We start from the raw sequence: 115,343 nt of genomic DNA on the forward strand, positions 1-115,343 counted from the left end.
GCACGGGCCGGACTGCGGATCGTGCTGCACGGCCCGGCCACCATGGAGCCGCTGCCGGAACGGATCGCCACCGCCGCGTACGGCGTCGCCGCCGAAGCGATCCGCAACGTGCAGCGGCACGCCGGGGTGGACAGGTGCACGGTGTCGCTGGACCAGCGACCCGACCGGCTCCGGGTCACCGTCACCGACCACGGCCGGGGGGTCCCGGCCGGCCCCACCGGCGCCGGCGTCGGCCTGCACGCGATGCGGGAACGGGCGCAGGCGGTGGGCGCGACCCTGACGATCGGACCCGCCGGCCCGCGCGGCACCGCCGTCTGCCTGACCATCCCCCTGGAGCAGCCATGACCGACAACCCGATCCGCGTCGTCGTGGTGGACGACCATCCGGTCTTCCGCCTCGGCATGAGCGCGCTGCTCGACACGCTCGACGGCATCGAGTGCGTCGGCGAGGCCGCCGACGCACCCGACGCCCTGACGCTCGTCGCCCGGGTACGGCCCGACGTGGTGCTGATGGACCTCCACCTCGGGCAGGGCTCCGGGATCGAGGCGACCCGGCTGCTGCGCCGCGACCATCCGGCGGTCCGGGTGCTCGTGGTGAGCATGCTCAACGACGACGCCTCGCTCGTCGCCGCGCTCCGTGCCGGCGCACGCGGATACGTGGTCAAGGGCGCCTCGGCCGCGGACGTGGAACGCGGCATCCGCGGCGTGGCCGGCGGCGACCTGATCCTCGGCGCCCCGCTCGCCGACCGGGCGGGCGTCCTGCTCGGCGCCCGGTCCGACGCGCCGTTCCCGCAACTCACCGACCGGGAACGCGAGGTGCTGGACCTGCTCGCCCGGGGCCTGTCCAACGCGCTCATCGCGCACCGGCTCGGGTTGAGCGCCAAGACCGTGCGGAACAACGTCTCCGCCGTCCTGGTCAAGCTGCACCTCGGCAGCCGGAGCGAGGCGATCGCGCTGGCCCGCGACCACGGTCTGGGCGCACCTGCGGCCCCGCCGTGACGGTTCTCACCGCGTCACCGCGGCCGGTCAACGGCGTTTACCGGGTACGAACGGTAGCCATGACGGCGGTATCCGAGGTAGCGATGAGCAGTTTGTCCGGCCCGGTCGACCCGACCCGCCTGCGGTCCGTGCTCGACGGCAGGTGGGCGGGGGTCCGCGACGCGCACCGCGAGCACCTCGACGAACGCTTCCTCCCGGTCTACGGCGAGACCGGTGACCAGGCCCGCGAGCGGATCAGCCGGCTCCTCGGCGAACTCCCGGTCGAGCTGGGCATCGGCGCGGGCTTCCCCACCGAGTACGGCGGCGGGGCCGACGTCGGCGGCTCGATCGTCGCCATCGAGATGCTGGCCCAGGTCGACCTGTCGCTGATGGTGAAGGCCGGCGTGCAGTGGGGCCTGTTCGGCGGCGCGGTCGCGGCCCTCGGCACCCGCCGGCACCACGACGCCTACCTGCGGGACATCATCGCGGGCCGGATCTTCGGCTGTTTCGCGATGACCGAGACCGGCCACGGCTCCGACGTCCAGCAACTGCGCACCACCTGCGTGTACGACCCGCGGACCGAGACGTTCGACCTGCACACCCCGCACGAGGCGGCCCGCAAGGACTACATCGGCAACGCGGCCCGGGACGGGCGGATGGCGGTGGTCTTCGCCCAACTGGTCACCGGCGGGCGGCGGCACGGCGTACACGCGTGGTTGGTCCCGATCCGCGACGAGCGGGGCGACCCGCTGCCCGGCGTGACCATCGGCGACGCCGGACCCAAGGCCGGCCTGCTCGGCGTCGACAACGGACGGCTCAGCTTCGCTCACGTGCGGGTGCCGCGGGACATGCTGCTGGACCGGTACGCCCAGGTCGCGGCCGACGGGACCTACTCCAGCCCGATCGAGAACGACTCCCGGCGCTTCTTCACCATGCTGGGCACCCTGGTCCGCGGCCGGGTCAGCGTCGGCGGCGCCGCGTCGGCGGCCACCAAGTCGGCGCTCACCATCGCGGTGCGATACGGCGACATCCGCCGCCAGTTCGGCGCCCCCGACGCCGACCGGGAGGTGCTGCTCAACGACTACCTGGCCCACCAGCGCAAGCTGCTGCCCGCGCTGGCCACCACGTACGCGCTGACGTTCGCCCAGTCCGAGCTGGTCACCGCGCTCGCCGAGATCCAGGGTGACGACGGGACGGCCGACGAGCACCGGCAACGGCAGCTGGAGTCCCGGGCCGCCGGGCTGAAGGCCGCGCAGACCTGGCACGCGACCCGCACCATCCAGATGTGCCGGGAGGCGTGCGGCGGCGCCGGCTACCTGGCGGAGAACCGGCTGCCCGGCCTGAAGGCCGACACCGACGTCTTCACCACGTTCGAGGGCGACAACACGGTGCTGCTCCAGTTGGTGGCCAAGGGGCTGCTCACCGGCTACCGGGACGAGTTCGGCTCGCTCGACGGCTGGGGGCGGGCCTCGTTCGTCGCCGAGCAGGTGCGCGAGATGGTGCTCGAACGCACCGCCGCGCGTTCGCTCATCGAACGGCTGGTCAGCGCCGTGCCCGGCCGCGACGACGAGGTCGCGGTGACCGACCGAGGCTGGCACCTGAAGGTCTTCGAGGACCGCGAACGGCACCTCCTCGACGGCGCGGTCCGTCGCCTGCGCAACGGCGCGGCCACGAAGAAGGACCGCCCCTTCGACATCTTCAACGACGTCCAGGACCATGTCCTCGCCGTCGCCGCCGCGCACATCGACCGGGTGACGCTCGAAGCTTTCGTGGCCGGCATCGAAACCGCCACCGATCCGGCCACGCGGGCGTTGCTCTCCCGGGTCTGCGACCTCTACGCGCTGAGCGTCATCGAGACCCACAAGGGTTGGCTGCTGGAGCACGGCCGGCTCACCCCGGCCCGCGCCAAGGCGATCACGGGGGTGGTGAACGGCCTGCTCAAGGAGCTGCGCCCGCACATGCGCACGCTCGTGGACGGTTTCGCCATCCCGGACTCCTGGCTGCACTGCGCCGTCCTGCGCGAGGAACCCGACCGGCAGGAGACCATGGCCGCCCACGACACCGCCGACCACCCGTAGCCGCCGCTACGCCACCACCCGGCCGACGGCCCACACGACGGCGAGGGCGGCCACACCGACCAGCGCGGCCCACAACGCGCACCCCATGCCGTACGTGCGGTCGCCTGCGAGTGTGCTCTCGGTTTCCGCCGGCTCCCGGCTCAGCAGGAGGTAACGGCCGGTACGCGGCAGCGTGAGCGCGGCGACCCCGCCGTCCAGGATCGCCGGCCTGCCGATCACGTGCAGCGGCTCGCCGGGGTGGACGACCTGCTCGATCACCCGCACCCGGTCCACCCGCCGCGCCGCGTCCGCCGGGACCAGGCCACGGTCGATGAACTGCTGGAGCCACCGTCCGTTGCGGCGATGGCTCGTGGTCTCCTCGTCGACGACGGTCCGCACCGGCGTGGGACCGGCGTGTGCCACCGGCAGCCGGGTGCTCGCCCACAGCGACAGTCGAGGGTCGTGGCTGGCCGCCTGGAGCAGGCCCGCCGACACGGCGGCCGTACCGGTGTCGTCGGCGACACCGAACGGGTCTCCGGCGGACTGTTCCCAGAGGACGGACGTCTGGGTGAGGCCCGGGTCACCGGAGGTGACGGTCGAGTAGACCATGGTGCGGAACCACACCGCCTCGACGCCGGACAGCGGCGCGACGACCAACCCGTCCCGCCCCGGCACGGTCCTGCCGTAGACGGCGAGCCGCGAGGGCAGTCTCGTGCCGGGGCGCAGCGCGGCGCACGGGGAGACCGGGTGCCGGCGCACCCACCGGTGCTGCCGGCCGTCCGACACCGCCAGGGCCAGCAGGACCGGCGCCAGCACGATCATCGCGAATCCGAGGAATCCCAGGCTCACGACGACGACCGTCAGGAAGGTCACCGGGTCAGGGTAGGCATCGGTGTGAGGGCTGTCCCATCCCCTAGCCGGACGGGAACCACCGGCCGGTCACCGCGGCCCGCCGGTCTCGGTGAGCCGGCCGCCGGCCAGCCGCAGCCAGCGACCCACGGTGATCTCGGCCAGGAAACGTTCGTCGTGGCTGACCACGACGAACGCCCCCCGGTACGACAGGAGCGCGCCCTCCAACTGGGCGACGCTGACCAGGTCCAGGTTGTTCGTGGGCTCGTCGAGCAGCAGCAACTGCGGCGCGGGCGAGGCGAACAGCACGCAGGCGAGCGTGGCGCGCAGCAGTTCGCCGCCGGAGAGCACGCCGACCGGCAGGTGGACGCGGGCGCCCCGGAACAGAAAGCGGGCCAACAGGTTCAACCGCTCCGCCTCGGTCCGCGCCGACGCGAAGGCGGCGAGGTTCTCGGCGACCGTGCGGTCCGGGTCGAGCAGGTCGAGGCGCTGCGACAGGTACGCCACCCGCCCCTGCGCGCGTGTGACGGTGCCGGTGACCGGTTCCTGGTCACCGGCGATCAGCCGGAGCAGCGTGGATTTTCCCGCGCCGTTGCCACCGACGAGGGCGATCCGTTCCGGACCCCGGATGTCCAGGTCGACGCCGTCGCTGTGGAAGACCGGCCGGCCGTCGTACCCGGCCTGCATGCCCTCGCCGTGGAAGACGGTGCGGCCGGCGGGCACCGTCGTGTCGGGCAGGTCCAGGGCGATGTGGTCGTCCCGCCGCGCGGCGCCGCTGGCCTGGTCCAGCCGGGCCTGGGCATCGCGGACGCGGGAGGTGTGCACGTCGGCGGCCTTGGCGGCCGACACCTGCGCGTCGCGCTTGAGGCCGCCGGCGACGATCCGGGCCAACCCCGCGTCGGCCAGGTTGCGCGAGGCCGTGGAGGCACGCCGTGCCGCCCGCTCACGGGCCTGCTGAAGCTCGCGCTTCTGCCGCTTCACGTCCTGCTCGGCCTGCCGCACCTGCCGCTCGGCGACCTCCCGTTCGGCCTGCGCCGCCTGCTCGTACTCGGTGTGGTTGCCGCCGTACCAGCGGATCTCGCCGTGTTCCAGGACGGCGATGCGGTCCATCTCGTCCAGCAGGGCCCGGTCGTGACTGACCACGAGCAGGCACCCGGTCCAGGAACGGAGCACGGCGGTCAGACGATCCCGCGCCTCGCGGTCGAGGTTGTTCGTCGGCTCGTCCAGCAGCAGCACGTCGGGCCGTTTGAGCAGTTGGGCGGCGAGCCCGAGAGTGACCACCTGGCCGCCGCTGAGGGTGCCGAGCCGCCGGTCCAACGCGACGTCGGCGAGCCCGAGGCGGTCGAGCTCGGCGCGGGTCCGCTCCTCCACGTCCCAGTCGTCGCCGACGGTGGTGAAGTGCTCCTCGGCGGCGTCGCCGGCCTCGATGGCGTGCAGCGCGGCGACGACGCGGTCGACGCCGAGCACCTCGGCCACGGTCTGCCGCGAAGCGTACGGCAGGTGCTGCGGCAGGTAGCCCAGCACACCGTCGACGGTGACGCTGCCGCCGGTGGGGCGGAGCTCACCGGCGATCAGCCGAAGCAGCGTGGACTTGCCGGCGCCGTTCGGCGCGACCAGGCCGGTGCGCCCGTCGGGCACGGAGAACGACAGGTCCTCGAAGACCGGGGTGTCGTCCGGCCAGGCGAAGGACAGGGCGGAGCTGACGACATGACTGTCGGACATGGGAACCTCGGAAGACAGGTGATCCGGGCGCGGAGGCGCTGCCCGGCGTGGGCAAGGCAGGACGACATGGGCGACGCGACGGCGCGGGTCGCGCTCCGTCGGTCACCGCTCCGGGGCTCTCACCCGGAGATGTCGTCGTCACCTGCCACGGTCTGCTCCTGTCCTGGGCGACTCGGGCCAGGATAGCCGATCGACCGGGCGGACCGGGGCCGGCGACGCCGACCCGGCCCGTCCGGTGGGTGACGGCCGGGCGGCCTCGGTAGGTTCGCTGTCATGAGTGACGACAGCTTCCGCTCGGTGGAGATCGAGCGCACCGGCCTGGCCAGCTACACGGCACGCAACGCCCGCGGCGGATCGATCTCCATGGGCTCGGGCCAGGACGACAGCTTCACCCCGGTGGAACTGCTGCTGGCCGCGCTCGGCGGTTGCACCGCCGTGGACGTCGACCACATCACCAGCCGTCGCGCCGAGCCGACCCACTTCTCCGTCGAGGTCACCGGCGACAAGATCCGGGACGAGGCGGGCGGCAACCGGATGCGGAACCTCCGGGTGGAGTTCACCGTGACCTTCCCGGAGGGACCGGACGGTGACCGGGCGCGCGAGGCGCTCCCCCGATCGCTGCGGCAGTCGCACGACCGGCTCTGCACCGTCTCCCGCACCGTCCAGCTCGGCACGCCCGTGGAGATCGTCGACGCCGCCGGCCGGGAGCCGGATGACCGGCCGCCTGCCCCACCCGCGGCGGCGGGGTAGGCAAGGACCGCGGGGTCCCGGTCGGCGGACTCGCCGCAATCGTGGCGCTGACGATCGCGCTTTCCTGGGGCGCAATCGCGATGGCCACCCGGTTCACGATGCGCCTCGCACCGATCGACGCCATCGGCCGGGAATGACGCCCCGGCGTGGACGGTCCACCCCGCCACCTCGGGAGCCACGGCCCTGAACTGCGGTTTTGCGGCCGAAACAGAGTAATCGCATCGACGCCTTTTGTGGTCGAAACGGCCAGCCACTCTTCCACTTCCTGCGGGGGCGGACGGAAAACGTGCCGGGAAAGGGACAGAATGGGTGCCGGATGGCGCCGTGGGCGGGGCGCCGCCCGTGGCGGCCACTCGGCGATCCGGGCGACCCGGACGTGGCCGGACACGATCACACCTCCACCGGAGACGGCGATGGCCGGGGCCCGGTTCGCCACCTTGATTTCGCTCGAATTCGATCGTCGGCCACCGGAGAATTTCCGCGCCGCAACCATTCCGGAATAGCGAATCCCCACATTTCCGATCGCCGCTCCGACCAAGAGCCGCTATGTAGCCATTTAGCACGCTTATCATATCTGGGGTGATGCAACCGACTCCATCGGTTTGCTCCGCTCTGGGCGATGCGGCCGGATCTACCCCCGCGCCACCCCGGGTGAGAATAGATGACCGCCCGGTAACAAAGACACTGTCGCCAAAATGACATGCGGCATCTGCGGGAAAGGGGCGTTTCCCGACGCCGGGAATGTCGCCTCCCCGTTGCCATCAATATGAGCCGATGCATATATTGACGCGAGCGCGACACTCGGCGGTATGGCTACGGGGAGGCAGCCATGAACCAGTCGACGGGGGAGCTGATCGAGCGGGATGAGCACTTACAGATACTGCAGGACCTGCTGTCCGCCGCCCTTGAGGGGCGGGGACAGGCGATCGTGCTCAGCGGCGCCTCCGGCAGCGGCAAGACCGTCCTGCTGAACCGGCTCGCCCACCTCGCCGCCGAGGCCGGCGCCGAGGTGGTCGCCGCGGTGGCGTCGCGGACCGAGCAGTCGCTGCCGCTGGGCGTGATCGGGCAGTTGGCGCACGGCGCCGGGCTGGTGACCGGGCACGACTCGCCGATCGCGGGACTCCTCGACGAAGCCATGTCCGGACGCTGGGACAGCTCCTCGACCGAGCAGATCCATGTGCAGCCGTCGGCCCGGATCCTGCACTCGCTCTGCATGGCCCTGCTGCGCCGGGCCGCCGACCAGCCCCTCGTGGTCTACGTCGACGACGTGCACCATGCCGACCCGTCGTCCCTGGAGTGCCTGTCCTACCTGATGCGCCGGGTCCGCAACGCCCGGATGCTCGTGGTCCTGGCGGTGATCCCGCAGTTGGCGCCGGCCCATCCGATGCAGTACGCGGAACTGCTGCACAGCTCCGCCCCGGTCTCGCTGTCCCTGCGCCCACTGAGCCGGCAGGGCATCGGTCAGGTGCTGGACCGGCTCCCGCAGCCGGCCGACCGCGGCCTGACCGCGCAGTACCACGCCATCACCGGCGGCAACCCGAGGTTGGCCACCGCGCTCGTGGGCGACTCGCTGCGGCGCATCGACCACGGCGCGGACGGCACCCGCACGGTCGTCGGGGAGACGTTCCTCGAGGCCGTACGCACCTGCCTCTACCGCAGCGAGCCACCCGCCCTGCCGGTCGCCCGCGCGCTGGCCGTGGCCGGCGTGCCGACCGAGCCCGCGGTGCTGGCCCGGCTGCTGAGCATCAACGAGGAGATGGTCCGGTGCGCGCTGTTGACGCTGCGCCGGGTCGGCCTGCTCTCCGACGGCACCTTCCGGGATCCGCGGATCCGCACCGCCGTGCTCGCCGGCATGCTGCCCGACGAGCGGACGGACCTGCACCGGCGGCTGGCGAGCGTCAGCCACGCGGCCGGCGAGCCCGCCACCGTGGTGGCCCGCCATCTCGTCGACGCCGACCGGGTCGACGGGGCCTGGGTGGCGCCGACCCTGCACGAGGCCGCGGACCAGGCCCTGGCCGACGGGCGGGTCGAGGACGCGATCAGCTTCCTGGACTCGGCCTGCACGGCGGGCGTCGACGAGCGCCAGCGCGCCGAGGCCACCTCGGCGCTGACCCGGATCGAGTGGCAGACCAACCCCGCCGACGCCGCCCGCCGGCTGCCCGAGCTGGTCGCGGCCGTGCGTGCCGGCGTGCTCGTACGCCGGCACGCGGTCGCACTGGTGGCGTACCTGCTCTGGCACGCGCACATCGACGACGCGGTGGAGGTGATCACCCTGCTCACCGCGAACGACCCGATGGAACCGGAGTTCGCCGCCAGCCTGAGCGTGCCCCTGCTCCTGCTCGCCTATCTCTTCCCCGACCATCTGGACCGGGTCCGCGGGCCCTGGGATAACCTCGCCGCCCGTGGCCTGGTGCCACCGCCGTGCCGACCGTTGCAGGCGGCGGCGGAGCTGACCGCGCTGGCCGCCCGCAGTCCGCACGGCGACGCGGTGGCCGCCGCCGAGCAGGTCGTGCACAACACGCGGGTGGATCACGAAGCGCTCGGCCCGATCTCGATCGCGCTGCTGGCGACGATCTTCACCGACCGGATCGGCGCCACCGGTTCGTCGCACTACCCGGTGCTGCACCGGGCGGCCGACCGCCGGACGCCGACCACACAGGCGCTGGTCTCCGCGATCCTCGCCGAGGGCACCCTGGGCCGCGGCGACCTGGCGGCGACCGAGGAGCACGCCCGGCGCGGCCTCGACCTGATCCCGGCGAAGGGCTGGGGCGTGGCCGTCGGCGCGCTGCTGTCCAACATGGTGCTGGCCACCACCATCTCCGGCGCCTACGACGCGGCCGAGGAGTGGCTGTCCATCCCGGTCCCGGCGGCCATGTTCGACACCCCGTTCGGCCTCAAGTACCTGCACGCGCGCGGCACCTACTACCTGCGAACCAACTGCGTACGGGCGGCGCTCATCGACTTCCAGGCCTGCGGCCGGATGATGATCGCCTGGGAGCTCGACCTGCCGGAGCTCGTGCCCTGGCGCACCGAACTGGCCCGGGCGCACCTCGCCCTCGGCCGCACCCAGCAGGCCCGGGAGCTGGCCCGCGACCAGCTCAGCCGGCTGCCGCAGCACAACGACCGCGAGCGCGGGTCCGCGCTCTGGGTGCTGGCCCTGGCCAGTGATCCGGCTGAGCGGCTCGCCCTGCTCCAGGAGGCGGTGAGTCTGCTGCGGGCCAGCGACGACGAGCTGTCCACCGCGTGTGCCACCGCCGATCTGGGTGACGCCCTGCACCGGGCCGGTGATGCCGACGCCGCGCGGGCGGCCTGGCAGACGGCCCGCCGACTGGCCCGGCGCAGCGGCGCCGAACCGTTGCTGGACCGGCTCCGCGGGGTCCTCGGCCCGGACGATCCGGACGAGCCCGCCGAGCCGGGCGCGCTCGGCGGCTCCTGCCCGCACCTCGCCGCGGCGATCGCGGTCGACGGGCTGACCGACGCCGAGCGACGGGTGGCCGCGCTCGCCGCCGTCGGGCACACGAACCGGGCGATCGCCACCAAGCTCTACGTCACGGTCAGCACCGTCGAGCAGCACCTGACCCGGGTCTACCGGAAGCTCCAGGTGAGCCGGCGCACCGACCTGCCGACCGGGCTCATCGACGACCCCGCCGGGGACGGAACACGCTCCCCCGACGGCAGCCAGGTCAGCGTGGCCTGAGCCGGCCGCCCGGACCCCGACACCACGCGCGGGGCGGTACCCGGTGGGTGCCGTCGCGCGCGTCTCCGCGTACCCCCGGGTCTGGATTTTGATCTTGGACTGGCACGGCTTTAGGCGGCGGCAAGGGCCGGTCAAGCCCCGGAGCCGAGGCTGAGAAGCCGGCGCGAGACGTCGCGTCGGCCGGCGTGCAACGGGAGGGGCCGACACGATGACCGATGCGGACAGGCAGCCGACCGACGAACCGATCGCGGTGATCGGCATGGCCTGCCGCCTGCCGCAGGCCCCCGACCCGGACGCGTTCTGGCGGCTGCTGGCCACCGGCGGCGACGCCGTGACCGACGCGCCCACCGACCGCTGGCCCGCCGAACGGCTCGCCACCGCGGAGCCCGGCGCGCGGCGGGGCGGCTACCTGAGCGGGGTCGGCGGCTTCGACGCGGGCTTCTTCGGCGTCGGGCCACGTGAGGCGCTCGCGATGGACCCGCAGCAGCGGTTGACGCTGGAGCTGGCCTGGGAGGCGCTGGAGGACGCCGGGATCGTCCCCGGCGACCTGCGCGACAGCGCCACCGGGGTGTTCATGGGCGCCACCTGGGACGACTACGCGACGCTCACCGCCGCGCCGGACGCCTCCCCCTACACCATGACCGGTGTGAACCGGGCGATCATCGCGAACCGGGTCTCCTACACGCTCGGCCTGCTCGGTCCCAGCCTGACCGTCGACGCCGCCCAGGCCTCGTCGCTCGTCGCGGTGCAACTGGCCGCGGCCAGCCTGCGGCGCGGCGAGTCCACGACGGCGCTGGCCGGCGGCGTCAACCTGATCCTGACGCCGGAGAGCACGCTGCGGGCCGCGGCGTTCGGCGGGCTCTCCCCCGACGGGCGATGCCACACCTTCGACGCCCGGGCCAACGGGTTCGTCCGCGGCGAGGGCGGCGCCGTCGTCGTGCTGAAACCGCTCGCCGCCGCGGTGGCCGACGGAGATCACATCGTCTGCGTGCTGCTCGGCGGGGCGACGAACAACGACGGCGGCACCGACGGGCTGACCGTGCCCAGCCGGCACGCCCAGGCCGACGTCATCGCCGACGCCGTCGCCCGCTCCGGGCTCGCCGCCACCGACGTGCAGTACGTGGAACTGCACGGCACCGGCACCCGGGTCGGCGACCCGATCGAAGCCGGCGCCCTCGGCGACGCGCTCGGCGCCGCCCGGCCGGCGGGCGACCCGCTCGTGGTCGGCTCGGCGAAGACGAACGTCGGCCACCTGGAGGGCGCCGCCGGCATCACCGGCCTGCTCAAGGTGGCGCTGAGCATCCGTCACCGGGAGCTGCCCCCGAACCTGCACTTCCGCACCGCCAACCCGGACGTCCGGCTCGACGAGGCCGGCCTGGCCGTGCGGACCACGCACGGCCCGTGGCCGCACCCGGAGCGGCGGCTGGTCGCCGGCGTGAGCGCCTTCGGCATGGGCGGCACCAACTGCCACCTGGTGGTCGCCGAACCGCCCCGCACCGCACCGGCCCCCGCCGAGGCCGCCGAGCCGCGCGTCGCCACCGCCCTGACGCCCCGCGTCGCCACCGCCCTGACGCCGTGGGTCGTCTCCGGGCAGTCCGGCGCCGCCCTGCGGGCCCAGGCCGGCAGGCTGCGCGCCTGGGCCGACCGGCACCCGGACCTCGCCCCCGGCGACGTCGGCCGGGCGCTCGTCACCTCGCGCAGCGCGTTCACCCACCGCGCGGTCCTGATCGCCGAGGATCTGCCCGGCCTCACCGCACGGCTGGACGCGCTGGCCGCCGGCGAGGACGCCGAGGGCCTGGTGCAGGGCGCCGCCGCACCGGGCGAGGTCACCTTCGTCTTCCCCGGGCAGGGCTCGCAGTGGCCGCTGATGGCCCGGGAACTGCTCGACACCTCCGCGGTGTTCCGCGAGCAGATCGCCGCGTGCGCCGCCGCCCTGGCGCCGCACGTGGACTGGCGACTTGTGGACGTGCTGCGCGGAGAGCCGGACGCGCCGCCGCTGACCCGGGTCGACGTGGTCCAGCCCACGCTGTTCGCGATGATGGTCTCGCTGGCCCGGCTCTGGGAGTCGTTCGGGGTACGACCCGCCGCCGTCGTCGGCCACTCGCAGGGCGAGATCGCCGCCGCGCACATCGCCGGGGCGCTCTCCCTCGCCGACGCGGCGAAGGTGGTGGCGCTGCGCGCCCGCGCCCTGGCCACGATCGCCGGCACCGGCGGCATGGCGTCGATCCCGCTGTCCCCGGCCGAGGTCACCTCCCGGATCGCGCCGTGGGGTGACCGCCTCACCATCGCCGCCGAGAACGGCCCGTCGGCCACCGTCGTCGCCGGCGACAGCGCGGCGGTGGACGCCCTGGTGGAGAGCGCCCAGGCCGAGGAGATCCGGGCCCGCCGGGTGCCCGTCGACTACGCCTCGCACTCGCCGCACGTCGAGCCGGTCCGCGCGCAACTGCTACGCGACCTCGCCGGGGTGACACCCGTGTCGTCGCCCGTCGCGTTCTACTCGACGGTGACCGGCGGCGTCCTCGACACGGCCGGGCTCGACGCCGACTACTGGTACGAGAACCTGCGCCGGCCGGTCCGGTTGGAACCGGCGGTCCGCGCGCTCGCCGCCGCCGGGCACCGGGTGTTCGTGGAGTGCAGCCCGCACCCGGTCCTGCTCGCCGGCGTGCAGGAGACCGTCGCCGGGCTGGCCGGCGAGGACGGCGACGACGCCGAGCCGCTGGTGGTGGGTTCGCTGCGCCGCGACCACGGCGCCTGGCAGCGGATCCTGGACGCGCTGGCGCAGGCGTACACCCGCGGGGCCGACGTCGACTGGCGGGCGTTCTTCGCCGACCGCCCGGGGACTCGGGTGCCGCTGCCGACGTACGCGTTCCAGCGCCGCGACTACTGGCCCTCGGCGCCGGTCGCGACCGTCCCGGTGCTTTCGACCGGCTCGCCGGAGCCGGTGCTCGCGGACGACTCGCCGGAGCCGGTGGCCGACGGGTGGGCGGACCGGATCCGGGCGCTGCCGCCGGCCGACCGGGACCGCCGGTTGCGCGAGCTGGTCCGGCGCACGGTGGCCCTCGTGCTCGGCCACTCCGCGCCGGACGAGGTCGACCTCGGTCGCGCGTTCAAGGACCTCGGGTTCGAGTCGGCCGCCGCGGTGGAGCTGCGCAACCGGCTGGCCCGGATCACCGGGCTGCGGCTGCCCAGCAGCCTGCTCTTCGACCATCCGACCCCGGCGGCGGTGGTCCGCCACCTGCGGGCGCGGGCGCTCGGCGAGAGCGACGCCCCGACGGGTGCCCCGGCGACACGCGCCGCCGACGACGCCGACCCGATCGTCGTCGTGGGCATGGCCTGCCGGTTCCCGGGCGGCGCGGCGTCACCGGAGGCGCTCTGGGGCCTCGTCTCGACCGGCGCGGAGGCGATCGGCGCCTTCCCGACCGGTCGCGGCTGGGGCGACATCCACGACCCGGACCCGGGGGCGCACGGCAAGACGTACGTCCGGGAGGGCGGTTTCCTCTACGACGCGGACCGCTTCGACGCGGAGTTCTTCGGGATCAGCCCGCGGGAGGCGCTCGCCATCGACCCGCAGCAGCGGCTGTTGCTGGAGACGTCGTGGGAGGCGCTGGAACGGGCCGGCATCGATCCGGCGTCGGTGCGGGGCAGCCGTACCGGTGTGTTCGCCGGTTGCATGGCCTCCGGTTACGGGCCGCCGCTGCACGAGGCGCCGGAGCAGCTCGGCGGCTATCTGCTGACCGGCAGCTCGGGCAGCGTCGCGTCGGGCCGGATCGCCTACACGTTCGGTCTGGAAGGTCCGGCGGTCACCGTCGACACCGCGTGTTCGTCGTCGCTCGTGGCCATGCACCTGGCCGGTCAGGCGTTGCGCGGCGGCGAGTGCGACCTGGCGTTGGCCGGCGGGGCGACCGTGATGGCCGGGCCGGGCATGTTCATCGAGTTCAGCCGGCAGCGCGGCCTCGCCCCGGACGGGCGGTGCAAGTCGTTCTCCGCCACCGCCGACGGGACCGCCTGGGCCGAGGGCGCGGCCATGCTGGTGTTGGAGCGGCTCTCCGACGCCCGGCGCAACAACCATCCGGTGCTCGCGGTGATCCGGGGGTCGGCGGTGAACCAGGACGGTGCGAGCAACGGCCTCACCGCACCCAACGGCCCGTCGCAGCAGCGGGTCATCCGGCAGGCCCTCGCCAACGCCCGACTCACCCCCGCCGACGTCGACGCCGTCGAAGCACACGGCACCGGCACCACCCTGGGTGACCCCATCGAAGCCCAGGCGCTGCTGGCCACGTACGGCCAGGACCGACCCGACGACCGGCCCCTGTGGCTCGGCTCCATCAAGTCCAACATCGGCCACACCCAGGCCGCCGCAGGCACCGCCGGCGTCATCAAAATGATCCTCGCGATGCGCCACGGCGAACTGCCGCAGACCCTGCACGTCGACCAGCCATCCCCGCACATCGACTGGTCGGCCGGAAACGTCACCCTCCTCACCCACCCCCAACCCTGGACCCCGAACGGCCACCCCCGCCGCGCCGCCGTGTCGTCGTTCGGCATCAGCGGCACCAACGCCCACCTCATCATCGAAGAGCCACCGACCGCCGCCGGACCGGAACCGGAGCCCACCGGTACGCCGGCGCCGTGGCTGCTCTCCGGCCGTTCGGCGGAGGCCCTGCGCGAGTCCGCCGCACGGCTGCGCGACCACGTCGACGGCAAGGCGGACGCGGACGTCGCCCACACCCTGGCCCGCCGCGCCCAGCACACCCACCGCGCGGTCATCCTCGCCGACCACCGCGAAGCGCTCACCGCCCTCGCCACCGACAACCCCCACCCGTCCCTGGTACGCGGCGTCGCGCGCCCGACGGGGAAGGTCGCCTTCCTGTGCACCGGGCAAGGCAGCCAACACCCCGAGATGGCCCACCGCGACGAACCCGTCTTCCTCGAAACCTTCGACGCCGTCTGCGCCGAACTCGACAAACACCTCGACCGGCCCCTGCGCGAAGCGATGGTCGACGCCGTCCACGAAACCCGCTACACCCAACCCGCCCTGTTCGCGACGCACGTGGCCCTGCACGCTTTGGTCACGAGTTGGGGAATCACCCCCGACTACCTCACCGGACACTCCATCGGCGAACTGTCCGCCGCCCACCTCGCCGGAGTCCTGAGCCTGCCCGACGCCGCGCTCCTCGTCACCGCCCGCGGACGACTGATGCAGGCCGCCACCGCGGGCGGCGCGATGATCGCGATCGAGGCCACCGAAGACGAACTGACGCCGATGCTCGACCCGGAGAAGGTCTCCATCGCCGGACTCAACTCCCCCACCAGCACCGTCATCTCCGGCGACACCGACGCCGTCACCGACATCGCCGTGCACTGGGCCGCACAGGGACGACGCACCAAGAAACTGACCACCTCACACGCCTTCCACAGCCCCCACATGGACCCGATCCTGGACGAGTTCCAGGCCATCGCGGAGAGCGTCACCTACCACCCGGCCACCATCCCGGTCATCTCCAACCGCACCGGAGACATCGCCCCAGCCTTCGACGCCGCCTACTGGACCCGACACATCCGCGACGCCGTCCGCTACCGCGACATGATCTCCACCTTGGACGCCGCAGGCGTCACCACCTACCTCGAACTCGGACCCGACAACACCCTCAGCACCCTCACCCACGCCTGCCTCCCCGAAAACCACAACGCCACCATCACCGCCGCCCACCTCGGCCAGCACGCCCACGCGGTGCTGCACGCGGCGGGCCACGACACCACCTGGACCACCACCACACCCGCCGGCCGACACACCGACCTGCCCACCTACCCGTTCCAGCACCGGGGCTACTGGCTGAACCAGCCGGAAACCACCGACCCGGTCGGCCTCGGCCTCGCCGGCAGCGAACACCCGATCCTGGTCGCCTCCGCCGACCTGCCCGACGGGGGTCAACTGCTCACCGGACGGGTGTCCCTGGAAACCCACCCGTGGCTCGCCGACCACGCCATCCATGACGCCGTCCTGCTGCCCGCCACCGCGTTCGCCGACCTCGCTCTGCACGCCGCCGACCAGGCCGGCGGCGGTCACGTCGACGAACTCACCCTGCACGCGCCGCTGCGACTGCCGGCGCCGGGCTTCGTCGGCCTCCAGGTGCACGTGGCGCCCGCGGACAGCGACGGACGCCGGGCGTTGACCATCCGGGCGCGCGTCGGCGACGGGCCGTGGGTACGGCACGCCAGCGGCGCGCTACTGGCCGCTGCCGGAGTCACCACGCCCGCCAACCCGACCGGCGCCCCGTGGCCGCCCACCGGCGCCACCCCGGTCGGCCTGAACGACCTCTATCCCGCGTTGGACGCCCGCGGCTACCACTACGGACCGGCCTTCCGAGGGCTGACCGCGATGTGGCGGCACGGCGACGCCCTCTTCGCCGAGGTGCGGCTGCCGGAATCGGAACGGGCCGCCGCCGGACGTTTCCCGGTGCACCCGGCGCTGTTCGACGCGGCGCTGCACGCCGTCCTGGCCACCGCCGGCGCGGACGCCGACCCGGACGGTGGCGGGGAACTGCTGCTGCCGTTCGCCGTGACCGGACTGCACTGGCACGCCGGCGGCGCGACCGCCCTGCGGGTCCGGCTGACCCCGGCCGGGACGCACGCGTACGCGCTGGCCGCCACCGACCACGGCGGCCAGCCGGTCTTCGACGTCGAGTCCCTCGCGCTGCGTCCGGTCCCCCGCCACCGGCTCACCGAGGCGCCGGAGGACCGGGACGGCCTCTACCGGCTCGGCTGGCTGCCCGCCGGCCCGGCCGCACCCGGCGCCCCCGACGCGCCGTGGGCCGTCCTCGGCGACGACGCCGAACTGTTCGGCGCGCTCGCCGACAGCGGCGTGGCCGTCCGCGACTACCGGGACCTGGGCACGCTCGCCGCGGCGGTACGCACCGGCAGCCCGCTGTCCACGGTGGTGCTGTGCGCCAGTCCGCCGCACGTGCCCGGCGAGGACCCGGTCCAGGGCGCGCACCGGCACACCGCCGAGACCCTGGCCCTGTTGCGGGGCTGGCTGGACAACCACGCCTTCGACGGGTCGCGGCTTGTCGTCCTCACCCGCAACGCGGTGTCCGTGGAGGGCGCCGACACGTCCCCGGACCTCGGGACCGCGCCGATCTGGGGGCTCATCCGCGCCGCCCAGGTCGAGCACCCCGGCCGGTTCACCCTCCTGGACGTCGACGGGCGGCCGGAGTCGTACCGCATGCTGGTCCCGGCGGTGAGCAGCGACGAACCGCAGGTGGCGGTCCGGGAGGGAGCGGTGCTCGTGCCCCGGCTGGCCCGGGTGACGCCGCAGACCGCGCTCGCCGCCGCCACCGCCGACCGCGGCTGGCGGGTGGACGTGCACGAACGCGGCTCGCTTGAGGGCCTGACCCTGGTCCCCAACCCGGACGCGGACCGGCCGCTGCGGGCCGGCGAGGTGCGGATCGCGGTGCGGGCGGCCGGGCTGAACTTCCGGGACGTGGCGCTCGCCCTGGGCATGATTCCCGAGCACACGGTGCTGGGGCTGGAAGGCGCCGGCGTGGTGCTCGACACCGGGCCGGGCGTCACCCGGTTCGTGCCCGGTGACCGGGTGCTGGGGCTGCTCACCGGCGCGTTCGCGCCGATCGCGGTCACCGACGAGCACACCCTCGCGCCGATGCCGGCCGGCTGGACGTACGCGGAGGCGGCCACCGTGCCCGTGGTGTTCCTGACCGCCTGGTACGGGCTCGTCGAACTGGCCGCCCTGCGCCGGGGCGAGCGGGTGCTTGTGCACGCGGCGGCCGGCGGCGTCGGCATGGCCGCGGTGCAACTGGCCCGGCACCTCGACGCGGACGTGTACGGCACCGCCAGCCCCGGCAAGTGGGAGACGCTGCGCGAGCTGGGGCTCCCGGAGTCCACGATCGCCTCCTCGCGCAGCCTCGACTTCGCCGACCGGATCCTCGCCGCCACCGACGGCGCCGGAGTCGACGTGGTCCTCGACTGCCTGGCCCACGAGTTCGTCGACGCCTCGCTGCGCCTGCTGCCGCGCGGCGGGCGGTTCGTCGAGTTGGGCAAGACCGACATCCGCGATCCGGAGGCGGTGGCCGCGGCGCATCCCGGCGTCGCCTACCGCGCCTTCGACCTGCTGGCGCTGCCCCCGGAGCGGATCGGGGCGATGCTGGACGGGCTGATGCCGCTGTTCGCCGACGGCACCCTCCGTCCGCTGCCGGCGACCGGCTGGGACGTCCGGCAGGCGCCCGAGGCGTTCCGTTTCCTGGCCCAGGCCCGGCACGTCGGCAAGCTGGTGCTGACCGTGCCGCGGCCGCTCGACCCGGACGGCACCGTCCTCGTCACCGGCGGGACCGGGGGCGTGGGCGCGCTCGTGGCCCGGCACCTGGTGGCCCGGCACGGGACCCGGCGGCTGCTGCTGGCCAGCCGCCGTGGCGGCGCCGCGGACGGCGCCGGTGAGCTGGTCACCGAGCTGACCGGGCTCGGCGCGGAGGTGTCGGTGGCCGCCGTCGACCTAGCCGAGCCGGCCGCGGTCCGGGCGTTGCTGGCCGCCGTGCCGGCGGCGCACCCGCTGACCGCCGTGATCCACGCCGCCGGGGTGGTCGCGGACGCCACCGTCGAGCGGCTGGACGCCGATGCCGTCACGGCCACGTTGCGTCCCAAGGCGGACGCGGCCTGGCTGCTGCACGAGCTGACCCGCGACGCCGACCTGGCCGAGTTCGTGCTCTTCTCCTCGGTGGTCGGCACGTTCGGCAACGCCGGGCAGGCCAACTATGCCGCCGCGAACGCGTTCCTGGACGCGCTCGCCACCCACCGCCAGGCGGTCGGGCTGCCCGCCACGTCGCTGGCCTGGGGCCTCTGGGCCGGCCGGGGCATGGCCGACCGGCTGGACGAGGCCGACCGGCTGCGGATGGCCCGCAACGGCATCACCGCGCTCACCGAGGAGGACGGGCTGGCGCTGTTCGACGCGGCCCGGGAGACGAGCCTGCCGATGGTGGTGCCCACCCGGTTGGACGTGTCCGCGTTGCGGGTCCGCCCCGACTCGGTGCCGCCGATCCTGCGGGGCATCGTCCGCCCGGCCGCCCGGCGGGCGGCCGAACCCACCGCGGCCGACGAGTCACCGGCGGCGGCCTGGGCGCGCCGGCTGGCCGGGCTGTCCCTGGCTGAACGGCACGGCGTCCTGCTGGACCTGGTCCGCACCGAGGCGGCGACGGTCCTCGGGCACACCGGCGCGGGCGCGGTCGACGGCGACCGGTCGTTCAAGGAGGCCGGGTTCGACTCGCTCTCCGCCGTGGAGCTGCGCAACCGGCTCGGCACCGCGGTCGGGCTGCGGCTGCCCTCGACGCTCACCTTCGACCGGCCCACCCCGGCCGCCGTCGCCGAGCTGCTGCTGACCGAGCTGGCCGGGGAGGACGTGCCACCGCCGGCCCTGGCCGACCTGGACCGGCTGGAGGCCGCCGTCCGGCAGTCACCGCCGGACGAGCGGCTGCGGGAGGTGCTCGTCGGCCGCGTCGAGGACCTGCTGTTCGCGCTGCGCGGGGACGGGGATCCGGACCGCGACCTGGCCACCGCCGTGCACGAGCGGATCGACTCGGCCACCGACGACGAGATCTTCGACTTCATCGACAACGAGCTCGACGCGATCTGAGCCGCCGCCCGCCTGGAAGATATCGAGGTTGTTCGTGAACGAGGAAAAGCTTCGCGATTATCTGAAGCGCGTGACGGCGGACCTGGCCCAGGCCCGGCGGCAACTACGCAAGGCGGAGGCGGACCGGCAGGAGCCGATCGCCGTCGTGGGCATGGCCTGCCGGTTCCCGGGCGGGGCGAACACCCCGGAGGCGCTGTGGTCGCTCGTCGAGGGCGGCGTGGACGCGATCGGCGGCTTCCCGGTCACCCGGGGCTGGGACCTGGACGGCCTCTACGACCCGGACCCGGGCGCGGCCGGCAGGTCGTACGCCCGGCACGGCGGTTTCCTCTACGACGCCGAACGCTTCGACGCGGAGTTCTTCGGGATCAGCCCACGGGAGGCGCTCGCCATCGACCCGCAGCAGCGGCTGCTGCTGGAAACCTCGTGGGAGGCCCTGGAACGGGCCGGCATCGACCCGGCGACGTTGCACGGCAGCCGGACCGGCGTCTACGTCGGGGCGATCAGCCAGGAGTACGCGTCGCTGTGCTACACCGGCGGGGCGGACGTCGACGGGTACGTCCTGACCGGCACGACGACGAGCGTGGCGTCCGGCCGGATCGCCTTCTCGCTCGGTCTGGAGGGCCCGGCGGTCACCGTCGACACCGCGTGCTCGTCGTCGCTTGTCGCCATGCACCTCGCCGGTCAGGCGCTGCGCGGCGGTGAGTGCGACCTGGCGCTCGCCGGCGGCGCGACCATCATGGCCGGGCCGGGCATGTTCATCGAGTTCAGCCGGCAGCGCGGCCTCGCCCCGGACGGGCGGTGCAAGTCGTTCTCCGCCACCGCCGACGGGACCGCCTGGGCCGAGGGCGCCGGCATCCTGCTCCTGGAGCGGCTCTCCGACGCCCAGCGCAACGGGCACCCGATCCTGGCGGTCATCCGGGGATCGGCGGTGAACCAGGACGGGGCGAGCAACGGCCTCACCGCACCCAACGGCCCGTCCCAGCAGCGGGTCATCCGGCAGGCCCTCGCCAACGCCCGACTGAAGCCGTCCGAGGTGGACGCGGTGGAGGCGCACGGCACCGGCACCACCCTGGGTGACCCGATCGAGGCGCAGGCGCTGCTGGCGACGTACGGCCAGGACCGGCCCGACGACCGGCCGCTGTGGCTCGGCTCGCTGAAGTCCAACATCGGGCACGCGCAGGCCGCCGCCGGGGTCGGCGGGGTGATCAAAATGGTGCAGGCGCTGCGCAACGGTGTGTTGCCGCAGACGCTGCACGTGGACACCCCGTCACCGCACGTCGACTGGTCGGCGGGGAACGTCGCGCTGCTCACCGAGGCCCAGCCGTGGACGCCGAACGGGTCCCCGCGTCGGGCCGGCGTGTCGTCGTTCGGGATCAGCGGCACCAACGCCCACCTCATCATCGAGGAAGCGCCCGCCGTCGAGGAGCCGCCATCGGTCGGGACACCCGTGCCATGGCTGCTCTCCGGCCGCACGGCGGAGGCGCTGCGCGAGTCCGCCGCACGGCTGCGCGACCACGTCGACGGCAAGGCTGACCTCGACGTAGCTCACACCCTGGCCCGCCGCGCCCAGCACACCCACCGCGCGGTCATCCTCGCCGACCACCACGAGGCACTGACCGCCCTCGCCGCCGACACCCCACACCCGTCCCTGGTACGCGGCACCGCGCGCCCGACGGGGAAGATCGCCTTCCTGTGCACCGGCCAGGGCAGCCAACACCCCGAGATGGCCCACCGCGACGAACCCGTCTTCCTCGAAACCTTCGACGCCGTCTGCGCGGAGTTGGACAAGCACCTCGACCGGCCGCTGCGCGAAGCGATGGTCGACGCCGTCCACGAAACCCGCTACACCCAACCCGCCCTCTTCGCCATCCACGTGGCATTGCACGCGCTGGTCACGAGCTGGGGGATCACCCCCGACTACCTCACCGGGCACTCCATCGGTGAACTGTCCGCCGCGCACCTGGCCGGCGTGTTGAGCCTGCCCGATGCCGCGCTCCTCGTCACCGCCCGCGGACGACTGATGCAGGCCGCCACCGCGGGCGGCGCGATGATCGCCATCGAGGCCACCGAAGACGAACTGACGCCGATGCTCGACCCCGCCACGGTCTCCATCGCCGGGTTGAACTCGCCCACCAGCACCGTCATCTCCGGCGACGTCGACGCCGTCACCGACATCTCCGCCCACTGGGCCGCACAGGGACGGCGCACCAAGAAACTGACCACCTCACACGCCTTCCACTCCCCCCACATGGACCCGATCCTGGAGGACTTCCAGGCCATCGCCGACAGCGTCACCTACCACCCGGCGACGATCCCCGTCATCTCCAACCGGACCGGCCAGGTGGCACCGGCCTTCGATGCCGCCTACTGGACCCGACACATCCGCGACGCCGTCCGCTACCACGACATGGTGTCTACCCTGGACGCCTCCGGGGTCACCACCTACGTGGAACTCGGACCCGACAACACCCTCAGCGCACTCACCCGCGCCTGCCTGCCCGACGACACCACCGCCACCATCACCGCCGCCCACCTCGGCCAGCACGCCCAAGCCGCGCTCCACGCCGCCGGACACCACACCACCTGGACCACCACCACACCCGCCGGACGCCTCATCGACCTGCCCACCTACCCGTTCCAGCGGCAGACGTTCTGGCTCGACGCCTCCGACACCCCGCACGACGCCGCCAGCCTGGGCCAGGCCACCGCCGCGCACCCCCTGCTCCAGGCCGAGGTCGAACTGCCGGACGGCAACGGCCACCTCTTCACCAGCCGGATCTCGGCGCGTACCGACCCGTGGATCGCTGAGCACGCGGTGCACGGGGCGCTCGTCGTGCCGGGTGCCGCGTTCGTGGGCATGCTGCTGCACGCCGGAGGCCGGGTCGGCTGCGACCTGATCGAAGAACTGACCCACCACGTCTTCCTGGCCGTACCCGAGCAGGGCGCGCTGCACCTGCGGGTCTCCGTGGACGCGGCCGACGACGCCGGCCGGCGTACGTTCAGCGTCCACTCCCGGTCCGAGGACGCGCCGCCCGGCACGGACTGGACCCGGCACGCCACCGGCGTCCTGGCCGTCGCCGACCCGGACGCGACGCCGGCCGGGCTGACCGAGTGGCCGCCCCCGGGCACGGAGATCGACGTCGCGGACCTCTACCGGCGACTGGCCGGCGCCGGTTTCGGCTACGGCCCGCTCTTCCTGGGCCTGCGGGCGGCGTGGCGGGACGGCGACACCATCTACGGGGAGGTGTCGCTGCCGGAGGGCGCCGACCCGGGCGACTTCGGCCTGCACCCCGGCCTGCTCGACTCGGCCCTGCACCCGATCGCGGTCGGCTCCGCGCTGCGCCCCGAGGACGACCCGGACGCCGGCCAGGTGCGGGTGCCGTTCACCTGGGGCGGAATCGCGCTGCACGCGGTCGGCGCCGACACGCTGCGGGTCCGGATCGTGGTGTCCGGCCTGGACCGGCTGGCGCTGACCATCGCCGACGGCACCGGCGCGCCGGTGGCGACGGTGGACTCGCTGATCACCCGCCCGGTGTCGGCCGCGCAACTGGCCGCCGCCCGGCCCGACACCGGCCTGCCGCTGTACGGGGTGGACTGGGTGCCCCGGCCGGGTCCGGGCGCCGCCGTGGGCGCTCCGGTGGAGTTGCTGGCGGAGGACGGATGGCCCGCGGAGCTCGCGGACCGGATCGCCGTGCGGGTGCCGGCCGGCGAGCGACCCGACCACGGGCCGGTCGCGGCCGTCCTGGGGCTCCTCCAACGCTGGCTCGACGCGCCCCGGCCGGCCGAGGCCCGGCTGCTTCTGCTGACCCGGGGCGCGGTCGCGGCGCGTACCGGCGACGATGTTTCTGATCTGGTGGGCGCGGCCGTCTGGGGCCTGGCCCGCAGCGCCCAGGCCGAGCATCCCGGACGCGTCGTCCTTGTCGACGCCGACGAGGACCCGGACGGCGATCTGCTCGCCCGGCTCGCCGACGGCGACGAACCGCAGGTCGCCCTGCGGGACGGCCGGGTCCTGGCGCCCCGGGTGACGGCCGTGACCGGCGGCGTCCCGACCCCGCTCGACGCGGACGGCACCGTCCTGATCACCGGTGGCACCGGCGCCCTCGGCGCGCTCCTGGCCACCCACCTGGTCACCCGCCACGGCGTCACCCGCCTGCTGCTCACCAGCCGCCGCGGACCCGACGCCCCGGGCGCCACCGCGCTCCGGGCCACCCTCACCGGGCTGGGCGCGCACGTGGACATCGTCGCCGCCGACCTCACCGACCGCGACCGGGTCGCCGAGCTGCTCGCCACCGTGTCCGCCGCGCACCCGCTGACCGCCGTGGTGCACGCCGCCGGGGTGCTGCGGGACGCCGCGCTCACGTCGCTCACCCCGGAGCACCTGGACGCCACGCTGTCGGCGAAGGTGGACTCGGCGTGGCACCTGCACGAGCTGACCGCCGACTCCGGCCTGGCCGCGTTCGTGCTCTACTCGTCGATCGCCGGGACGCTCGGGACGGCCGGGCAGGGCAACTACGCCGCCGCGAACGCCGCGCTCGACGGACTGGCCGCGCACCGGCGCGCGCACGGGCTGCCGGCGGTCTCCCTCGCCTGGGGGCTGTGGGCGCCGACCGGGGACGACGGGATGGGCGCGACCCTGGACGAGGCGGCGGCGGCCCGGGTCGCCCGGGGCGGGATCGTCCCGCTCACCCCGGCGGAAGGGCTCGGACTGTTCGACGCGGCGCTGGCCGGGGACCGGCCCGCGCTGGTGCCGGCCCGGCTGGACCTGGCGGCGCTGCGCCGGCTGGCCGACGGCGGCGAACTGCCGGCCATCCTCCGCGGTCTGGTGCGCGCGCCGGCCCGGCGGGCGGCCCGCGGCGGCCAGGCCGGCGGTGACGAACTACGCCGGCAGGTGGCCGGGCGGCCGGAGCCGGAGCGGCGGCGGATCCTCACCGACCTGGTGTGCGCGCAGGTCGCGGGCGCGCTCGGGCACGCGTCGGCGGCGACCGTGGACGCCGACCGGCAGTTCCAGGAACTCGGCTTCGACTCGCTGAGCGCGATCGAGTTCCGGACCAGGCTGGGAAAGGCGACCGGGCTGGCCCTGCCCGCGACGTTGATCTTCGACTACCCGACACCTGCGGCGCTCGGCGCCCACCTGACCGCCGAGCTGTCCGACGCGGGTGCCGAGTTCCCGACCCGGACCGTTCGGCGGACCCGGGCGGGCGACGACGAGGCGATCGCGATCGTCGGCATGGCCTGCCGGTTCCCGGGCGGCGCGGACACCCCGGAGACGCTGTGGAACCTCGTCGCGGGCGGGGTCGACGCGGTCGGCGGGTTCCCGGCGAGCCGGGGCTGGGACGCCGACGAGCTCTACGACCCCGACCCGGACGCCGGCGGCAAGACGTACGTGCGGGCGGGCGGTTTCGTCTACGACGCCGAGCAGTTCGACCCGGAGTTCTTCGGCATCAGCCCACGGGAGGCGCTCGCCATCGACCCGCAGCAGCGGCTGCTGCTGGAAACCTCGTGGGAGGCCCTGGAACGCGCCGGCATCGACCCGGCGACGCTGCGCGGCACCGCCACCGGCGTCTTCGCCGGGGTGTCCGCCCAGGAGTACGTCTCGCTCTGCCACACCGGCTCGGAGGGGGTGGAGGGCTACCTGCTCACCGGCACGACGACGAGTGTGGCGTCCGGGCGGATCGCCTACACGTTCGGCCTGGAGGGCCCGGCGGTCACCGTCGACACGGCCTGCTCGTCGTCGCTCGTCGCCATGCACCTGGCCGGTCAGGCGTTGCGCGGCGGCGAGTGCGACCTGGCCCTCGCGGGCGGCGCGACCATCATGGCCGGGCCGGGCATGTTCATCGAGTTCAGCCGGCAGCGCGGGCTCGCCCCGGACGGCCGGGCGAAGTCCTTCGCCGCGGGCGCGAACGGCACCGCCTGGGCCGAGGGCGCCGCCATGCTCCTGCTCGAACGGCTCTCCGACGCCCGCCGCAACGGGCACCCGATCCTCGCCGTCATCCGGGGGTCGGCGGTCAACCAGGACGGCGCGAGCAACGGCCTCACCGCCCCCAACGGTCCCGCCCAGCAGCGGGTCATCCGCCAGGCCCTGGCCAACGCCCGCCTGGAACCGGCCGACGTCGACGCGGTCGAGGCGCACGGCACCGGCACCACCCTCGGCGACCCGATCGAAGCCCAGGCGCTGCTGGCCACGTACGGGCAGGACCGGCCCGACGACCAGCCGCTGTGGCTCGGCTCGCTGAAGTCCAACATCGGGCACGCGCAGGCCGCCGCCGGCATCGGCGGGGTGATCAAGATGGTGCAGGCCATGCGTCACGGCGTGCTGCCGCAGACGCTGCACGTCGACGAGCCGTCCCCGCACATCGACTGGGACGCCGGGAGCGTCGCCCTGCTCACCGAGTCGCGGGCCTGGCCGGACACCGGCCGGCCGCGCCGGTCCGCGGTGTCGTCGTTCGGCATCAGCGGCACCAACGCGCACCTCGTCCTGGAGCAAGGCCCGGCTCCGGCGGCGCCGTCCGGCGAGGGCGCGGCCGGCTCGCCGGTGGGGTCACCGTGGTTGCTCTCCGGGCTGACGCCGGAGGCGCTGCGGGACAACGCCGACCGGCTGCGCGACCACCTCGACGGCCACGCGGACGCCGACATCGCCCACACCCTCGCCCGCCGCGCCCAGCACACCCACCGCGCGGTCATCCTCGCCGACCACCGCGAAGCGCTCACCGCCCTCGCCACCGACAACCCCCACCCCGCACTGGTACGCGGCACCGCGCGCCCGGCCGGGAAGGTCGCATTTTTGTGCACCGGCCAGGGCAGCCAGCACCCGGAGATGGCGCACCGCGACGAGCCGGTCTTCGTCGAAACCTTCGACGCGGTCTGCGTCGAACTGGACAAGCACCTGGACCGGCCGCTGCGCGAGGCCATGGTCGACGCGGTCCACGAAACCCGCTACACCCAACCCGCCCTGTTCGCCACGCACGTCGCCCTGCACGCCCTGGTCACGAGCTGGGGGATCACGCCGGACTACCTGACCGGGCACTCGATCGGTGAGTTGTCCGCCGCGCACCTCGCCGGAGTTCTGAGCCTGCCCGACGCCGCGCTGCTCGTCACCGCCCGGGGACGACTCATGCAGGCCGCCACCTCAGGCGGCGCGATGATCGCGATCGAGGCCACCGAGGACGAGCTGACGCCGATGCTCGACCCGGAGAAGGTGTCCATCGCCGGACTGAACTCGCCCACCAGCACCGTCATCTCCGGCGACGTCGACGCCGTCACGCAGATCGCCGTGCACTGGGCCGGGCAGGGACGACGCACCAAGAAGCTGACCACCTCACACGCCTTCCACTCCCCCCACATGGACCCCATCCTGGACGAGTTCCAGGCCATCGCGCAGACCGTCACCTACCACCCGGCGACGATCCCCGTCATCTCCAACCGGACCGGCGAGATCGCCCCGCCCTTCGACGCCGGCTACTGGACCCGACACATCCGCGACGCCGTCCGCTACCGGGACATGGTCTCCACCCTGGATGCCGCCGGGGTCACCACCTACCTCGAACTCGGACCCGACAACACCCTCAGCGCCCTCACCCACGCCTGCCTCCCCGAGGACACCACCGCCACCATCACCGCCGCCCACCTCGGCCACCACGCCCACGCCGCGCTCCACGCGGCGGGGCGCGAGACGGTCTGGACCACCACGCCCCCGCCCGGCCGGCACCTCGACCTGCCCACCTACGCCTTCCAGCACCAGCCGTTCTGGCTCGCCGCACCGGCCACCCCGCGCGACCCGAGCAGCCTCGGCCAGCACGACGCCACCCACCCGTTGCTCCAGGCCGAGGTGGAACTCCCCGACGGTGACGGCCGGCTCTACACCGGGCGGATCTCCCGGCGCTCCCACCCGTGGCTCGTCGAGCACGCCGTGCACGGCACCGTGGTCCTGCCCGGCGTCGCGTTCATCGACCTGCTCCTGGAGGTCGCCGACCGGATCGGCGCGGCGGCCGTCGAGGAGCTGACCCACCACGTCTTCCTCGCCGTGCCCGAGCAGGGCGCACTGCACCTGCGGGTCAGCACGGGCGCCGCGGAGGGCGGGCGGTGGAGGTTCACCGTCCACTCCCGACCGGAGGACGCCGCGCCGGGCGCCGCGTGGACCCGGCACGCCAGCGGCACGCTCACCGCCGAGACGCCCCGGCCCGCCGAAACGCTTGCGGCGTGGCCGCCGGCCAGCGCGTCCCCGCTCGACACCGGAAGCTTCTACCGGGAGTTCGCCGAGCGCGGCTACCACTACGGACCGCTGTTCCAGGGCATGCGGGCGGCCTGGCGGGACGGCGAGACGATCTACGCGGAGACCGGGCTGCCCGACGGGACCGGGCCGGAGGCGTACGGCGTGCACCCGGCCCTCTTCGACTCCTCGCTGCACCCGCTGAACTTCCGCTACGACGGCGGGACGGTGCGGCTGCCGTTCTCCTGGACCGGTGTCAGCCGGCACGCGATCGGCGCCACCGCGCTGCGGATCCGGGTCACCCCGGCCGGACCGGACACGGTGTCGCTGCTGATGGCCGACCCGACCGGCGCGCCCGTGCTGGCGGTCGACGCCCTCACCATGCGCCCGGTCTCGCCGGAGCAACTTGCCGCGTCCCGTCCGGACGCCCGGCCGCCGCTGTACCGCCTCGCCTGGACCGCCGCGCCTCTGGCCGGGACCGCCGCGCCCGCGGCCGGGACCCACGCGGCGTCGGCCGGGGCAGCGGCGCTTGCCGTGCTCGGCGCGCCGGGTGCCGGTCCGGCCGGTGTGCCGGTCCACCCGGATCCGGCCGCGCTCGCCGACGCGGGCGCCGTACCGCCGATCGTGCTGGCCCCGCTGCCGTCCGCCACCGACCCGGACGACCGCACGCCGATCCGGGCGGCGCTCGACCTGATCCGGCACTGGCTGGCCGACGACCGGCTGGACGGCAGCCGGCTGGTGCTGCTGACCCGGGGCGCGATCGCCACCGAGGACGCCGAGGACGTCACCGACCTGCCCGCGGCGGCGGTGTGGGGTCTGGTGCGCAGCGCGCAGACCGAACATCCCGGCCGGTTCGTGCTCGCCGACGCCGACGCCGCCCTCGCGGATCTGGCACCGGAGCCGCTGGCCGAGGCGCTCGCGGCCGAGGAGCCGCAGATCGCGTTCCGCGCCGGCCGGGCCTTCGTCCCCCGACTGGTCACCACCGACCGCCCGGCCGAGCCGGTCGTCGAGGGCCGGTTCGACCCGGCCGGGACCGTCCTGATCACCGGCGGCACCGGGGCGCTGGGCGCGCTGCTGGCCCGGCACCTCGTCGTCCGGTACGGCGTGCGCCGGCTGCTGCTGACCAGCCGCCGCGGCCCGGACTCACCCGGCACCGGCCGGCTCGTCGAGGAGTTGGCGGAGCTGGGCGCGCACGCCGACGTCGCCGCCTGCGACACCGGCGACGGGGACCAACTCGCCGCACTGCTCGCCGCGATCCCGGACGCCCACCCGCTGACCGGGGTGATCCACGCCGCCGGCGTGCTGCGGGACGCCACCGTCGGCGCACTCGACGACGACGGCCTGGCGGCGGTGCTGGGCCCGAAGGCCGACGGCGCCTGGCACCTGCACCGGCTGACCGCGGACCGCCCGTTGGCGGCGTTCGTGCTCTACTCCTCGGTCGCCGCCACGATCGGCAGCGCCGGGCAGGCCAACTACGCCGCCGCGAACGCGTACCTGGACGGGCTCGCCGCCCACCGGCACGCGCGCGGGCTGCCGGCGGCCTCGCTGGCCTGGGGGCTGTGGGCCCCGACTGACGGCGGCGGCATGGGCGCGGCGCTTCCGGACGCCGACTCCACCCGGATCGGCCGGACCGGCGTGCTGCCGCTGCCCGCCGCGGAGGCGCTCGCGCTCTTCGACGCCGCGCTCGCCACCGGGGCGCCGACCCTGGTGCCCGCCCTGTTCGACCACGGCACGTTGCAGTCCCGGGCCGCCGCCGGTGGTCTGCCCCCGGTCTTCCGGGCGCTGGTGCGTGCCCCGCAGCGGCGGGCCGCCACCGACGCCGGGACCGGCGGCGCGGCGCTGCGCGGTCAGCTGGCCGGGCGGCCCGCGGGCGAGCAACTACGTACCGTCCTGCATCTGGTCCGCGCCCGGGTCGCCGAGGTGCTCGGCCACACCGACGTGGACCGGATCGACGCCTCCCGCGCGCTGCTGGAGATGGGCCTCGACTCGCTGACCGCGGTGGAGTTCCGCAACGCGCTGAGCGCGACGACCGGGCTGCGGTTGCCCGCCACCCTGGTCTTCGACTACCCGACGCCGGCGGCGATCGCCGAGTTCGTGCACGGACGCCTCGCCGACGCCCCGGCGAACCGGGCCGTCGCCGTGGCACCCGCCCGCGCCACGGGTCCCGACGACGAGGCGATCGCCATCGTCGGCATGGCCTGCCGGTTCCCGGGCGGCGCGGACACCCCCGAGGCGTTGTGGGAGCTGCTCGCCGGCGGGGTCGACGCGGTCGGGGTTTTCCCGGACGGACGGGGCTGGGACGTCGACGACCTCTACGACCCCGACCCGGACGCCAGCGGCAAGACGTACGTGCGGCACGGTGGTTTCCTACGCGACGCGGACCGCTTCGACCCGGAGTTCTTCGGGATCAGCCCACGGGAGGCGCTCGCCATCGACCCGCAGCAGCGGCTGCTGCTGGAAACCTCGTGGGAGGCCCTGGAACGCGCCGGTATCGACCCGGCGACGCTGCGGGGCACCGCCACCGGCGTCTTCGCCGGGGTGTCCGCCCACGAATACCTGTCGCTGCTGCACACCGGCGGTGAGGGCGTCGAGGGTCACCTGCTGACCGGCACGACGACGAGCGTGGCGTCGGGCCGGATCGCCTACACGTTCGGTCTGGAGGGCCCGGCGGTCACCGTCGACACCGCGTGTTCGTCGTCGCTGGTCGCGATGCACCTGGCCGGTCAGGCGTTGCGCGGCGGCGAGTGCGATCTTGCGTTGGCCGGTGGGGCGGCGGTGATGTCGACGCCGGGCATGTTCATCGAGTTCAGCCGGCAGCGCGGGCTCGCCCCGGACGGGAGGGCGAAGTCCTTCGCCGCGGGCGCGAACGGCACCGCCTGGGCCGAGGGCGCCGCCATGCTCCTGCTCGAACGGCTCTCCGACGCCCGCCGCAACAACCACCCGGTCCTCGCCGTCATCCGCGGGTCGGCGGTCAACCAGGACGGCGCCAGCAACGGCCTCACCGCACCCAACGGCCCGTCCCAGCAACGTGTCATCCGCCAGGCCCTGGCCAACGCCCGGCTCACCCCCGCCGACGTCGACGCCGTCGAGGCGCACGGCACCGGCACCACCCTCGGCGACCCCATCGAAGCCCAGGCGCTGCTCGCCACGTACGGCCAGGACCGGCCCGCCGACCGGCCCCTGTGGCTGGGGTCGATCAAGTCGAACATCGGCCACGCGCAGGCCGCCGCCGGCATCGGCGGGGTGGTGAAGATGGTGCAGGCGCTGCGCCACGACCTGCTCCCGCAGACGCTGCACGTCGACGAGCCGTCCCCGCACGTCGACTGGGATTCCGGCGACGTCGCGCTGCTCACCGAGGCCCAACCGTGGAAGCGCAACGGGTCACCGCGCCGGGCCGGCGTCTCGTCGTTCGGCATCAGCGGCACCAACGCCCACCTCATCATCGAGGAAGCACCGGACGTGGAGGGGCCGGAGCCGGCCGGGACGCCGGTGCCGTGGTTGCTCTCCGGCCGCACGGCGGAGGCGCTGCGGGAGTCCGCCGCGCGGCTGCGCGAGCACGTCGACGGCCACGCGGACGCGGACGTCGCCCACACCCTCGCCCGCCGCGCCCAGCACACCCACCGCGCGGTCATCCTCGACGACCACCGCGAAGCGCTCACCGCGCTCGCCGCCGACAACCCCCACCCCGCACTGGTACGCGGCATCGCGCGCCCGGCCGGGAAGGTCGCCTTCCTGTGCACCGGCCAGGGCAGCCAACACCCCGAGATGGCGCACCGCGAAGAACCCGTCTTCGTCGAAGCCTTCGACCGGGTGTGCGTCGAACTGGACAAGCACCTCGACCGGCCGCTGCGCGAGGCCATGGTCGACGCCGTCCACGAGACCCGCTACACCCAACCCGCCCTGTTCGCCACGCACGTGGCAATGCACGCTTTGGTCACCAGTTGGGGCATCGCCCCGGACTACCTCACCGGACACTCGATCGGCGAGCTGTCCGCCGCCCACCTCGCCGGCGTGCTCAGCCTCCCCGACGCCGCCCTGCTGGTCACCGCCCGAGGACGACTCATGCAAGCCGCCACACCCGGCGGCGCGATGATCGCCATCGAGGCCACCGAAGACGAGCTGACGCCGATGCTCGACCCGGAGAAGGTCTCCATCGCCGGACTCAACTCCCCCACCAGCACCGTCATCTCCGGCGACACCGACGCCGTCACCGCGATCGCCGTGCACTGGGCCGGACGAGGGCGGCGCACCAAGAAACTGACCACCTCACACGCCTTCCACTCCCCCCACATGGACCCCATCCTGGACGAATTCCAGGCCATCGCCGACAGCGTCACCTACCACCCCGCCACCATCCCGGTCATCTCCAACCGCACCGGAGACATCGCCCCAGCCTTCGACGCCGCCTACTGGACCCGACACATCCGCGACGCCGTCCGCTACCGCGACATGATCACCACCCTGGATGCCGCCGGGGTCACCACCTACCTCGAACTCGGACCCGACAACACCCTCAGCGCCCTCACCCACGCCTGCCTCCCCGAGGACACCACCGCCACCATCACCGCCGCCCACCTCGGCCAGCACGCCCACGCCGCGCTCCACGCCGCCGGACACCACACCACCTGGACCACCACCACACCCGCCGGCCGACACACCGACCTGCCCACCTACCCCTTCCAACGCCAGCCCTACTGGCTGCGCCCGGCCACCACCGGCACCGCCGCGAGCCTCGGCCTGGCCACCGCCGACCACCCGCTGTTGTCGGCCGCGACCGAGCTGCCCGACGGCGGCCACCTCTTCACCGGTCGGATCGGCCTCGCCACCCACGCCTGGCTGGCCGACCACGCCATCCACGACGCGGTCCTGCTCCCGGCGACCGGCTTCGTCGAGCTGGCGCTGTACGCCGCCGGCCAGGCCGGGGCGGACGGCGTCGGGGAGCTGACGCTTGAGGCCCCGCTGATCCTGCCCGAGCAGGGGGCCGTCCACCTGCGGGTGCAGGTCGGCCCGGCCGGCGACGACGGCGACCGCACGCTCACCATCCACTCCCGGCCGGAGAAGGCCCCGGCCGGCACCGAATGGACCACCCACGCCACCGGCACCGCGACCGACGCCGCGACCGCCGCCCCCGAGGACACCGCCGCGCCCCCGACCGCCGAGAGCGTGCGGCTCGACGGCCTGTACGACGCGCTCGCGGTCCGCGGTTACGGCTACGGGGCCCGCTTCCGCGGCCTGGAAGCGGTGTGGCGGGACGGCGAGACGCTCTACGCCGACGTCGCCCTGCCCGCCGGGACGGACCCGGCCGGGTACGGCGTACACCCGGCCCTGCTGGACGCGGCCCTGCACCCGATGCTGCTGGACGTCGCCGCGCGCGACAACGGCGCGGACGGGGAGATCCTGCTGCCGTTCGCGTGGAGCGGCGTGACCCTGCACGCGACCGGGGCCACCCGGTTCCGGCTGCGGGTCACCCCGACCGGCCCGGACACGGTGACCCTGACCGCGGTCGACGGCGCCGGCGCCCCGGTGGTGCGGGTCGAGTCGCTGACCGCCCGGCCGGTCACCCGGGCGCAGATCGCCGGCGCCCGGGTCGCGGTCGCCGACCCGCTGTACGCGACGACCTGGACCGCCGCCGGCGCGGGTGACGCCGGTCCGGACCGGATCGGCGCGCTGCGGGAGCTGCCGGGCGCGACCGTCTACCGGGATCCGGACGAGGTGGCCGGGGACACCGGCCGGCCGCCGGTGGTGGTGGCAGTGGTGCCGCCCGGCCGGACCGCCGCCGACCACGGGCCCACCGAGGACGTCCTGCGACTGGTGCAGGGGTGGCTCAGCGACGACCGGCTCGACGACACCCGGCTGGCGATCGTCACGAGCGGGGCGGTCTCCACCCGTACCGGGGAAGATGTCCTTGATCTTTCGGCCGCCGCCGTCTGGGGGCTGGTGCGCACCGCGCAGAGCGAGCACCCGGACCGGTTCTGGCTGCTCGACTCGGACGTGCCGGCGGCGGCGCTGCCGGCGGACCTGCTCCGGCGGGCCCTGGCCGGCGCGGAGCCGCAACTGGCGATCCGGGCCGGGGAGATCGTGGTGCCCCGGCTGGCGGCCGTGCCGCCGGCCGGGGGTGACGCGCCGGCGCTCGACCCGGACGGCACGGTGCTCATCACCGGCGGCACGGGTGCGCTCGGCGCGCTCCTGGCCCGGCACCTGATCACCGCGCACGGCGCCCGGCGGCTGCTGCTGACCGGCCGCCGAGGACCGGCCGCGTCCGGCGCGGCGGAGCTGCGTGCCGAGCTGTCCGCGCTCGGCGCCGAGGTCACCATCGCCGCCTGCGACGCCGCGGACCGGGGCGAGCTGGCGGCGCTGCTGGCCGGACGGCGACTGACCGCGGTGGTGCACGCGGCCGGGGTGCTCGACGACGGCATGGTGACCGGCCTGAACCCGCGCCGGCTGGCCACCGCGATGCGACCCAAGGTGGACGCGGCGTGGCACCTGCACGAGCTGACCCAGGGGCACGACCTGGCGGCGTTCGTCATGTACTCGTCGGTCTCCGGCACGCTCGGCGGTCCGGGACAGGCGAACTACGCGGCGGCGAACGCCTGGATGGACGGCCTCGCCGCGTACCGGCACGCCCGAGGGCTGCCCGCCAGCTCGCTTGCCTGGGGCCTGTGGGCGGCGGGCATGGGTGAGACGCTCGACCCGGCCGGCGCGGCCCGGATCGCGGCGTCCGGCGTGGTGCCGCTGACCGCCGCGCAGGGGCTGGCGTTCTTCGACGCCGCGTTGCGGCTGCCGGAGCGGCCCGCCCTGGTGCCGGTCCGGCTCGACCTGACCCGGCTGCGCGCCCGGGCCTCGGCGGGGACGGTGCCGCCGCTGCTGCGGGGCCTGGTCCGGGCGCCGGCCCGGCGGATCGCGCAGACGGCCGCGGCGGACGCCGAGGCGTTGGCTCGGCGGCTGGCGACGCTCGGCGACGACGACCGGCGCCGGGTCCTGCTGGACCTGGTCCGCGGCACGATGGCCGCCGCGCTCGGGCACGACCGGCCGGAGAGCATCGAGGCGGAGCGCGGCTTCCTCGACATGGGCTTCGACTCGCTGACCGCGGTGCAGTTCCGCAACCGGCTGGCCGGGGCGGTGGGGGTACGGCTGCCGGCGACCGTCCTGTTCGACTACCCGACGCCCACCGCGCTGGCCGGGCACCTGCTCGGCCGGGTCGTCCCGGCACCGACCGCCACCGGCCCGGTCGGAGCGCCCGCGGACGGCTCACCGCTGGCCGACCTGGACCGGTTGGAGGCGCGGATGCCCGGCCTGGGACCGGACGCGCTCGGCCCGCTCGCCACCCGCCTGCAGACCCTGCTCGCCCGGGTGCACGCCGCCCGGAGCGACGGCGCGTCGGTCGCCGACCGCATCGACACCGCAAGCGACGACGAGATGTTCGACCTGATCGACAAAGAGCTCGGCATCTCCTGACGTGACACCGCTCAGCACGCCGGATCCGGAGGAATGAAGGTTCATGGTGAATGAGGACAGGCTCCGCGATTATCTGAAGCGGGTCACCGCCGAGCTGCACCAGACGCGGCAGCGTCTGGTCGAGGCGGAGTCCGCGAGCCGCGAGCCGATCGCGATCATCGGCATGGCCTGCCGGTACCCGGGCGGGGTGAGCACGCCGGAACAGTTGTGGGACCTGGTCGCCGGTGAGGTGGACGCGATCACGCCGTTCCCGGAGAACCGGGGCTGGGACACCACCGCGCTCTACCACCCGGACCCGGAGCACACCGGCACCAGCTACGCCCGGGAGGGCGGGTTCCTGCACGACGCGGACCTGTTCGACCCCGGCTTCTTCGGCATCAGCCCCCGGGAGGCGCTCTCCGTCGACCCGCAGCACCGGCTGCTGCTGGAGACGTCGTGGGAGGCGATGGAGCGGGCCGGGATCACCCCGGACACCCTGCGCGGCTCGGACACCGGTGTCTTCGCCGGCGTGATGTACAACGACTACGGCTCCCGGTTGCAGGAGCGCACACCGGCCGGCTTCGAGGGGTTCATCGGCACCGGCAACGCGGGCAGCATCGCCTCCGGCCGGGTCGCCTACACGTTCGGGTTCGAGGGCCCGGCGGTCACCGTGGACACCGCCTGCTCGTCCTCGCTCGTCGCCATGCACGTGGCCTGCCAGGCGCTGCGCAACGAGGAGTGCGGGTTGGCGCTCGCCGGCGGCGTCGCGGTGATGGCGACGCCGAGCACGTTCATCGACTTCAGCCGGCAGCGCGGGCTGGCGCCGGACGGGCGGTGCAAGTCGTTCGCGGAGGCCGCCGACGGGGTGGCCTGGGCGGAGGGCGCGGGCGTGCTGCTGCTGGAGCGGCTCTCCGACGCCCGCCGCAACGGGCACCGGGTACTCGCCGTGATCACCGGCAGCGCGCTCAACCAGGACGGTACGAGCAGCCAGCTCACCGCCCCGAACGGACCCTCCCAGCAGCGGGTGATCCGGCAGGCGCTGGCGAACGCGCGGCTGACCTCCGACCAGATCGACGTGGTGGAGGCGCACGGGACCGGCACCACCCTCGGCGACCCGATCGAGGCCCAGGCGCTGCTCGCCACCTACGGTCGGGAGCGGCCGGCGGACCGGCCGCTGCTGCTGGGGTCGGTGAAGTCGAACATCGGGCACACCCAGGCGGCGGCCGGCGCGGCGAGCGTCATCAAGATCGTTCAGGCGATGGCGCACGGCGTCCTGCCGAAGAGCCTGCACATCGACGCGCCGTCGTCGCACGTGGACTGGACCGAGGGCGCGGTGGACCTGCTCACCGAGGCCCAGCCGTGGCCGGTGACCGGACGCCCGCGCCGGGCCGCGGTGTCGTCGTTCGGCATCAGCGGCACCAACGCACACCTGATCCTGGAGGAGCCGCCGGCCGAGGAGCCCGCCGCCGAGCCGGCCCGCCCGGCGCCCGGGCCGTGGATCCTGTCCGCGAAGACCGAGCCGGCGCTGCGGATCCAGGCCGCCCGGCTCCGCGACCACCTGGACACCCACCCCGAGGCCGACCCGGCCACCATCGGCGCCGCGCTGGCGAGCACCCGGGCCCGGTTCCCCCACCGGGCCGCGATCGTGGCGGACGGCCCGGACGAGTTCCGCCAGGCGCTCGACGCGCTCGCCGCCGGTGAGCCGTCCGCCGCCGTGGTGACCGGCACCGCCGCCGGGCCGGCCCGGACCGTCCTGGTCTTCCCCGGTCAGGGCTCGCAGTGGGCCGGGATGGCCACCGAGCTGCTGGAGACCGCCCCGGTGTTCCGGGACCGGCTCCGGGAGTGCGCGGCGGCGCTGCGACCGCACACCGGCTGGGACGTCCTGGACGTGCTCGCCGGGCACCCCGACGCGCCGCCGCTGGAACGGGCCGACGTGGTGCAGCCGGCCCTGTTCGCGGTGATGGTGTCGCTCGCCGAGCTGTGGCGCTCCTCCGGCGTACGCCCGGACGCGGTCGTGGGTCACTCGCAGGGTGAGATCGCCGCGGCGTGCGTCGCCGGCGCGCTCAGCCTGGAGGACGCCGCCCTGGTGGTGGCGCTGCGCAGCCGGGCGTTGGCCGCGATCGGCGGCCGGGGTGGCATGGCCTCGATCCCGCTCCCCGCGGCCGAGGTCAGCGCGCTGCTGGCCGACGCGGGCGACCGGCTCGGCATCGCCGCCGTCAACGGTCCCGCGTCCACCGTCGTCTCCGGCGACGCCGAGCCGCTGGCGGCACTGATCGCGCGCTGCGAGGCGGACGGCGTGCGGGCCCGCCGCATCCCGGTCGACTACGCCTCGCACGGCGCGCACGTGGAGGCGATCGAGGAGGAACTGCTCGGCCTGCTGGCCGGGATCCGTCCGATGGCGTCCGCCGTCCCGTTCTACTCCACCGTCACCGCCGGGCAGTTCGACACCACCGGCCTGGACGCCCGCTACTGGTACACCAACCTGCGCCGGACCGTCCGCTACGAGGAGACCGCACGCGCTCTCCACGCGGCCGGTTTCCGGGTCTTCATCGAGGCCAGCCCGCACCCGGTGCTGACCGTCGCCACCCAGGAGACGCTCGACACCGCCGCGCCGGGGGCGACCGCGACCGGTTCGCTGCGTCGCGACGACGGCGGCCTGCGCCGGTTCCACACCTCGCTCGGGCAGGCGCACGCCGCCGGCACCGAGGTGGACTGGTCCGTCTTCCACGGTGCCGCCCCGGTCCACGCCGGGGACCTGCCCACCTACGGGTTCGTCCGGCAGCGGTACTGGCTGGACGTGCCGCCCGGCGACGGGGACGTCGCCGACCTGGGCCTGCGGCCGTCGGGGCATCCGCTGCTGGGCGCGACGGTGACGCTCGCCGACACCGACGGGCACCTGTTCACCGGCCGGTTGTCCCTGCACGCGCACCCGTGGCTGGCCGATCACGCGGTGCTCGGCGACCCGCTGCTGCCCGGCGCGGCCCTCGCCGACCTGGCGTTGCACGCGGCCGGGCAGGCCGGCGCGGACCGGATCGAGGAGTTGGTCCTGCACGCGCCGCTGATGCTGCCGGCGTCCGGGGCCGTGCACGTCCAACTGCGGGTCGACGCGCCGGGGCCGGACGGCAGCCGCGCGCTGTCGATCCACTCCCGGCCGGCGGACGACGACGCGGACCCGACCTGGATCCGCCACGTCACCGGCACGGCCAGCGCGGCCGGGGCAGGCGGCACGGAGCCGGCCGGGTTGGCGGCGTGGCCGCCGGCCGGCGAGCCGGTGGACCTGGCCGACTTCTATCCGGCGCTGGCCGAGACCGGGCTCGGTTACGGGCCGGTGTTCCAGGGCGTCCGCGCCGTGTGGCGCGCCGGCGACGCGGTCTGGGCCGAGGTGGCGCTGCCGGCGGAGACCGAGACCGACGGGTACGGCATCCACCCGGCGCTGCTGGACGCCGCCCTGCACCCGATCGCCCTCGGGCACGACCGGGACGCCGTCCGGCTGCCGTTCTCGTTCGCCGGCATGCGGCTGCACGCCACCGGCGCCCGTACCGCCCGGGTCCGGATCACCCCGGCCGGGGACGACACCGTGACGGTGGCCCTCTTCGACGCCGACGGCGCGCCGGTCGCCACGATCGACTCGCTCGTCACCCGGCCGGTGTCGGCCGCGCAGTTGGTCGCCGCGCGGCCGGCGGGCCGGCAGCCGCTGTACGCGGTGGACTGGGTGCCGAGCGAGCCGCGTGCGGTGGCGGACGCGCCGACGGTAGTGCTGCTCGACGGCGACGAGCCGGCCGACGCCGAGGTGGTCGCGGTGCGCCTGCCCGCGGGCGCCCATCCGGCCGACCACGAGCCGGTCCGGCAGGCCCTGCGGGTGCTGCGCCGGTGGCTCGACACCGAGGCGCGGATCGTGCTGCTGACCCGGGGCGCGGTCGCCACCCGTACCGGGGAGGATGTTCCTGATCTTGCGGCGGCGGCGGTCTGGGGCCTGGCCCGCAGCGCCCAGGCCGAGCACCCCGGCCGGATCGTCCTGGTCGACGCAGACGACGAGCCCGGCCCGGACCTCCTCGCCCGGATCGCCGCCGGCGACGAACCGCAGCTCGCGGTCCGCGACGGCCGGCTGTTGGCGGCCCGCGCCACCACCCTGACCGGGTCCGACCCGACGCCACCCGCCCTCGACCCGGACGGCACCGTGCTGATCACCGGCGGGACCGGCACCCTCGGCCGGCTCCTCGCCGGTCACCTCGTCGCCCGCCACGGCGTCACCCGGCTGCTGCTCACCAGCCGCCGCGGCGCCGACGCCCCGGGCAGCGCCGAACTCCGCGACGAGCTGGCCGCGCGCGGCGCCGAGGTCACCATCGCCGCCTGCGACCTGGCGGACCGCGACGCCGTCGCCGCCCTGCTCGACGCCGTTCCGGACGCGCATCCGCTGACCGCCGTCGTGCACGCCGCCGGGCTGCTCGACGACGGGATCGTCACCGCGCTCACCGAGGACCGGCTGGACGCCGTCCTGCGGCCGAAGATGGACGGCGCCTGGCACCTGCACGAGCTGACCGCCGACGCCGGCCTCGCCGCCTTCGTGCTCTACTCCTCGGCGGCCGGCACCCTGGGCAGCCCCGGGCAGGCGAACTACGCCGCCGGGAACGCCTACCTCGACGCGCTCGCCGCCCACCGGCACGCGCGCGGCCTGCCCGCCGTCTCGCTCGCCTGGGGGCTGTGGGCCGACGCCAGCGGCATGACCGGCGAGCTGGCCGACGGCGACCGGTCCCGGCTGGCCCGGGGCGGCGTGCTGCCGCTCGACGCGCCGGACGCGCTGGCCCTGTTCGACGCCGCGCTCGCCGGTGACCGTCCGGCGGTCGCCCCGGTTCGGCTGGACCTGCCGGCGCTGCGGACCCTGGCCGGCGCCGGGCGGCTGCCCGCGATGCTGCGCGGCCTGGTCCGGACGCCCGCCCGGCAGGCCGCCCAGACCGCGCCCGACGCCGACGGGTTGGCCGGGCGACTCGCCGGCCTCGCCCCCGAGGCGCGCGACCGGCTGCTGCTGGACCTGGTACGCGGGCACGTCGCCGGGGTCCTCGCCTACGGCGCGGCCGACGCGGTCGCCACCGACCTGGCCTTCGCCGAACTCGGCTTCGACTCGCTGACCGCGGTCGAGCTGCGCAACCGGCTGACCCTCGCCACCGGGCTGCGGCTGCCCGCCACGCTCGTGTTCGACTATCCGACGCCGGCGGCGCTCGCCGCGTACCTCGGCGCGGAGCTGCTCGGGACCGGCCCGGCGGTCGGGGTGGTGGCCGGCGCCGGCCACCCGTCCGCGGAGCCGATCGCGATCGTGGCGATGAGCTGCCGCTACCCGGGCGGCGTCAGCTCCCCCGAGGAGCTGTGGCGGCTGCTCGCCGACGGCCTCGACGCGATCGGTGACTTCCCGACCGGGCGCGGCTGGGACCTCGACGACCTCTACGACGCGGACCCGGACGCACCCGGCAAGTCCTACGCCCGGCACGGCGGTTTCCTCTACGACGCGGACCGGTTCGACGCCGACTTCTTCGGCATCACGCCGCGCGAGGCGCTCGCCATCGACCCGCAGCAGCGGCTGCTGCTGGAGGCGTCGTGGGAGGCGTTCGAGGCGGCCGGGATCGACCCGGCCACGCTGCGCGGCTCCGCCACCGGCGTCTTCGCCGGTCTGATGTACGGCGACTACGGCGGGCGGTTGATCAACCAGGTGCCGCAGGAGGTGGAGGGTTACGTCGGCAACGGCAGCGCGGGCAGCGTGGCGTCCGGCCGGGTGGCGTACACGTTCGGTCTGGAGGGTCCGGCGGTCACGGTCGACACGGCGTGTTCGTCGTCGCTTGTCGCCATGCACCTGGCGGCGCAGGCGCTGCGCGGCGGCGAGTGCGATCTGGCGCTTGCCGGTGGCGTGACGGTGATGGCGACGCCCGGCCTGTTCACCGAGTTCAGCCGGCAGCGTGGCCTGGCCCCGGACGGGCGGTGCAAGTCCTTCGCCGCGACGGCCGACGGCGCCGGATTCGCCGAGGGCGCCGGGATCGTGCTCCTCGAACGGCTCTCCGACGCCCGCCGCAACAACCACCCGGTGCTCGCGGTGGTTCGCGGGTCGGCGGTGAACCAGGACGGCGCCAGCAACGGCCTCACCGCGCCGAACGGGCCGTCGCAGCAGCGGGTCATCCGCCAGGCCCTGGCCAACGCGCGCCTGTCGCCCGCCGACGTGGACGCGGTGGAGGCGCACGGCACCGGCACCACCCTGGGTGACCCGATCGAGGCCCAAGCGCTGCTGGCCACCTACGGGCAGGACCGGCCCGACGACCGGCCGCTCTGGCTCGGCTCGATCAAGTCGAACATCGGGCACGCGCAGGCCGCCGCCGGCGTCGGCGGAGTGATCAAAATGGTGCAGGCACTGCGCCACGACCTGTTGCCGCAGACGCTGCACGTCGACGAGCCGTCCCCGCACGTCGACTGGGACGCCGGCAACATCGCGCTGCTCAGCGAGGCGCAACCGTGGGAACGCAACGGTCACCCGCGCCGGGCCGGCGTGTCGTCGTTCGGCATCAGCGGCACCAACGCCCACCTCATCATCGAGGAAGCGCCCGCCGTCGAGGAGCCGCCATCGGTCGGGACACCCGTGCCATGGCTGCTCTCCGGCCGCACGGCGGAGGCGCTGCACGAGTCCGCCGCACGGCTGCGCGACCACGTCGACGGCAAGGCTGACCTCGACGTAGCCCACACCCTGGCCCGCCGCGCCCAGCACACCCACCGCGCCGTCATCCTCGCCGACCACCACGAGGCACTGACCGCCCTCGCCGCCGACAACCCCCACCCCGCACTGGTACGCGGCACCGCGCGCCCGGCCGGGAAGATCGCCTTCCTGTGCACCGGGCAAGGCAGCCAACACCCCGAGATGGCCCACCGCGACGAACCCGTCTTCCTCGAAACCTTCGACGCCGTCTGCGCCGAACTCGACAAACACCTCGACCGGCCCCTGCGCGAGGCCATGGTCGACGCCGTCCACGAAACCCGCTACACCCAACCCGCCCTCTTCGCCACCCACGTCGCCCTGCACGCCCTCGTCACCAGTTGGGGCATCACGCCGGACTTCCTGACCGGGCACTCCATCGGCGAGCTGTCCGCCGCCCACCTCGCCGGCGTGCTCAGCCTCCCCGACGCCGCCCTGCTGGTCACCGCCCGAGGACGACTCATGCAAGCCGCCACACCCGGCGGCGCGATGATCGCCATCGAGGCCACCGAAGACGAACTGACCCCGATGCTCGACCCGGAAAAGGTCTCCATCGCCGGACTCAACTCCCCCACCAGCACCGTCATCTCCGGCGACACCGACGCCGTCACCGCGATCGCCGTGCACTGGGCCGCACAGGGACGACGCACCAAGAAACTGACCACCTCACACGCCTTCCACTCCCCCCACATGGACCCCATCCTGGACGAATTCCAGGCCATCGCCGACAGCGTCACCTACCACCCCGCCACCATCCCGGTCATCTCCAACCGCACCGGAGACATCGCCCCAGCCTTCGACGCCGCCTACTGGACCCGACACATCCGCGACGCCGTCCGCTACCGCGACATGATCACCACCCTGGATGCCGCCGGGGTCACCACCTACCTCGAACTCGGACCCGACAACACCCTCAGCGCCCTCACCCACGCCTGCCTCCCCGAGGACACCACCGCCACCATCACCGCCGCCCACCTCGGCCAGCACGCCCACGCCGCGCTCCACGCCGCCGGACACCACACCACCTGGACCACCACCACACCCGCCGGACGCCTCATCGACCTGCCCACCTACCCGTTCCAACGCCAGCCCTACTGGCTGCGCCCGGCCACCACCGGCACCGCCGCGAGCCTCGGCCTGACCACCGCCGACCACCCGCTGCTCGGCGCCGCCGCCGAACTCGCCGACGGCGGCGGCCTCCTCTACACCGGGCGGATCGGCCTACAGAGCCATCCGTGGCTGGCCGGGCACGCCGTGCACGGCACCGTGCTGCTGCCCGCCACCGCGCTCGCCGACCTGGTGCTGCACGTGGCCGACGAAGTCGGCGCGCCGCACCTCGACGAGCTGATCCTCGAGGCGCCGCTGACGCTGCCCGCCCGGGGCGCCGTGCAGGTCCAGGTGCGGGTCGGGACGGCCCAGGGCGACCAGCGGCCGGTTTCGGTGCACTCCCGGCCGGCCGGCGCCGACGAGAACGAGGGGTGGATCCGCCACGCCTCCGGCACGGTGAGCGCCGCGCCGCCCGCGTCGGCAGCGGGCTTCGCCTGGCCGCCACCGGGCGAGCCGGTGGATGTCGACGACCTCTACCCGCGCCTGTCCGCCGTCGGGGTGGAGTACGGCCCGGAGTTCCGGGGCCTGCGCGCCGCCTGGCGCGACGGCGACACGGTGTACGCGGAGATCGCGCTCGGCGGTGACGCCGACCCGACCGGGTTCGGCCTGCACCCGGCGCTGTTCGACGCGGCTCTGCACGCTGCCGCGCTCACCTACGACGACGTACGGCTGCCGTTCGCGCTGCGCGGCGTGACGCTGCACGCCGCCGGCGCGTCGGTGCTGCGGGCCCGGCTGGTGGTCGACGCCGACGAGTTGTCACTGGAGCTGATCGACGTCGCCGGCCTGCCGGTCGCGTCCGTCGCGGCCCTGACGGTGCGCCCGGTCTCGCCGGAACAGCTCGCCGCGGCCGGGGATCCGACCCGGCGCGGGCTGTACCGGACGCAGTGGATTCCGGTGCCGGTGGGCGAACCTGGGGCCGGTGACGCCGTGGAGGTGGTGGAGGCCACCGTGGACGGCGACGATCCGACCGGTCACCGGGCCGCCGCGCGTGCGCTGACGCTGGTGCAGGATCGCCTGGCGGCGGACCCGCCGGCGGACGGCCGCCTGGTGATCGTCACCCGGGGCGCGGTCGCGGCGCGTCCCGGCGACCCGGTCGACGGCCTGTCCTCGGCCGGGGTCTGGGGTCTGGTCCGCGCCGCGCAGTCCGAGCACCCGGGTCTCGTCCAGCTTGTGGACCTCGGCCCGGACCCGGCGGACGCGGCGGTGCTGAGCGCGGCGGTCGCCACCGGTGAGCCGCAGTTGGCCGTCCGGGACGGGGTGGCCTATGCGCCGCGCCTGACCCGGGCCGCCGAGCCCGCGCCACTGAGCCCGCCGGACGGCCCGTGGCGGCTCGGCGTCACCTCGGCCGGCACCCTGGAAAACCTCGCCCTGCTCCCCGCACCCGAACTCACCCAACCACTCGCACCCGGCCAGGTCCGCATCGCCGTCCGCGCCGCCGGCCTCAACTTCCGCGACGTCCTCATCGCCCTCGACATGTACCCCGGACACGCCGCCATCGGCGGCGAAGCAGCCGGCATCATCACCCACGTCGCCGACGACGTCACCACCCTCACCCCCGGCCAACACGTCATGGGCCTGTTCACCGGCGCCATGGGACCGGTGGCCGTCACCGACCAGCGGCTCCTGGCGCCGGTGCCGGAGGGCTGGACGTTCGCGGAGGCCGCCGCCGCGCCTGTCGTCTACCTCACCGCGTACTACGGCCTCACCCGTCTGATGCGGCTGGGTCGCGGGGATCGGATCCTGATCCATGCGGCGACCGGCGGCGTCGGCACCGCCGCCGTGCAACTCGCCCGGCACCTCGGCGCGGACATCTACGCGACCGCCAGCCCGGCGAAGCAGCGGGTGCTACGGGCGCTCGGCCTCCCGGACGAGCACATCGGCAACAGCCGCACCCTGGATTTCGAGGAGCGGTTCCGGGCCGCCACCGGCGGCGCGGGCATGGACGTGGTGCTCGACTCGCTGGCCCGGGAGTTCGTCGACGCCTCGCTGCGCCTCCTGCCGCGCGGCGGTCACTTCCTGGAGATGGGCAAGACCGACATCCGGGATCCGCAGGTGGTCGCGGACGCCCACCCGGGCGTGGAATATCAGGCGTTCGACATGGTCGACGCCGGGCCGGACGCGATCCGGGAGATGCTCGACGACCTCGGTCTGCTGTTCGCGTCGGGGGTGCTGAAGCCGCTGCCGGTGACCGCGTTCGACATCCGCGACGCCCCCACCGCCTTCCGCCACCTCAGCCAAGCCCGCCACACCGGCAAAGTCATCCTCACCATCCCCACCCCCCTCACCAGCGAGGACACCGTCCTCATCACCGGCGGCACCGGAGCCCTCGGCGCATTGCTGGCCCGCCACCTCGTCACCACCCACGACATCCGCCGACTCATCCTCACCAGCCGCCGCGGACCCCACGCACCCGGCGCCACCGAACTGCACAGCGAGTTGTCCGCACACGGCGCTGAGGTCACCATCGCCGCCTGCGACAGCGCAGACCCCGATCAACTCGCCGCCCTGCTCGACAGGCACCAACCCACCGCGATCATCCACACCGCCGGCGTCCTCGACGACGGGCTGCTCACCGACCTCACCACCGACCGACTCGACACCGTCCTCACCCCCAAAGCCGACACCGCCTGGCACCTGCACCACCTCACCCGCACACACCACCTCACCGCCTTCATCACCTACTCCTCCATCGCCGGCACCCTCGGCAACCCCGGACAAGCCAACTACGCCGCCGCCAACACCTACCTCGACGCCCTCGCCACACACCGCCACACCCACGGACTACCCGCCACCTCCCTCGCCTGGGGACTGTGGGCCGGGGGCGACGGCATGGGCGGCGGGCTGGCCGAGGCCGACGCGCAGCGGATGCGCCGCAGCGGCCTGCTGCCGATGACACCGGAGGAGGCCCTCGCGCTGTTCGACGCCGCGCTCACCGATCCGGCTCCGACGCTCGCCCCGGCCCGCCTCGACCCGGCCGCGCTGCGACGCCTAGCCGGGAGCCCGGACGTGCCGCCGCTGCTGCGCGGGCTGGTGCGGCCCGCGCCACGGCGGGCGGTCGCGTCGGGGACCAGCCGGGGCGGGTCGGCGCTCGCGCTCCGGCTGGCCGGACCGGACCGGCTCGGCGCGCTGCTCGGCCTCGTCCGCGAGCACGTCGCCGCGGTCGCCGGGTATCCGGCCGCGGACGCCGTCGACCCGGACCGCACCTTCCAGGACCTGGGTTTCGACTCGCTGACCGCGGTCGAGCTGCGCAACCGCCTCACCGCCGACACCGAGCTGCGGTTGCCGGCGACGATGATCTTCGACTATCCGACGCCGCAGGCGCTCGCCGCGTACCTGCTCACCCACATCGCGCCGGCCGCCACCGCGACCGCCACGCCGGCGCCGTCGGCCGTCGCGCCCGGCGAACCGATCGCGATCGTGGCGATGGCCTGCCGGTTCCCCGGCGAGGCGGACACCCCGGAACGGATGTGGCGGCTGCTGGCCGAGGGCGCCGACACGATCGGCGAGTTCCCCGACGGGCGCGGCTGGGACATCGACGAACTCTTCGACCCGGACCCCGACGCGCCGGGGAAGTGCTACGCCCGGGAGGGCGGCTTCGTCCACGACGCGGCCCGCTTCGACGCCGACTTCTTCGGCATCAGCCCCCGCGAGGCCACCGCCACCGACCCGCAGCAGCGGCTACTCCTGGAGACCACCTGGGAGGCGTTCGAGGCGGCCGGCATCACCCCGGCGACGCTGCGCGGCACCAGCACCGGCGTCTTCGCCGGTGTCGTCGCCCAGCAGTACGGGACCGAGGCGCCGCTGGAGATCGAGGGCTACAGCATCACCGGCACCACGACAAGTGTGGCGTCCGGCCGGATCGCCTACACGTTCGGTCTGGAGGGTCCGGCGGTCACCGTCGACACCGCGTGTTCGTCGTCCCTCGTGGCGATCCACCTGGCGGCACAGGCGTTGCGCGGCGGCGAGTGTGACCTGGCCTTGGCCGGCGGCGCCACGGTGATGGCGAACCCGACCGTGTTCACCGAGTTCAGCCGGCAGCGCGGCCTGGCCCGGGACGGGCGGTGCAAGTCCTTCGCCGCGGCGGCCGATGGGGTGGGCTGGGGCGAGGGCGCCGGCATGCTGGTCCTGGAACGGCTTTCCGACGCCCAGCGCAACGGGCACCCGGTCCTCGCCGTCATCCGCGGGTCGGCGGTGAACCAGGACGGGGCGAGCAACGGCCTCACCGCCCCGAACGGGCCGTCGCAGCAGCGGGTCATCCGGCAGGCCCTCGCCAACGCCCGACTCACCCCCGCCGACGTGGACGCCGTCGAGGCACACGGCACCGGCACCACCCTCGGCGACCCCATCGAAGCCCAAGCCCTCCTCGCCACGTACGGCCAGGACCGACCCGACGACCGGCCGCTCTGGCTCGGCTCCATCAAGTCCAACATCGGCCACACCCAGGCCGCCGCCGGCGTCGCCAGCGTCATCAAGATGGTCCTGGCGATGCGGTACGACGAGCTGCCCCGGACGTTGCACGTGGACGAGCCGTCCCCGCACGTCGACTGGGACGCCGGGAACGTCGCGCTGCTCACCGAGGCCCGGCCCTGGGAGCGCAACGGTCATGCGCGTCGGGCCGGCGTGTCGTCGTTCGGGATCAGCGGCACCAACGCCCACGTCATCATCGAGGAAGCACCGGACGTGGAGGAGCCGGAGCCGCCGGCCGGCGCGCCGATGCCGTGGCTGCTGTCCGCCCGCACCCCCGAGGCGCTGCGCGAGTCCGCCGTGCGGCTGCACGACCACGTCGACGGCAAGGCGGACGTCGACGTCGCCCACACCCTGGCCCGCCGCGCCCAGCACACCCACCGCGCCGTCATCCTCGCCGACCACCACGAGGCACTGGCCGCCCTCGCCGCCGACAACGACCACCCCGCACTGGTACGCGGCGTCGCGCGCCCGACGGGGAAGATCGCGTTCCTGTGCACGGGGCAGGGCAGCCAGCACCCGGAGATGGCCCACCGCGACGAACCCGTCTTCGTCGACGCCTTCGACCGGGTCTGCGCCGAACTGGACAAGCACCTCGACCGGCCCCTACGCGAAGCGATGGTCGACGCGGTCCACGAGACCCGCTACACCCAACCCGCCCTGTTCGCCGTGCACGTGGCAATGCACGCCCTGGTCACGAGCTGGGGGATCACGCCCGACTACCTCACCGGACACTCGATCGGCGAGCTGTCGGCCGCGCACCTCGCCGGAGTGTTGAGCCTGCCCGACGCCGCGCTGCTCGTCACCGCCCGAGGACGACTCATGCAAGCCGCCACACCCGGCGGCACCATGATCGCCATCGAGGCCACCGAAGACGAGCTGACCCCGATGCTCGACCCCGCCGCGGTCTCCATCGCCGGGTTGAACTCGCCCACCAGCACCGTCATCTCCGGCGACGTCGACGCCGTCACCGCGATCGCCGTGCACTGGGCCGGGCAGGGACGGCGCACCAAGAAACTCACCACCTCACACGCCTTCCACTCCCCCCACATGAACCCCATCCTGGACGAATTCCAGGCCATCGCCGACAGCGTCACCTACCACCCCGCCACCATCCCCGTCATCTCCAACCGGACCGGCCAGGTGGCCCCGGCCTTCGACGCCGCCTACTGGACCCGACACATCCGCGACGCCGTCCGCTACCGCGACATGGTCGCCACCCTCGACAACGCTGGCGTCACCACCTACCTCGAACTCGGACCCGACAACACCCTCAGCGCACTCACCTACGCCTGCCTCCCCGAGAACCACACCGCCACCATCACCGCCGCCCACCTCGGCCAGCACGCCCACGCGGTGCTGCACGCGGCGGGGCGTGAAACGGTCTGGACCACCACCACACCCGCCGGGCGGCTGATCGACCTGCCCACGTACCCGTTCCAGGGTGAGCACTTCTGGGTCCGGGCCCAGCCCGGTTCCGCGGCGCTCGGCCTGACCGGCACCGGCCACCCGCTCGTCGAAGCCGCGCTGCCGCTGGCCGACGACGACGGATGGCTGCTCACCGGGCGGCTCTCGCTGCGCACGCACCGCTGGCTGGCCGACCACGCCGTGCTCGGCACGGTCGTGCTGCCCGGGACCGCGCTCGTGGAACTGGCCGTGCACGCCGCGGACCGGGCGGGCTGCCCGGGGGTGGAGGAGTTGACGCTCCAGGCGCCGCTCGTCCTCCCGGAACGGGGAACGGTGCGGCTCCAGGCGACCGTCGGTGGCCCCGACGAGCGGGGACGGCGACCGTTCTCGGTGCACTCCCGCCCGGACGGCCCCGACAGCGCCTGGACCGCGCACGCGAGCGGCACGCTTGCCGGACGGTCCACCGGCGACGACCCGGATGACCTGACCGCGTGGCCGCCCGCGGGCGCCGCCCCGGTGGACACCGAGTCGCTCTACGACCGACTGGCTACCGCCGGCTACGGCTACGGACCCGCCTTCCAGGGGCTGCGCGCCGCCTGGCGGGCCGGCGACGACGTGTACGCCGAGGTCGCACTCCCCGACGAGCAGCACCCGGACGCCGACCGGTTCACCGTGCACCCGGCGCTGCTCGACGCCGCGCTGCACGCCACCGCCGCCACGGCCACGACCCTGGACGAGGCCCACCTGCCGTTCGAGTGGTCGGACGTACGGGTCTTCGCCACCGGCGCGACGAGCCTGCGGGTCCGGCTGCGACAGGTCACCGGCGGGATCTCGATGCTGGTGACGGACGAGGCCGGCGCCCCGGTCGCCACGGTGGCCTCGCTCGCCACCCGACCGGTCACCGCCGGGCAGCTGGCCGCGACCGCCCCCCGGACCGGTGGCACGCTCTACCGACTGGGCTGGACGCCACTGGACGGCACGGCGGACGCCGGAGCGGACGAGCCGGTCGCCGTCCTGGGTGACGGTCCGGCCGGGCCCGGCCTGGTCGCCTACCCCGATCTGGCCGCGCTGGCCGGGGACGACGGTCGTCCCGCGGTGGCGCTGGTCGCGGTACCCGCCGGACGGCACCCGGCCGACCACGGTCCGGTGCGGGGCGTCCTGCGGCTGACGCAGGACTGGCTGGCGGAGAAGCGGCTGGCCGGCACCCGCCTGGTGCTCGTCACCCGGGGCGCGGTTGCGGTCGAGCCCGACGAGGACGTGACCGACCTGCCCGGGGCCGCCGTCTGGGGCCTGGCCCGGACCGCCCGGAACGAGCACGCCGACCTGTTCCACCTGCTCGACGCGGACGGGGACGGGATCCCGGCCGACGTGCTCCGGCGGCTCGTCGCCGGCACCGACCCCGAGCTGGCGGTACGCGGCGACCGGTGCCACGTTCCGCGCCTCGCCCCGGTGGACGTTCCGCGTCCCGCCCCGGTAGACGTTCCGCGTCCCGCCCCGGAGGCCGCCGGCATCGGGCTGGACCGGGACGGCACGGTGCTGATCACGGGTGGCACCGGCGCGCTCGGCGCGCTGCTGGCCCGCCACCTCGTCACCACCCACGGTGTCCGCCGGCTGCTGCTGACCAGCCGCCGCGGCCCCGAGGCACCCGGCGCCACCGAACTCCACACCGAATTGACCGCGCACGGCGCCGAGGTCACCGTCGCCGCCTGCGACGCCAGCGACCGCGACGCCCTGGCCGCGCTGCTCGACGGCCACCGGCTGACCGCCGTCATCCACACCGCGGGCGTCCTCGACGACGGACTGCTCACCGACCTCACCACCGACCGGCTCGACACCGTCCTCACCGCCAAGGCCGACACCGCCTGGCACCTGCACGACCTCACCCGCACGCACGACCTCACCGCCTTCGTCACCTACTCCTCCATCGCCGGCACCCTCGGCAACCCCGGGCAGGCCAACTACGCCGCCGCCAACACCTACCTCGACGCACTCGCCGCACACCGCCACGCCCACGGGCTGCCCGGCACGTCGCTCGCCTGGGGTCCGTGGGCCGCGAACGGCGGGATGGCGGCCGACGGTGGGCGGGGTCGGGGCGTACTCCCGCTCGACGCCGCGGAAGGGTTGGCGCTCTTCGACGCGGCCCTGCGCGCGGCGGCCGGACCACTCGTCGTACCCGTGAAGTTTGACCTGGGAAGGCTGGCGGAGGCGGAGCCGCTGCCGGCGGCGGTGCGCGGCCTGGTGCGGGTCCGGACGCGGCGTGCGATCGCCGGCGCCGGGTTGCGGCTCGCCGGGCTGACCGAGGCCGAGCGGCGGACGGCGCTGCTCGACCTGGTCCGTGGCCGGGTCGCCGCCGTGCTCGGACATGGGTCGGCCGCCTCGGTCGACCCCGCCCGCGCCTTCCAGGACCTGGGCTTCGACTCGCTGACCGCGATCGAGCTGCGCAACCAGGTCGGCTCGGCCACCGGGCTGCGGCTGCCCGCGACGATGGTCTTCGACTACCCGACCACGGACGCCCTCGTCGGACACCTGATGACGGAGTTGGGCGGCGGGCGGGAGACGGCGACCGTGCGGGCCGCGACGGCGGTCGACGGCGACCCGATCGCGATCGTCGGCATGGCCTGCCGCTATCCCGGCGGCGTGGCCACCCCGGCGGAGCTGTGGGAGCGGCTCGCGGCCGGCGCCGACGGGGTCGCGGCGTTCCCGGACGGCCGGGGCTGGGATCTGGACACGCTCTTCGACCCGGATCCGGACGCGACCGGGAAGTCCTACGTCCGGGAGGGCGGTTTCCTCTACGACGCGGACCGGTTCGACGCCGACTTCTTCGGCATCAGCCCGCGGGAGGCGCTCGCCATCGACCCGCAGCAGCGGCTGCTGCTGGAGACGTCGTGGGAGGCGTTCGAGGCGGCCGGGATCGACCCGGCGGCGCTGCGCGGCTCCTCGACCGGTGTCTTCGCCGGCGTGATGTACGGCGACTACGGCGCCCGTCTCTACGGTCAGGCTCCGGACGAGTTGGAGGGCTACCTGGGCACCGGCAGCGCCTACAGCGTGGCGTCGGGCCGGGTGGCGTACACGTTCGGTCTGGAGGGTCCGGCGGTCACCGTCGACACGGCGTGTTCGTCGTCGCTCGTCGCCATGCACCTGGCCGGTCAGGCGCTGCGCGGCGGCGAGTGTGACCTGGCGTTGGCCGGCGGTGTGACGGTGATGTCGACGCCCGGAACGTTCATCGAGTTCAGCCGGCAGCGCGGCCTCGCCCCGGACGGGCGGTGCAAGTCCTTCGCCGCGGCGGCCGATGGGGTGGGCTGGGGCGAGGGCGCCGGCATGCTGGTCCTGGAACGGCTCTCCGACGCCCAGCGCAACGGACACCCGGTCCTCGCCGTCATCCGCGGGTCGGCGGTGAACCAGGACGGGGCGAGCAACGGCCTCACCGCACCCAACGGGCCGTCGCAGCAGCGGGTCATCCGGCAGGCCCTCGCCAACGCCCGACTCACCCCCGCCGACGTGGACGCCGTCGAGGCACACGGCACCGGCACCACCCTCGGCGACCCCATCGAAGCCCAAGCCCTCCTCGCCACGTACGGCCAGGACCGACCCGACGACCGGCCCCTCTGGCTCGGCTCCATCAAGTCCAACATCGGCCACACCCAGGCCGCCGCCGGCACCGCCGGCGTCATCAAGATGATCCTCGCGATGCGCCACGGCGAACTGCCGCAGACCCTGCACGTCGACCAGCCATCCCCGCACATCGACTGGTCGGCCGGAAACGTCACCCTCCTCACCGAACCCCAACCCTGGACCCCGAACGGCCACCCCCGCCGCGCCGCCGTGTCCTCGTTCGGCATCAGCGGCACCAACGCCCACCTCATCATCGAAGAGCCACCGACCGCCGCCGGACCGGAACCGGAGCCCACCGGTACGCCGGCGCCATGGCTGCTCTCCGGCCGCACGGCCGACGCGCTGCGCGAGTCCGCCGCACGACTACGGACCCACGTCGACGGCAAGGCGGACGCGGACGTCGCCCACACCCTCGCCCGCCGCGCCCAGCACACCCACCGCGCCGTCATCCTCGCCGACCACCGCGAAGCGCTCACCGCCCTCGCCACCGACAACCCCCACCCCGCACTGGTACGCGGCACCGCGCGCCCGACCGGGAAGGTCGCCTTCCTGTGCACCGGCCAGGGCAGCCAACACCCGGCAATGGCGGACCTGCGTGATCCCGTCTTCGTCGACACGTTCGACGCGGTCTGCGCGGAGTTGGACAAGCACCTGGACCGGCCGCTGCGCGAGGCCATGGTCGACGCGGTCCACGAGACCCGCTACACCCAACCCGCCCTGTTCGCCACCCACGTCGCCCTGCACGCCCTCGTCACCAGCTGGGGGATCACGCCGGACTTCCTGACCGGGCACTCCATCGGCGAACTGTCCGCCGCCCACCTCGCCGGCGTGTTGAGCCTGCCCGACGCCGCCCTGCTGGTCACCGCCCGAGGACGACTCATGCAAGCCGCCACCGCAGGCGGCACGATGATCGCCATCGAGGCCACCGAGGACGAGCTGGCCCCCATGCTCGACGTCGAAGCGGTCGCCATCGCCGGACTGAACTCCCCCACCAGCACCGTCATCTCCGGCGACACCGACGCCGTCACCGAAATCGCCGTGCACTGGGCCGCACAGGGACGACGCACCAAGAAACTCACCACCTCACACGCCTTCCACTCCCCCCACATGAACCCCATCCTGGAGGATTTCCAGGCCATCGCCGCGAGCGTCACCTACCACCCGGCGAGGATCCCCGTCATCTCCAACCGGACCGGCCAGGTGGCCCCGGCCTTCGACGCCGCCTACTGGACCCGACACATCCGCGACGCCGTCCGCTACCACGACATGGTCTCCACCCTGGACGCGGCCGGCGTCACCACCTACGTGGAACTCGGACCGGACAACACGCTCAGCACCCTCACTCTCGCCTGCCTCCCCGACGACCACGAGTCGGCAGTCGTCCCCACGGTCGAGCCCGCACGGGCCCGCGCCCAGCTGCACGTCCATGGACACGACCTGGCCAAGCCCGTCGTACCGGCGGTCGGCCGGCACACCGAACTGCCGACGTACCCGTTCCAGCGCCAGCCCTACTGGCTGCACCCGCCGGCGGCGCGGAACAGCCCGGACGGTCTCGGCCAGGCCGCTACCGGCCACCCCCTGGTGCAGGCCGAGGTGGAACTCCCGGACGGCGGTCGCGTCTTCACCGGGCGGATCTCGCTGCCGGCCCAGCCGTGGCTGGCCGACCACGCCGTGCAGGACCTGGTGCTGCTGCCCGGCGCGGCATTCGCGGACCTCGCCCTGCATGTCGCCGGTCAGGTCGGCGCCGCCGAGGTAGCCGAGCTGACCCTGCACGCGCCGCTGGTGCTTGCCGAACACGGCGGCGTGCAGCTGCGGGTGACGGTCGACGGTCCCGGCGACGACGGCACCCGTGCGCTTGCCGTGCACTCCCGGGACGAGAAGGCGCCGCACGGCACGGCCTGGACCCAGCACGTGACCGGCACGCTCACCGAGGCCGGGCCGGAGGTCGAGCCGATGCCGTTCGCGGCCGGCGAGTGGCCTCCACCCGGGGCCGTACCTGTCGACGTGGCCGGGATCTACGACCGGCTCGCCCGGTCCGGTCTGCACTACGGCCCGGCGTTCCAGGGCCTGCGGGCGGTGTGGCGCGCCGGTGACGCGCTCCTCGCCGAGGTGGAGCTGCCGGCCGAGGCGGCCACCGCGGGCTTCGGCCTGCACCCGGCCCTGCTGGACGCCGCCCTGCACCCGGCCGCCGCCGACGGCAACGGCAACGGCAACCGCGACCGCGACCGCGACCGCGACGGGATGCTGCGGCTGCCCTTCGCCTGGCGTGCGGTGACGTTGCACGCCGCCGGCGCCGGCACGGTCCGGGTGCGGCTCACCCCGGACGGCCCGGACGCGATCTCGCTTGCCGTCGCGGACGAGACCGGCGCGCCCGTCGCGTCGGTCGGGTCGCTCGTGACCCGGCCGGTCTCGGCCGCGCAACTGGCCGCCGTCCGACCGGGCGGACAGAACCTGCGCTACCACCTGGACTGGTCGCCGGCCAGCCCGTCGACCTCGGCGCCTGCCGTCGTCCACCTCGGCACGATGCCGGACGGAAGCCCCGACCTGGCCGCGATCGCCGGCTCGGCACCGGAGGCGGTGCTGGCCGCGGTGCCGGCGGGGCGCGATCCGGGTGACCACGAGCCGGTCCGCTGGGCGCTGCGCCTGGTGCGGGAGTGGCTGGCGGACGAGCGGCTGGCCGACACCCGGTTGGTGTTCGCGACCCGGGGCGCGGTCCCCGCCGCGCCCGGCGCGGACGTCACCGACCTGCCCGGCGCGGCCGTCTGGGGCCTGATCAGGTCGGCGCAGAACGAGCACCCCGACCGTTTCGTCCTGCTGGACCTCGACCCCGACGGGCCGGCCGACGTGGCGCCGGAGTCGCTGGCCCGCGCGGCCTCCGGCGCGGAACCGCAACTGGCCCTGCGTGCCGGCGCGCTGCTGGTGCCCCGGCTGGCGGCGGCACCCACCGAGCCGGCGGCCACCGCCGGCCCGACCCTCGACCCGGACGGCACCGTCCTGATCACCGGCGGCACCGGCGCCCTCGGGGCGATGCTCGCCCGCCACCTGGTCACCACCCACGGGATCACCCGGCTGCTGCTGACCAGCCGGCGGGGGCCGGACGCCCCCGGCGCGGCGGCCCTCCGCGCCGAACTGCGCGACCTCGGCGCCCGGGTCAAGCTCGTGGCCTGCGACATCGCCGACCGGGAGCAGGCCGCCGCGCTGCTGCGCTCGGTGCCCCGCCGGCATCCGCTGACCGCGGTGTTCCACACGGCCGGTGTCCTCGACGACGGCGTGGTCGAGTCGCTCACCCCGGAGCGTCTGGACGCGGTGCTGGCGCCGAAGCTGGACGCCGCCCACCACCTGCACGAGCTGACCGCCGACCGGCCGTCCGCCGCGTTCGTGCTCTACTCCTCGGTCGCCGGTGTGCTCGGCAGCCCGGGCCAGGCGAACTACGCGGCAGCCAACGCCTACCTGGACGCGCTCGCCGCGCACCGTCGGGCGCGCGGGCTGCCCGCCGTCGCCCTGGCCTGGGGCCTGTGGGCGGCGGACGGCGGCATGGGCGGGGACGCCGAGGCCGGTCGGGCGGCGCGCGGTGGCCTGCTGCCGCTCGCCGCGGAGCAGGGGTTGGCGGTGCTCGACTCGGCCCTGACCGGCGGGCCGCCGGCCCTGGTGGCGGCCCGGTTCGACCTGGCCGCCGGCGCTTCCGGCGGGCTCGTCCCGGCGGTGCTGCGCGGTCTGGTCCGGGTCCCGGCCCGGCGGGCGGCTGCAATCTCGGTGCCGCTCGACAAGCGGCTGGCCGGGCTGGCCGGACCGGCTCGGGACCGGCTGGTGCTGGACCTGGTCCGCGCCGAGGTCGCCGGTGTGCTCGGGCACGCCGACCCGTCGACCATCGACGTCGAACGGGGCTTCCTGGACCTGGGTTTCGACTCGCTCACCGCCGTCGAGCTGCGCAACCGGCTGGCCGCGGCGACCGGGCTGCGCCTGCCCGCCACCACGCTTTTCGACTACCCGACACCGGCCGGGCTCGCCGCCCAACTGCGGGTGGAGGCGGAGGCCCGGGGCGGTGCGCCCGCCGAGCGGAACGCGGAGGCCGAGCTGCGGGACCGGATCGCGGCCATCCCGCTGGCCCGGTTCCGCGAGGCCGGTCTGCTGGAGCTGGTGCTGAGCCTGGAGAACCAGCCGGACGGGTCGGCCGGTGGCAACGGCGGCGACCACACGGACGACATCGACGCCGCCGACGTCGACGACCTCGTGCAGATGGCGCTGGCCCGCGCCGACGACCGGACCCGCTGACCACCCCGACCATCCCACGACGACCGCACCGACGACGAGATCCGGAGCACCTGTGATGCCTGCCGAGAATGTGGCCGCGACGACGAACCCGACGACCGACCCGGCGCGAACCGACGAGAAGCTCCGCGACTACCTGCGGCGCGCGACGGCCGACCTGCGGCAGGCGAACCGGCGGCTGCGCGAGCTGGAGTCGCGGGACCACGAGCCGATCGCGATCGTGGCGATGAGCTGCCGCTACCCCGGCGGGGTGGGATCCGTCGCGGACCTATGGCGGCTGCTCGCGACCGGCGCAGACGCGGTGAGCGAGTTCCCGGCCCGGCCCGGCTGGGACACCGACGAGCTGTACGACCCGGACCCGGACGCCTCGGGCAAGTCGTACGTCCGGGAGGGCGGGTTCCTCCACGAGGCGAACGAGTTCGACGCGGACTTCTTCGGGATCAGCCCGCGCGAGGCGCTGGCGATGGATCCGCAGCAGCGGCTGCTGTTGGAGACGTCGTGGGAGGTGTTCGAGGAGGCCGGCATCGATCCCGAGTCGCTGCGCGGCAGCGCGACCGGGGTGTTCATCGGCGCGACCGGCCAGGACTACATGGTCCGGTTGATGCAGGGCCTGGAGAGCGTCGAGGGGTACGTCGTGACCGGCAGCTCGGCGAGCGTCGCGTCGGGTCGGGTGGCGTACACGTTCGGCCTGGAGGGCCCGGCGGTCACGGTCGACACGGCGTGTTCGTCGTCGCTTGTCGCCATGCACCTGGCGGCGCAGGCGTTGCGCGGCGGCGAGTGTGACCTGGCGCTTGCCGGTGGCGCCACGGTGATGGCGACGCCCGGCCTGTTCACCGAGTTCAGCCGGCAGCGTGGGCTGGCCCGCGACGGCCGCTGCAAGTCCTTCGCCGCGGCGGCCGACGGGGTGGGCTGGGGCGAGGGCGCCGGCATGCTCATCCTCGAACGCCTCTCCGACGCCCAGCGCAACAACCACCCGGTGCTCGCCGTCATCCGTGGGTCGGCGGTGAACCAGGACGGCGCGAGCAACGGCCTCACCGCGCCGAACGGGCCGTCGCAGCAGCGGGTCATCCGCCAGGCCCTGGCCAACGCGCGCCTGTCGCCCGCCGACGTGGACGCGGTGGAGGCGCACGGCACCGGCACCACCCTGGGTGACCCGATCGAGGCGCAGGCGCTGCTGGCCACCTACGGGCAGGACCGGCCCGACGACCGGCCGCTCTGGCTCGGCTCGATCAAGTCGAACATCGGGCACGCGCAGGCCGCCGCCGGCGTCGGCGGAGTGATCAAAATGGTGCAGGCACTGCGCCACGACCTGTTGCCGCAGACGCTGCACGTCGACGAGCCGTCCCCGCACGTCGACTGGGACGCCGGCAACATCGCGCTGCTCACCCAGGCCCAGCCATGGAAGCGCAACGGTCACCCGCGCCGGGCCGGCGTGTCGTCGTTCGGCATCAGCGGCACCAACGCCCACCTCATCATCGAAGAGCCGCCGGCCGCCGAAGAACCGGAACCGGTCGGTACGCCGGTGCCGTGGCTGCTGTCGGCCAAGACACCCGCCGCCCTGGCCGCCCTGGCCGCCCGCCTCACCACCGCCACCACGTCCCTGCCGAACGACGATGTCGCCCACACTCTGGCCCGCCGCGCCCAGCACAGCCACCGCGCCGTCATCCTCGCCGACCACCGCGAGGCACTCGCCGCCCTGTCCTGCGACCAACCACACCCGTCCCTCGTGCGCGGCAGCACCCGCCCGACGGGGAAGGTCGCGTTCCTGTGCACCGGACAGGGCAGCCAACACCCCGAGATGGCTTACCGCGACGAACCCGTCTTCCTCGAAACCTTCGACGCCGTCTGCGCCGAACTCGACAAGCACCTCGACCGGCCGCTGCGCGAGGCCATGGTCGACGCCGTCCACGAAACCCGCTACACCCAACCCGCCCTCTTCGCCACCCACGTCGCCCTGCACGCCCTCGTCACCAGCTGGGGCATCACGCCGGACTACCTCACCGGACACTCCATCGGTGAGCTGTCCGCCGCCCACCTCGCCGGCGTGCTCAGCCTCCCCGACGCCGCCCTGCTGGTCACCGCCCGAGGACGACTCATGCAAGCCGCCACACCCGGCGGCGCGATGATCGCCATCGAGGCCACCGAAGACGAACTGACGCCGATGCTCGACCCCGCCACGGTCTCCATCGCCGGGCTGAACTCCCCCACCAGCACCGTCATCTCCGGCGACGTCGACGCCGTCACCCAGATCGCCGTGCACTGGGCCGGGCAGGGACGGCGCACCAAGAAACTCACCACCTCACACGCCTTCCACTCCCCCCACATGAACCCGATCCTGGACGAGTTCCAGGCCATCGCCGCGACCGTCACCTACCACCCCGCGACTATCCCGGTCATCTCCAACCGCACCGGAGACGTGGCACCAGCCTTCGACGCCGGCTACTGGACCCGACACATCCGCGACGCCGTCCGCTACCACGACATGGTGTCCACCCTGGACGCCTCCGGGGTCACCACCTACGTCGAACTCGGACCCGACAACACCCTCAGCGCCCTCACCCACGCCTGCCTCCCCGAGAACCACACCCACACCATCACCAGCGCCCACCTCGGACAACACGCCCACGCCGCGCTGCACACCGCCGGCCACGACACCACCTGGACCACCACCACACCCGCCGGCCGACACACCGACCTGCCCACCTACCCGTTCCAACGCCAGCCCTACTGGGTCCAGGGCCGCCCCGGCGACGCCGGCGGCCTCGGCCTGGGCGGCACCACCCACCCTCTGCTCGGGGCGGCGTTGCCGCTGGCCGGCGAGGACGGCTGGGTGTTCACCGGCCACCTGAGCCTGAAGAGCCACCCCTGGCTGGCCGGGCACGCCGTGCACGGCACCGTCCTGCTGCCCGCCACCGCGTTCGTGGACCTGGCACTGCACGCCGCCGCCCAGGCCGGGGCCGCCGGCGTTGACGAACTGCTGCTGGAGGCCCCGCTGGTGCTCGACCCGCGCGGCGCCGTCCACCTCCAGACCGCCGTCGGCGCGCCGGACGAGCGGGGCGGCCGGACCGTCACCATCCACTCCCGCCCGGCCGCCGACGACCAGGCGCCGTGGGTCCGGCACGCGAGCGGCATGCTGCGTCCGGCCGGGTCGGAACCGGTCGAGGCGGCTGCGGAGGAGCTGTCCGGGACGTGGCCGCCCGAGGGCGCCGCGCCGGTGGACGTCACCGGGCTCTACCCCGAGCTGACCGCCGCGGGCCTCGACTACGGCCCGACGTTCCAGGGTGTCCGGGCCGCGTGGCGCGACGGCGACGTCGTCTACGCCGACGTCCGGCTGCCCGACGACGCCGACCCGGACGGCTTCGGCGTACACCCGGCGCTGCTCGACGCGGCCCTGCACGGCATGGTGCTCGGCGCCGCCGCCCGGGACGCGGCGGACCCGGCGATCCGGTTGCCGTTCGCCTGGTCCGGCGTGACGCTGCACGCCGGCGGCGCTACCCGGCTGCGGGTCCGGCTGGCGCCGGCGCCCCACGGCGACGCGGTCTCGGTGCAGGTCGCCGACCTGTCCGGAGCCCCGGTCGCGTCGATCGAGTCGCTGTCGCTGCGGGCGGTCTCGGCGGAGCAACTGGCCGCCGCCGGTCCGCGCGCGGACGGCTCGCTCTTCGAGGTGCGGTGGACGACGGTGCGGCCCGCCGACGAGCCGGACGAGACGGCCCCGGTGGTGCTCGGCGCCGGGGACCACCCCGACGTCGAGGCGCTGTTCGCCGCGCTGGACGCCGGCCAGGAGGCACCGGCGACCGTGGTCGCGGCGGTGCCGGCCGGTGGGTCCGGCGCCGATCACGGACCGGCCGCCTGGACGCTGGAGCTGACCCGCCGGTGGCTCGCCGACGACCGGCTGGCCGGTACGACGTTGGTGCTGCGTACCCAGGACGCGGTCGCGGCCCAGCCTGGTGACCGGGTGGCCGATCCGGCGCAGGCCGCGGTCTGGGGTCTGGTGCGGGTCGCCCAGTCGGAGCACCCCGCCCGGTTCGTGCTCGTGGACGGCGCGGCGGAGGTCGTGCCGTCGCTGCCCGCCCTGCTCGGCACCGGTGAGCCGCAGTTGGCCGTCCGGGACGGGGTAGCCTACGCGCCGCGCCTGACCCGGACGACGGACACGCCGATGCTGACCGCCCCCGACGGACCCTGGCGCCTCGGCGTCACCACGGCCGGCACCCTGGAAAACCTCGCCCTGCTCCCCGCACCCGAACTCACCGCGCCACTCGCACCCGGCCAGGTCCGCATCGCCGTCCGCGCCGCCGGCCTCAACTTCCGCGACGTCCTCATCGCCCTCGACATGTACCCCGGACACGCCGCCATCGGCGGCGAAGCAGCCGGCATCATCACCCACGTCGCCGACGACGTCACCACCCTCACCCCCGGCCAACACGTCATGGGCCTGTTCACCGGCGCCATGGGACCGGTGGCCGTCACCGACCAGCGGCTGGTCGCCCCGGTGCCGCCGGGCTGGACGTTCGCGGAGGCCGCCGCCGCGCCGATCGTGTTCCTGACCGCGTGTTACGCGCTGACCCGGTTGACGGTGCTGCGGCCCGGCGAGCGGATCCTGATCCACGCGGCGACCGGCGGCGTCGGCACCGCCGCCGTGCAACTCGCCCGGCACCTCGGCGCGGACATCTACGCGACCGCCAGCACGCCGAAGTGGCCGACGCTGCGCGGCCAGGGCGTCGGCGACGACCGGATCGGCAACAGCCGTACGCTCGACTTCGAGCGGCAGTTCCTGGACGCGACCGGCGGCGCGGGCATGGACGTGGTGCTCGACTGCCTGGCTCGGGAGTTCGTGGACGCCTCGCTGCGGCTGCTGCCGCGCGGTGGGCGGTTCCTGGAGATGGGCAAGACCGACATCCGCGACCCGCAGGTGGTCGCGGACGCCCACCCGGGCGTGGAATATCAGGCGTTCGACATGGTCGACGCGGGCCCGGATCTGGTCGCGGAGATGCTGCGCGAGCTGGGCGACCTGTTCGCCTCGGGGGTGCTGAAGCCGCTGCCGGTCACCGCGTTCGACATCCGCGACGCCCCCACCGCCTTCCGCCACCTCAGCCAAGCCCGCCACACCGGCAAAGTCATCCTCACCATCCCCACCCCCCTCACCCCGAACGACACCGTCCTCATCACCGGCGGCACCGGCGCCCTCGGCGCGCTCCTCGCCCGCCACCTCGTCACCACCCACGGCATCCGCCGACTCATCCTCACCAGCCGCCGCGGACCCCACGCACCCGGCGCCACCGACCTCCACACCGAGCTGACCGAACACGGCGCCGACGTCACCATCGCCGCCTGCGACACCAGCGACCCCCACGCCCTCGCCGCCATCCTCGACGGCCACCGACCCACCGCAGTCGTGCACACCGCAGGCGTCCTCGACGACGGACTCCTCACCGATCTCGACACCGACCGACTCGACACCGTCCTCAGCCCCAAAGCCGACAGCGCCTGGCACCTGCACCACCTCACGGAAGATCGAGACCTCACCGCCTTCATCACCTACTCCTCCATCGCCGGCACCCTCGGCAACCCCGGACAGGCCAACTACGCCGCCGCCAACACCTACCTCGACGCCCTCGCCACACACCGGCACGCCCAGGGTCGACCGGCGCTCTCCCTCGCCTGGGGACTGTGGGAAGACGCGGCGGGGATGGGCGGCGAAACGCCCCGCCGCCCCGGCGCGCTCGCCGCGCTGACCGCCGCGCAGGGGCTGGCCCTGTTCGACGCGGCGGTCCGGGGCGCCCGCCCGACGGTGGTGCCGGCCCGGCTGGACGCCAGGGCGCTGCGTGCCCTCTCCGGCGCGGTGCCGCCGATCCTGCGCGGACTGGTGCGCGGGCCGGCCCGGCGGGCCACCAACACGGACACCGGTGACGGCGACGCGCTCCGCGACCGGCTGGCCGGGCTGGGCGAGGCGGAACAGCATCGGCTGCTCGTCGACCTGATCCGCACCCACATCGCGGCCGTCCTCGGCCACGCCTCGGCCAGCGACATCGACCCGGAGCGCCCGTTCTCCGAGCTCGGCTTCGACTCACTGACCGGGGTGGAGCTGCGCAACCGGCTGAACACCGCCACCGGGCTGCGGATGTCGCCGACCGCGGTCTTCGACTACCCGACACCGGCCGCGCTCGGCGGCTTCCTGCGTACCGAGTTCGGCGGGACGCGCGCGAAGACCACCCGCCGGACGGCCACCACCCGGCCGGCCGACGAGCCGGTCGCCATCATCGGGATGGCCTGCCGCTTCCCCGGCGGCGCGGACAGCCCCGAACAGCTCTGGCAGGTGCTTGCCGGCGGCGTCGACGCGATCGGCCGGTTCCCCGACCGGCCCGGCTGGAACACCGCCGACATCTACGACCCGGACCCGGGGGCGGCCGGCAAGACGTACGCGCTCGAAGGAGGCTTCGTCCCGCACGCCGCCGACTTCGACGCGGACTTCTTCGGCATCAGCCCCCGGGAGGCCATCGCCACCGACCCGCAGCAGCGACTGCTGCTGGAGACGACGTGGGAGGCGCTGGAGCGGGCCGGGATCGACCCGGCGACCCTGCGCGGCAGCAACACCGGCGTCTTCGCCGGGGTGATCGCGCAGGCGTACGGCAGCACGTCGCCGGCCTCCTCCGGCGCCGAGGGCTACCTGATGATCGGCACCACCACGAGCATCGCCTCCGGCCGGATCGCCTACACGTTCGGCTGGGAGGGACCGGCCGTCACGGTCGACACCGCGTGCTCGTCCTCGCTCGTCGCGCTGCACCTGGCCTGCCAGGCGATCCGCAGCGGCGAGTGCGACATGGCGGTCGCCGGCGGCACCACGATCATGGCCAGCCCGGCGATCTTCACCGAGTTCAGCCGGCAGCGCGGTCTCGCCCCGGACGGCAGGTGCAAGTCGTTCGCCGCGGACGCGGACGGCACCGGCTGGGGCGAAGGCGCCGGCGTGGTGCTCGTGGAGCGGCTCTCCGACGCCCGGCGCAACGGGCACCCGATCCTCGCCGTGGTGCGCGGATCGGCGGTGAACCAGGACGGCGCCAGCAACGGCCTCACCGCCCCGAACGGCCCGTCCCAGCAGCGGGTGATCCAGCAGGCGCTGGCCAACGCCCGGCTGACCACCGCCGACGTGGACGCGGTCGAGGCGCACGGCACCGGCACCAAGCTCGGCGACCCGATCGAGGCGCAGGCGCTGCTCGCCACGTACGGCCAGGACCGGCCCGACGACCGGCCGCTCTGGCTCGGCTCGATCAAGTCGAACATCGGGCACACCCAGGCCGCCGCCGGGATCGCCGGCGTCATCAAGCTGACCCTCGCCCTGCAACACGGCGAGCTGCCGAAGACCCTGCACGCCGACGCGCCGAGCCCACACGTCGACTGGAGCACCGGCAACGTCTCGCTGCTGACCGAGGCGCAGCCGTGGCAGCCGAACGGGCGACCCCGCCGGGCGGCGGTCTCCTCGTTCGGCATCAGCGGCACCAACGCCCACGTCATCATCGAGCAGGCGCCGGACGACGCGCCCGCCGACGAGTCGGAGCCGCCGGCGTCCGCGCCGGTCGCCTGGCTGCTCTCCGCCCGCACCGAACAGGCGCTCGTGGACCAGGCCGGGCAGCTCGGCGCCTTCGTACGGGCCGGAACCGCGTTGCGGCCGGCGGACGTGGCGCAGACCCTCGCCACCGGCCGGGCCCGGCACCCGCACCGCGCCGTCGTCGTCGGCGCCGACCGGGACGAGCTGCTCGCCGGCCTGGCCGCGCTGCCCACCGAGGGCGGCGCCGCGAACCTGGTGCGCGGCGTCACCGAGGGTCCGGCCGGCCCGATCGCCTTCGTCTTCCCCGGGCAGGGCTCGCAGTGGGCCGGCATGGCGGCCGAGCTGCTGGCCACCGCGCCGGTCTTCGCCCAGCACATCGAGACGTGCGCCGCCGTCCTCGACCCGCTCACCGGGTGGTCGCTGCTGGAGCTGCTGCGCGGGGCGCCGGACGCGCCGCCGCTGGAGCGCGCCGACGTGGTGCAGCCCGCCCTGTTCGCCGTGATGACGTCACTGGCCCGGCAGTGGCAGGCCCTCGGGGTCCGGCCGGACGCCGTCATCGGCCACTCGCAGGGCGAGATCGCCGCCGCGTACGTCGCCGGGGCGCTCAGCCTCACCGACGCCTGCCGGGTCGTGGCGCTGCGCAGCCAGGCGCTCGCCGCGATCGCCGGCCTGGGCGGCATGGTCTCGGTGCCGCTGCCCGTCGAGGCGACCGAGAAGCTCATCGCCCGCTGGGACGGCCGGATCAGCGTCGCCGCGGTCAACGGGCCGGCTGCCACAGTCGTCTCCGGCGATGTCGCCGCCCTGGACGAGCTGCTGGCCGACGGGGAGTCCGACGGCGTGCGGGTCCGCCGGATCCCGGTGGACTACGCCTCGCACTCGCACCACGTCGAGGCGATCCAGGACCGGCTGCGGGAGGTGCTGGCCGGGATCGAACCCCGGACCGCCCAGGTGGCCTTCTACTCGACGCTCACCGGCGAGCCGATCGACACCGCCACCCTGGACGCCGACTACTGGTACGCCAACCTGCGCCACCAGGTCCGGTTCGCGCCCGCCGCCGGGGCGCTGCTCGACGCCGGTTTCCGGCACTTCGTCGAGTGCAGCCCGCACCCGGTGCTCACCACCGGGCTTCAGGACACCGCCGAGCAGGCCGGCATCGAGGCCACCGTGACCGGGACGCTGCGGCGGGACGAGGGTGGCTGGACCCGGCTGCTGACCTCCGCCGCCGCGCTGGCGGTACGCGGGGTGGAGGTGGACTTGTCGCCGGTGCTCGCGCCGCTGCGCCCGCGGCGGGTGCAGCTCCCGACGTACCCGTTCCAGCGCCGCCCCTACTGGCTGCGTGGCGCCGCGACCGCCGACATCACCGCGGCCGGGCTCGGCCCGGCGGGCCATCCGCTGCTCGCCGCCGCCACCGAGCTGCCCGACGGGGGCTGGCTGTTCACCGGCCGGCTCGGGCCGGACACCGCCGACTGGATCCCCGACCACGCCGTGCTGGACCACGTGCTGCTGCCCGGCGCCGCGTTCGCCGAGCTCGCCCTGCACGTGGCCGCGCACACCGACGGCGACCGGCTGGAGGAGCTGACCCTCGCGGCCCCGCTCGTCCTCGACGACCCGGCGGGCGTGCGGCTGCACGTGGTCGCGGGGCCCGCCGACCCGGACGGACGCCGGGCGCTGACCATCGACTCCCGGCCGGCCGGCGCGGGCGGCGACGGCGTCTGGACCCGGCACGCCGACGGCGTGCTCGCGCCCGCGACGACGCCGGAACCGGCGCCGGCGCCCGGCGGGGCCTGGCCGCCCGCCGGGGCCGACGAGGTCGCCGTCGACCAGTTGTACGAGCGGTTCCTCGCCGCCGGGCTGGCCTACGGTCCGGCGTTCCAGGGCGTCCGGGCGGCATGGCGGCAGGGCGACACGGTGCACGCCGAGGTGACGCTGCCCGAGGGGACCTCGCCGGAAGGCTTCGGCCTGCACCCGGCGCTGCTGGACGCCGCTCTGCACGCGATCGCGTTACTCCCGGGTACCCCGGAGCAGGCTCAGGTGCCGTTCGTCTTCTCCGGCGTGGACCTGCCCGTGCCCGGGGCGGACACGCTGCGGGTACGGGTCACCCCGGCCGGGTCCGGCGCCGTCCGGGTGGACCTGGCCGACTCGGCCGGCACCCCGGTGACCACGATCGAGTCGCTTGCCATCCGGCCGATCGCGGTCGAGCAGCTACGCCGCGCCGGTGGCCGCGACGGCGCCCTGTACCGGCTGGACTGGACGGCGGCGACCGGCGCCCCGGCGGACACCGGTTTCGCGCTCCTGGGGCCGGACCCGTTCGGGCTCGGCCCGGCCGCGTCCCACCCGGACCTGGCCACGCTGCGGGCCGCCGTCGCCGCCGGCGAGGCCGCGCCCGGCCTGCTGGTGCACGTCGCGTCGACCGGGCCGGACGCCGACCCGGTCGCCGGGGCGCACGCGCTCACCGCTCGGGTCCTCGACCTGTGCCGGGACCTCCTGGCCGCGCCGGAGCTGGCCGACACCCGGCTGGCGCTGCTGACCCGGGGCGCCACCGCCGCCGGCGCGCAGCCGCAGGACCTGCCCGGCGCGGCCGTGGCCGGTCTGTTGGCGAGCGCCGCGACCGAGAACCCGGGCCGGTTCCTCCTGGTCGACCTGGACGACACGGCCGCGTCGCGGGCCGCGCTGCCGGGCGCGCTCGGCGCCGCGATCGCCGCCGACGAACCACGGATCGCGGTACGCGACGGGGCGGTCCTGGTGCCACGGCTGGTCGCCACCGAGCCGGCGCCGGAGCGGACCCCGCCGCGCCTCGACCCGGACGGCACCGTGCTGATCACCGGCGGCACCGGCACCCTCGCCGCGGACGTCGCCGGGCACCTGGTCACCGCGTACGGGGCCCGGCGGTTGCTGCTGGCCAGCCGGCGTGGCCCGGCGGCCGACGGCGCGGACGAGTTGGCCGCGTCGCTTGCCGCGCTCGGCGCCGAGCCGCGCATCGTGGCCTGTGACGTCGCCGACCGGGACGCGCTCGCCGCGTTGATCGACGCGATCCCGGCCGCGCATCCGCTGACCGCGGTCGTGCACACGGCCGGCGTCCTCGACGACGGCGTCCTGACCGCGCTCACGCCCGACCGGCTGGACACGGTGCTGCGCCCGAAGGCCGACGCGGCCTGGCACCTGCACGAGCTGACCCGCGACCACGACCTCGCCGCGTTCGTGCTGTTCTCCTCGTTCGCCGGCACGGTGGGCAGCCCGGGGCAGGCCAACTACGCGGCGGCGAACGGGTTCCTCGACGCGCTCGCCGAGCGGCGGCGCGTGGACGGCCTGCCCGCCACCAGCCTGGCGTGGGGCCTGTGGGAGCAGGAGAGCGGCATGACCGCGACGCTGGAGCACGCCGAGCGGGCCCGGATGGCCCGCAACGGCCTGCTCCCGCTGCCCGGCGCGACGGCGCTGCGGCTGCTCGACGCCGCGCTCGCCGACGGGGCGCCGGCCCTCGTGCCGGTGCGGCTGGAGACCGTCGCGTTGCGCGCCCAGGCGGGCGCCGGGGTGCTGCCGGCGATCCTGCGCGGCCTCGTCCGGGTGCCGCCGCGTCGGACCTCCGCCGGGGCCGCTGCCCTGGCCCGACGGTTGGCCGACCTCGGCGACGCGGAGCGGGAGACGGTGCTGCTGGACCTGATCCGCGGCCAGATCGCCACGGTGCTCGGGCACGCCTCGCCGGACGCCGTCGACGTCGACCGGCCGTTCCAGGATCTCGGCTTCGACTCACTGACCGCGGTGGAGCTGCGCAACACGCTCAACACGATGACCGGGCTGCGGTTGCCGCCGACGGTGATCTTCGACTATCCGAACACCGGCGCGCTCGCCCGGCACGTCCGCGACCGGCTCGCCCCGGCCGAGGTCCGGGACCCGGCCGCCGAGGAGCTGGAACGGCTGGAGCGGGCGCTCGGCGCGGTCGCCGCCGACGACCCCGGACGCGGCCGGATCACCCTGCGCCTCCAGACGCTCCTGGCCCGCTGGACCGAGCACTCGGCGACGTCGGCCACGGCCGTCGCCGACCGGCTGGAGACCGCCGACGCCGATGAGATCTTCGACTTCATCGACCGGGAGCTGGGCCGGGCCTGAGCGCGCCGGCCGGGCGCCGCGACCGTTCGCGGCGCCCGGCCGACGCAGCTGGCGCCCGGCCGACGCAGCTTTAGCGCCCGGCAAGCCGCCCGTTAGCGCAGGTCGGCAACCTGGAGCAGCCCGCTTCGACCGCTGGACGCTGGAGCTGCGATGACGACCTCGACCGACCAGATCGTTGCGGCCCTCCGGGCATCCCTGAAGGAGAACGAACAGCTACGTCGGCAACAGAGTCGGCTGGCCGACAGGTCCCGCGAGCCCATCGCGATCGTCGGGATGGCCTGCCGCTACCCGGGTGGGGTGCGCACCCCCGAGCAACTGTGGCGGCTGCTCCGCGACGAGACCGACGCGATCTCGGCGTTCCCCGACGACCGGGGCTGGGACACCGACGCCCTCTACGACCCGGACCCGGAGCGCACCGGCACCACGTACGCCCGCGAGGGCGGCTTCCTGCACGACGCCGCCGACTTCGACGCGGACTTCTTCAGCATCAGCCCCCGCGAGGCCCTCACCATCGACCCGCAGCAGCGACTGCTGCTGGAGACCACGTGGGAGGCGCTCGAGGCGGGTGGCATCGACCCGGTGACGCTGCGCCGGAGCCGCACCGGCGTCTTCACCGGCGTGATGTACAACGACTACGGCGCCCGGATCCAGCCGATGCCGCCGGAGTTCGAGGGCTTCATCGGCACCGGCAGCGCCGGCAGCATCGCCTCCGGCCGGATCGCCTACACGTTCGGCTTCGAGGGCCCGGCGGTGACCGTGGACACCGCCTGCTCGTCGTCGCTCGTCGCGGTGCACCTCGCGGTGCAGTCGCTGCGCCAGGGCGAGTGCACGCTCGCGCTGGCCGGCGGCGTGACGGTGATGGCCACGCCGCGGCTGTTCGTGGAGTTCAGCCGGCAGCGGGGGCTGGCGCCCGACGGCCGGTGCAAGCCGTTCGCGGCCGGCGCCGACGGCACCGGCTGGGGCGAGGGCGCCGGCCTGCTGCTGCTGGAACGGCTGTCGGACGCCGAACGCCACGGCCACCAGGTGCTCGCCGTCATCTCCGGCAGCGCGGTCAACCAGGACGGCACCAGCAGTCAGCTCACCGCCCCGAACGGGCCGTCGCAGCGGCGGGTGATCCGCGACGCGCTGGCCGCGGCCCGCCTCGAACCGGGCGACGTGGACGCGGTGGAGGCGCACGGCACCGGCACCACGCTCGGCGACCCGATCGAGGCGCAGGCGCTGCTCGCCACGTACGGTCGGGACCGGCCCGCCGACCGGCCGCTGCGGCTCGGCTCGATCAAGTCGAACATCGGCCACGCCCAGGCCGCGGCCGGCGTCGCCGGGATCATCAAGATGGTGTTGGCCCTGCGGCACGGGACGCTCCCGCGCACCCTGCACGTGGACGCGCCGAGCCCGCACGTGGACTGGACGGCCGGGGAGGTCGCGCTGCTGACCGAGGCCCGGTCGTGGCCGCGCGGGGAGCGGGTCCGCCGGGCCGGCGTGTCGTCGTTCGGCATCAGCGGCACCAACGCCCACGTCATCGTCGAGGAGGCCCCGGCGACGGAGGCGCCCAGCGGCGACGACACCGCGCCGACCCCCGCCCCCGGCGCCGCGCCGTGGCTGCTCTCCGCGCGGACCGCACCGGCCCTGCGGGCCCAGGCCGCGCGGCTGCGCGACCTGGTCGCCGACCGGCCCGACCTGGACCCGGCCGGGATCGCCGCAGCGCTGGCCACCACCCGGGCCGTACTCGACCACCGGGCGGTCGTGCTCGCCGGCGACCGGACGGCCGCGCTCGACGCGCTCGCCGCCGGTGACGCGCCGGCGGGCGTGGTGACCGGGGTGGCCGCCGGGGACCCGGGCCGGGTGGTCTTCGTCTTTCCCGGCCAGGGCTCGCAGTGGGTGGGCATGGCCGGTGGGCTGCTCGACGCCAGCCCCGAGTTCCGGAACCGGATCGCCGAGTGCGCCGAGGCGCTGCGCCCGCACACCGACTGGGACCTGCTGCCGGTGCTGCGCGACGAGCCGGGCGCGGCGTCCCTGGACCGGGTGGACGTGGTGCAGCCCGCGCTGTTCGCGGTGATGGTCGCCCTCGCCCGGCTCTGGGAGTCGTACGGGGTGCGGCCGGACGCGGTCGTCGGGCACTCCCAGGGTGAGATCGCCGCCGCCCACATCGCCGGCGTGCTGAGCCTGCCGGACGCCGCCCGGGTGGTCGCGCTGCGCAGCCGCGCCCTCGGCGTGCTGGCCGGCACCGGCGCGATGGCCTCGATCCCGTTGCCCGCCGACCGGGTCGAGGCGCGGCTGGAGGCCGCCGGCGCGGTGACCATCGCCGCGGTCAACGGCCCGACCGCCACCGTGGTGGCCGGCACCCCGGAGGCCGTCGCCGCGCTCGTCGCCGCCGCACAGGCGGACGGGGTGGACGCCCGCACCGTCCCGGTGGACTACGCGTCGCACTGCGAGCACGTGGAGGCGGTCCGGGAGACGCTGCTGACGAGCCTGGCCGGCATCACCCCACGGCCCGCGGAGATCGCGTTCTACTCCACGGTGGACGGCGAGGAGCCGGAGCCCGCCGTCCTGGACGCCGACTACTGGTACCGCAACCTGCGCCGGACGGTCCGGCTGGCGGACGTCACCCGGCTGCTGCACGAGCGCGGGCACCGGGTCTTCGTCGAGATCAGCCCGCACCCGATCCTGACCGTGCCGATCCAGGAGACGCTCGACGAGCGGGCCGACGCGGCGCCGGGACTCACCCTCGGCACCCTGCGCCGCGACGAGGGCGACCTCGTCCGCTTCCACGCCTCGCTGGCCCGGGCGTACGTCGGCGGCGTACCCGTCGACTGGCGGATCCCGTCCGGACCGCGCGTCGACCTGCCCACCTACGCCTTCCAGCGCGACCGGTTCTGGCTGCCGACGCCGTCCGGGGCCGGCGACGTCACCTCGGCCGGCCTCACCGCCACCACGCATCCGCTGCTCGGCGCCGCCGTCCCGCTCGCCGACGGGGACGCGACGGTGCTCACCGGGCGTCTGTCGCTGCACGCCCAGCCGTGGCTGGCCCAGCACGCGGTCTTCGGCCGGATCCTGCTGCCCGCCGCCGCCCTGGTCGACCTCGCCGTGCACGCCGGGGACGGCGTCGGCTGCGATCGGGTGGAGGAGCTGACGTTGCAGGCGCCGCTGGTGCTGCCGGTGACCGGCGGGCTGGCCCTCCAGGTCACGGTCGCGGCGGCGGACGCCACCGGCCGGCACCCGGTCACCGTGCACAGCCGGCCGGACTCCGACGAGGACGGCACGGACCGGCCCTGGACGCTGCACGCCGCCGGCCTGCTCGCCCCGGCCGACGCCGGCGACGAGCCGGACGCCGGCCCGGGACCGCTCACCGGCGCCTGGCCGCCGCCGGGCGCCACCGCGATCCCGCTCGACGGCCACTACGAGCGGCTCGACCGGCAGGGGTACGGCTACGGCCCGCTCTTCCGTGGCCTGCGCGCCGCGTGGCGTCTCGGCGACGAGGTGTACGCCGAGGCGCAGCTGCCGGACGGCACCGACGCGGCCGGTTTCGGCCTGCATCCCGCGCTGCTCGACGCCGCCCTGCACGCCGCCGGGCTCACCGGGGCGGCCCCGGTCGGCGACGGCGAGGTGCTCCTGCCGTTCTCCTGGTCCGACACCGCGCTGCTGGCCTCCGGCGCGACCGGGCTGCGGGTCCGGGTGCGCCCGGCCGGCGCGGGCAGCGTGACGCTGGACCTGGCCGACCCGGCCGGCGGCCCGGTGGCGCGGGTCGGCGCGCTCGCGGTCCGGCCGGTCTCCGCCGCCGCGCTCGCCACCACCCGCGAGCCGCACCACGACTGGCTGTTCCACCTGGACTGGGCCACCGCGCCGGCCACCGGGCCCGGCCCGGAGACGCCGCCGCGCGCGGTGGTGGACGGCGACGACCCGTACGGGCTGGCCGCCCACCTGCCCCCGGCCACCGCCGGGGACCCCGAGGTGACGGTCGCGGCGCTGCCGATCCCGGGCGGTGACCTGCCGGACCGCGTCCGCGCCGCCGTGCGTACCGCTCTCGACCTGCTCCGCGAGCACCTGGCCGCGGACCGGCCGCGGCTCGTCCTGGTCACCACCGGGGCGGTACGCGCGGTCCCGGGTGACGACGTCCGGATGGATCCGGCCGCCGCCGCGGCGTGGGGGCTGCTGCGCTCGGCGCAGTCCGAGCACCCGGGCCGGCTGACCCTTGTCGACCTGGACCGGGATCCCGCCTCGACGGCCGCGCTGGCCGGTGTGCTGGCGCTCGACGAGCCGCAACTCGCCGTCCGGCAGGGCGTGGTGCAGGTGGCCCGGCTGGCCCGCGCCGACAGCGCGCCCGCCCTGCCGCTGCCGGACGCCCCCGCGTGGCGACTGCACTGGCAGGAGGACTCCACCGGCGGTGGCACCCCGGACAACCTGCTGATCCGCGCGTGGCCGGAGGCGGACCAGCCGCTGGAAGCGGGACAGGTGCGCCTCGCCGTACGGGCCGGCGGGCTCAACTTCCGCGACGTGCTGATCAGTCTCGGCCTGGTCCGCAACGACGGCCGGCCGCTCGGCGGCGAGGCCGCCGGCGTGGTGCTGGAGACCGGCCCGGGGGTCGACGAGTTCGCCCCCGGCGACCGGGTGATGGGCCTGGTCTCCGGCATCGGCCCGATCGCCGTCACCGACCACCGGTTGCTCACCCGGATGCCGCCGAACTGCACGTTCGCCGAGGCCGCCACCATCCCGGTGGTCTACCTGACCGCCTTCTACGGGCTGGTCGACCTGGCGAAGATCCAGCCGGGCGAGACGCTGCTGCTGCACGCGGCGACCGGCGGGGTCGGCATGGCGACGATCCAGCTCGCGCGACACTGGGGTGTCGAGGTGTACGGCACGGCCAGCCCGGGCAAGTGGGACACCCTCCGGGCGTTGGGTCTCGACGACGCGCACATCGCCTCCTCCCGAAACCTGGAGTTCGCCGACGCGTTCCTCGCGGCGACCGGCGGCCAGGGCGTGGACGTGGTGCTCAACTCGCTGGCCAAGGAGTACGTGGAGGAGTCGCTGCGGCTGCTGCCGCGCGGCGGCCGGTTCCTGGAGATGGGCAAGACCGACATCCGGGACCCGCAACGCGTCGCCGACGACCACCCCGGCGTCACCTACCAGGCGTACGACCTGATGGACGGCGGCGCGGACCGGGTCAAGGAGATGCTCGACGAGCTGTCCGTCCTGTTCGACGACGGCACGCTACGGCCGCTGCCGGTGACCGCCTGGGACGTGCGTCGCGCCCCCGAGGCGTTCCGTTACCTGAGCCAGGCCCGGCACACCGGCAAGGTGGTGCTCACCGTGCCGTCCGCGCTCGACCCGGACGGCACGGTTCTGGTCACGGGCGGCACCGGCGTGCTCGGCGGCCTGGTGGCCCGCCGGCTGGTCGACGAGCACGGCGCCCGGCACCTGCTGCTCACCAGTCGGCGCGGGCCGGCCGCGGAGGGCGCGGAGGCGTTGCGCGACGAGCTGACCGCAGCCGGCGCCCGGGTGACGATCGCCGCCTGCGACCTCGCCGACCGCGAGTCCCTGGCCGCGCTGCTGGCCGGGATTCCCGCGGCACATCCGCTGACCGCGGTCGTCCACGCGGCCGGGGTGCTCGACGACGCCACCGTGGACGCGCTCACGCCGGAACAGCTGGACCGGGTCCTACGCCCCAAGGTGGACGCCGCGTGGCACCTGCACGAGCTGACCGCCGGGCTGCCGCTCGACGCGTTCGTCATGTTCTCCTCGGCCGCCGGCACGCTCGGCGGCCCCGGTCAGGGCAACTACGCGGCGGCGAACGCGGCGCTCGACGCGCTGGCCGTGCACCGCCGCGGCCGGGGCCGCCCGGCGCTCGCGCTGGCCTGGGGTCTGTGGGCCGAGGCCAGCGGCATGACCGGTCACCTCGGCCGGGCCGACCTGGCCCGGCTCGGCCGGACCGGCATGCTCGCCCTGAGCACGACGGACGGACTCGACCTGTTCACCGCCGCGTGGTCGTCCGCGCTGCCGGTGCTGGCGCCGGTCCGGGTCGACGCGCGGGCGCTGCGCGCCCAGGTCGAGGCCGGGGTCGCGCCGCCGATCCTGCGTGGGCTGGTCCGCGGCACGTCCCGGCGCAGCGCCGCCGGGGTCACCGTGGACGCCTCGGCCCTGGCCCGGCAACTCGCCTCGGCCTCCCGGGACGAGGGGCGGGCGATCCTGCTGGACCTGGTCCGCACCCAGGTCGCCACCGTGCTCGGGCACGCCTCCGCCGCCGAGGTGGACGCCGGGCGCGCGTTCAAGGACTTCGGCTTCGACTCGCTCACCGCGGTGGAGCTGCGCAACCGCCTGAACGCGGCGGTCGGGCTGCGGCTGCCGGTGACGATGGTCTTCGACTATCCGACGCCGGAGGCGCTTGCCGCCTTCCTGCACGGCGCCGTCGCCCCGGCTGACGAGGACGCGGCGGCGACCGCGGTGCTTGCCGAGATCGGCCGGCTGGAGGCGCGGATCACGGCGCTGGAGCCGGGCGAGGCGGCGGAGCGGCGCATCGAGGAACGGCTGCGTGGCCTGCTCTGGAAGTGGACCGACAGGCACGCACCCACCGCCGCCGAGCCGGACCCGGCGGAGGACCTCTCGGTCGCCAGCGACGACGAGCTCTTCGCGATGCTGGACGGGGAACTCGGCGCCTGATCGACCGACGGCGGGCACGGCAGGCGGTGACCGCCTGCCGTGCCCGCCGGCTTCTGCTCGCGTACCACAGGGAAAGGCCGCGTGCCCCCGGCCCGAAGGCCGGGGGCACGCGTGGAGGGGGGTGTGTGGTCAGTCGTCGGTGAGGGTGAGCGCCTGCGACGGGCAGAGCAGCACCGCCTGCTCCACCCCGGCGATGTCGTCGTCGGGCCGCTCGCTGAGCAGCAGTACGCGACCGTCGTCCTCGTCCTGGTCGAAGACCGTGTCGGCGGAGAGCACGCACTGCCCCGCGCCGACACAGGCCTCCCGATCCGCGGTGATCCTCATGTCGGCGCCGTCCTACCAGGACACCGGCATCTCGGCCAGCCCGTAGATGCTGGCCTCGTCCTTCAGCGGCAGCTCCGACACCGGCACCGCGAGGCGCAGCGTGGGCACCCGCTCGAAGAGCGTCCGGTAGACGATCTCCAGTTCCAGGCGGGCCAGGTTCTGGCCCAGGCACTGGTGGATGCCGTAGCCGAAGGCGACGTGCGACCTGGCGCCCCGGTCGATGTCGAACGTGTCCGGACGCTCGTAGTGGCCGGGATCCCGGTTCGCACCGCTGAGCAGGGCGATGATGCCGTCGCCCTTGCGGATGGTCACGCCGCCGATCTCGATGTCGTCGAGCGCCACCCGGGAGCCGCCGGACACGTCCACGATGCTCAGGTAGCGCAGCAGCTCGTCCACGGCGCGAACCGCGAGGGTGCCGTCGTCGGTGAGCTTCGCCAGCTGGTCCGGGTTCTGGATGAAGGAGAGCGTGCCCAGCGAGATCATGTTGGCCGTGGTCTCGAAGCCCGCCATCAGCAGCAGCATCGACAGCCCCACCAGGTGCGCGTGGTCGTAGTTGCCGGCCTCGCGGTACTTGGTGATCAACCGGCCGATCAGGTCCTCGTCGCTCGGCGCGGCCTCCTTCCCGGTGACCAGCTTGTCCATGTACATCAGCAGGCCGGCGCCGGCCTGCATCCGCTCCATCTGGGTGGACTTGCGGTTGAACGCGACGAGCGTGCGCTCCTGGAAGAACCCGTGGTCGGTGTAGGGCACGCCGAGCAGGTCACAGATGACGAGCGACGGCACCGGCAGGGACAGGGCGGTCACCAGGTCGGCCGGCTGCTCCTGCTTGAGCAGGTTGTCGATGCACTCGTCGACGATCGCCTGGATGCGGGGGCGCATCGCGGCGAGCTTCTTGACGGTGAACTCGTTGATCAGCATCCGCCGGTGCACGGTGTGCTCCGGCGGGTCGAGCCCCACCAGGGACTTGCTGACCAGAGAGATGGCGCCCATCGCCTGCCCGTCCATCTCGACGAGGTGCGGGTAGGCCGGGTCGAGGCGGTTCACGCTGACCCGGGAATCGGCCAGGATCTGGCGCAGGTAATCGTGGCCCAGAATGAGCCAGGCGGTCCTGCCGGTGGGGAGCGTCACCTTCGAGATCGGTTGCTCGGCGGCAATTTTCGCATAGCCGGCGGGCGGATCGACCGGGCAGGTGCGAGGCATCGGAAAGGCGGGTGGAATTGCCGCTTCGACATCGTCCATTGCGATTACCAATCGTCGGTCCAGTGGCCGAATCCGATCGTATTATCGCGTCGAACAGGCTCGACACCCCTAACCTGCCCCCTATGCCGGCGGGTCCGCAGGGGTCGGTCTCATCCGGCCTCGTCGTTCGTTTGCAGCGCGGCGGCCAGCCGCAGCCAGGCGCGGTGCTCGTCCGCCGTCAACGGCCGCTCGGGCAGGTCCCGTTCCGCCAGGTTCCCGCTGATCGGGCCGAACCGGCCGGGCCGTCCGCCGCGCGGGCGCAACAGCAGTTCGAGGCGGACGACGACACCGACCGCCCACGTGCACCCGCCGGCCCGCAACCGACGCGATATCCGCGAACCCAGGCCGCGAAAGCGATTGTCCGGCATCCTTCTTTCCCGTCACTAATACGACGCTTAAGCGGACCGCGATGCGCCGAAACGATTTTCCTGAGGGTTGACAGCCATTTCCGTGCCGCCTTAGCGTGAGAAGCGCCACTAAATCGGCGCGACACTATGGAGGTGTCGAATCATGACCGATGTCCGCTACGAGGAATGCCGCCTGGAGGGCGGTCCCGGCTACCTGCCGGACAACCTACGGAATCCGCAGGTGCTCATGGCCGAGAACAAGGTGAAGGTCCCGTTCTACAACGCGTGGGAGCACTTCGAGCGGATGGACGAGTTCACCGAGACCGGGCTGCCGATCTTCCGCTGGACCATGCAGACCAGAGCCGCGGAGTGACCGGGGTGCCCGGCCGGGCCGGGCACCCCGTCTCAACCCTGGTGACCGGCAAGCAGGCGGGTGACCAGACCGCTGTCGACGTTCCCGCCGCTGAGCAGCACGCCGATGTCCCGGCACCGGTCGCCGGGGCGGGACGACAGCCGCAGCGCGGCGGCCAGGGCGGTGGCCGCCGCCGGCTCGACCAGCAGGCGGGCATGCATCAGGACCGCACACAGCGCGGACGCGATCTCCGCCTCCTCGACGGTGACCACGTCCGCGACCCGGCCCCGGGCGAGGGCGAAGGGCAGCTGGCCGATGCGGTCCGGCCGGAGTCCGTCCGCGATCGTCGGCCGCGTCCGGACGGTCACCGGGCGCCCCGCCCGCAGCGCCTCGGTCAGGGCCGGTACCGCCGCCGGCTCGGCCGCCACCACCCGCACGTCCTCGCCCTCGGCGGCGAGACAACCTCCGGCGACCGCGCTGCCACCGCCGACCGGCAGCACGATCGCGTCCAGGCGGCCGCCCGCGGCGCGTACCTGGGCCAGCATCTCGGCCGTGGCACTGCCCTGACCCGCGACGACGTCGGGATCCTCGTACGGGTCGACGACGTCCAGCCCGCGCGTGCGCCGCACCTCGGCCAGCACCGCGAGACGCTCGGCGAGCGTGGTGCCGGCCAGCAGCACCTCGGCGCCCGCCGCGCGGATCCGGCGCAGCTTGCCGGGTGCGATGTCGGTCGGCAGCACCACCGTCGCCGGCACGCCGACCTCCCGCGCGGCCCGGGCGACGGCGATCGCGTGGTTGCCGGTGCTCTGCGCGAGCACCCCGGCGGTGCCGGCGCCGGCCAGCCGGCCGACCGCGAGCAGCGCGCCACGCATCTTGAACGAGCCGCCGATCTGCAGGCACTCGGCCTTGAGCCACAGCCGGGCGCCGGCGAGCCGGTCCAGTTCGTCGTCCCGCACCACCGGGGTGGTCACGACGCGGGCGGCCAGCCGCCGGGCCGCGGCACGCACACTCTCCGGCGTCGGCGCCTCGACGGCAGTCATGACTGCCGCGCCGCGTTGTTCTGTCCCTGTCACCACCGCAGCGTCGGCGTTCCGGCCAACGTATCGCTAAAGCTGCCCTTCAGCCGCGGACGCCATCGCCCCCGGCGCGCGCATGTCCGGGTTGTGACCGGGTCGGCTGGGGATTACCGTGATGTCGCCGTTCTGGTGGTCGCCCGGATTTCATCATTCCTCGGACCGATCGTCGAGACCCCGGAACGTGACGTGAGGGGACCGACTGGTGCGGTTGGTGGAGCGCGACGAGCAGCTCGCACTGCTTGAGCGAATGTTTTCCGATGATCTCGGTCCCGACATGGTGGTCGTGAGCGGGCCGGTCGCCTCCGGCAAGACCCGGCTGTTGGACGCGTTCGCCCGGCGGGCGACCCGGCGCGGCGCGCGGATCGCGACCGCCGAGGCGTCGTCCGGGCTGGGCGCCCTGCCCTTCGACGTGCTCCGGCAGCTCTGCCCCGACCTGCCGGTGCCCGCCCGGACCGGCCGGGAGATCGCCGAACGGCTCGCCGCGGCATACGAGCTGACCACCGAGGACGAGACGGACGAGGCGGTACGGCAGATCTGTCGCCTTCTCGACGAGGCTCCCCCGCACCCCGCCGACGGCCCGCCGCTCGTCATCGTGGTCGACGACGTCCACCACGCCGACGCGGCGTCCCTGCGCTGCCTGTCCCACCTGATGCGGGACCCGCGGCCGGCGCTGGTCCGGCTGGTGACGGCGGAGGCGGAACGCGTCGGCCCGCGCTCGCCGGCGCTCACCGGGTTGCTGCGTCCGGCCCGGGTCCGCCGGGTGACCCTCGCCATGCTGTCCGAGTCCGGCGTCGCCGAGGTTCTCGCCGACCGTTGCGGCGTCGAGTTGGCGCGTCAACTCGGCGCCCAGTGCCACCGGGTCACCGGCGGCAACCCGCTGCTGGTGCGCGCCCTGCTCGACGACTCCTTCGGCCGTTCGGACGCGCCCAGTCGGCTGGTCGCCGGCGCGGCGTACCGCGACGCGGTGCTCGCCTGCCTCCACCGGTGCGAGCCCGACGTGCTCGACCCGGTCCGCGTGCTTGCCGTCGCCGGTGACGGGCTCTCCCGCGACGTCCTGGCCGGCGTGCTCGGTCCGGGCGCCGCGTCGACACTGCCGGCGCTGCGGCCCGGGACCACGGCCGGTCTGGTCACCGACGGCGGCCTCGGCGATCCGGCGCTGGCGCGGGCGGTGCTCGACGGGCTGCCCGATCCGGCCCGGGCCGATCTGCACGGTCGGGTCGCCGCCGCCCTGCGCCGCGACGGCGCGTCGGCCACCGCCATCGCGCCCCACCTGCTCGCCATCGACCCGGCCGCCGAGCCGTGGATGGCCGAGAGCCTGCTCGACGCGGCGGCCCAGCTGTCCGACGCGGAGCCCGAGCTCGCCCGGCGCTGCCTCCGGCACGCCGGCTGGCACTGCGACGACGAGGCCCGGCAGGCCCGCATCCGGATCGCTCTCACCGACCTCCAGCTGCGGTTCGACCCGGACGCCGGGTTGCGGCAGCTGGCCGACGTCCCGAGCGCGGTGCGCACCGCCGGCCTCGACTGTGCCCGGTCCGTCGAGCCGATCCGCCACCTGCTGTGGTTCGGCCGGGTCACCGAGGCGAGCGAGGTGTGGCACCACGCGGCCGGCGCCCACCCGGACGACGCGGCCGACCTCGTCCTGGCCGGCCTCTGGATCGATCTGCTGTTCCCGGAGCTCGCGGCGGCGCAGCGGGACGGACCGCACCGCCCACCGCTGCGCCGGGCCGGGGCGGCCACGCTGCGCACGCGCCTGGCCGGCATCGCCGGCCTGGAGGCCGCGGTACGCCGGGGCGGGGACGACGCCCTCGCCGAAGCGGCCGAGCACGCGCTGCGGGCGCGCGGGGCCCGGGAGCCGGTGCACTGGACCCTGATCTGGCCGCTGGCCACGCTTGTGTTCGCCGACCGGTTGGACCGGGCCGACGCCTGGTGCGGGGAACTGCTCGGCGGTCCCGCCCTCGACCGGTTGTCGGCAGCGCTGCTCACCGCCGTCCGGGCCGAGATCGCGCTGCGTCGCAGTGACGCCCGGACCGCGTACCACCTCGCGGACGAGGCGCTGCGGGGGCTCTCCACGCCGGCCTGGGGGGTCGCCATCGGTCTTCCGCTCGCCGTGTCGGTGCGGGCGCTTACCGACCTGGGGCAGCTCGACGACGCGGCCGTCCGGCTGCGCACCCCGGTGCCGGCGGTGATGTTCGACAGCGTCTTCGGGCTGTTTTATCTCCGGGCCCGGGGCGTCCACGCGATGGCCGGCGGCGCGGACCGGTTCGCGCTGCGCGACTTCCGGCGGTGCGGCGAGCTCATGCGCCGCTGGGGCCACGACCTGCCCGCGCTGGTGCCGTGGCGTACCGAGGCCGCCCGCGCGTTGCTCAGGCTGGGCCGCCGGAGCACCGCCGAACACCTGGTCCGGGAGCAGCTCGACCGGCTCGGCGCGGGACATCCGGGCGAGCGCGGCGCCGCCCTGCGTACCCTCGCCGGCTGTGTCGGCCTGCCCGATCGCGCGGCCACGCTCGAGGACGCGATCCGGGCCCTGGAGATGTCGAGCGACCGGATCGAGCTGGCGCGGGCGCTGAGCGAGTTGGCCGGCGCCCTGCGTCTCACCGAGGATCACAGGCGGGCCGGCCACGCCACGCGCCGGGCGGACCGGGTCGTCGAGCAGTGGAGCCTCGACCCCTACTCGGCCGGCAGCGGGGCGCCCGGCGAGTCGGCCTGGACGGCCACGCCGATGCCGGAGGCGGTACGCGGGTTGACCGCCGACGAGGTAAGGGTGGCCACGCTGACCGCGCAGGGGCACACCAACCGGGAGATCGCGGGCCGCCTCTTCCTGACCACAAGCACGGTGGAGCAGCAGCTCACCCGGATCTACCGGAAGTTGTCGGTGAGCGGGCGGGGCGAGCTCGCGGCCCGGTTGCTCGCCACCGACACCGACTAGCCACGGGCACCTCCATATCCATCGCGCCGCCGTCGGTCAACCCCTAGGGGCCACAACGGGACTCCTTCCCGGGGGCGGGCCGGAAACAGTGGGGTGATCTGTCGTTGCGCAGCGCGACGGCACCTTGGAACACTCGGCATGTTCCCCGCATCGGCCGCCTCAGCCCGCGGTCCGCGCGGACCGCACGGAGATCGTGTCCCGGCGTCCACACCGGAGGTTGCCACGCGCGAACGAACGATGTCCCGGACGTGATCGACCATGCCCGCGCAGAGAAGACGGCCTGCGCCCTCGGGGGGAGGGAAGCTCGCTCGATGCCACTTGTGGAGCGACAGGAACAGCTGAGCACGGTGTCCGGCGCGTGGCGTGACACGCGCGCCGGACGAGGGCAGGTGGTGCTCGTCACCGGCGGGGCCGGCAGCGGCAAGACCGCCCTGCTGGACGCGTTCGCGGACGAGGTCCACTCGGCCGGCGGACGCACACTGGGCACCGACGGTTCGTTCACCGGGCGCGGCACCCCGCTCGGTTCGATCGCCCAACTCTTCGAGCATGCCACCGTCCCGAACGCGGTCGCGGACCGCGTTCGCCGGATGATCCTCGCCGTCACCTCACGCCTGCCCACCGGCGGGGCCGACCCGCTCGACCCGCGCGCGGCGAACGGTCCCGCGGTCACCGCGCTGCTCGGTGCGATCTTCGCCGGGCTGTTCGCCCTGGCCGGCGTCGCGCCGCTCTGCATCGTGATCGACGGGCTGCACGAGGTCGACGCGATGTCGCTGTTCTGCCTCACGCACCTGGCACGACGCATTCGTCGCGCCCCGATCATGCTGGTGCTCGCCGAATCGCCGCGGGCGGTGCCCGCGCACCCCGAGTTCCGCGCCGAACTGCTCAGTTCACCCCACCTCTCCCGGATAGCGTTGCATCCGTTGTCGGAAAAGGGACTGGCCGAGCTGATCGCCGAGCACACCGATCCGGTCACCGCGCACGAGATCGCCGGCGAGGCGCACCGGACCACCGGCGGCAGTCCCCTGCTCGCCCGCGCGTTCGTCGACGACTGGCTGGCCGAGCACGCCCGGACGCCCGGCGTCGCCGGCCACACCTTCGACCAGGCGGTGCTCTCCTGCCTCTACCGGCAGGAGCCGCAGACCCGCGCGGTGGCCCACGCCGCCGCCGTCCTCGGCCGGCCGGCGCCGCCGGAGACCATCGGGCAGATGCTCGACGTCGTCCCCGAGGCGGTGACCCGTGCCATGCGGATCCTGGAGAGCGCCGGCCTCGCCGACGGTGACCGGCTGCGTCATCGGCGGATCATCGAGCGGATCCTCGCGGCCGTCCCGGACGAGGAACGACGGGACCTGCACCGCCGGGCGGCCACCGCGCTGTTCGCGCACAGCGCCTCCCCCGACGCGGTGGCCGGACAACTCGTCTCGGCCGGATGGGCCGGCGCCACCTGGGCGGTCTCCTCCCTGCACGAGGCGGCCGAGCACGAGCTGTCGCGAGGGCGGGCCGACCGGGCGAACGTCTATCTCCAGCTGGCCCAGCGCGGGCCGCTCGACCCACGGCAGCGCGCCGCCGCGCGGATGATGCTGCTGCGCGCCCGCTGGCAGCTCAATCCGCGGTCCGCGGCGCCGCAACTCGACGAGATCGTGCTGCGCCTGCGCCGCGGCGCTCCGGCCGCGGAGGCCGCGAGCGCCGTACCCTACCTGCTCTGGCAGGGCCGCGCCGAGGACGCCACGGAGGCGTTGCGGCTTCGTCGGCCGGACACCACGCCACCGGCACGCATCCGCACGGCGGAGATGCTCCTCGCGCTGATACGTCCCGACCCGAACGGTCCGGACCGGCCGGCCGAACCCGGGCTGGCCGAGTCGGCGGCCGTCCACCCCTGCCTCGACGCGATCGCGGCGCTCGGCACGGCACTCGAGCCCGGACGGGCGACGGACGCCGCACAGGCCGCCGATCTGCTGCTGCGCCGCTACGGCCCGACGTCGGTCGACCCGGCCGTACTCGCCCCGGCGGTGGCCGCGCTCACCTACTCGGGCTGCCCGGCCAACAGCCTCGCGTGGCTCGACGAGCTAGCCACCGACGACGCGTTCGCGCACCGACCGACCTGGACGGCGGTCTTCCACGCGCTGCGGGCCGAGGCACTGCTGCGGACGGGCTCGCTGACCGGGGCCGCGCACCACGCGAGCGCGGCCCTCACCGACGTGTCGCCGCACGGGTGGGGTGTCGCCGTCGGCGTGCCCCTGGCCACGCTCGTCAACGCCGCCACGACCGCGGGCCGGCTCGACGACGCGGAGAAACACCTGACCCAGCCGGTGCCGGAGGCGATGTTCCGCACCCCGTTCGGCCTGCCGTATCTGCAGGCGGCTGCCCGCCACCACCTGGCGACCGGGCGGGCCCGCACCGCCGCCAACGAGCTGCGGCTGTGCGGCAGCCTGATGACCCGGTGGGGCATGGACACCGACGGCCTGGTGCCGTGGCGGCTCGAACTCGCCCGCGTCGAACTGCACCTGGGCGGGCGGGCAGCCGCGGCCGAACTGGTCCGCGCCCAGCTGGACCGGCTCGACGACCGCCGGCCGGACGAGCCGGCCCGGCACCACGCGCGTACCCGCGGCGTCGCGATGCGGCTGCTGGCCGCCACGCTTCCGGCCCACCAGCGCGGGCCGCTGCTGTCCGAGGCGGCCGACCTGCTGGAGGGCGCGGGCGACCGGTTGGAGCTGGCGTGCGCGCTCGCCGACCAGGGGCACGCGTTGCGGGCCGCCGGCGACGGCGCCCGCGGCCGGCTGCGGATCCGGCGGGCCGCGCAACTGGCCGAGGAGTGCGGCGCGGAACCCATCGGTCTGCAGCTGCTGCGCGGCGGCTCCGCCCGGGCCGAGGCCGCGCCGGTCGAGAAGGCGGCCGAACCGGCCGCCCCGGCCGAGCCCACGGTGCTGGTGCCGCGGGGGTCGCAGGCGGGGCGTAGCCTCGATGAGCTCACCGACGCCGAACGGCGGGTGGCGATGCTCGCCGCGCACGGCTACACCAACAAACAGATCTCCGGACGCCTGTACATCACGGTCAGCACCGTCGAGCAGCACCTCACCCGCATCTACCGCAAGCTCAAGGTCAAGCGCCGTTCCGCGCTGGCCGCGGAGATGCTGGGCCGGGACGAGAGCGGTCTCGACGACGCGTCGTAGCCGGGCGGCGGCCGGTTCCGCCAACCGGGCGGCGGCCCGGTCGCTTTGTCGCGGCTTTAGCGGGCCGGTGCACGATGGGCCGGACGCGAGGGCAGGCAGGGCGTACGACCAGCCGAACCGGGCGGTGCGGGGCGTCTACACCCGCGCCGAGAGCACCCGCTCGTCGCCGACCAGGATCGCGTGCTGGAGTTCCTGGAGCGCGCGGCAGGGCTCCAGGCCGAGTTCCCGGTTGAGCGTCGCGCGCGCCTGCTGGTACGCCTGGAGCGCGTCGGCGGTGCGGTCCGACCGGTAGAGCGCCAGCATGAGCTGGCGGTGGAACGCCTCGTGCAGCGGGCTGTCCGCGACCAGCTGACGCAGCCGGCCGATGAGCCGGCGGTGCTGGCCCAGTTCGAGCTGCGCGTCGACGAGGATCTCCAGGCACTCCATCCGCACCTCGGCCAGCCAGGCGGCGAAGCTTCCGACGATGACGCCGTCGCTCGGCTCGCCGAGCAGGGGGCCCCGCCACAGCGCGAGCGCGCGCTGGAGCACCTCGGCCCCCTCCTCGTACCGGTGGGCGGCGTGGTAGCCCCGGCCGGCCTCGACCAGGGCGAGGAAGTCCTGGAAGTCGAACTCGTCGTCGCCCTGCCGCAGCAGGTAGCCCGGTGACCGGGTGACGATGGTCTCGGTGCCGGGCCGCTGCCGGGCCAGGAACTTGCGCAGCTCCGACACGTAGACGTGCAGGCCCGCGGTCGCCCGGTGCGGCGCCCGCTCCCCCCACACCTCGCCGATGAGCTGGTTGGTGCTGACCACGTGGTCGGCGCGGACCAGCAACACGGCGAGCAGCAGTTCGATCTTCCGGGCGGTGAGCATCTGCGGACCGTCCGGGCCGATCACCCGCAACGATCCGAGTAGTTCGTATCGCATCTACGCCTCCCCGCGCGGCGCCACCCCGGCCGCGGTGCCCAGCACCCGGCCGACGTGGGCGGCCACCTGCGCCGTGTGCTTGTCGAGGTAGAAGTGCCCGCCCGGGAACACGTGCAGGTCGAACGGCCCGGTGCAGTGGTCGCGCCACGACTGGGCCTCGTCCGGCGTCGTGTAGGGGTCACGGTCGCCCATGAACGCGGTCACCGGGCAGCGCAGCGGCGGGCCGGGACGGTACGGATGGGTCTCGATGGCCCGGTAGTCGCTGCGGATCGCCGGCAGGAACGACGCGAGCAGCTCCTCGTCGGCGAGCCAGCCGACCTCGCCGTCGGCGAGGGACCGCAGCTCGGCCACGATGCCCGCGTCGTCCCGCCGGTGCACGTCGGTGTGCCGCAGGCGGGACGGGGCACGACGGCTGGAGGCGAAGAACCAGACCGGCACCCGGCCGGCGGCGGCCAGTCGCTGTGCCGTCTCGTACGCGATGACCGCGCCCATGCTGTGCCCGAACATCGCGAACGGGCGGGCCGGCTGGGCGAGCAGTTCGGCGCACATCCGGTCGGCGAACTCGTCGACGCTGTCGATGCGCGGCTCGTTGCGGCGGTCCTGCCGGCCGGGGTACTGCACGGCCGAGACCTGCACCCGCGGCGCCACCTGCTGCGAGAGCTGGAAGTAGGCGCTCGCCGAGCCGCCCGCGTGCGGGAAGCAGAAGAGCTCGACCTCGCTGTCCTGGCGCGGGTGGAACCGCCGCAGCCAGGGGGTGCCGGTGCGCGTCGCCGCGCTCACCGCGCGCTCCCGTCGCCGGCGAGCAGGCCGGACACCGTGGCCGCCACCTCGTCGTTGGCGAGGAGCTTCGCGTGCTCGTCGTCGACCGCGATCTCCCGGCCCACGAGTGGCCCGGCGCCGCCGATGCCGGACGTACGCACGGCGTGCAGCCCGCTGAGCTCGGTGACCGACTGGAAGGCGGTCGCCGTCCGCCAGCGGGGCAGCGGGTCCAGCTCGGCGGCGGCGGTGAGGTAGCGCAGGAACGAACAGAACGTCCCCATCAGCTCGTCGCGCAGCGGTTTGCTGAGCCCGGCCTGCGCGAACGCCACGTCACCCATCTCCAGGGTGAGCCGGCACAGCGTCTCGCACATCTCCGCCATCCCGCACTCGCGGTCGTGCAGGTCCTGCGCGGCGTCCTGGGCGCGCTGGATGTCCTCCATCGGCAGCACCCCGGCGAGGTATCCGACGACCTTGTGGAACTGCCACACGAGCGTCTGCGGCACCGCGATCTCGGGGTCGAAGAGCAGCAGCTGCGGTTCGCTGCCCTGCCAGGCGGCGACGCGCTCGGACAGGGCCGCCGCGTAGACGGCGCCGCCGCAGAACCCCATCACCGCGGCCACCGGCCGGGGCCGGCGCTGGAACGCCGTCCACCAGTGCTCGATGTACGCCGGCCCGGACGCGGTCCGTTCAATGTCGGGGCCGGGCGGAAGGGTCTCCCAGAACGCGCAGTCGACAGTCAGTCGTTCCGCCAGATCGGAGAACCTCGCCTCCGGCCGCCCGGTGGCATCGAAGTCGACAGCCAGGATGACCCGCTCGGCGTGGTCGGGCTCGGCAAGCACCCGCCATCCATCAGCTCGCGCCATGTTCCGCTCCAGTCAGGGCATTCGGGTGTGCTATGCCGACCGAGCCTAGGTCAGCGCAAGGGGCCGCTCCGGCCTCGCGCACCCCTATCGATCCCCTACTCGACCACCCCCGGTCCGCGGGTCAAGGGGTACCCGGCGTGCCGGGAGCGTCCCTACAGTTCGGACCGACAGCGGCACCGGCCGGGGTGGGAGGCAAGGGTGGATATCGCAGCGACAGCGGTGACGGGACGGACCCCGGCCAGCCGGAAGGAAGCCGCCCTGTGGCTGTTGGAGCGCCTCGTTCCGGACAGCGCGCCGAACAACCTGACCCTGGCGTTCCAGGTCGAGGGCCGGCTGGACGAAGCCCGGCTGACCGCCGCGCTGCGGGCGATCCTCGCCCGCTACGAGACGCTGCGCACGGTCTACCACTCGGTCGGCTCGACGCTGGAGAAGGAGGTCGTCGCCCCCGGCGACTTCGACGTGCCGCTGGAGCGGCTGCCGGACGGTGACCCGCAGGTCTTCGTCGTCCGCCCGTTCACCTTCGACGGCCGGCCGCTGGTGCGGGCCGGGATGCGCCGGGACGCCGACGGCGACGTCGTCTGCCTCGCCTTCCACCACCTCGTCTACGACATCATCTCCGGCTCGATCATCCTCGCCGACCTGATCCGGGCCTACGACGCGCTGGCCACGCCGGAACCGTTGCCGGCCGAGCTGCGCGCCGAGGTGCCGTCGTTCACCGAGGCGGAGCCGGCGGCCGAGAGCGTCGAGTTCTGGCGTACCGAGCTGGCCGGATACGACCCGGCGGCGCTCGGCCTGGCGTGCGGCGCGCCCGACGCGGACCAGCCGAGCCTGCGCGGCGACCAGGTCACCCACCGGCTCAGCGCGTCGACCCGGGAGATCGTTCGGCGGCTGCCGAAGGAGGTGCGCGCGCCCGAGGCGGTCATCCTGCTCACCGCCTTCCAACTGCTGCTCGCCGCGCACGGGTCCGGGCCGGACCTCGCCGTCGGCACGCCGGTGAACGTGCGCGGCAAGGTGGCCGCCGGCGCCGTCGGCCACCACACGAACGTGCTGCCGATCCGCGCCCGGATCGACCGGCGGGAGAGTTTCCGCACCCTGGTCCGCCGGGTCCGGGACACCTACTTCGGCGCGCTGATGAACGCCGTCGTGCCGGAGGAGGACATCGCCCGGCTGGTGCCGCGTACCGCAGACAACAGGCGCCCGCGGCTCACCCGGCACCTGTTCAACTACTTCCCCCTCCAGCAGGCCCGGTTCCGCATCGGCGGCCTGGACGCCCGCCCGCTCGTCATCGACAACGGCTTCAGCAAGTACGACCTGGAGTTCTTCGTCGCCTCGGCGGACGACGGCATCGACCTGGTCGCCCGCTTCGCCACCGACGTGCTGGACCGGGACGACGTGGTGGCGCTGCTGCACCGCTACGAGGCCCTGCTGACCATGTTGGGCGACACCGTCGACACCCCGACCGGTGAGCTCGCCGTCTGGTCCGCCACCGACCACGCGGTCATCGAGGCGGCGAACGAAACCGCCCACGACATCCCCTTCGACACGGTCGTCGCCGCCGTTCGCCACCACGCGCTCGCCACCCCCGACGCCGTCGCGATCCGCGACGAGACCGGCCCGGTCAGCTACCGCCAGCTGTGGTTCGCCGCGGCCGGCGCGGCCCAGCGGCTGCACGGGGCCGGCGTCCGCCCCGGCGACCTCGTCGCCATCGCCGCCGCCCGGGACGCCACCCTGATCGCCAACGCGCTCGGGGTCTGGCTGTGCGGGGCCGGCTATCTGCCCGTCGACCCGGAACACCCGGCCCACCGGGTGCAGCACGTGCTGCGCGACTCCGGCGCCCGCGTCGTGCTCGCCGACCATCCGGTGGAGGCGGCGCCGGACCGCCCGGTCACCGTCCTGGCGCTGCACGACGCCCACGGCACGGACGTGCCGCCGGACGGTCCGTTGCCCGCGGTCCCGCACGAGCCCGGCCCCGACGAGCGCGCCTACCTGATCTACACCTCCGGGTCCAGCGGGCGGCCCAAGGGCGTCTCGATCCGGCACCGCAGCATCGCGAACGCCGCCGCCCACTACGTGGACATCCTGGACGCGACCCGGTCCGACGTCACGCTCTGGCTCACCACGTTCGCCTTCGACATGGCCAACCTGGAGATGTACGTGCCGCTCTACAGCGGCGGGCAGATCGCCGTCGCCGCCGACGAGGCCCGCAGCAACGGCGTGGCGCTGCGCGCGGCGATCGAACAACACCAGCCGCACATCCTCCAGGCCACCCCGACCACCTGGCGGATCGTGCTCGACCAGGTCGCCGACCAGCTCAGCGGACGGCGCGTGGTGACCGGGGCGGAGATCGTGCAGGTGGACATCGCCCGCCGGCTGCTGGACACCGGCTGCGAGCTGCACCACGCGTACGGGCCGACCGAGACCACCACGTGGGCGACCTGGGCGCGGGTCGACCGGATCGAGGGTGACCGGCTCGACGTCGGTGGCCCGATCTGGAACACCTACCTGGGTGTCGCCGCCGAGGACGGCCGCCAACTGCCGGTCGGTGTCCGCGGCGAGGTCTGGATCGCCGGGGACGGCGTCGCCCTCGGCTACCACGAGCGGGACGACCTCAACGCGGAACGGTTCGGCACGCACCCGGTGCACGGCCGCTTCTACCGCACCGGCGACGTCGGGCGCTGGCGGTCGGACGGCACCATCGAGCTGTTCGGCCGCTCCGACCGCCAGATCAAGCTGCGGGGCAACCGCATCGAGCTGGGCGAGGTCGAGGCGGCCCTGCTCAGCCACCCGGAGGTGCGGGCGGTCGCGGTCGTCGCGGTCGGCGACCGCAGCGCCGACGCCCGCCTGGTCGCGTTCGTCGAGACCACCGGCGACGCGGAGGTCTCGGCGGCGCTGTGGGAGCACGCCCGGGCCGAACTGCCGCACGCCTCGATTCCGCAGGAGTTCCACCCCGTCGACGCGCTGCCGGTCAACGCCAACGAGAAGGTGGACTATCCCCGGCTGGAGCAGCTCGCCGGCCACGCCCACCGGGACCGGTCCACCGCACCGTCGCACCCCGACCTCGGCGACCCGACGCCCGACGGCGCCGACCCGCTGGTGACGCGGCTCGTCGGGCACTGGCGCGCCATCCTCGGCCACGACGAGGTCGACGCCGACGCCAACTTCTTCACCAGCGGCGGCCACTCCCTCGCCGGGGCGCAGTTGCTCCAGCAGATCCAGGACGACATCGGTGTCCCGCTCAAGCTGGCCGACCTCTTCGACGCACCCACCCCGGCCGGGCTGGCCGCGCGGGTCCGCGAACTCGACGCCGAACCGGCCGTGTGACGCCACCGATCCACAGAGAAGGGCCGTGGACGCTGCGATGACCAACGAGGAGAAGCTGGTCGACTACCTCAAGTGGGTGACCGCCGACCTGCATCGAACCCGGGAACAGCTGCGCCGGACGGAGGCCGCGGCCCGCGAGCCGATCGCGGTCGTCGGGATGGCCTGCCGCTACCCCGGTGGCGTACGGACCCCGGACGACCTGTGGCGACTGGTCGCCGACGGGTCCGACGCGATCGCCGGCTTCCCGGAGGAACGCGGCTGGTCGACCGCCGACCTCTACGACCCGGATCCGGAGCACACCGGCAAGACGTACACCCGGGAGGGTGGTTTCCTCTACGACGCGCACCATTTCGACCCCGCGTTCTTCGGCATCGGCCCGCGGGAGGCGCGGGCGATGGACCCGCAGCACCGGCTTCTGATGGAGACCGCCTGGGAAACCTTCGAGCACGCGGGCATCGTGCCGGCGGACCTGCGCCGCCGGCCGGTGGGCGTCTACACCGGCGTGATGTACGACGACTACGGCGTCCGGGTCATGCACGACGTTCCGCCCGACCTGGAGGGCCTGCTCGGCACCGGCAGCGCCAGCAGCCTCGCCTCCGGCCGGCTCGCCTACACGTTCGGGCTGGAGGGACCGGCGGTCACCCTCGACACCGCCTGTTCGTCGTCGCTCGTCGCCGTTCACCTCGCCGGGCAGGCGTTGCGGAACGGCGAGTGCGAGCTGGCCCTCGCCGGCGGCGTCACCGTGATGCACACGCCCGGTGTGTTCATCGAGTTCAGCCGGCAGCGGGGAGTCGCCCCGGACGGGCGGTGCAAGTCGTTCGCCGCCGGCGCCGACGGCACCGGCTGGTCCGAAGGCTGCGGCCTGCTGCTGCTGGAACGGCTCAGCGACGCCCAGGCCAACGGCCACCGGGTGCTCGCCGTCATCCGCGGGTCGGCCACCAACCAGGACGGCGCGAGCAACGGCATCACCGCGCCGAACGGCCCGTCGCAGGAACGCCTGATCCGCCAGGCCCTGGCCAACGCCCTGCTCACCGTCGACGACATCGACGCGGTGGAGGCCCACGGCACCGGCACCGTGCTCGGTGACCCGATCGAGGCCCAGGCTCTGCTGGCCACCTACGGGCAACGCCAGGACCGGGACCGGCCGCTGTGGCTGGGCTCGATCAAGTCGAACATCGGGCACACCCAGGCCGCCGCCGGGGTGGCCGGGATCATCAAGATGATCCAGGCCATGCGGTACGGGGAGCTTCCGCGCTCGCTGCACGCGACCGCGCCCAGCCCGCACGTGGACTGGGACAGCGGAGCGGTCCGCCTGCTCGCCGAGTCGCGGCCGTGGCCGGACACCGGCCGGGTCCGCCGGGCCGCGGTCTCGTCGTTCGGCATCAGCGGGACCAACGCCCACGTGATCCTCGAACAGGCGTCGCCCGCCGAACCGCCGGCCGGCGACGAGCCCGGCGGGCCGTACGTGTGGCTCCTGTCCGGCCGCACCGACGCGGCCCTCGAAGCACAGGCGGACCGGCTGCGCGCCGGCCTGCCCGCCGCCGGCCCGGCGACGGTCGCGCACGCGCTGGCCACGACCCGGACCCACTTCCCGCACCGGGCCGCGGTGATCGCCGACGACCGGGACCGGCTCGCCCGCGGGCTGGCCGCGCTCGCCGTCGGCACCGAGTCGCGCGACGTGGTACGCGGCGTGGCCGGTACGGGCGGCAAGCTGGTCTTCCTCTTCACCGGGCAGGGCGCCCAGCGGGCCGGCGCCGGGCGGGGCCTCTACGACTCGTATCCCGTCTTCCGGGCCGCTCTGGACGAGGCGGCGGACCACCTGGACCCGTACCTCGACCGCCCGCTGCGGGCCGTGATGTTCGCCGACGCGGCCCGGCTCGACGAGACGCTCTACACCCAGACCGCGCTGTTCGCGCTGGAGACGGCGCTGTTCCGGCTGCTCGAGTCGTGGGGTGTCCGGCCCGACGCGGTGGCCGGTCACTCGGTCGGTGAGATCGCCGCCGCGCACGCCGCCGGGGTGCTGACCCTCGCCGACGCGGCCCGCCTCGTCGCCGCCCGGGCCCGGTTGATGCAGGCCGCGCCGGCGGGCGGCGTCATGACGGCCGTCGAGGCGACCGAGGACGAGGTGCTCGCCGAGCTCATCGACGGCGTCTCGATCGCGGCGGTCAACGCCCCGATGCGTACCGTCGTCTCCGGCGACGCCGACCGGGTCGCCGCGCTGGCGGAGAGGTTCGCCCGGCGCGGGCGGCGTACCAAGCGGCTCACGGTCAGCCACGCGTTCCACTCGCACCACATGGACCCGGTCCTGGACGAGTTCCACGCGGCCGTCGCCGACCTCACGTTCGCCGCGCCGGCGGTTCCGGTCGTCACCGGGCTCACCGGCGACGTCGCCACCGCCGAGCAGCTGCACGATCCCGGCCACTGGGTCCGGCAGATCCGGGAACCGGTCCGGTTCGGCGCGGCGTTGTCCACGCTGGACCAGCTCGGCGCCACCGCGTACCTCGAACTCGGCCCCGGCCCGGTGCTGCTCGGCTTCGTCCGCGAGGCGCTCGGCCGGAGCGCCGCCGCCGGGCCGCTGCTGCACGCCGACCGGCCGGAGCCGCACACCGCGCTCGCCGCGGCCGCGCTGGCGCACACCGACGGGCACGCCGTGGACTGGGCGACGGTCCTCGGCCCGAAGCCGGCCGCCGCCGTGGAGCTTCCGTTCTATCCGTTCCAGCGCCGGCCCTTCTGGCTCGACGCCGCCGGGCCGTCGGGCGCCGGGGCGGCGCACGACGACTTCTGGCCGGCCGTCGAACGCGCGGACACCGCCCGCCTCGAGGCGTTGCTGTCCCTCAGCGAGGACGAACGCACGGGCCTGCGGGCGCTGCTCCCGGCGCTCGGCGACCTGCGCCGGCGGATCGCCGGGCGGCACACCCACGCGTGGAGCCCGGTGCCGGCGCCATCTGTCGCGGGCGGGTTGGCAGGTGGCTGGATCGTCCGCGACGAGGTGCTCGCCGACGTCCTACGCAACGCGGGAGCCGAGGTGACAGTCACCCCGGCCGGACCCGCCGAGCCGTTCGACATCTCCGGGCCTGGCGGTCGGTGGGTGCTGGCCCGGGGCTCGCGTGCCGAGGCCGCCACCGCCTGGGGCGTGGCCCGGGAGCACGGTTACCGCCTCCTCGACCTGCCGGCCGAACTCGACGACGTGGTGCGGCGGCAGCTCGTCGCGGTCCTCGCCGGCGCCGTCGACGAACCGACTGTGGCGTTGCGGCACACCGGGTTGTCGGTCCGGCGGCTCGTCGCCGCCCCCTCCCCCGCTCGGGGCGGCTGGACGCCGACCGGGACCGTGTTGCTGACCGGGGCGGACACCGCGCTCGGCGGACACGCGGCCCGGTGGCTCGCCGCCAACGGCGCGCCGAAGCTGATCCTGGTCAACGCCGGGCACACCGACGACCGCGCCGAGCTGACCGCGCTCGGAGCCAAGGTGACCGTCGTGGCCTGCGACCTCGCCGACCGGGCGGCGGTGGCCGACCTGCTGGCCGACGAGCCGGTCGACGCCGTGGTGCACCTCGCGGCACCCGGCGGCGCCGCGGCGGTCGGTCACCTCGACGAGCTGACCCGCGGGCTCGGGCTGTCGGCGTTCGTCCTGTTCGCCCCGCCGGACGACGCCGGCACCACCAGGTACTGCGAGCTGACCGCCCTCGACCGGGTGGCCGCCGGTGAACGGGGGCTCGCGGTGCAGCCGGGGCCCCGCCCGCTCCCGGACCGGGCCGTCGCCGGCAGCCTGAGCTGGGCCGCGTCGGCACCCGCCACGGTCGTGCTCACCGACGCCGTCCCGGCCGGCGACGCCGCGCCCACCGACCGGGCCGACGAGGTTCCGCTCGCCGACCGGCTCGCGGCCACCGCCCCGGAGGAACGCCTCGGACTGCTGATCGACTACATCCGGGCGCAGGTCGCCGGCGCGCTCGGCCTCGACGAGGCGGACACGATCGGCCCGGACGACAACCTGCTCGACATGGGACTGTCGTCGATCACGGCGATGGAACTCACCGCCCGGATCCACGAGGCCGGGGTGGCGTTGAGCCCGTCGCTCATCTACGACAGCCCGACCCCGGCCGAGCTGGCCGCGCACCTGCTCGACGAGCTGGCGGTCCCGGCGGGGCACCAATGAGCGGCCTGCCCCGGCCGCGCCGGCACACCCTCTACTTCCTCGACCAGATCCGCGAGATCGCACCGGTGTTCCTGGACACCGAGATCGACATGAGCGCCGTGCTGGCCCACCGACGCACGACGAAACACTCCATCGTCACGTACGTGTTGTGGTCCGCGGCCCGGGTGCTCGCCGCGCACCCCGACGCCAACGTCGCGCTCCGCGGCCGGCGGATGGCCCGCTACCACACCGTCGGCGGCAAGTTCACCCTCGACAAGACGATGTCGGGCCACCGGGTCGTGCTCTCGGCCGTGCTGCCGGGCCTCGAGCGGGCCAGCCTCGCCGACATCCAGCGGCAGGTCGAACGGTTCCGCGACGGCGACCCCGACACGATGCCGGAGTTCGCGGCCGTCCGCCGGCTGCACCGGGTCCCGATGCCGCTCGGCGCCCTGCTCTACCGGCTGGCCGTCCGGCCGCTGCGGCAACGCCCCGGTCGCATGGGCACGTTCGCGGTGACCTCGCTGGGGCACCGTCCGGTCGACGGCTTCTACTCGGTCGGCGGCGCCACCCTGACCATCGGCCTGGGCCGCAGCGTCGACCGCCCGGTGGTACGCCACGGCGAGATCGTCGTCGCGCCCGTCATGCGGCTGTCCCTGACCTTCGACCACCGGGCCATCGACGGCGCCGAGGCGGCCGACATCCTGGCCGACCTCAAGCAGTCCCTGGAGGAGTTTCCAGCCGACCATGAATGACCTGGACGAACTCAAGCGGTACATCGTCGCCCACGCGCGCGGGCAGGGCATCGACCGGCTCGCCGAGAAGCTCGCCGCCATCGAGGACGACGGCGACGGCCCGGGCTCGTGGGTCGCGCAGTGGTCGACCGCGGCGGCGGACCTCGAACGGCGCGGCGAGTGGCTGCCGGCGAGCCGCCACCACATCATGGCCCGTTTCCCGTATCCCGACCGGCCCGGCCGGAGACGTGCGGCGGAGCGGGCGACGGCCACCTTCGAACGGTGGCGGGCCGGGCGCGACCTGCACCCGCTCGACTTCACCCACCGGGGCCACCCGGTGCGGTGCTGGCAGTCCGGCCTGTCCCCGACCCGGCCGCGCCCGCTCGTCGTGATCATGGGTGGCCACCTGACCGTCAAGGAGCAGTGGGCGCCTCGCCTGGGCGTCTTCCGCCGGCTCGGCCTGGCCGCCGTGGTCGCCGACATCCCGGGCATCGGCGGCAACACCGTGCCCTACGACGCCGACGCCCACCTCTTCCTGTCCAGCCTCCTGGACGCGGTGGGCGACCGCGCCGACGTGCGGCAGACGTACGCGATCACGCTCAGCTTCAGCGGCCATCTCGCGCTGCGTTGCGCCCTGCGGGAGCCGCGGTTGCGGGGCATCGTCACCGCGGGCGCGCCGATCCGGGCGTTCTTCACCGACCCGGCGTGGCAGGCCCGGCTGCCCCGGGTCACCACCGACACCCTGAGCCACCTCACCGGCACCACCCTCGACCGGCTGGGCGACTGGGCCATCAGCGCGGATCAACTGGCCGCGCTCCGCATCCCGGTCGCCGCCGTCGCCAGCACCCGCGACGAAATCATCCCGCGCGACGACCTGCTGATGCTGCGGGACAACGTCCGCGACTTCCGGGTGCTCACCCACGACGACGTGCACGGCGCGCCGAAGCACACGCTGGAGAGCATGGCGTGGACGGCCCTGTCCATCCAGCGCATGCGCGGGCGCCCCACGCTGCCCCTGCGCCTCCTGGTCCGCGCGGCCCGGCTGCGCGCCGCCCGCTGACGGCGGGACCGTCCGATACGCGGAGACGCGGGGCGCCGGCCGGCGCCCCGCGTCTCCGCTGTGCGGGGTCAGGAGCTGGCGGGCGCGCCGAACCAGGTGGCGAGCGCGGCGGCGAGGCCGTCCGGGTCGGTCCCGTCGGTGGCCCAGGCGATCCGGCCGTCCGGGCGGGCCAGCAGCGCCACCGCCGCGATGTCGGCGGACGGCTCCGCGGTGACCAGGTCGACCCGGTCGGCCCAACCGTCGACGTCGAGCCGGACGGACGGGTCGAACCGCAGGGCCAGGCCGCGCCCGGCCGGCAGCGGCACGCCCGGCACCCGGAGACCGACGAGCGGGTGGTCGCACCCGGTGGCGGGATGGCGCACGTTGAGGCCGCCGGCCGTCCGCACCAGGTACTCGTTCACCGCGTCGAACTCGATCAGCTCGTTCATCACCGCCCGCAGCGGCGCCACCCGGTCGGCCGGGTAGAGCAACGCCAGTTGCGCGGCGGTGGTGAGGCAGGTCCGCGCCCCGGCCGGGTGCCGCTCATCGTGGTAGCTGTCGAGCAGTCCGCCCGGCGCCCAGCCGGCCAACTCCGCGGCCAGCTTCCAGCCCAGGTTGACGGCGTCCTCCAGGTTGGTGCTCAGCGCCTGGCCACCGAGCGGGAAGTGGACGTGGGCGGCCTCGCCCGCGACGAGGACCCGCCCGACGCGGTACCGGTCGGCCTGCCGGGTCTCGCAGTTCCACCGGCCCAGCCAGCGCGGCGTGCCGACGTCGATGTCCTGCCCGATCAGCCGGGACACGGCGGCGCGCAGCTCACCGGCGTCCGGAGGCGCGGACGGGTCCACCGGCCGGCGACCGAACTCACCTGTCGCCACCCGCAGCAGGCCCACGCCGCTGGGCGCGACGGAGAACAGCCCGCTGTTGAACTCGTTGGCGCCCAACTGCTGGTACAACGGATGGCCGTTGGGCACCTCGACGTCGCCGGCGATGCCGTCGAACGCCACCTCGGAGCCCTCGAACGTGATCCCGGCGGCGCCCCGGACGACGCTGTCGGCGCCGTCGCACCCGACCAGGTAGGCGGCGGTGACCACACCGGCGGAGGTGTCCACGGCCACGCCGTCGGCGTCCTGCCGCACACCGCGTACCGTCACCCCGCGCCGGATCTCCACGCCGAGCTTCTCGGCGTGCGCGAGCAGGTGTTCCTCCAGCTTGGCCTGCGGCAGCAGATAGGTGTACGTCTGCCGGCCGGGCAGCCGGCCGGGATCCAGCCACAACTGGGCGAAGTGTGCGCGCGGCCAGGGCAGGCCGTCGGCGCCGATCCGCTCCATCAGGCCGCGCTCCGCGAGCAGGTCCACCACGCCGGCGTTGATGGCCATGCCCATCGCGGCCAGCCGGGGCTCCGGGTCGCGCTCCAGCACCACCACCGGCACGCCGGCCTGCGCGAGCTCGGCGGCGAGCAGCAGGCCGGTCGGACCGGCGCCGGCGATGACGACGGCAGCGTCCATGGTTTTCTCCTCCGGAGGTCGGGATCGGGTCGGGTCGTGGCGCGCCGGCGGGGCCGCCGGAACACGCGACCGCGCCGGCTCGGAGGCGGCACGACACCTGCCGTACCGGTGTCGATCGTCCGGGGCGCCGCTTAAGCCGCGCTAACCTGGCCGCGCTTGCGCCCCCGGGTCGCCTCGCGGCCGAGCCGGAGGAGCAGGTCGCCGCGGCTGTTCACCCGGAGCTTGCGGTAGACCCGGGTCAGGTGCTGCTCCACGGTGCTGACCGTGACGAACAGCCGCGCGGCGATCGCGCGGTTGGTGTGCCCGTCGGCGGCCAACGTGGCCACCCGGCGCTCGGCCTCGGTGAGCCCTTCCAGCATGGTGGCGACGTCCGGCCCGGGCTCGGCCGCGTCGGCCGCGGGCGGCTGCTCGTCGGCCGGGCCGCAGCGTGGCCGGGGCGTGGCGTCACGCCGGTCCGGCGCGCCCGCCGACTCCGGCCACCGCGGTCGGGCCGCGTCCGGGCCGCCCACACCGTGCGAGCCGGCAGCGGTGGCGGCGGCGTGTCCGCCGGTCGACACGTCTGCCCCGGAGCGCAGCAGGGCGACCGCCTGCCGCAGCAGCGGCAGGCGGTCGGCCGGTTCGCTCGCCGTGGCCAGCGCCCACAGCGCGGCGCCGCGCTCCCGGGCGTTGTGCTCCGGCAACCGGTCCAGCTGCTCCAGGGCCAGTTCACGGCACCGTTCCGGCCGGCCGAGGGCGAGCTGCGCCCGGGCCAACTCGGTACGCCACGGCACCAGCTCGGGCTGGTCGATGTCCCAGGCGGCCGTCAACCGGCCGCACGCCTGCAGGTCGACGAGGGCCGCGCGGACACATCCGGTACGGAGGTGGTGACGGCCCCGGGCGTGCAGGTACTTCAGGCCGAACGGGGTGTCGAACATGGCCGCGGGCACCGCCACGGCCAGGTGTGCCGTGGCCTCGTCGTCACGCTCGCCCGCGGTGGCCGCCAGGACCAGGTTGGACAGCGGACCGCCCACGGCGATGCCCCAGCCGGCGGCGGGGAGCAGATCGAGACCCCGGCCGGCGTGCCCGACCGTGGCGGCCAGGTCACCGCGGCGCAGCGCGCCCTCGGCGGCCATGGCCGACAGGAGGGCCTGTGCCGTCGGTGGGCGCCGCCCGGTGCCCGGATGCAGCGGCGGGTAGTCGTTCGTGCCCGGGTCACCGAGCCGGTCGGTCAGGACGCTCGCGAGCATCACGACCGAGATCGGTCCCAGCGCCTCGTGGTCCAGCCGGGTGTTCCGGACGACCTGTTCGGTGGCGGCCACGACCTCGGCGTGCGTGCTGCGGGCGGCGAGCGCGGTAAGCGCGGCGGCGGCGGGGAGCGGGCCACCGGACGCCGGCAGAATTCCGCGCGCGGCGAGCTCCCGCCGGGGCCGGTCGACGCGCTGCGCGTGGCCGGGGAACAGGTAGGTCAGCAGCAGCAGTGGTGCGCCCAGAGCCGCCGCGCTCTCGTCGTCGAGCGGCCCGGCCGAGGTCAACGCGTTGACCACCGCGACCGCGTCATCGATCAGGCCGTGCCAGAGCAGGTACGGGACCAGGGCCGCGGCCTGGCGCCGGACCAACTGCCCGTGGCGGACCGCGGCGAGCAGCTCCGGCAGGCGCCGGGCCGCGTCGGCCGGGTTGAACTGCCACTCGGCGCGGGTGAGCGCGAGCGTCGCCTCGGCACGCCGCCGCGCGTCGGGCTCCGACGCGCCGGCCGAGTCGAGGAACGACACCGCCTCCTTCACCCGCCCCTCGGCCAGCGCCTGGCTCGCGGCGTCGCGCAGGGTCGGCGCGACCCAGGCGCCCTCGACTCCGTCCGCGCCGAGCAGGTGCCGCGCGACGACGACCGGCGACTCGCCGGTCGCGTGCCCGAGAACGGCGAGCCGGCGGTGCAGTTCGACCCGTTCCTGAGCCGGTGCGCCGGCGAGGACGGACATCCGGATCCGGGGGTCGCGGAAGGTGTCGCCGGTCAACAGGCCGACCCGGCGCAGCGCCAGCAGTCCCCAGTTGACCATCTCCTCGCTGAGGTCCAGCAGCCGGGCCAGCACCGGCGCGTCGGCCGGGCCGCCGGTGACGGCGAGAGCGTGGGCGATCGGCCGGGCCGGCGGCGGGCTGCGGAACAGACAGGCGCGGACGGCCTCGATGAACGCCTCACCGATGGCCGGGCGAGCGACCGGATACGGCCCTTCTGCACGCCGCGTCATGTCCTCGACCAGGGCCGCGGCCAGCCGCGGGTTGCCACCGGTGAAGGCGTGCAGGTGTCCGTCCAGGCCGGGCTCGACCGTCGCCGGCAGCCGCTGCGCCAGGCGGGCCACGCCGGCCCGGGTCAGCGGGGGCAGCGCGATCGGCATCGAGCCGTGCAGCAGCTCCACGTACTGCGCCGGGTGGACGGGTGACAGCTGCGGAAGCTCGGTCAGCACCATGAGCAGGGGCGTGGCCCGGACCCGTCGGCTCAGGTAGGACAGGAACTGCATGGAGTACGCGTCGGCGTGGTGGACGTCGTCGACGCACAGCACGATCGGCCGTTGCTCGGCGCGGCGCAGAAACGCCATGCACAGGCCGTGCAGCATGCGTGCCGGGGCCTGCGGGCACGAGGCGCCGTGCGCCGAGGGCTCCCATTCCGTCGACATCGCCGCGTCGAGCAGCCCGCCGACGCTCGGTCCCGGTGCGTCGCTCCGGCCCAGGCCGGCGGCTTCGGCGAGTTGCCCGACGACGCCGAGCGGCAACGACTGCTCGGCGCGGGCCGCGATCGCGGTCGCCACGTCGGCGCCCGCCTCGCCGGCCAGCTGGCGCACCCGGTCCAGCAGGACGCTCTTGCCGTTGCCGGACGCGCCGCCGAGCACGACCGTCCGTCCGCTGCCCGCCACGGCGCCGGACAACAACCCGCGCAGCGTGCGCAACTGGTCCTCACGCTCGATCAGATCCCCGGCCGGCCGATGCATTGATGCCTCCCGTAGCGCCGACCCGTGGCTCGGCGCGCAGGCGCGGCGCCATCCGGGACACCCGCCCGGCCGAACCTCGGGTCAACATGCAAGATTATCAATATGTGATCGACGTTCCGCACGTCCGGCGCCCGACCGGGAGGCCGGGCGCCGGACGTGGCATCAAGCCATCGTCGCGGGCCGCGAGGCCGGATCCTCCTCGTCGGTGCGCAGGACGCGTGGCAGCAGCAGCGCCGGAACGAGGGCGGCCACGGTGAACGCCACGGTCCACCAGAACGTGTAGCCGTACGCGCCGGCGACCTGGTCGAGCGTCGGGTGCCCACCGGCTCCGGTGTAGGCGTCGGTGACCCGGCGCTGGAGGATCACGGCGACGATGGCCACGCCGAAGGAGCCGCCGAGCTGCTGGAAGATGCGCAGGGCGCTGCTCGCCCGGGTGAAGGCGTGGTGTGCCAGCCCGCTGTAGGCGGCGGCCATGCAGGGCACCAGGATCGCGCCCAGCCCGGCGCCACGTACGACCAGGGCGGCGCCCAGCACAAGCTGGTTGACCTCCCCCTTGGCCAGGGCGAACGGGATCGTGCCCACGGCGGCGAGCACCAGCCCCGTCACCGCGATCCAGCGCGGGCCGATCTTGTCGGTGAGCGGCCCGGCGAGCAGGAGCGCGACGGCGAGACCGAGACCCTGCGGCGCGAGCAGCAGGCCGGCCCGGACCGCGCTGTCGCCGTGGACCTGCTGGTAGAGCAGCGACAGCAGGAAGATCGCCCCGAACATGGCCATGCCGAAGACCAGCAGCACACCCGACGAGGCGGCGAAGTTGCGCGACCGGAGCAGCCGCAGGTCGATGATCGGCTCCCCCGCGGTCCACAGCGAGTGCCACGCGAAGGCGGCCAGCAGCAGGACGCCGGCGATCAGCGGGACGAGGACCTCCCGCGCGGTGAAGCTGCCGTGCTGGCCGGCCTCGGACAGGCCGTAGACGAGCGCCGCGCAGCCCGGCGAGAGCAGCAGCAGCCCGAGCTTGTCGAGCCCCTTACGCTCGGCCGAGGCGGTGCTGCCCGCCGGCATCAGCCGCCAGGACAGCGCCAGCGCGGCCAGGCAGATCGGCACGTTCACGTAGAAGATCCAGCGCCAGGAGAGGTGGTCGACGAGCACGCCGCCGAGGACCGGGCCGAGGACCGGGCCGAGCATCGCCGGCACCCCGATCGCGCTCATCATGCGGCCGAGCCGCTGCGGCCCGGCGGCGGCGGCAAGAATCGCCTGCGCCAACGGGAGGATCATCCCACCGCCGAGGCCCTGGATCACCCGGAAGACGATGAGGCTCTCGGCCGACCACGCGACGCCGCAGAGGACGGAGCCGACGAGGAACGAGGAGAGCGAGAACGCCCAGGTGGCCCGCGCGCCGAACCGGTCGACCGCCCAGCCGGTGAGCGGAATGACGATGGCCATCGCCAGCAGGTAGCCGGTGCTCACCCACTGGATCGTGCTGACCGTGGCGTCGAAGCGCTCGCTCAGCCGGTCGATCGCGACGTTCACCATGGTCGAGTCGAGCTGCACCATGATCGCGCCGAGCATGATCACACCGGCGAGCTTGAGCAGCTCCGGTGTGATGCGGGCGCCGTCGCCGGAATCGGTGGCCGCGCCGTCGGACGCGGAAATGTCGGATCGTGCCGGAACAGTCATCTGCGACTCCGATTGATAGCGGACCGGCAACGGAAACCGGTACGGCGCATCGCCATGCGATACACCGTATCAGAAGCCGATAGGCTGTATGCTGACCGCATGTCACCGAAGCCGTCCGATTCTGGGGTTGACCAACAGCCCGCCGATCCGCCCGCCGCTCGCCGCGCCGACGCCGCGCCGGTGAGCGGCTCGGTCTGGACGCGCCCACCACGGCCCGCGCGGCGGCGACTGTCCCTGGAGACGATCGTGCGCACGGCCATCGACCTGGCCGACGCGCACGGGCTCGACGCCATCACGATCCGCCGGGTCGCCGCCGAGCTCAACGCCCGACCGATGAGCCTCTATTCGTTCATGGACCGCAAGGACGACCTGATCGAGCTCATGGTCGACGAGATCCTCGGCGAGATGGTCCTCGACCAGCTCCCGGAGGACTGGCTGGCGGCGCTGCACGCCATCGCCGCGCAGACCCGGGCGGTCGGCCACCGGCACCCGTGGCTGATCGCCGCGATCATGCAGCGTCCGGCACTGGGGCCCAACGCGGTGCGGCACGCCGACCAGTCGATGACGGCCATCGCGGGGCTCGGCCTCGAGCGCGAGCAGGCACACACCCTCCTGATCGCCATCGACGCGTTCACCATGGGCTTCGGCGGCCTCGAACTGGCCGGCCACTCCATGCGGCAACGCGACGGCCTCTCCGAGTCCGAGTGGGCCGACTCGACCGGCGCGTACCTGAACGGCCTGTCCCGGGCCGGCCGCGCGCCATACCTGGCGCAGCTCGCCGAGCGGCCCGCCGACGACGCCTTCACCGCCAGCCTGAACTGGTTGCTGTCCGGGTTCGCCGCCAGCCTCGGCGCGACGGCCGGCGAGGCACACCCCCTAGGTTCGACGCCCACGAACCCCTGACTTTTCTTAGGGGGCGCAACCGACATTCCGGGCTGGTTCCGGCGCGAGGAGGCACGGTTGAATGGCTCCGTGATCGAAGTGCTGCACCTGACGAAGCGCTACCGGCGCACCACCGCGATCTCGGATCTCACCTTCCGCGTCGGTCCCGGCCTGGTCACCGGTTTCCTCGGCCCCAACGGCGCCGGCAAGACCACCACCATGCGGCTGATCCTCGGGCTGGGTCGGCCCACCGCCGGCACCGCGACCGTCGACGGTCGCGCCTACGCCGAACTGCCGCGCCCACTGACCACGCTCGGCACCCTGCTGGACGCGCAGGCGGTCAACCCGCGTCGGGACGGCTTCCACCACCTGCTCGCGCTGGCCCAGAGCAACGGGATCGGCGCACGCCGGGTCCGCGAGACGCTCGACCTGGTCGGCCTGGCCGAGGTGGCCCACCGACCGACAGGCGGCTGGTCGCTCGGCATGAAACAGCGTCTCGGCATCGCCGCCGCCCTGCTCGGTGACCCGGCCGGAGTGATGCTCGACGAACCGCTCAACGGGCTCGACCCGGAGGGCATCGTCTGGCTTCGTGGGCTGCTGCGCCGGCTGGCCGACGAAGGCCGGGTGGTGCTGCTCTCCAGCCATCTCATGAGCGAGATGGCGCTGATCGCCGACCACCTCGTGGTGATCGGCAGGGGACGGCTGATCGCCGACTCCCCGACCACCACCCTCCTGCGCGACCGCGTACCCGCTTCGATGCTCGTGCGGGCCGAGGGCGCGGACGCCTTCGCCGAGCTGTTGCGCGGCGCGGGCGCCTCGGTCGACGTCGAGCCGGACGGCGCGCTCCGGGTCCACGGTCTGGACGGCACGGGGGTCGGCCGCCTGGCCGCCCGGCACCGGGTGGTGGTCACCGAGCTGACCCCGGTCCAGCCCTCGCTGGAGAACGCCTTCATCGACCTCACCCGGGACAGCGTGGAGTACGCCGCCCCGCCATCCGCCATGATCGAGGACGGAGCCCGATGAGCCTGACCGGAGTCCTCGCCGGAGAGTGGACCAAGGTGCGCAGCCTGCGCTCGATGGCCTACGGCGCGCTGCTGGCGCTGGCCATGGGCGCCGGTTTCGGGATGCTCACCAGCTACGCGGCCGGCCGCGACTACGCCCGCTCCTCGGCACCGGCCCGGGCGTCCTTCGACCCGGCCGCGTCCAGCCTGCGCGTCTACCTGTCGATCCAGTTGGTCCTCGGCATCCTGGGCGTGCTGACCATCACCAGTGAGTACGCGAGCGGCACGATCCGGGCCAGCCTCGGCGCCGTTCCGCGCCGGAGCCGCCTGCTCGCCGCGAAGGTGGCCGTCTTCACCGCCGGCGCGCTTGTCCTGGGCCAGCTCGTCGCGCTCCTGGCGTTCCTGGTGGGGCAACCGGTGATGGCCGCGCAGGGCGCTCCGTCGACGACGCTCGGCGCGCCCGGGGTGTTGCTCGCGGTGGTCGGGGCGGGGCTGGTGATGACCGCGGTCGGGGTGCTCGGCGTCGCGCTCGGCGTGCTGACCCGCAGCACCGCGGCCGGGCTGATCACGGTCGCGGTGCTGACGGTGCTGGTGCCGTCGTTCATCCCGGCGCTGCCCGAGCCGCTGTCGTCAGTGCTCGGTCGCTACTGGCCGACCACGGCGGCGGCCCAGTTGACCAAGGTGGTGCCGGACGCCGGCGCGCTCGACGGCTGGGCCGGTCTCGGTCTGCTGGCAGCGCTGGTGTCCGCCGCGCTGGCCGCCGCCTTCGTCGTCTTCGGGCGGCGCGACGTCTGACGCGCCGCCCACCCGCGTGGCAGGCGGCGCGTCAGGTGTCAGGCCCGCTTGCCCTCAAGGTTGAACCCGCCGATGAGGCCGGCGGTGACCTTCCCGGTCATGGTGTCGCCGTCCACCGTCACGTTGAACGTCAGCGTGACCTTGACCAGGGCCATCTCCATCTTCCAGGTGGCCGTGTCGCCGTCGGCGTGGCCGTCGAAGATCTCGGACTGCTGGTTCATCGTCTTGTTGGTCAGGGTGCCGGTGACGTCATCGCCGTCGACGTGCAGGACGACCTCGCCCTCCTGCTTGCCCATCGGGCTGTCGATGATCAGCTGCCAGGTTCCCGCGACGCTCATCAGACCTCCATCATTCGGGTAAGGACACGCTCACCGTAGGGACGCCCCTCGCCGGCCAGCACCCCTAGCCCGCCCCTAAGTCGTCCGTCCCCTATGCCACGTCGGCGCTCCGGCGTCCGGACCCGGCCGGGTTAGCGGCGCTTAAGCGCCGCCACACACGATCGGCATCGGTACGGCGGGTGCCGTACCGCCTCCGAGCCGGCTCCGTCTCACGCAGGGCCGGCCAACCCTGCTAAGGAGACTGACGCTCATGCGCAAGCCACGGCCGAAGCGGCTCACCGCCCTGCTGTCCGCGATCGTTCTCGGCGGCGCCACCACCGTCGTCCTGGGCGGCTCCGTGGCGTCCGCGGTCCCGGCCCGGCACGGCAAGAAGCGATGCTCGGTGACCTCCGGCCTCACCGACCGTTCCCAGTTGACCAAGCACGACGGCCGCGCCCCGGGCACCACCGACGGCGACAGCGTCGTCTACCACGACGACGTCTACAACAAGGCCGGTGACGTCGTCTTCACCGGCGAGGGCACCGTGCTGGTCTACACCAACCCCAGGAGCGGCGCGCTCTGGGAGTTTCTCGCCATCACCATCCAGATGCCCAGCGGCGGCACGTACTTCGGCACCACGACGTTCGCGATCGAGGACGCGGTCGCCGGTAATCCGCAGACCATCCCGGTGGTCGGCACGGCCGGCGACACGGTCGGCAAGGTCGGCGCGGTGAAGTGGAGCCTGGTCGGCTACGAGGGCCCGAACCTGTCCATCTTCGACGTGACGGCGACCTTCTGCGGCTGACCGCCACGGCGGCGGCACGGGCACGTCCTCCCTGGCGGGGCACCTTGAGGTGCCCCGCCAGGCGCGTGCGGGGCTCCGCCCGTCGCGCGGCCGGGCCGCCTTGGGCGCGCTTTAGGCGGCTGCAAGGCCGGGGCAAGCGTCGTCACCGAGGCTGGCCGCACCGGTGGGCAGATGCCCGGGAGGCCGGCCACCATGCGAAGGAGACTGACGCTCATGCGCAAGCCAAGGCCGAAGCGGCTCACCGCCCTGCTGTCCGCGATCGTTCTCGGCGGCGCCACCACCGCCGTCCTGGGCGGCTCCGTGGCGTCCGCGGTCCCGGCCGCACACCTCCGCCCGTGCGCGGTGACCGCCGACCTCACCGACCAGTCCCACCTGACCAAGCACGACGGCCGCGCGCCGGGCACCACCGACGGCGACACCGTCGTCTACCACGACGACGTCTACAACGCGGCGGGCGAGCTGGTCGTCACCGGCGAGGGCACCGCGCTGGTCTACACCAACCCCGTCGACGGCACGCTCTGGGAGTGGCTCGCGGTGACCGTGCAGATGCCCAGCGGCGGCACGCTCTTCGGCACCGTGCCGATCTCGATCGCGGACGCGGTCGCCGGGAAGCCGCAGACCATTCCGCTGATCGGCACCGCCGGCGACATGCTCGGCAAGACCGGTTCCTGGAAGTTCAGCCTGCGCGGCTACACCAACGTGAACCTCTCCATCTTCGACGTGACGCTGACCATCTGCGGGTGACCCGCGCACGCACCGCACCGCCTCCACCCACCGCCCTCCGTGGATACCTGGTGCCCACACCGATCGGGCGACGCTGACGACAAGAACAGGGAAGGTACCCATGGACCGAACCGCCGCCGAGTCGGCCTGCCCGAACTACGTGATGCGGATCCTCGACTCGCTGGCCAGCCGCCCGGACGAGGTCGTCGTGAAGTGGCGGGACCAGAGCATCACCGCCGGCGAGTTCGTGCGCTCGACGGTGGCCGCGACCCGCCGGATGCAGGAGTTGGGCATCGACCGCACCCACACGGTCGCCGCCCTGTCGGCATCGAACAGCCCGACCATCATCTACACCCGCTACGCGGCCCACCTCCTCGGTGCGCGCCTGGTGCACATCCTCTCGGTGAACGCGAACTCGGCGGCCGAGTCGCTGGCCGAGAGCCAGCAGGTCGACATCCTGAACGAGGTGAGCGCGACGCTGCTCGCCGTGGACGTCGAGAGTCTCGATGTCGCCCGCCGGCTGCGGGACGCCGTCAAGGGTCCACTCAAGCTCGCCACCTACGGCTCCGACGGCGCGCCGGTCGACGCCGACCTGTCCGCCGGCGACACGAACGACGACGGCCTGCCGGAGCCCCGGCCGATCGTCGAGGGCGACACCGCCACCATCATCTACACCAGTGGCACCACCGGAAAGCCGAAGGGCATCTGCCGCAGCTACGGCTCGTGGCACCGGGAGACCGTCGGCGCGATGAACCAGGTGAAGAGCATGAACCTGGGGCCGTCGGGCTACCTCGTCACGATCCCGCTCAGCAACGCCGGCATCTCGGTGGACTCGGTGCTGGCGCACGAAGGGGTCGTGCTCCTGCACGAGCAGTTCGACGCCGGCCGGGTGCTCGAGACCATCGAGCGCGAGCGCGTGGGCGGCACGTTCTGGGCCACCCAGCACCTGTACCAGATCCTCGACCACCCGCGCCTGAACGACGTCGACACGTCGAGCCTGCGCCTCGTCATGTACGGCGGCACCCCGATCTCGCCGGCCCGCATCGAGCGGGCCGTCGAGAGGTTCGGTCTCATCTTCGTCCAGTACTACGGCACGACGGAGAGCCGCCGGATCTCCGCGCTGACCCCCGCCGACCACCGGGACAAGAACCTCCTCGCCAGCGCCGGACGCCCGATCCCCACCGTCCAGCTGGTCATCCGCGATCCGGAGACGGGCGCCGACCTGGACGCGAACGTCCCCGGCGAGGTGTGCGTGCGTACCCCCGGGATGATGACGGAGTACTTCCTCGACCCGGTGCGGACGGAGAAGGCGCTGCGCGACGGCTGGTTCCACACCGGCGACATCGGATACTTCGACGACGCCGGCTACCTGTACCTCGTCGACCGCCTGTACCACGTCGTCAAGACCGACGGCATCAAGATCTACCCGGCGGAGATCGAGCGCGTGCTGTTGCTGCACCCCGCCGTCACCCGGGCGAGCGTCATCAAGGTCCGCGACGCCGACCTGCGTGACTCCATCTGCGCGTACGTGCAGCCACGCGCCGCACACGGCGACCTCACGTCCGAGGAGCTGGCCGAGTTCGTGGCCGAGAAGATGTCTCCCCTGCACGTTCCGGCGGTCATCGAACTGGTGTCGGATCTCGCGACGACGCAGTTCGGCAAGGCGGATGCGCAAGCCCTGCGCCAGATGCGCGGCGCGTGATCATCCGGCACAGCGGCTGTCGTCGCCACCTGGTCATACCTACCCACCGAGGCCGAGTAAGGGAGCCCGATACCCATGACACATCTCCTTGAGCTCATCTCCACCGAGATGGACGCGCTGTCGCACGGCCGTCGCGAATTCCTCGAGATATCGAGGATCGCGGGCAGGTTCCCCCGGGCCAACGCGCCCATGCTGCCCGCCGACAGCGCCGAGGTGAGCGTCTGGTGCAGCAACGACTACCTGGGCATGGGTCAGGCGCCGATCGTGCTCGACGCGGTGAAGAGCGCCGTGGACGAGAACGGGGCGGGCTCCGGGGGTTCGCGCAACATCAGCGGCACGAACGGATACCACATCCAGTTGGAGGCCGAACTCGCCGCGCTGCACCGCAAGGACGGGGCCCTGCTGTTCAGCACCGGCTACACGGCCAACACCGGGGCCCTGGCGATCCTGGCCGGCCGCGTTCCCGGCACCGTCGTCTTCTCGGACGAGAAGAACCACGCGTCGATCATCGACGGCATCCGGCAGAGCCGCGCCGAGAAGCGGATCTTCCGACACAACGACGTCGACCACCTGGCCGAACTCCTCGCCTCGGTGGATCCGGACCGGCCGAAGATGATCGTCATGGAGTCGATCTACTCGATGGACGGTGACGTCGCGCCACTCGCCGACATCGCCGACCTCGCCCGTCGGCACCACGCCCTGACCTACCTCGACGAGGTCCACGCGGTCGGCATGTACGGCCCGCGCGGCGCCGGGATCGCCGCGCAGGAGGGCATCCAGGACCAGTTCGACGTCATCATGGGCACGCTCGCCAAGGGATTCGGCACGGTCGGCGGCTACGTCGCCGGACCGGAACCGTTGATCGAGGCGGTGCGCATGTTCTCGCCGTACTTCATCTTCACCACGTCGCTGCCGCCGGCCATGGCGGCCGGCGCCCTGGCGGCGGTGCGTCACCTGACCACGTCGGAGACGGAGCGGGAGATCCTGCACCACAACGCCGCGGTCACGCACCGGCTTTTGGACGAGCGCCGCATCCCCTACGTGTCGGCCATGTCGCACATCGTCTCGGTGTTCGTCGGTGACGAGGCCAACTGCCGGACGGCCTCCAGCATCCTGCTGCACCGCCACGGCATCTACGTGCAGCCGATCGACGCGCCGAGTGTCCGGCCGGGTCAGGCCGTGTTGCGGGCCACGCCGTCGGCGACGCACCACGAGGCGGAGATCCTCCGCTTCGCCGACGCCCTGGACGACATCTGGAACGAGCTGGGGCTGCCCCGCGCCAACGCGGGACATCTGGTGGCGGAGGCGACGGAGTGACGACGGACGAGGGTTCCGCCGCCCGGGTCGTGCGGGGCCACCGGCCGTGCTGACGATGTCGGTGGCCGCGATCCTCGCCGAGTCCGCCGCCCGCGGCCCCCGGCGCACCGCGCTCGTGACCGAGGACGAGGAGGTCTCCTACGGCGACCTCTGGCAGCGGGCGCTCCGGGCCGCCGGGACGCTGAAAGCGCGGGGGGTCCGCCCGGGCGACGCGGTCACGGTGATGCTGGAGAACACCCCGGACCTGCCGGTGGCGTGCTTCGCGATCTGGGCCGCCGGAGCGACTGTGGTGCCCGTCGCCACGTCGGCCCGGCCGGCGGAGGTCGAGTACACGTTGACCGACTCCGGCTCGGTGCTGCTGATCTGCGCGGAGGCGTTGATCGCCGAGGCGGGGCAGGCGGCACGTGCGGCGCGGGTTCCGGCGCTCACCGAGGTGGAGCTGGTCGGCACGGCGCCGCCGCTGAACACGTACGAGCCGCGCCGGCCGGACGACATCGCCATCATCCTCTACACGTCGGGGACCACCGGGCGGCCCAAGGGCGCGATGCTCACCCACCTCAACGTGACGATGAACATCATGGTCACCCGGGTGTCCCCGTTCGACGTGACGGCGGACGACGTCCTGCTCGGGGCCCTGCCGCTCTACCACTCGTTCGGCCTCATCTGCGGTCTGGGCACCTGCCTGCTGGCCGGCGCGTCGGTCGTGCTGATGCGACGGTTCGACGCGGCGCGGGCGCTGGACCTGATCGAGAAGCACGGGTGCACGCTGTTCATGGGCGTGCCGACGATGTTCACCACGATGCTGGCCGCCATGGCGCCCGGTGACGCCGGCCGGTATCGGCTGGACCGCGTGTTCAGCGGCGGCGCGCCGCTGCACGTCGCCACGCTCGAGGCCATCCGTGCCGCCTTCGGCTGCGAGGTGTACGAGGGCTACGGGCTCACCGAGGCGTCGCCCTGCGTCGCCTACAACCAGAAATGGTGGCCGACGAAGCCGGGCACGGTGGGCCGCCCGATCTGGGGCGTGGACGTGCGGGTGGCCGACGCCGACCGCGCCGACACCGTCGCGTTCGTGCCCGACGGCGAGGTGGGCGAGATCGTGGTGCGCGGGCACAACATCATGGCCGGCTATCTCAATCTGCCGGAGGCGACGGCCGGGACCGTCGTCGACGGCTGGCTGCGCACCGGAGACCTCGGTCGGTTCGACGAGGACGGCTATCTCACGATCGTCGACCGGAAGAAGGACGTGATCCTGCGGGGCGGCCACAACGTCTACCCGCGCGAGATCGAGGAGGTCCTCAGCCGGCACTCCGCGGTCCGGCAGGTCGCCGTGGTCGGGTTGCCGGACGACCGGCTCGGCGAGGAGGTGTGCGCCGCGGTGGTCGTCCGCGACGGTTTCTCGGCCGGACCGGAACTGGCGGCGGAGCTGGTCGCGCTGGCGCGGGACCGCCTCGCCGGGTACAAGTGTCCCCGGCGGGTCGAGTTCCTGCCGTCCTTCCCGCTCGGCGGGGGCGGCAAGGTGCTGAAGCGCGAGCTGGCGGTGCACCTGGCCTGACGCCGCCCGGCCGGTCGGATACCGGACATGGCGCTGCGCATTGTTGACCTACCCTGCGAGGCTGATCACTCGCCGACATCGGTTGCTCACGTGTTAGCCCGGTGACGCAGGGAGTTCTACAGTGGAGGTGCGGAAGCCTGGCCGGAAGGGACCGCGGATGCCGAACAGGACGGTGCGGAGCACCCCGGCGCTGATCGTGCTGCACGGCGTCGGGCTGGGCTTGGCGCTGCTCGTCACCGCCGTGGTCGCCGTGCGGTCCAGCGCCCCGGCCGCCAATCTCGGGGAACGCGCGGTCGGCGTCGCCATGGCCACCAGCACCACCGCCCGCGAGATCTACCAAGGGTTGGCCGACGCCGACGTGGCCGCCAGCGCCGTCTTCCTGCTGCCGCCGGACGAGACCCGGCGCAGCGCGCTGCGCACCGACTACGACACCGCGGTCCGCCGCGTCGAACGGCAACTCACCGACGCCACGGGCGAGGCGGTCAACGATCCGGACCGGCTGAACCGGCTGGCCGCGATCGGCTCCCGGCTGACCGTGTACCGGGGCGTGGTCTGCGCGGCCCTGGCCACCGCGGGCGGGGACGCCACCGGCGGCGCGGGCCCGGACACCTCGGCGGCCTGCCCGGCGACGCCGGCGACGGCCGGCGGTCCCGGTCCGGCCGGAGCGGCCCGGTCGGCCGCCGCCCGCGCGGTGCTCGCCTCGGCGTACGCCCGCGAGGCGTCCCACTATATGTCCACCGAGTTGCTCACCGAGGCCCAGCGGCTCTGGGACGACGACACGCGCCGGCTGCTGCACGCCCGCGCCGACGCCCGGCCCTGGGTGGCCGCCTCGGTGCTGACGCCGCTGGCGCTGCTCGGTGCGCTCGTCGCCACCCAGCTCTGGTTGCGTCGCCGAACCCGGCGGCGGTTGAACGCCGGGCTGCTGCTCGCCTCCGGCGCGGCCGTGGCCGTGCTGGCCATGCTCGTCGCGTCGTGGTGGCACTGGCCGGCCGCCGACGGCCGGTTCGACGACCTGGAATCGGCCATCGCGGCGCAGAGCACCAGCCAGCAGCGCCTCGGTGACCTGCTCGCCGGGCGCGCCGACCTCTATCTGGGCCTCGGCGCCAGTGTCGACCCGGCGGGGCACCGGGCCGACTTCGACGCCCGCAAGCTCTGCTCCCCCACCTCGGGCCGGGCCGCGCCGATCGACTGCGCGGCCCTGGAGGACGTCTGGTCCGCCCGGCAGAGCAGGACCCCCGACGCGTTCCGGGACGCCGTCGACACGGTGCTGCGCGACGGGCCGGTCGGCCGGTCGTTCGAGGCGGCGAAGATCGACCTGGAAGACGCCCTGCGCGCGGACGCCGCCCGCGCGGACGCCGCGCGGGAACGACTGCCCGCGGCGCCCCGCCCGCTCGGCGGCGCGGCGGCCTGGGTCGTCCTGCTCGCCGGCGGCGGCGTGGTCGCCGGCCTGCGCCAGCGCTACCTGGAATACCAGTGAACACCCACGGAGGAGGTCCGGTGGCGGTCCGGGCGTTGCTCGCCGGCACGCTGCTGGCGACCCTGGCCGGGTGCAGCGCGCCGGCGGCGACCACCCCCGCGCCGGCGGCCCGTCCCCCCGGCGCGCAGACCCTCGCCCCCGCCGGCGAGGCGACCCCGATCTGTTCGGTCCGGCGCAGCCTGCCGGCCAGCGCCACCCGGCCGAGGCGGATCATCGAGCGGGAGCCGCAGCGGCTGATCGCGGGCGTCGACCCGTCCGACGCGACCATGAGCCACTGGAACTCGGCCAACCAGCAGTTCGAGGGATTCAACATCGACCTGCTGCTGCGGGTGGTCAAGGCGCTCTGGCCGAAGGACGACCCCCGCGACCGGGTCGAGTTCGTGGTCGTGCCGCCCGGCCAGGGCGCCTTCCAGATGCTCGACAAGAACCAGATCGATCTGGTGGCCACGTCGCTCACCGCGTCCTGCGAACGCGCCGAGCAGGTGATCTTCTCCAACGACTACCTCGACTCCGGGCAGTCGGTGCTGGTCCGGGCCCGCGACGGCGGGCCGGAGTTCGCCGGCGTGGAGGAGATGGGCGGGCGGCGGGTCTGCGCCGCCCGGAACACCACCTCGCTGGACGCCATCCGCCGCTACCGGACGGCCGGCGGCGAGCGGCTGGTGCCGGTGGCGGCGGAGCACTCCGTCGACTGCCTGGTGATGCTCCGCCAGGGCCAGGTCGACGGCGTCAGCACCGACGAGAACATCCTGCGCGGCTTCGCCCAGATGGCCCCCGACACCGCGCTCGTCACCAAGCCGCCCCGCCGGGACCAGCGATACTGCGACCACAACCTCAGCGACGAGTGCGACTGGTTCACCGACGAGCCGCACGCCTTCGCGTTCCGGCTCGACGACGCGGAGCTGGCCGCCTTCGTCAACTACGCCCTCGCCCTGCCCGAGACCCGGCGGGAGTGGCTGCGGGCACACGGCGACTGGCTCGCCGACCATCCGGACGCGGTACGGGACCCGGTCACCGGCGCGCGGACGCCGATGATGCCCTCGCCCGGCGAACCCGTCACCACCTGGCCGCCGCCGCGCCCGGCCCCCGCCCCGACGGACTGAGGGGGCCGACCGATGCCGACCGTCCGGGAGCGACTGCACGCCTTCCAGGTCGCCCACGCGCGCGTCTGCGACCTGCTGGAGGAGATGGAGCGCGCGGTGGCCGGCCGGTTTCCGCCGGCCGACCCCGGGCCGGCCGGGCGAGCGGCCGAGGAGCACCTGCTGCGGCTGCACTGCCTGGCGTTGGCGCTCGTCCGGCGCCAGGAGGACCTGGCCGGGCTCGACCCGGCGCAACCGGCGGACGAGGCGACGTTGGCCCGGCTGCTCGCCGCGCCCTGCCCGGTCCGGTTCACCGCCGCCACCGGTGACCAGGTCCGGGTCGAGCAGCTGCGGGTCGCCCGGATCGTCCAGGACGCCGCCGACCAGGCCGAAGGGATCCGCCGGCTGGTCGCGGCCCCGGCCCCGGAGGAGCCGACGCCGGACCCGCACCGGCTGGCGGAGCGGGGACGCCGACTCCGGTCGTCGCTGCACCGGCTGCGCCGCCTCGCCGCGGAGGCCGCCGCCGAAGGGCTCGGCGACGTCGCCGACCCACTCGCCCCGCTCACCGCCGACGGGCTGCTCGACCGGCTCGCCGCCGCCGACCCGGGTCACCGGCCCGACACCGACGCCGAGGCCCTCGGCGCGGCCCTCGACCGGGACCTGGAGCGGGTCGACGCGGTCCGGCGCAGCCTGCGCGTCCGGTGCCACCGGGAGCTGAGCGGGCGGCTCGAGGCATACCGGCAGCGAGCCGCCGACGAGGGCCGGGCCGAACACCCCGACCTGGAGCGGTCCTACCGGGACGCGGTGGCCGGGCTGCGCCCCGCGACGTTCGGCGTGGCCGCCGCGAGCCGGGCGGTCCGTGCCTACCAGCAGGCCGTGAACGGAGGGGCCCGATGACCGGGACGCGTCAGGGATGCGCGGAACGCCACTGCCCCGGCGAAGTGGACGCGGACGGGTTCTGCCGGCTGTGGGGGCACGAGTGCGCCGGCGCCGGCGGGGCTCCGACACCTGTCGTGCCCCGCCCGGTCCAGATGCCCTCCCAGCCCGTGTCGTCCCAGCCCTGGGAGGTCGCGACGCTGCTCCCGGCGGCCCGGCCCCGGGACCCGCTGACCGCCGTGCTCGCCGAGCCGGTGGTGCCGGAACCCGCCCGGATCTGCGCCAGCACCACCTG

Annotated in this window: 42 protein-coding genes (2 of these 42 only partly in view); 29 read left to right on the top strand and 13 right to left on the bottom strand. The window is 74.5% G+C overall.

Annotated elements, in window-relative coordinates:
- The 3 genes from O7602_RS16070 to O7602_RS16080 all read left to right on the top strand — a co-directional run.
- A protein-coding gene (locus tag O7602_RS16070; protein ID WP_281583452.1) for a sensor histidine kinase crosses the window boundary here: on the top strand, positions 1-345 show its 3' portion. It extends 1,608 nt beyond the left edge of the window; only the last 345 of its 1,953 coding nucleotides appear in the window; its start codon lies off the left edge, out of view; its stop codon occupies positions 343-345.
- Positions 342-998: a response regulator transcription factor gene (locus O7602_RS16075; RefSeq protein ID WP_281583453.1), complete on the top strand. Its 657-nt coding sequence runs from the start codon at positions 342-344 to the stop codon at positions 996-998. The genes O7602_RS16070 and O7602_RS16075 overlap by 4 nt, the downstream gene beginning before the upstream one ends.
- Positions 999-1,081: 83 nt before the next feature.
- Positions 1,082-3,055, top strand: a complete 1,974-nt coding sequence (locus tag O7602_RS16080; protein WP_281583454.1) for an acyl-CoA dehydrogenase — start codon at positions 1,082-1,084, stop codon at positions 3,053-3,055.
- 6 nt (positions 3,056-3,061) lie between these two features.
- Here the strand turns inward: O7602_RS16080 and O7602_RS16085 are convergent, their stop codons facing one another.
- Together O7602_RS16085 and abc-f are read right to left on the bottom strand one after the other, a co-directional pair.
- Positions 3,062-3,907: a hypothetical protein gene (locus tag O7602_RS16085; protein WP_281583455.1), complete on the bottom strand. Its 846-nt coding sequence runs from the start codon at positions 3,905-3,907 to the stop codon at positions 3,062-3,064.
- A 66-nt stretch (positions 3,908-3,973) separates the two neighbouring features.
- Positions 3,974-5,605, bottom strand: a complete 1,632-nt coding sequence (gene abc-f / locus O7602_RS16090; protein WP_281583456.1) for a ribosomal protection-like ABC-F family protein — start codon at positions 5,603-5,605, stop codon at positions 3,974-3,976.
- 273 nt (positions 5,606-5,878) lie between these two features.
- Here abc-f and O7602_RS16095 point away from each other — a divergent pair, with 273 nt between their 5' ends.
- The 7 genes from O7602_RS16095 to O7602_RS16125 all read left to right on the top strand — a co-directional run bounded on the left by O7602_RS16095 (position 5,879) and on the right by O7602_RS16125 (position 75,210).
- On the top strand, positions 5,879-6,355 hold the full coding sequence (locus O7602_RS16095) for an OsmC family protein (RefSeq protein ID WP_281583457.1): 477 nt from the start codon (positions 5,879-5,881) through the stop codon (positions 6,353-6,355).
- Positions 6,356-7,184: 829 nt separating this feature from the next.
- Positions 7,185-10,052: a LuxR family transcriptional regulator gene (locus O7602_RS16100; RefSeq protein ID WP_281583458.1), complete on the top strand. Its 2,868-nt coding sequence runs from the start codon at positions 7,185-7,187 to the stop codon at positions 10,050-10,052.
- Positions 10,053-10,260: 208 nt separating this feature from the next.
- Positions 10,261-19,689 carry a type I polyketide synthase gene (locus O7602_RS16105; RefSeq protein WP_281583459.1) on the top strand — a complete coding sequence of 3,143 codons (9,429 nt, stop codon included), beginning with the start codon at positions 10,261-10,263 and terminating at the stop codon, positions 19,687-19,689.
- A gap of 70 nt (positions 19,690-19,759) precedes the next feature.
- Entirely contained in the window at positions 19,760-35,350 is a 15,591-nt protein-coding gene (locus tag O7602_RS16110) for a type I polyketide synthase (RefSeq protein WP_281583460.1), read from the top strand.
- 43 nt (positions 35,351-35,393) lie between these two features.
- Positions 35,394-56,918, top strand: a complete 21,525-nt coding sequence (locus O7602_RS16115; protein WP_281583461.1) for a type I polyketide synthase — start codon at positions 35,394-35,396, stop codon at positions 56,916-56,918.
- A 55-nt stretch (positions 56,919-56,973) separates the two neighbouring features.
- Positions 56,974-68,559, top strand: a complete 11,586-nt coding sequence (locus tag O7602_RS16120; protein ID WP_281583462.1) for a type I polyketide synthase — start codon at positions 56,974-56,976, stop codon at positions 68,557-68,559.
- A gap of 150 nt (positions 68,560-68,709) precedes the next feature.
- A complete protein-coding gene (locus tag O7602_RS16125; protein WP_281583463.1) occupies positions 68,710-75,210 on the top strand; it encodes a type I polyketide synthase in 6,501 nt (2,166 codons plus the stop codon).
- A 129-nt stretch (positions 75,211-75,339) separates the two neighbouring features.
- Here the strand turns inward: O7602_RS16125 and O7602_RS16130 are convergent, their stop codons facing one another.
- The 3 genes from O7602_RS16130 to O7602_RS16140 all read right to left on the bottom strand — a co-directional run bounded on the left by O7602_RS16130 (position 75,340) and on the right by O7602_RS16140 (position 77,141).
- Positions 75,340-75,534, bottom strand: a complete 195-nt coding sequence (locus O7602_RS16130; protein ID WP_281583464.1) for a ferredoxin — start codon at positions 75,532-75,534, stop codon at positions 75,340-75,342.
- Positions 75,535-75,546: 12 nt separating this feature from the next.
- Positions 75,547-76,662 carry a cytochrome P450 gene (locus O7602_RS16135; protein ID WP_281583465.1) on the bottom strand — a complete coding sequence of 372 codons (1,116 nt, stop codon included), beginning with the start codon at positions 76,660-76,662 and terminating at the stop codon, positions 75,547-75,549.
- A gap of 221 nt (positions 76,663-76,883) precedes the next feature.
- On the bottom strand, positions 76,884-77,141 hold the full coding sequence (locus O7602_RS16140) for a hypothetical protein (protein ID WP_281583466.1): 258 nt from the start codon (positions 77,139-77,141) through the stop codon (positions 76,884-76,886).
- A 142-nt stretch (positions 77,142-77,283) separates the two neighbouring features.
- Here O7602_RS16140 and O7602_RS16145 point away from each other — a divergent pair, with 142 nt between their 5' ends.
- Positions 77,284-77,493 (top strand): DUF5988 family protein, encoded by a 210-nt coding sequence (locus tag O7602_RS16145; protein ID WP_281583467.1) that lies wholly within the window; start codon positions 77,284-77,286, stop codon positions 77,491-77,493.
- 32 nt (positions 77,494-77,525) lie between these two features.
- On the opposite strand, the gene O7602_RS16150 is transcribed toward O7602_RS16145, so the two are convergent.
- Positions 77,526-78,512, bottom strand: a complete 987-nt coding sequence (locus O7602_RS16150) for a pyridoxal-phosphate dependent enzyme (protein WP_281583468.1) — start codon at positions 78,510-78,512, stop codon at positions 77,526-77,528.
- 238 nt (positions 78,513-78,750) lie between these two features.
- On the opposite strand from O7602_RS16150, the gene O7602_RS16155 reads away from it, so the two are divergent.
- A complete protein-coding gene (locus tag O7602_RS16155) occupies positions 78,751-81,474 on the top strand; it encodes a LuxR family transcriptional regulator (protein ID WP_281583469.1) in 2,724 nt (907 codons plus the stop codon).
- A 311-nt stretch (positions 81,475-81,785) separates the two neighbouring features.
- Entirely contained in the window at positions 81,786-84,641 is a 2,856-nt protein-coding gene (locus O7602_RS16160) for a LuxR family transcriptional regulator (RefSeq protein ID WP_281583470.1), read from the top strand.
- A gap of 135 nt (positions 84,642-84,776) precedes the next feature.
- Here O7602_RS16160 and O7602_RS16165 read toward each other — a convergent pair whose 3' ends face one another.
- From O7602_RS16165 to O7602_RS16175, 3 genes are read right to left on the bottom strand one after another with little or no spacing between them, the layout of a single operon-like run.
- Positions 84,777-85,544, bottom strand: coding sequence for an AfsR/SARP family transcriptional regulator (locus O7602_RS16165; protein ID WP_281583471.1), 768 nt, complete (start codon positions 85,542-85,544; stop codon positions 84,777-84,779).
- On the bottom strand, positions 85,545-86,324 hold the full coding sequence (locus O7602_RS16170) for an alpha/beta fold hydrolase (protein ID WP_281583472.1): 780 nt from the start codon (positions 86,322-86,324) through the stop codon (positions 85,545-85,547). It abuts the gene before it with no gap.
- Positions 86,321-87,166, bottom strand: coding sequence for a hypothetical protein (locus O7602_RS16175; RefSeq protein WP_281583473.1), 846 nt, complete (start codon positions 87,164-87,166; stop codon positions 86,321-86,323). The genes O7602_RS16170 and O7602_RS16175 overlap by 4 nt, the downstream gene beginning before the upstream one ends.
- Before the next feature lie 219 nt (positions 87,167-87,385).
- Between O7602_RS16175 and O7602_RS16180 the strand changes: the two genes are divergently transcribed.
- From O7602_RS16180 to O7602_RS16195, 4 genes are read left to right on the top strand one after another with little or no spacing between them, the layout of a single operon-like run.
- The gene (locus tag O7602_RS16180; RefSeq protein ID WP_281583474.1) at positions 87,386-90,487 is read left to right on the top strand and encodes an amino acid adenylation domain-containing protein; all 3,102 of its coding nucleotides are present in this window, start codon (positions 87,386-87,388) and stop codon (positions 90,485-90,487) included.
- 37 nt (positions 90,488-90,524) lie between these two features.
- Positions 90,525-94,640, top strand: a complete 4,116-nt coding sequence (locus O7602_RS16185; RefSeq protein WP_281583475.1) for a beta-ketoacyl synthase N-terminal-like domain-containing protein — start codon at positions 90,525-90,527, stop codon at positions 94,638-94,640.
- Positions 94,637-95,371 carry a 2-oxo acid dehydrogenase subunit E2 gene (locus O7602_RS16190; protein WP_281583476.1) on the top strand — a complete coding sequence of 245 codons (735 nt, stop codon included), beginning with the start codon at positions 94,637-94,639 and terminating at the stop codon, positions 95,369-95,371. The genes O7602_RS16185 and O7602_RS16190 overlap by 4 nt, the downstream gene beginning before the upstream one ends.
- Entirely contained in the window at positions 95,364-96,410 is a 1,047-nt protein-coding gene (locus O7602_RS16195) for an alpha/beta hydrolase (RefSeq protein ID WP_281583477.1), read from the top strand. The genes O7602_RS16190 and O7602_RS16195 overlap by 8 nt, the downstream gene beginning before the upstream one ends.
- Before the next feature lie 68 nt (positions 96,411-96,478).
- On the opposite strand, the gene O7602_RS16200 is transcribed toward O7602_RS16195, so the two are convergent.
- From O7602_RS16200 to O7602_RS16210, 3 genes are all read right to left on the bottom strand, one after another.
- The gene (locus O7602_RS16200) at positions 96,479-97,894 is read right to left on the bottom strand and encodes an FAD-dependent monooxygenase (protein WP_281583478.1); all 1,416 of its coding nucleotides are present in this window, start codon (positions 97,892-97,894) and stop codon (positions 96,479-96,481) included.
- 131 nt (positions 97,895-98,025) lie between these two features.
- The gene (locus O7602_RS16205) at positions 98,026-100,851 is read right to left on the bottom strand and encodes a LuxR family transcriptional regulator (protein ID WP_281583479.1); all 2,826 of its coding nucleotides are present in this window, start codon (positions 100,849-100,851) and stop codon (positions 98,026-98,028) included.
- Positions 100,852-101,013: 162 nt separating this feature from the next.
- Entirely contained in the window at positions 101,014-102,525 is a 1,512-nt protein-coding gene (locus O7602_RS16210; RefSeq protein ID WP_281583480.1) for an MDR family MFS transporter, read from the bottom strand.
- 99 nt (positions 102,526-102,624) lie between these two features.
- Here O7602_RS16210 and O7602_RS16215 point away from each other — a divergent pair, with 99 nt between their 5' ends.
- From O7602_RS16215 to O7602_RS16225, 3 genes are all read left to right on the top strand, one after another.
- On the top strand, positions 102,625-103,428 hold the full coding sequence (locus O7602_RS16215; RefSeq protein WP_281583481.1) for a TetR/AcrR family transcriptional regulator C-terminal domain-containing protein: 804 nt from the start codon (positions 102,625-102,627) through the stop codon (positions 103,426-103,428).
- Positions 103,429-103,497: 69 nt separating this feature from the next.
- Positions 103,498-104,430 carry an ATP-binding cassette domain-containing protein gene (locus O7602_RS16220; protein ID WP_281583482.1) on the top strand — a complete coding sequence of 311 codons (933 nt, stop codon included), beginning with the start codon at positions 103,498-103,500 and terminating at the stop codon, positions 104,428-104,430.
- The gene (locus O7602_RS16225; protein ID WP_281583483.1) at positions 104,427-105,203 is read left to right on the top strand and encodes an ABC transporter permease subunit; all 777 of its coding nucleotides are present in this window, start codon (positions 104,427-104,429) and stop codon (positions 105,201-105,203) included. The genes O7602_RS16220 and O7602_RS16225 overlap by 4 nt, the downstream gene beginning before the upstream one ends.
- A 38-nt stretch (positions 105,204-105,241) precedes the next feature.
- Here O7602_RS16225 and O7602_RS16230 read toward each other — a convergent pair whose 3' ends face one another.
- Positions 105,242-105,541, bottom strand: coding sequence for a hypothetical protein (locus O7602_RS16230; protein WP_281583484.1), 300 nt, complete (start codon positions 105,539-105,541; stop codon positions 105,242-105,244).
- A gap of 250 nt (positions 105,542-105,791) precedes the next feature.
- Here O7602_RS16230 and O7602_RS16235 point away from each other — a divergent pair, with 250 nt between their 5' ends.
- The 9 genes from O7602_RS16235 to O7602_RS16275 all read left to right on the top strand — a co-directional run.
- Entirely contained in the window at positions 105,792-106,325 is a 534-nt protein-coding gene (locus O7602_RS16235; protein ID WP_281583485.1) for a hypothetical protein, read from the top strand.
- A 213-nt stretch (positions 106,326-106,538) separates the two neighbouring features.
- Positions 106,539-107,069, top strand: a complete 531-nt coding sequence (locus O7602_RS16240; protein WP_281583486.1) for a hypothetical protein — start codon at positions 106,539-106,541, stop codon at positions 107,067-107,069.
- A gap of 100 nt (positions 107,070-107,169) precedes the next feature.
- A complete protein-coding gene (locus tag O7602_RS16245) occupies positions 107,170-108,750 on the top strand; it encodes an AMP-binding protein (RefSeq protein ID WP_281583487.1) in 1,581 nt (526 codons plus the stop codon).
- Between the two features lie 75 nt (positions 108,751-108,825).
- Complete coding sequence (gene hemA / locus O7602_RS16250; RefSeq protein ID WP_281583488.1) at positions 108,826-110,067, top strand: 5-aminolevulinate synthase; 1,242 nt, start codon at positions 108,826-108,828, stop codon at positions 110,065-110,067.
- A 55-nt stretch (positions 110,068-110,122) separates the two neighbouring features.
- The gene (locus tag O7602_RS16255; protein ID WP_281590337.1) at positions 110,123-111,619 is read left to right on the top strand and encodes a long-chain fatty acid--CoA ligase; all 1,497 of its coding nucleotides are present in this window, start codon (positions 110,123-110,125) and stop codon (positions 111,617-111,619) included.
- 157 nt (positions 111,620-111,776) lie between these two features.
- Positions 111,777-113,096, top strand: coding sequence for a hypothetical protein (locus tag O7602_RS16260; protein WP_281583489.1), 1,320 nt, complete (start codon positions 111,777-111,779; stop codon positions 113,094-113,096).
- Positions 113,097-113,116: 20 nt separating this feature from the next.
- Entirely contained in the window at positions 113,117-114,196 is a 1,080-nt protein-coding gene (locus tag O7602_RS16265; RefSeq protein ID WP_281583490.1) for a transporter substrate-binding domain-containing protein, read from the top strand.
- 12 nt (positions 114,197-114,208) lie between these two features.
- Positions 114,209-115,069 (top strand): hypothetical protein, encoded by an 861-nt coding sequence (locus O7602_RS16270; protein ID WP_281583491.1) that lies wholly within the window; start codon positions 114,209-114,211, stop codon positions 115,067-115,069.
- Positions 115,066-115,343: the 5' end (the start) of a serine/threonine-protein kinase gene (locus O7602_RS16275; protein ID WP_281583492.1), read on the top strand. Its footprint extends 1,873 nt past the window's final position; 278 of the gene's 2,151 nt are visible here — the first part of the coding sequence; it begins with the start codon at positions 115,066-115,068; its stop codon lies beyond the right edge, outside the window. The genes O7602_RS16270 and O7602_RS16275 overlap by 4 nt, the downstream gene beginning before the upstream one ends.

Source organism: Micromonospora sp. WMMD1128 (genome assembly GCF_027497235.1).
GTDB lineage: Bacteria > Actinomycetota > Actinomycetes > Mycobacteriales > Micromonosporaceae > Micromonospora.

What these genes read in the sequence shown, in the direction of transcription:
- O7602_RS16075 (WP_281583453.1), top strand. Translation starts at nt 342, where the DNA reads ATGACCGACAACCCGATCCGCGTCGTCGTGGTGGACGACCATCCGGTC.
- O7602_RS16080 (WP_281583454.1), top strand. Translation starts at nt 1,082, where the DNA reads ATGAGCAGTTTGTCCGGCCCGGTCGACCCGACCCGCCTGCGGTCCGTG.
- abc-f (WP_281583456.1), bottom strand. Translation starts at nt 5,605, where the DNA reads ATGTCCGACAGTCATGTCGTCAGCTCCGCCCTGTCCTTCGCCTGGCCG.
- O7602_RS16095 (WP_281583457.1), top strand. Translation starts at nt 5,879, where the DNA reads ATGAGTGACGACAGCTTCCGCTCGGTGGAGATCGAGCGCACCGGCCTG.
- O7602_RS16100 (WP_281583458.1), top strand. Translation starts at nt 7,185, where the DNA reads ATGAACCAGTCGACGGGGGAGCTGATCGAGCGGGATGAGCACTTACAG.
- O7602_RS16105 (WP_281583459.1), top strand. Translation starts at nt 10,261, where the DNA reads ATGACCGATGCGGACAGGCAGCCGACCGACGAACCGATCGCGGTGATC.
- O7602_RS16115 (WP_281583461.1), top strand. Translation starts at nt 35,394, where the DNA reads ATGGTGAATGAGGACAGGCTCCGCGATTATCTGAAGCGGGTCACCGCC.
- O7602_RS16120 (WP_281583462.1), top strand. Translation starts at nt 56,974, where the DNA reads ATGCCTGCCGAGAATGTGGCCGCGACGACGAACCCGACGACCGACCCG.
- O7602_RS16125 (WP_281583463.1), top strand. Translation starts at nt 68,710, where the DNA reads ATGACGACCTCGACCGACCAGATCGTTGCGGCCCTCCGGGCATCCCTG.
- O7602_RS16130 (WP_281583464.1), bottom strand. Translation starts at nt 75,534, where the DNA reads ATGAGGATCACCGCGGATCGGGAGGCCTGTGTCGGCGCGGGGCAGTGC.
- O7602_RS16140 (WP_281583466.1), bottom strand. Translation starts at nt 77,141, where the DNA reads ATGCCGGACAATCGCTTTCGCGGCCTGGGTTCGCGGATATCGCGTCGG.
- O7602_RS16145 (WP_281583467.1), top strand. Translation starts at nt 77,284, where the DNA reads ATGACCGATGTCCGCTACGAGGAATGCCGCCTGGAGGGCGGTCCCGGC.
- O7602_RS16150 (WP_281583468.1), bottom strand. Translation starts at nt 78,512, where the DNA reads ATGACTGCCGTCGAGGCGCCGACGCCGGAGAGTGTGCGTGCCGCGGCC.
- O7602_RS16160 (WP_281583470.1), top strand. Translation starts at nt 81,786, where the DNA reads ATGCCACTTGTGGAGCGACAGGAACAGCTGAGCACGGTGTCCGGCGCG.
- O7602_RS16165 (WP_281583471.1), bottom strand. Translation starts at nt 85,544, where the DNA reads ATGCGATACGAACTACTCGGATCGTTGCGGGTGATCGGCCCGGACGGT.
- O7602_RS16175 (WP_281583473.1), bottom strand. Translation starts at nt 87,166, where the DNA reads ATGGCGCGAGCTGATGGATGGCGGGTGCTTGCCGAGCCCGACCACGCC.
- O7602_RS16185 (WP_281583475.1), top strand. Translation starts at nt 90,525, where the DNA reads ATGACCAACGAGGAGAAGCTGGTCGACTACCTCAAGTGGGTGACCGCC.
- O7602_RS16190 (WP_281583476.1), top strand. Translation starts at nt 94,637, where the DNA reads ATGAGCGGCCTGCCCCGGCCGCGCCGGCACACCCTCTACTTCCTCGAC.
- O7602_RS16195 (WP_281583477.1), top strand. Translation starts at nt 95,364, where the DNA reads ATGAATGACCTGGACGAACTCAAGCGGTACATCGTCGCCCACGCGCGC.
- O7602_RS16200 (WP_281583478.1), bottom strand. Translation starts at nt 97,894, where the DNA reads ATGGACGCTGCCGTCGTCATCGCCGGCGCCGGTCCGACCGGCCTGCTG.
- O7602_RS16205 (WP_281583479.1), bottom strand. Translation starts at nt 100,851, where the DNA reads ATGCATCGGCCGGCCGGGGATCTGATCGAGCGTGAGGACCAGTTGCGC.
- O7602_RS16210 (WP_281583480.1), bottom strand. Translation starts at nt 102,525, where the DNA reads ATGACTGTTCCGGCACGATCCGACATTTCCGCGTCCGACGGCGCGGCC.
- O7602_RS16215 (WP_281583481.1), top strand. Translation starts at nt 102,625, where the DNA reads ATGTCACCGAAGCCGTCCGATTCTGGGGTTGACCAACAGCCCGCCGAT.
- O7602_RS16225 (WP_281583483.1), top strand. Translation starts at nt 104,427, where the DNA reads ATGAGCCTGACCGGAGTCCTCGCCGGAGAGTGGACCAAGGTGCGCAGC.
- O7602_RS16230 (WP_281583484.1), bottom strand. Translation starts at nt 105,541, where the DNA reads ATGAGCGTCGCGGGAACCTGGCAGCTGATCATCGACAGCCCGATGGGC.
- O7602_RS16235 (WP_281583485.1), top strand. Translation starts at nt 105,792, where the DNA reads ATGCGCAAGCCACGGCCGAAGCGGCTCACCGCCCTGCTGTCCGCGATC.
- O7602_RS16240 (WP_281583486.1), top strand. Translation starts at nt 106,539, where the DNA reads ATGCGCAAGCCAAGGCCGAAGCGGCTCACCGCCCTGCTGTCCGCGATC.
- O7602_RS16245 (WP_281583487.1), top strand. Translation starts at nt 107,170, where the DNA reads ATGGACCGAACCGCCGCCGAGTCGGCCTGCCCGAACTACGTGATGCGG.
- hemA (WP_281583488.1), top strand. Translation starts at nt 108,826, where the DNA reads ATGACACATCTCCTTGAGCTCATCTCCACCGAGATGGACGCGCTGTCG.
- O7602_RS16255 (WP_281590337.1), top strand. Translation starts at nt 110,123, where the DNA reads ATGTCGGTGGCCGCGATCCTCGCCGAGTCCGCCGCCCGCGGCCCCCGG.
- O7602_RS16260 (WP_281583489.1), top strand. Translation starts at nt 111,777, where the DNA reads ATGCCGAACAGGACGGTGCGGAGCACCCCGGCGCTGATCGTGCTGCAC.
- O7602_RS16270 (WP_281583491.1), top strand. Translation starts at nt 114,209, where the DNA reads ATGCCGACCGTCCGGGAGCGACTGCACGCCTTCCAGGTCGCCCACGCG.